This window comes from Dokdonia sp. R86516, from assembly GCF_044596715.1.
Classification (GTDB): domain Bacteria; phylum Bacteroidota; class Bacteroidia; order Flavobacteriales; family Flavobacteriaceae; genus Dokdonia.
This window is the reverse complement of sequence record NZ_CP138998.1, coordinates 2,683,149-2,798,491: the sequence shown is the minus strand read 5'-3', so window position 1 is coordinate 2,798,491 and position 115,343 is coordinate 2,683,149. Positions and strand designations below refer to the sequence as shown.

At 35.9% G+C, this 115,343-nt stretch carries 95 protein-coding genes and 1 riboswitch (2 of these 96 cut by a window edge); of the genes, 47 read left to right on the top strand and 48 right to left on the bottom strand.

Annotated elements, in window-relative coordinates:
* Positions 1-836: the 3' portion of a molybdopterin-synthase adenylyltransferase MoeB gene (gene moeB, locus SJY23_RS12515; RefSeq protein WP_396596602.1), read on the top strand. It extends 220 nt beyond the left edge of the window; only the last 836 of its 1,056 coding nucleotides appear in the window; its start codon lies beyond the left edge, outside the window; its stop codon occupies positions 834-836.
* An 86-nt stretch (positions 837-922) separates the two neighbouring features.
* Here moeB and SJY23_RS12510 read toward each other — a convergent pair whose 3' ends face one another.
* The 4 genes from SJY23_RS12510 to SJY23_RS12495 all read right to left on the bottom strand — a co-directional run bounded on the left by SJY23_RS12510 (position 923) and on the right by SJY23_RS12495 (position 6,985).
* A complete protein-coding gene (locus SJY23_RS12510) occupies positions 923-1,351 on the bottom strand; it encodes a peptidylprolyl isomerase (protein WP_396596601.1) in 429 nt (142 codons plus the stop codon).
* Positions 1,352-1,679: 328 nt separating this feature from the next.
* Positions 1,680-2,108, bottom strand: coding sequence for a hypothetical protein (locus SJY23_RS12505; RefSeq protein ID WP_396596600.1), 429 nt, complete (start codon positions 2,106-2,108; stop codon positions 1,680-1,682).
* Positions 2,109-2,339: 231 nt separating this feature from the next.
* Positions 2,340-6,239 (bottom strand): choice-of-anchor J domain-containing protein, encoded by a 3,900-nt coding sequence (locus SJY23_RS12500; protein WP_396596599.1) that lies wholly within the window; start codon positions 6,237-6,239, stop codon positions 2,340-2,342.
* Between the two features lie 164 nt (positions 6,240-6,403).
* A complete protein-coding gene (locus SJY23_RS12495; RefSeq protein WP_396596598.1) occupies positions 6,404-6,985 on the bottom strand; it encodes a choice-of-anchor J domain-containing protein in 582 nt (193 codons plus the stop codon).
* A gap of 427 nt (positions 6,986-7,412) precedes the next feature.
* Positions 7,413-7,509: riboswitch (SAM-I-IV-variant riboswitch) on the top strand.
* 35 nt (positions 7,510-7,544) lie between these two features.
* Here SJY23_RS12495 and SJY23_RS12490 point away from each other — a divergent pair.
* A complete protein-coding gene (locus SJY23_RS12490) occupies positions 7,545-8,879 on the top strand; it encodes a Na+/H+ antiporter NhaC family protein (RefSeq protein WP_396596597.1) in 1,335 nt (444 codons plus the stop codon).
* 112 nt (positions 8,880-8,991) lie between these two features.
* Here the strand turns inward: SJY23_RS12490 and SJY23_RS12485 are convergent, their stop codons facing one another.
* From SJY23_RS12485 to SJY23_RS12470, 4 genes are read right to left on the bottom strand one after another with little or no spacing between them, the layout of a single operon-like run.
* Positions 8,992-9,840 (bottom strand): YceI family protein, encoded by an 849-nt coding sequence (locus SJY23_RS12485; protein ID WP_396596596.1) that lies wholly within the window; start codon positions 9,838-9,840, stop codon positions 8,992-8,994.
* Positions 9,822-10,220, bottom strand: a complete 399-nt coding sequence (locus SJY23_RS12480; RefSeq protein WP_035336923.1) for a hypothetical protein — start codon at positions 10,218-10,220, stop codon at positions 9,822-9,824. The genes SJY23_RS12485 and SJY23_RS12480 overlap by 19 nt, the downstream gene beginning before the upstream one ends.
* A gap of 1 nt (position 10,221) precedes the next feature.
* On the bottom strand, positions 10,222-10,764 hold the full coding sequence (locus tag SJY23_RS12475) for a YceI family protein (RefSeq protein WP_035336924.1): 543 nt from the start codon (positions 10,762-10,764) through the stop codon (positions 10,222-10,224).
* Between the two features lie 23 nt (positions 10,765-10,787).
* Positions 10,788-11,684, bottom strand: a complete 897-nt coding sequence (locus SJY23_RS12470) for a DUF5777 family beta-barrel protein (RefSeq protein ID WP_396596595.1) — start codon at positions 11,682-11,684, stop codon at positions 10,788-10,790.
* Positions 11,685-12,061: 377 nt separating this feature from the next.
* On the opposite strand from SJY23_RS12470, the gene SJY23_RS12465 reads away from it, so the two are divergent.
* The 3 genes from SJY23_RS12465 to thiE all read left to right on the top strand — a co-directional run bounded on the left by SJY23_RS12465 (position 12,062) and on the right by thiE (position 14,299).
* Entirely contained in the window at positions 12,062-12,736 is a 675-nt protein-coding gene (locus SJY23_RS12465; protein ID WP_396596594.1) for a fasciclin domain-containing protein, read from the top strand.
* A 199-nt stretch (positions 12,737-12,935) separates the two neighbouring features.
* Positions 12,936-13,496, top strand: coding sequence for a DUF4494 domain-containing protein (locus SJY23_RS12460; protein ID WP_035336929.1), 561 nt, complete (start codon positions 12,936-12,938; stop codon positions 13,494-13,496).
* Between the two features lie 161 nt (positions 13,497-13,657).
* The gene (gene thiE / locus SJY23_RS12455) at positions 13,658-14,299 is read left to right on the top strand and encodes a thiamine phosphate synthase (protein WP_396596593.1); all 642 of its coding nucleotides are present in this window, start codon (positions 13,658-13,660) and stop codon (positions 14,297-14,299) included.
* A 111-nt stretch (positions 14,300-14,410) separates the two neighbouring features.
* Here the strand turns inward: thiE and SJY23_RS12450 are convergent, their stop codons facing one another.
* Both SJY23_RS12450 and SJY23_RS12445 read right to left on the bottom strand, forming a co-directional pair.
* Positions 14,411-14,602, bottom strand: coding sequence for a cold-shock protein (locus tag SJY23_RS12450; protein ID WP_013752123.1), 192 nt, complete (start codon positions 14,600-14,602; stop codon positions 14,411-14,413).
* A 60-nt stretch (positions 14,603-14,662) separates the two neighbouring features.
* Positions 14,663-16,225 (bottom strand): SDR family NAD(P)-dependent oxidoreductase, encoded by a 1,563-nt coding sequence (locus SJY23_RS12445; RefSeq protein ID WP_396596592.1) that lies wholly within the window; start codon positions 16,223-16,225, stop codon positions 14,663-14,665.
* 417 nt (positions 16,226-16,642) lie between these two features.
* Here SJY23_RS12445 and SJY23_RS12440 point away from each other — a divergent pair, with 417 nt between their 5' ends.
* From SJY23_RS12440 to SJY23_RS12395, 10 genes are all read left to right on the top strand, one after another.
* Entirely contained in the window at positions 16,643-17,260 is a 618-nt protein-coding gene (locus SJY23_RS12440; protein WP_035336933.1) for a hypothetical protein, read from the top strand.
* A gap of 2 nt (positions 17,261-17,262) precedes the next feature.
* Positions 17,263-17,889 (top strand): hypothetical protein, encoded by a 627-nt coding sequence (locus SJY23_RS12435; RefSeq protein WP_396596591.1) that lies wholly within the window; start codon positions 17,263-17,265, stop codon positions 17,887-17,889.
* Positions 17,886-18,566 (top strand): hypothetical protein, encoded by a 681-nt coding sequence (locus SJY23_RS12430; protein WP_339844468.1) that lies wholly within the window; start codon positions 17,886-17,888, stop codon positions 18,564-18,566. The genes SJY23_RS12435 and SJY23_RS12430 overlap by 4 nt, the downstream gene beginning before the upstream one ends.
* 86 nt (positions 18,567-18,652) lie before the next feature.
* Positions 18,653-19,552, top strand: coding sequence for an EamA family transporter (locus tag SJY23_RS12425; protein WP_396596590.1), 900 nt, complete (start codon positions 18,653-18,655; stop codon positions 19,550-19,552).
* Positions 19,553-19,800: 248 nt separating this feature from the next.
* Entirely contained in the window at positions 19,801-20,385 is a 585-nt protein-coding gene (locus SJY23_RS12420) for a TetR/AcrR family transcriptional regulator (protein WP_396596589.1), read from the top strand.
* 29 nt (positions 20,386-20,414) lie between these two features.
* Complete coding sequence (locus SJY23_RS12415) at positions 20,415-21,047, top strand: NAD(P)H-dependent oxidoreductase (protein ID WP_339844472.1); 633 nt, start codon at positions 20,415-20,417, stop codon at positions 21,045-21,047.
* Between the two features lie 12 nt (positions 21,048-21,059).
* Complete coding sequence (locus SJY23_RS12410) at positions 21,060-22,058, top strand: NADP-dependent oxidoreductase (protein ID WP_396596588.1); 999 nt, start codon at positions 21,060-21,062, stop codon at positions 22,056-22,058.
* A 28-nt stretch (positions 22,059-22,086) separates the two neighbouring features.
* The gene (locus SJY23_RS12405) at positions 22,087-23,247 is read left to right on the top strand and encodes an iron-containing alcohol dehydrogenase (RefSeq protein WP_396596587.1); all 1,161 of its coding nucleotides are present in this window, start codon (positions 22,087-22,089) and stop codon (positions 23,245-23,247) included.
* 8 nt (positions 23,248-23,255) lie between these two features.
* Complete coding sequence (locus SJY23_RS12400; protein ID WP_192816517.1) at positions 23,256-24,062, top strand: type 1 glutamine amidotransferase domain-containing protein; 807 nt, start codon at positions 23,256-23,258, stop codon at positions 24,060-24,062.
* Positions 24,063-24,340: 278 nt separating this feature from the next.
* A complete protein-coding gene (locus SJY23_RS12395; protein ID WP_396596586.1) occupies positions 24,341-25,081 on the top strand; it encodes an SDR family oxidoreductase in 741 nt (246 codons plus the stop codon).
* Between the two features lie 65 nt (positions 25,082-25,146).
* Here SJY23_RS12395 and SJY23_RS12390 read toward each other — a convergent pair whose 3' ends face one another.
* The 6 genes from SJY23_RS12390 to SJY23_RS12365 form a co-directional block, all read right to left on the bottom strand.
* Positions 25,147-27,174, bottom strand: a complete 2,028-nt coding sequence (locus tag SJY23_RS12390; RefSeq protein ID WP_396596585.1) for a M13 family metallopeptidase — start codon at positions 27,172-27,174, stop codon at positions 25,147-25,149.
* Between the two features lie 25 nt (positions 27,175-27,199).
* Positions 27,200-27,769, bottom strand: a complete 570-nt coding sequence (locus tag SJY23_RS12385) for a hypothetical protein (RefSeq protein WP_396596584.1) — start codon at positions 27,767-27,769, stop codon at positions 27,200-27,202.
* Between the two features lie 108 nt (positions 27,770-27,877).
* Positions 27,878-28,711 carry a phospholipase A gene (locus SJY23_RS12380; protein ID WP_396596583.1) on the bottom strand — a complete coding sequence of 278 codons (834 nt, stop codon included), beginning with the start codon at positions 28,709-28,711 and terminating at the stop codon, positions 27,878-27,880.
* A gap of 88 nt (positions 28,712-28,799) precedes the next feature.
* A complete protein-coding gene (locus SJY23_RS12375) occupies positions 28,800-30,146 on the bottom strand; it encodes a DEAD/DEAH box helicase (RefSeq protein ID WP_396596582.1) in 1,347 nt (448 codons plus the stop codon).
* Between the two features lie 74 nt (positions 30,147-30,220).
* The gene (locus SJY23_RS12370) at positions 30,221-30,670 is read right to left on the bottom strand and encodes a KTSC domain-containing protein (RefSeq protein WP_035336954.1); all 450 of its coding nucleotides are present in this window, start codon (positions 30,668-30,670) and stop codon (positions 30,221-30,223) included.
* Positions 30,671-30,825: 155 nt separating this feature from the next.
* Positions 30,826-31,017, bottom strand: coding sequence for a cold-shock protein (locus tag SJY23_RS12365; RefSeq protein ID WP_396596581.1), 192 nt, complete (start codon positions 31,015-31,017; stop codon positions 30,826-30,828).
* Positions 31,018-31,437: 420 nt separating this feature from the next.
* On the opposite strand from SJY23_RS12365, the gene SJY23_RS12360 reads away from it, so the two are divergent.
* Positions 31,438-31,764, top strand: coding sequence for a hypothetical protein (locus tag SJY23_RS12360; RefSeq protein ID WP_396596580.1), 327 nt, complete (start codon positions 31,438-31,440; stop codon positions 31,762-31,764).
* Between the two features lie 213 nt (positions 31,765-31,977).
* Positions 31,978-32,289 (top strand): YtxH domain-containing protein, encoded by a 312-nt coding sequence (locus SJY23_RS12355; RefSeq protein WP_396596579.1) that lies wholly within the window; start codon positions 31,978-31,980, stop codon positions 32,287-32,289.
* A gap of 64 nt (positions 32,290-32,353) precedes the next feature.
* Here SJY23_RS12355 and SJY23_RS12350 read toward each other — a convergent pair whose 3' ends face one another.
* Positions 32,354-33,286: an EamA family transporter gene (locus SJY23_RS12350; RefSeq protein ID WP_035336960.1), complete on the bottom strand. Its 933-nt coding sequence runs from the start codon at positions 33,284-33,286 to the stop codon at positions 32,354-32,356.
* Positions 33,287-33,447: 161 nt separating this feature from the next.
* On the opposite strand from SJY23_RS12350, the gene SJY23_RS12345 reads away from it, so the two are divergent.
* Together SJY23_RS12345 and SJY23_RS12340 are read left to right on the top strand one after the other, a co-directional pair.
* Positions 33,448-34,020 (top strand): Crp/Fnr family transcriptional regulator, encoded by a 573-nt coding sequence (locus SJY23_RS12345; RefSeq protein WP_396596578.1) that lies wholly within the window; start codon positions 33,448-33,450, stop codon positions 34,018-34,020.
* Positions 34,021-34,070: 50 nt separating this feature from the next.
* The gene (locus SJY23_RS12340; protein WP_035336964.1) at positions 34,071-34,826 is read left to right on the top strand and encodes an acyl-CoA desaturase; all 756 of its coding nucleotides are present in this window, start codon (positions 34,071-34,073) and stop codon (positions 34,824-34,826) included.
* Here the strand turns inward: SJY23_RS12340 and SJY23_RS12335 are convergent.
* The 10 genes from SJY23_RS12335 to SJY23_RS12290 form a co-directional block, all read right to left on the bottom strand.
* Positions 34,823-35,323: a peptide-methionine (S)-S-oxide reductase gene (locus SJY23_RS12335; protein WP_396596577.1), complete on the bottom strand. Its 501-nt coding sequence runs from the start codon at positions 35,321-35,323 to the stop codon at positions 34,823-34,825. The two genes, SJY23_RS12340 and SJY23_RS12335, sit on opposite strands and share 4 nt — an antisense overlap.
* Positions 35,324-36,811, bottom strand: a complete 1,488-nt coding sequence (mqo, locus tag SJY23_RS12330; RefSeq protein ID WP_396596576.1) for a malate dehydrogenase (quinone) — start codon at positions 36,809-36,811, stop codon at positions 35,324-35,326.
* Between the two features lie 607 nt (positions 36,812-37,418).
* Positions 37,419-38,672 (bottom strand): NAD(P)/FAD-dependent oxidoreductase, encoded by a 1,254-nt coding sequence (locus tag SJY23_RS12325; protein WP_396596575.1) that lies wholly within the window; start codon positions 38,670-38,672, stop codon positions 37,419-37,421.
* A gap of 135 nt (positions 38,673-38,807) precedes the next feature.
* Positions 38,808-41,078, bottom strand: a complete 2,271-nt coding sequence (locus tag SJY23_RS12320; protein ID WP_396596574.1) for a BamA/TamA family outer membrane protein — start codon at positions 41,076-41,078, stop codon at positions 38,808-38,810.
* Positions 41,079-41,081: 3 nt separating this feature from the next.
* Positions 41,082-46,121, bottom strand: a complete 5,040-nt coding sequence (locus SJY23_RS12315) for a translocation/assembly module TamB domain-containing protein (RefSeq protein WP_396596573.1) — start codon at positions 46,119-46,121, stop codon at positions 41,082-41,084.
* Positions 46,122-46,339: 218 nt separating this feature from the next.
* Complete coding sequence (locus tag SJY23_RS12310) at positions 46,340-46,963, bottom strand: fasciclin domain-containing protein (protein ID WP_396596572.1); 624 nt, start codon at positions 46,961-46,963, stop codon at positions 46,340-46,342.
* 147 nt (positions 46,964-47,110) lie between these two features.
* A complete protein-coding gene (locus SJY23_RS12305) occupies positions 47,111-48,154 on the bottom strand; it encodes an NAD(P)-dependent alcohol dehydrogenase (RefSeq protein ID WP_396596571.1) in 1,044 nt (347 codons plus the stop codon).
* Positions 48,155-48,202: 48 nt separating this feature from the next.
* Positions 48,203-49,159: a YihY/virulence factor BrkB family protein gene (locus SJY23_RS12300; RefSeq protein ID WP_396596570.1), complete on the bottom strand. Its 957-nt coding sequence runs from the start codon at positions 49,157-49,159 to the stop codon at positions 48,203-48,205.
* A 29-nt stretch (positions 49,160-49,188) separates the two neighbouring features.
* Entirely contained in the window at positions 49,189-49,341 is a 153-nt protein-coding gene (locus SJY23_RS12295) for a hypothetical protein (RefSeq protein WP_396596569.1), read from the bottom strand.
* Positions 49,295-50,299, bottom strand: coding sequence for an alkene reductase (locus SJY23_RS12290; protein WP_396596568.1), 1,005 nt, complete (start codon positions 50,297-50,299; stop codon positions 49,295-49,297). The genes SJY23_RS12295 and SJY23_RS12290 overlap by 47 nt, the downstream gene beginning before the upstream one ends.
* Before the next feature lie 206 nt (positions 50,300-50,505).
* Here SJY23_RS12290 and SJY23_RS12285 point away from each other — a divergent pair, with 206 nt between their 5' ends.
* From SJY23_RS12285 to SJY23_RS12265, 5 genes are all read left to right on the top strand, one after another.
* Positions 50,506-50,775 carry an EF-hand domain-containing protein gene (locus SJY23_RS12285; RefSeq protein WP_013752195.1) on the top strand — a complete coding sequence of 90 codons (270 nt, stop codon included), beginning with the start codon at positions 50,506-50,508 and terminating at the stop codon, positions 50,773-50,775.
* A 108-nt stretch (positions 50,776-50,883) separates the two neighbouring features.
* Positions 50,884-52,284 carry an exonuclease domain-containing protein gene (locus SJY23_RS12280; RefSeq protein ID WP_396596567.1) on the top strand — a complete coding sequence of 467 codons (1,401 nt, stop codon included), beginning with the start codon at positions 50,884-50,886 and terminating at the stop codon, positions 52,282-52,284.
* 2 nt (positions 52,285-52,286) lie between these two features.
* Positions 52,287-52,571, top strand: a complete 285-nt coding sequence (locus SJY23_RS12275; RefSeq protein WP_396596566.1) for an acetyltransferase — start codon at positions 52,287-52,289, stop codon at positions 52,569-52,571.
* 125 nt (positions 52,572-52,696) lie between these two features.
* The gene (gene rlmF, locus SJY23_RS12270; protein WP_343215426.1) at positions 52,697-53,581 is read left to right on the top strand and encodes a 23S rRNA (adenine(1618)-N(6))-methyltransferase RlmF; all 885 of its coding nucleotides are present in this window, start codon (positions 52,697-52,699) and stop codon (positions 53,579-53,581) included.
* A 60-nt stretch (positions 53,582-53,641) separates the two neighbouring features.
* Positions 53,642-54,217, top strand: a complete 576-nt coding sequence (locus SJY23_RS12265) for a pseudouridine synthase (protein WP_396596565.1) — start codon at positions 53,642-53,644, stop codon at positions 54,215-54,217.
* Here SJY23_RS12265 and SJY23_RS12260 read toward each other — a convergent pair.
* Positions 54,214-54,660: a cold-shock protein gene (locus tag SJY23_RS12260; protein WP_035336995.1), complete on the bottom strand. Its 447-nt coding sequence runs from the start codon at positions 54,658-54,660 to the stop codon at positions 54,214-54,216. The genes SJY23_RS12265 and SJY23_RS12260 overlap by 4 nt on opposite strands.
* Positions 54,661-54,969: 309 nt before the next feature.
* On the opposite strand from SJY23_RS12260, the gene SJY23_RS12255 reads away from it, so the two are divergent.
* Both SJY23_RS12255 and SJY23_RS12250 read left to right on the top strand, forming a co-directional pair.
* Entirely contained in the window at positions 54,970-55,293 is a 324-nt protein-coding gene (locus SJY23_RS12255; RefSeq protein ID WP_396596564.1) for a hypothetical protein, read from the top strand.
* An 87-nt stretch (positions 55,294-55,380) separates the two neighbouring features.
* Positions 55,381-55,731 (top strand): DoxX family protein, encoded by a 351-nt coding sequence (locus tag SJY23_RS12250; RefSeq protein ID WP_396596563.1) that lies wholly within the window; start codon positions 55,381-55,383, stop codon positions 55,729-55,731.
* On the opposite strand, the gene SJY23_RS12245 is transcribed toward SJY23_RS12250, so the two are convergent.
* The gene (locus SJY23_RS12245) at positions 55,724-56,086 is read right to left on the bottom strand and encodes a DoxX family protein (protein ID WP_035337002.1); all 363 of its coding nucleotides are present in this window, start codon (positions 56,084-56,086) and stop codon (positions 55,724-55,726) included. The genes SJY23_RS12250 and SJY23_RS12245 overlap by 8 nt on opposite strands.
* Positions 56,087-56,220: 134 nt before the next feature.
* On the opposite strand from SJY23_RS12245, the gene SJY23_RS12240 reads away from it, so the two are divergent.
* Positions 56,221-56,598 (top strand): DUF2237 family protein, encoded by a 378-nt coding sequence (locus SJY23_RS12240; protein ID WP_396596562.1) that lies wholly within the window; start codon positions 56,221-56,223, stop codon positions 56,596-56,598.
* A 70-nt stretch (positions 56,599-56,668) separates the two neighbouring features.
* Here SJY23_RS12240 and SJY23_RS12235 read toward each other — a convergent pair whose 3' ends face one another.
* Both SJY23_RS12235 and SJY23_RS12230 read right to left on the bottom strand, forming a co-directional pair.
* Positions 56,669-58,420: an ABC transporter ATP-binding protein gene (locus tag SJY23_RS12235; RefSeq protein ID WP_396596561.1), complete on the bottom strand. Its 1,752-nt coding sequence runs from the start codon at positions 58,418-58,420 to the stop codon at positions 56,669-56,671.
* 84 nt (positions 58,421-58,504) lie between these two features.
* Entirely contained in the window at positions 58,505-58,957 is a 453-nt protein-coding gene (locus SJY23_RS12230) for a Dabb family protein (protein WP_396596560.1), read from the bottom strand.
* 239 nt (positions 58,958-59,196) lie between these two features.
* On the opposite strand from SJY23_RS12230, the gene SJY23_RS12225 reads away from it, so the two are divergent.
* The 4 genes from SJY23_RS12225 to SJY23_RS12210 all read left to right on the top strand — a co-directional run bounded on the left by SJY23_RS12225 (position 59,197) and on the right by SJY23_RS12210 (position 61,978).
* Positions 59,197-60,063 carry an RNA polymerase sigma factor RpoD/SigA gene (locus tag SJY23_RS12225; protein WP_013752207.1) on the top strand — a complete coding sequence of 289 codons (867 nt, stop codon included), beginning with the start codon at positions 59,197-59,199 and terminating at the stop codon, positions 60,061-60,063.
* 403 nt (positions 60,064-60,466) lie between these two features.
* Positions 60,467-60,943: an RNA polymerase sigma factor gene (locus SJY23_RS12220; RefSeq protein WP_396596559.1), complete on the top strand. Its 477-nt coding sequence runs from the start codon at positions 60,467-60,469 to the stop codon at positions 60,941-60,943.
* Between the two features lie 36 nt (positions 60,944-60,979).
* A complete protein-coding gene (locus tag SJY23_RS12215) occupies positions 60,980-61,507 on the top strand; it encodes a hypothetical protein (protein WP_396596558.1) in 528 nt (175 codons plus the stop codon).
* A 3-nt stretch (positions 61,508-61,510) separates the two neighbouring features.
* Complete coding sequence (locus SJY23_RS12210; RefSeq protein WP_396596557.1) at positions 61,511-61,978, top strand: hypothetical protein; 468 nt, start codon at positions 61,511-61,513, stop codon at positions 61,976-61,978.
* A 10-nt stretch (positions 61,979-61,988) separates the two neighbouring features.
* On the opposite strand, the gene SJY23_RS12205 is transcribed toward SJY23_RS12210, so the two are convergent.
* On the bottom strand, positions 61,989-63,101 hold the full coding sequence (locus SJY23_RS12205; protein WP_396596556.1) for a WD40/YVTN/BNR-like repeat-containing protein: 1,113 nt from the start codon (positions 63,099-63,101) through the stop codon (positions 61,989-61,991).
* 69 nt (positions 63,102-63,170) lie between these two features.
* Here SJY23_RS12205 and SJY23_RS12200 point away from each other — a divergent pair, with 69 nt between their 5' ends.
* A complete protein-coding gene (locus SJY23_RS12200; RefSeq protein WP_396596555.1) occupies positions 63,171-64,382 on the top strand; it encodes an RsmB/NOP family class I SAM-dependent RNA methyltransferase in 1,212 nt (403 codons plus the stop codon).
* Positions 64,383-64,509: 127 nt separating this feature from the next.
* Here the strand turns inward: SJY23_RS12200 and SJY23_RS12195 are convergent, their stop codons facing one another.
* A complete protein-coding gene (locus SJY23_RS12195) occupies positions 64,510-67,506 on the bottom strand; it encodes a GEVED domain-containing protein (protein ID WP_396596554.1) in 2,997 nt (998 codons plus the stop codon).
* Between the two features lie 174 nt (positions 67,507-67,680).
* Here SJY23_RS12195 and purL point away from each other — a divergent pair, with 174 nt between their 5' ends.
* The 7 genes from purL to SJY23_RS12160 all read left to right on the top strand — a co-directional run bounded on the left by purL (position 67,681) and on the right by SJY23_RS12160 (position 83,332).
* Positions 67,681-71,418 (top strand): phosphoribosylformylglycinamidine synthase, encoded by a 3,738-nt coding sequence (purL, locus tag SJY23_RS12190; protein WP_396596553.1) that lies wholly within the window; start codon positions 67,681-67,683, stop codon positions 71,416-71,418.
* Between the two features lie 380 nt (positions 71,419-71,798).
* Entirely contained in the window at positions 71,799-73,568 is a 1,770-nt protein-coding gene (locus SJY23_RS12185; protein ID WP_396596552.1) for an AMP-dependent synthetase/ligase, read from the top strand.
* Between the two features lie 282 nt (positions 73,569-73,850).
* Positions 73,851-74,075, top strand: coding sequence for a methyltransferase family protein (locus SJY23_RS12180; protein WP_396598124.1), 225 nt, complete (start codon positions 73,851-73,853; stop codon positions 74,073-74,075).
* Positions 74,076-74,235: 160 nt separating this feature from the next.
* Complete coding sequence (uvrA, locus tag SJY23_RS12175; protein ID WP_396596551.1) at positions 74,236-77,067, top strand: excinuclease ABC subunit UvrA; 2,832 nt, start codon at positions 74,236-74,238, stop codon at positions 77,065-77,067.
* A gap of 47 nt (positions 77,068-77,114) precedes the next feature.
* Positions 77,115-77,804: a TIGR00730 family Rossman fold protein gene (locus tag SJY23_RS12170; protein ID WP_035337030.1), complete on the top strand. Its 690-nt coding sequence runs from the start codon at positions 77,115-77,117 to the stop codon at positions 77,802-77,804.
* A gap of 93 nt (positions 77,805-77,897) precedes the next feature.
* Positions 77,898-80,741 carry a metalloprotease gene (locus tag SJY23_RS12165; RefSeq protein ID WP_396596550.1) on the top strand — a complete coding sequence of 948 codons (2,844 nt, stop codon included), beginning with the start codon at positions 77,898-77,900 and terminating at the stop codon, positions 80,739-80,741.
* Between the two features lie 182 nt (positions 80,742-80,923).
* Complete coding sequence (locus SJY23_RS12160) at positions 80,924-83,332, top strand: thiamine pyrophosphate-dependent enzyme (protein ID WP_396596549.1); 2,409 nt, start codon at positions 80,924-80,926, stop codon at positions 83,330-83,332.
* Between the two features lie 103 nt (positions 83,333-83,435).
* Here SJY23_RS12160 and SJY23_RS12155 read toward each other — a convergent pair whose 3' ends face one another.
* Positions 83,436-85,484, bottom strand: a complete 2,049-nt coding sequence (locus SJY23_RS12155) for an HD family phosphohydrolase (RefSeq protein ID WP_396596548.1) — start codon at positions 85,482-85,484, stop codon at positions 83,436-83,438.
* Positions 85,485-85,623: 139 nt separating this feature from the next.
* Between SJY23_RS12155 and SJY23_RS12150 the strand changes: the two genes are divergently transcribed.
* Positions 85,624-86,805: an acetyl-CoA C-acyltransferase gene (locus SJY23_RS12150; RefSeq protein ID WP_396596547.1), complete on the top strand. Its 1,182-nt coding sequence runs from the start codon at positions 85,624-85,626 to the stop codon at positions 86,803-86,805.
* Between the two features lie 15 nt (positions 86,806-86,820).
* On the top strand, positions 86,821-87,570 hold the full coding sequence (locus tag SJY23_RS12145) for a C40 family peptidase (protein ID WP_035337042.1): 750 nt from the start codon (positions 86,821-86,823) through the stop codon (positions 87,568-87,570).
* A 79-nt stretch (positions 87,571-87,649) separates the two neighbouring features.
* On the opposite strand, the gene SJY23_RS12140 is transcribed toward SJY23_RS12145, so the two are convergent.
* Together SJY23_RS12140 and gyrA are read right to left on the bottom strand one after the other, a co-directional pair.
* Positions 87,650-88,906 carry a tetratricopeptide repeat protein gene (locus tag SJY23_RS12140; protein WP_035337044.1) on the bottom strand — a complete coding sequence of 419 codons (1,257 nt, stop codon included), beginning with the start codon at positions 88,904-88,906 and terminating at the stop codon, positions 87,650-87,652.
* Positions 88,907-88,968: 62 nt separating this feature from the next.
* A complete protein-coding gene (gene gyrA / locus SJY23_RS12135; RefSeq protein WP_035337046.1) occupies positions 88,969-91,515 on the bottom strand; it encodes a DNA gyrase subunit A in 2,547 nt (848 codons plus the stop codon).
* Between the two features lie 251 nt (positions 91,516-91,766).
* On the opposite strand from gyrA, the gene SJY23_RS12130 reads away from it, so the two are divergent.
* From SJY23_RS12130 to SJY23_RS12120, 3 genes are all read left to right on the top strand, one after another.
* A complete protein-coding gene (locus SJY23_RS12130; RefSeq protein ID WP_396598123.1) occupies positions 91,767-94,319 on the top strand; it encodes an ATP-dependent Clp protease ATP-binding subunit in 2,553 nt (850 codons plus the stop codon).
* Positions 94,320-94,479: 160 nt separating this feature from the next.
* A complete protein-coding gene (locus SJY23_RS12125; RefSeq protein WP_035337047.1) occupies positions 94,480-94,866 on the top strand; it encodes a hypothetical protein in 387 nt (128 codons plus the stop codon).
* Between the two features lie 142 nt (positions 94,867-95,008).
* Complete coding sequence (locus SJY23_RS12120; protein WP_396596546.1) at positions 95,009-95,311, top strand: hypothetical protein; 303 nt, start codon at positions 95,009-95,011, stop codon at positions 95,309-95,311.
* Positions 95,312-95,452: 141 nt separating this feature from the next.
* Here SJY23_RS12120 and SJY23_RS12115 read toward each other — a convergent pair whose 3' ends face one another.
* Positions 95,453-96,169 carry an SDR family oxidoreductase gene (locus SJY23_RS12115; protein ID WP_396596545.1) on the bottom strand — a complete coding sequence of 239 codons (717 nt, stop codon included), beginning with the start codon at positions 96,167-96,169 and terminating at the stop codon, positions 95,453-95,455.
* 112 nt (positions 96,170-96,281) lie between these two features.
* Here SJY23_RS12115 and SJY23_RS12110 point away from each other — a divergent pair, with 112 nt between their 5' ends.
* Both SJY23_RS12110 and SJY23_RS12105 read left to right on the top strand, forming a co-directional pair.
* Positions 96,282-97,385, top strand: coding sequence for an esterase-like activity of phytase family protein (locus SJY23_RS12110; protein WP_396596544.1), 1,104 nt, complete (start codon positions 96,282-96,284; stop codon positions 97,383-97,385).
* A 63-nt stretch (positions 97,386-97,448) separates the two neighbouring features.
* Entirely contained in the window at positions 97,449-97,727 is a 279-nt protein-coding gene (locus tag SJY23_RS12105) for a DUF3817 domain-containing protein (RefSeq protein WP_013752231.1), read from the top strand.
* On the opposite strand, the gene SJY23_RS12100 is transcribed toward SJY23_RS12105, so the two are convergent.
* Positions 97,720-98,085 (bottom strand): DUF4870 domain-containing protein, encoded by a 366-nt coding sequence (locus tag SJY23_RS12100; protein WP_396596543.1) that lies wholly within the window; start codon positions 98,083-98,085, stop codon positions 97,720-97,722. The genes SJY23_RS12105 and SJY23_RS12100 overlap by 8 nt on opposite strands.
* Before the next feature lie 76 nt (positions 98,086-98,161).
* On the opposite strand from SJY23_RS12100, the gene mnmE reads away from it, so the two are divergent.
* A complete protein-coding gene (gene mnmE / locus SJY23_RS12095) occupies positions 98,162-99,550 on the top strand; it encodes a tRNA uridine-5-carboxymethylaminomethyl(34) synthesis GTPase MnmE (protein WP_396596542.1) in 1,389 nt (462 codons plus the stop codon).
* A gap of 225 nt (positions 99,551-99,775) precedes the next feature.
* Here mnmE and SJY23_RS12090 read toward each other — a convergent pair whose 3' ends face one another.
* From SJY23_RS12090 to SJY23_RS12045, 10 genes are all read right to left on the bottom strand, one after another.
* Positions 99,776-104,422, bottom strand: coding sequence for a DUF5689 domain-containing protein (locus SJY23_RS12090; RefSeq protein ID WP_396596541.1), 4,647 nt, complete (start codon positions 104,420-104,422; stop codon positions 99,776-99,778).
* Between the two features lie 162 nt (positions 104,423-104,584).
* Positions 104,585-105,655, bottom strand: a complete 1,071-nt coding sequence (gene namA / locus SJY23_RS12085) for an NADPH dehydrogenase NamA (RefSeq protein ID WP_396596540.1) — start codon at positions 105,653-105,655, stop codon at positions 104,585-104,587.
* Positions 105,656-105,941: 286 nt separating this feature from the next.
* Positions 105,942-107,294: a capsule assembly Wzi family protein gene (locus SJY23_RS12080; protein WP_396596539.1), complete on the bottom strand. Its 1,353-nt coding sequence runs from the start codon at positions 107,292-107,294 to the stop codon at positions 105,942-105,944.
* Between the two features lie 39 nt (positions 107,295-107,333).
* Positions 107,334-109,352: an SDR family NAD(P)-dependent oxidoreductase gene (locus SJY23_RS12075; RefSeq protein WP_396596538.1), complete on the bottom strand. Its 2,019-nt coding sequence runs from the start codon at positions 109,350-109,352 to the stop codon at positions 107,334-107,336.
* The gene (locus SJY23_RS12070) at positions 109,352-110,497 is read right to left on the bottom strand and encodes a DegT/DnrJ/EryC1/StrS family aminotransferase (RefSeq protein ID WP_396596537.1); all 1,146 of its coding nucleotides are present in this window, start codon (positions 110,495-110,497) and stop codon (positions 109,352-109,354) included. Before SJY23_RS12070 ends, SJY23_RS12075 begins: the two co-directional genes overlap by 1 nt.
* Positions 110,498-110,539: 42 nt before the next feature.
* The gene (locus SJY23_RS12065) at positions 110,540-111,715 is read right to left on the bottom strand and encodes a sialidase family protein (RefSeq protein ID WP_396596536.1); all 1,176 of its coding nucleotides are present in this window, start codon (positions 111,713-111,715) and stop codon (positions 110,540-110,542) included.
* Positions 111,716-111,889: 174 nt separating this feature from the next.
* Positions 111,890-112,498 carry a sugar transferase gene (locus SJY23_RS12060; RefSeq protein WP_396596535.1) on the bottom strand — a complete coding sequence of 203 codons (609 nt, stop codon included), beginning with the start codon at positions 112,496-112,498 and terminating at the stop codon, positions 111,890-111,892.
* Positions 112,499-112,536: 38 nt separating this feature from the next.
* A complete protein-coding gene (locus SJY23_RS12055) occupies positions 112,537-112,971 on the bottom strand; it encodes an acyltransferase (protein ID WP_396596534.1) in 435 nt (144 codons plus the stop codon).
* Between the two features lie 10 nt (positions 112,972-112,981).
* Entirely contained in the window at positions 112,982-114,907 is a 1,926-nt protein-coding gene (locus SJY23_RS12050) for an NAD-dependent epimerase/dehydratase family protein (RefSeq protein ID WP_396596533.1), read from the bottom strand.
* Positions 114,904-115,343: the 3' end of a hypothetical protein gene (locus tag SJY23_RS12045; protein WP_396596532.1), read on the bottom strand. It continues 943 nt past the right edge of the window; the window shows 440 of its 1,383 coding nt (coding positions 944-1,383); the start codon falls outside the window, past its right edge; its stop codon occupies positions 114,904-114,906. Before SJY23_RS12045 ends, SJY23_RS12050 begins: the two co-directional genes overlap by 4 nt.

The window sequence follows — 115,343 nt, the reverse complement described above, 5'->3', positions numbered from 1 at the left end:
TTTTATATACTCATGATGATATTGGAAGTAACAAAGCGATAACAGCTGCAAGCCGCTTAGAAAAGCTCAATCCTTATATTACATTGGATACGTACCCAGTGCGTCTTACTAAAGATAATGCACTAGAGCTCTTTGGAAGCTATGATGTTATTGTGGATGGCTCTGATAATTTTGCTACGCGATATTTAGTAAATGATGCTGCAGTATTAAAAGATAAACCTGTTGTGCTAGGCTCTATTTATAAATTTGAAGGTCAGCTGGCTGTATATAATTATAAAAGTGGTCCTACCTACCGATGTTTATACCCAACACCTCCTAAACAAAATGAAATGCCTAATTGCTCTGAAGCGGGAGTTCTAGGCGCACTAGCAGGTATAATAGGATCTTTACAAGCCAATGAGGTTTTAAAAATTATATGTGGAATAGGTAATGTTCTTTCTGGAAAATTGCTCACCTACAAAATGTTAAGCATGGAACAAATGATTTTAGAATTTGAAAAAGATACTAGTATCATAGTTAGTCGTCTTGAAGATGAGTACGAGTTACAATGTGAGCTTCCTATTGATAATGTGGGTATCACAACAGAGGAGCTTAATAAACATCCAGAAAAATACAATTTGCTAGACGTTAGAGAATATCATGAACGAGCACTACATCACATAGGAGGACAACATATTCCTTTAGGCGAACTGCAGAATAGAGCACACGAAGTATTACAAACTAAAGACCTTGTGGTGTATTGTAAAGCTGGTGTACGTAGTAAAAAAGCTATCGAATTATTGCAAAAAGAAGACTTTGAGTGCAGGCTTTTGTATCTGACGGGGACTGTTTTGTAGACTTTTTGTTCAACAATTTTAATTCTATGTAAAAGAAAACGCCTTAGCATAGCTAAGGCGTTTTATAAACTTAATATTAGTTTGTCTTATGCAATCTCTAGGAGCTCAAGTTCGAACTCTAAGGTTTGTCCTGCTAGTGGGTGGTTTGCATCTACAATGATGTGATCTTCATTTACTTCAGAAACACGTAATTGTTGCTCAGAACCATCAGGTCTTGAAGCTACTAAAATAACACCTACTTCTGGCTTTATTTCCTCTGGTAACTGTGTTTTAGGTACTTTTTGAAATAGCTCCTGTTGTACATCACCGTATGCTTCTTCCTTAGTTATTGTAACCGTTTTCTTCTCGTTAACCGCCATATCTATAAGCGCATTCTCAAATCCTGGAATAAGTTGGCCTTTGCCAAGTTCTACCTGTAAAGGTTCTCTTTGTAAAGAGCTATCAAACACCTGTCCATCTGCTAATTTTCCTGTGTAGTGTACTTTTACTACATCACTTCCTTTTACTTTACTCATAATTACTTGTTTTTAATCCAATTATAATTTGCAAAGCTACAAGAAGTAAATAGGCTTACGAAAGATTCTATCAATGAATCTAGGCAGATCAAAAACTTCCACTGCGATATGTAATCATATGATGATTTAAAACACCAAGTATTACATCAAAAATAAAGGTCTGACACCCCTGCCAGACCTCTATAAGCTCAAAAATCGTGAGCCCCTCTCACGATTTTGATTCATTTGAATTATGTGCAAAACTACTTTTAATCTAAGAGAAGCATGAACGCTATTCAATAAGAAGCTAGTGCTATTGATAATCTTTTGACTAGTTGTAAATAGGTTATTATACTTTGTAAAAATTACTTATTTCATATTGAGCCAGCTTAGGAACAGCTGCTGTATATACTTTAATCTCCCAGTGACTCAAATGTGGCATCATTTCCATAGGATGATTAAAGAAGACCTCATTATCTGCTGTTGTAAAAGTAGCAGAAGGTATAATATAAAAAGCTCTTGGAGTGTTATCTATTATAGTCACGAGACCTAGAAAACGATGCGGTGCAACTTGACCGTAATCAAGCTTTTGTATTTTTATACTTTCTTCTTCGTGAAGATTAATAGAACGCAGCTGTAACTCGCTTGTTCTGCCTGTAGGCGCTGTGATAAGAAAGTCTAGCCCTTCTACCCTATCAATATCAGCAGTAATTGTAAATCCTGCTTTTGAGAGTTCATTTGTTACAAAATCTAGTAATGGGGATGTTTCGTTTATCATAATGGGGTGCAAAAGTAATTATTTCTTTAAAAAAGATGATTACTTTATCACTATAACAAGACTCCAATTTTGCAATAAATATACTTTAAGTTGGATGTTTTACGCTTTCGCGAAAGCGTACTTCAAGGACTAAAGGCTTGGAATATTATTATACAAAACCTTAATGTGGTAAATACACATTTCTATGGAGTATTTTGTCTAAGAACACCTCTAACAAAACCTTGGATTAAATTATTTAACGATAACTTTTACTGTAGAATGCTTTGTACCAGTGTAAACTTTCATAAAGTATATAGAAGAAGATAGGTCTGATATATCAAGTGTAACCCTCTGCTGCGCATCTACTTTGTGCTCCATGATAACTTGTCCTAACATATTAATTAACTCAATGCTATCAATTAGTTGTTGACTATCAATGAATAATTTATTCTTTGCTGGATTAGGATAATAGGTGAAATTTCTAGAATTTAACACTTCAGTATCAAGTGTGGAATCTGCCGTTTTAAGGAGGATATCATCTATAAGGACGCTATTTTGATTGTTATGGTTATCAGGTGATTTTGCTAGGTGTTGAATTGAAATTCTTATTTTTTGATTTATAAAAGCCGAAAGGTCTATCTCATAATCATCATAATTATTTGTGTCAGAATTATAAATATAATCTTGTACAACTCCATTGACTACTACTCTTAAAGACGAATCTGAAGATGTCTCGCTAATAGTTTGCTTTGCTTTAAACTTCATTAAGAGCTCAGAAGCTTGGCTTGGATTAATTTCAAAATTTACCTTAGAGATTCGATCTTGATTTAATATCCAACTTTCTTGCTGACTGTCACTATTTCTCCATGGATTTGCTCCTTCTTTAGAAAACAGTTTAATAGCACTATTACTGTCATTTTCAATAATTAAGCTACTATTAGAGAACTCCGTGCTTTCTAAGATAATTCCAAAAGGTAAACCATCTTCAAAATCAAACAGTGTTGTAGTACCATCTTGTACTGGGATAGCCGTTTCATAAGCAGTGTCTAAGCTAAAAGAATCAAGCGCTATACTGTTTACTATAGATGAATGGCCTACATATAAACCGAAAGAATATTCTCCACTTAATACGGGTGTGAACGTTGTTTCTACTGGAAAGTATTCATAAAACCCAAAATCAAATCCTGAAAAATAATTAATATTATTATCTAGTAACCAATGTTCTGAGCCCATCCCTATTTTGACACGTACACTATGGGAACTGTAGTCACCTATTTCCCTTTTCATTTTAACTATAAACTTGTAAGTAACTCCAGCCTCTAAGTAAAACATGGGAGTTATTAATGAGGTACGTAGACCATATTCATCAAAAGTTACGTAGATAAAATTCGTATCACCATCACCAACAAGATGTTCGGATAAATTTTGATTGCTCGATATCCAATTATCTTCACCTTTTAAACAATTAGGTAGAGTTCCCTCTCCGTAGGTATCCATTTCTGTGAAATTTTCTACCCAAGGTAAACTTTCAATACTACAGGCAGTTGTAAAATGAAGAGCTGTGCTAGATGTACTAGCTACATTTGAATTACACAGAGATCTTAGGTAGTAGTCATATTCAGTATCTGGCTGTAGATTGGTAATGTCAATACTTAAATTTGTAGTAGTTTCAATAATACCATCTCCTTGCGCAAAGCCTGATGGTCCATACTCTATCTCGTAGGTACTATTATCATTAAGCATTTCCCATTTAATGGTTGCACTACTTGTGCCAATACTTTTGGTATTTATATTTAAGGGAATATTACAAGATGATTGTGAGTCATATAAAAAATCATCTATCATCACCAAAGAGTACTCATAAGATTGATCATGAATGATTGCGATATGCTTATCTGTTCCAGTATACTCTGAAAAATCAATAAAAAATTCACGGCCAAAAGTCTGAATTTCATCTGCTTCGATAGTAGTATAACTGTGAAAAGTATTTCTATCTAGTGGATTAGACATCGTACCTACAATAATACCACTGCCTACAGTATTGAGACCTGTTGTTTCATTTCTTAACCATAATCTAAGTGTTTTAGTATTATCAAAATCTATTAGAAATGGAGATACAAGCATCCCTGGCATCAAATTTTGAGAGGTAGGGAAATCATTTACAAAAGCAGTATTTGGTGCAGACTTTATTGGAGCATATAAATTTTGTCGATCAATTATTCCTGCAAGATCATGGTTAGACCTCTCCCAGCAAAAGTCTGTTATTCCATCCGTTTGATGTTGTTCCTGTGCATCGTAACTATCAAAATTCTCAAAAAAAGGAGCTTGTAAAGTGCATGTTATAGTAAATGAATAACTATTACTCCAGTTGCTATAACCTAAGTTATCATTGCAAACGGCTCGTACATAATAATCATATTTGCCATTACTTAACTCATCAATTTGAAATGGGTTTGTTGTACTTGTAGTTATAGTGCCTTCTCCTAAAACGAAATCCTTTGGGCCATATTCTATCTCCCAACTTTCTGGACTCTCTTGATTATTATTGTCTTGCCACTCTAGAGTTACAGAACCTTCTTCTGATTGATAAGCCGTTAGGCTTGTAGGAGTAACACAAGTAACCTCAGAATAATGAAAGTCATCAAAAAGGATCACTTGTCTTCTATTGCTTGGCCCTTGTTTAAAACCAATATACTTATCTGTAAGGGCATAATCTGAAAATGTCACTTCATATTTTGTGTAAGTATCTTCATTATCGGCAGCATTTGTTATAGTATGATACGGTGTGAAAGTAGTGTAATCATCCGGATCTGAAAGTGTACCTATGATCACCTCGTTTGGGGAAGCATACCCACTAGATATTGGTTGAAGCCAAAATGATATTTTTTTATAGTTATCAAGATCAGCTAGCCTAGGAGATACTAACACTATTCTATCAGATGGAGTATCACCAGTAGGGTAGTCAATATCATTAAAAATCCGCACACAATTAGACCCAGTATTTGCAGGGTATTCATTAGGCCCTACATCATCTACTAAGCTAATATTATTAAGACTATTGTCCCAATAGGGACTTCCGCTGCCAGTAGGGCGTATTGCTGTCCAACAATTTTCAAAACGTCCTTCTTCTTGTGTCTCAAAACTCTCAGAATAGCCTGTGAGATATCCTTCACATTTTGTCGTAAAATTATTGACAAAAGACCAATCACTCCAATCATTATTACACTTTGCGCGAACGTAAAAATCATAACTAGTATTTGATTGTAAGTCTTGTAAAGTCACACTCTCTGTAGATGATTGTACACGCTGACCAGTATCTAAGGAAAAGCCACTAGGACCATAAACAATTTCCCATAAGTTAGATGTAGAATTACTGTAACTATCCCAACTTATATCAACCTCATTAAACCGTTCGTGTAGAACTTTTGAGTAAAGTGGCTCCGTACACGAGGGAATATTTTCATATTTAAAATCATCAAGATAAAATTCAGTACCATAAAATTCATCACCATGCTGTATAGCAATATACGTGGCTTCAAAGTTTTCACTTAACTCATTTAAATATACTGTATGTTCTCTCCAAGGTGCTAAGGGTAAACCATTGCGTTTTACCTCACTCATTTGTTCTGGTGTAATAGTTTCAATGAGATCAAAAGTATCTGGATTACTAGGATCTGTCATGGTACCGATATGAAGACTAGATTCGTTAAAACCTGATGAATATCTTCTTTTTACAATCAAATTAAATCTAATTCGCTTACTATTATCTAAATCTAAAATAGGCTTAGATATTAAGTAAAAATCTGATGACGGGGCCGAAGAAGAGTCAATGCCATTATAGAAGTATACGAACTGATTTCCAGAAGAAGGCAGTATGGTCTCATTAAAAGACCCTCCCCATGACTGTTGATAGTTAACTTCAATACTTTCAGTTGTACGTATATCAGCAAAGGCATTATGATTATTAACGATTGTAGTCCAGCATGGGTTTATACCCGTTGCATGTTCAAAAGATTCTGTGTAGTTTGCTTCTATAGGGATGCATGCTGTCATTAAATGAATGGGATCAGACCACTCAGAAAAAAGTGCTTCTGTATCACATTTTGAGCGGATCTTAATCGAGTATTCTGTGCCTTCTATAAGATTATCCAAGGCAATTGAGGGTGAATATGTTAATAGCCGTTGCGTACTATTAGAAACATTAAGAATTTCGTATTCAAATTCCCATAATAATTCAGTGCCTGAACCAGACCAATTAATCTGAGCGCTATCGTCTGTAATATTTGATGCAGTAATATCAAAGGGGTTTACACAATCTACAGATTGGACATATTAAAATCATCTATAAATACCTGTTCACCACGACTTCTATAAGTTTGTTGCAATTTAAAAGCAATGTATTTATCTGTTCCACTATAATTATTGAGATAAACACTTCTTCTTTCCCATTCCCCGTAAGGAACATCTTCATAAATCGTACTGAGTTCTGTAAAAGATTCAGGCGTTTCTGGGTCAGATACAGTCCCTACGATTAGGTCACCTTCGTAGGCACTAATGTAAAACTCTAGTTTTTTGTCAGTTGACAGATCAGGTAATTGAGGTGATATTAAAATAATAGCATTAGCTGTTGGAGATGTATCAACTAAGTGAATAGAATATCCTGTTGTACCTCTAAAAACTTCATCAGATAAAGAATAATATGTAGAAGAAGAATTACTAGGGAATTCTTTAACAGTCCAACAATCACTTATCTCAGAAGTATCAAAATTATGTTCATAACCAACTGTAAATGTATCTGTACAATCGTTTACCGAACAGTCATCATTATCTAGTGAGTTAGAAAAAAATGTAATTGCTGAAAATAAAATGTAAAATTTACTTAGTAAATAAGAATTCATAAATGCTTGATAATAGATACTCTGCTATAGATGTAAAAGACTTAATTTCAAATATAACTAAAAGTATATTTTAAGCTCTGTATTATCAATCAATTACATATTTTAATGAAAAATTACGCTTTCGCGAAAGCGTAAAAAGAAAACCTTAAATCATATTGTAAATAACATGATCCACCTCTTAATGATTAAATCTATAACTTAATTTACAAAGTGATAAACAGTTAACTGAGTCAATAAAAAAACTACTCTTTATGTAATGTAATGAGGATAATGCCGTCAGAGTACAAACCGTTTAAACTGATATCCATAGTATAAATGACGATTCGTAAGAAATATGCTGTCATCTATTTGATTATGTAAGCATTAAAAAAATTAACTTTTTTTAAGCTAAAAGGTATGGTTTGTACACTAGTTTTACATCCTTAAAATTAATTATCAAGAATCTCACAAAGGAGATAGCAACCTGCAATAACGAGCAAGGTGCTAAATAGATAAGCCAATTAATTGGAAACAATGTTAACGCATACTTCTATCTAATTGCTATTATCTCCTTGCAAGAATGAAGAAGAACATGACACAGACTACACAAATTACCCCAAAATTTACAGCCCTAATTCCGCTTTTTGTATTTGTAATCACATTTTTAGGCGTTGGTATTTATCAAGATGATTTTTATGCTCTACCTGCACCTATGGCTGTTATTGCTGGAATTATCGTTGCTTTTATAATGTTTAGACAGACTATAAATGCTAAGATTGACATCCTCCTCAAAGGATGTGGTGACGATAAAATTTTAACCATGTGCCTCATTTATCTACTAGCTGGTGCATTTGCCGCAATAACTAATGCTACAGGTAGTGTAGATGCGATTGTAAACCTAGGTTTAGATTATATTGCGATACAATATATTTACGTAGGTATTTTTGTGATTGCTGGGTTTTTATCGGTTTCTACGGGAACATCTGTGGGAGCAATTGTAGCTTTAGCACCCATTGTTGTTGGTTTTGCAGATAAAAGTAGTGCAGACCTTGCCATACTTTGTGGAGCCTTACTAGGAGGTAGTATGTTTGGAGATAACCTCTCAGTAATTTCAGATACCACGATTGCTGCCACTCAATCTTTGGGAACAAAAATGAGTGATAAATTCAAGCAAAATATAAAGATTGCGGTTCCTGCTGCACTTATAACAATCGCTATCTTAATTTTTAAAGGATTAGATCTAACAACAGATGTTACAGAAACCGTTGTTTATGAATATGATGTAATAAAAATTGCTCCTTATGTCCTCGTCATTATTCTTTCTATTGTAGGTCTCAACGTTTTTGTTACGCTACTTGTAGGTGTACTTGCTGCAGCTTTACTAGGGATCGTTTATGGTGATTTTACCATCATAGAATCTACTAAAATTGCTTACACAGGTTTTACAAATATGACTGAAATTTTCTTGTTATCTCTGCTCACTGGAGGTCTTGCTGCGCTTGTGGCTAGTAATGGCGGTATTGAATTTATTCTAGTAAACATTAAAAAACTCATTAAGAGTAAAAAAACTGCGCAACTTGGTATTGCAGCGCTGGTAAGTACCATCAATATGGCAATTGCAAATAACACCGTTTCCATAATCGTCGCTGGACCTATCGCAAAGACCATTAATGATGAATATGAGTTAGATAATAAGAAAACGGCTTCTATTCTGGATATTTTCGCTTGTATCTTTCAGGGCTTATTACCTTATGGAGCGCAGGTTTTAATGATTTTGAGCTTCTCAGAAGGTAATATCAATTACCTGGATCTTGTAGCAAATACGTGGTATTTACTGTTGCTGTTTGTAGTTACAATCTTATACATCATCTTTAAGAGTGATACTAATAATCACGCTTTTGCGAAAGCTAACTAAGTAATATTAAAGCAAGAGGTAATTTTTAAAAGAAGATGGTGTTTAAATAAAATTCCAGCGAAAGCGAATAATGGTAAGCTAGATAATAGCATCATCTAGCTTGCCATATTTTTTATTGATTTGTCAATATTACAATTGTTACGTCAATATCTTCCCAAACTTTATTCTCATGATAATCACCACATACATTATCTAGCGCATCATAACCTAACTGCCAGTCAAAAATATTCATATCTGGAATACTTCCAGAAAGCACAAGACTATCCTCATTTACAACAATATCAAAAGTCTCTGTTGCTGTGATTCCATTCATTTCAAAAAGTATGGTGACCTCATTGTTATCATAACTAATTACATCTCCTATGATATCTGGTGTAAAGGCACTGAAAAATGTTCCTACATTAGTGGTTCTCTCTGACTCATTGCCCACATTAACAGAGCTTGTGTTTACAGTTACCTTAGCATTATCGAGTAAATCAATAGGTGCAATTGCGTTCTCGTTCAGTTCGTAGCTTATTTCATCAAAGGTACCACTCACTCCTGCCCTATTGTCGTAGTCTGGGTATTTATATGCTGTCCATTCTATTTGTATTCTAGCTGCAGGAACTTCTTCTTCATTTGCACTTAATAACGCTAAGAAAGTCTCGAAACTCTCACTCTCTTCTTGAGTAAGTTGGACAGCATCGGCTGGCGGCATTACAGTATTTGAAGTAGAAGATATACGACTTACCATCTGTACGATATTTGATTTAGTTTTTTCATACGTATCATAGCGGTTGTTACCTTCTATATGATATATATGGCAGGAAATACACTTATTATCAATGACTTGTTTTAATGTAGTTGTGTAATACTCTTGAGCCGCAGCATCATTTACAGGGTACTCAACATCTGCTTGCTCTGAGGTACAGCCGGTCATTACGAGTAGACCTAATACAATTATTAATTTATAAGCTGACATTTTGATAATATAATTTCATTAAACATCTCATCTAATCCACTGTAAACCCCCTTCACAGTTATTTCATTTCCTATGGTTAAGGACCCTTCCAGTTGAGCGTTTTCTATTTCACACTTTATTTGCTCATTAAGAATAACAATGGTTGTTTGTTCTCCTTTTTCTAATAATGAGACCTTACCGGTAACCTCGATAACTTGATTTAATAAGGTACGAGCAGCCTCTGTATCAGATTCCATCTTGTCAATTAAGGTGGTTGCCGTAACTTTCAAATCTGCATTTGAGGTAGTAACACTTTCTGCGGGCTTATTAAATGAATAGATCCCGTAAACAATAGCCCCTACAATGACTAAAAGCGCAACAATACTTATCTTTTTACCCATATTACTTATAATTTGCTACAAGATTAACATCAATGTCTGCTGCAATTTTGTCTTTTACAAGAGATGGTATTTCAATGTCATATGTTTCTAAAACAAGTTTAAAGTCGCTAGTTACCTTTAAGGTTTTGTCTTTCATTACTTCAATAGTCGCTTTAACAGACGTAGGTTGTTTTTTACCATGAAAAAGCATAGTGCCATTAATATTTACATCTTCATAAACTTGAGGAGAATTTAAATCAATATCCGTTTCAAAAGTTCCTTGAAATTTTGCAGATGGATACTTATCTGAGTGCACATATTTTTCATTAAAGTGCTCCTCCATCAAGGCTTTTTCAAATTTGAAAGATTTGAGTAATACATTAAAAGCTATTAACTTCTTCTCTATATTAAGAATGCTAGCTGCTTGATTACTTGTAGCCTCAATATTTTCTATAGGGGTTTTTGAGGAGAAAGAGATAGTGCCCGTTCTAGTAACTAGCTTTTCTTGTGCTTGAGTAAGGCTTGAAGCAAAGACTAGAAATAAAATTGCGATTGATTTGTACATGGTATAAGAGTTAAATTGATTTGTTATAATGAGAATTCTCGCAGTATGCTGAAACCGAAGTTAATATCACGATTGAAGAAATTACCGCTTTGATTGATAGCAAATTTCCCTGGGTGTAAAGCAAATGCATTTGTAAAAAACAATTGAAAAACATGGCCGCCTGTCTCTATATCAAGTCCTAAAGCGAGCGTATTCTTGCGAGCACTGTGCGCGTCAAAGGTAGGTAGCGTGTAATAATACTCCCCATTAATCGAAATAGATCTCGATATGAGATAACGACCACCTACAGCTATGGAATATATAGCGTTAGGATCTTCCTGAGTTTCAGTTAAGTTTCTGTAAACTAATGTAGGAGAAAGTTGAAGGGATAGTTTTTCTGAAAACTTGCGACTTATCAGTAATTGATTTACATATTCTAGTCTTCCTGAAAAGTTATTATTACGTGCCTCTGGAAAATACTCTCTAGTCTTAATATCTAAGCTCCCAAAATAGCTTAATGCAAAAGGAAATGACTTTGATCCAGATCTTTGTCTAAGAGCACTTACCTTAATACTATTTGAATAGGTTTTGTCTGGCTTATTTGATCTCGCCACACCCAGTTGAATATAGTCTGTAAGGCCATATTCTAGACTAAAGTGCATATTATTAATTTGATCAAGACCAAAGAAATTGTCAATACCTTTTATTTTTCCAAAAACGTGTGAGATTCTAAAGTGTAATTGACTTTTCTTTACACGTTCAGTAGATTGCCCGATAAGTAATCTAGTAGATTTAAATGAAGCGATAACTTCGTTATCTCCTTCTATAGTAAGGTCATCAAGTTCTGAGAATAAATCATCGATTTCTGTTTCTTGTGGTTCTTGAGATTGAATGCTTAGCGAGAATACTGCACTGAATAGTATTGACAAGAAAAATTTCATTAATAAGGTATAAGTTGGTTAGCTTAAGTTTGTTAAGACCTTTTTTAAGAGGTTTTACAAATTCAGCTCAAATTTAGAGTATAATCACAAATAATCTTAACAAATTTTAACTTTTAATCAGAGTAACAGAAAGTTACCCAATAATTACTCGCATTACTATATATGTCACAAAGGCACTTATAACGTGCCATGCTATGATGAGTTCTTAAATTTGTAAATCAGATTAAGCTTAAAGTCTTATCACAAACGTTTTATTTAGAATTTCACTTTCTAACGTATACTGTTAAACCTATCCCAAAATCAAACCCTACCGAGAACCGAATGAGAAGCTGCTGCGTTATATATGTAAATCTATATAACACAAACACTAAACAATTATGAAAACAGTAAACGTATTATCAATGGCACTTTGTGCAGGACTTTTATCACTTGCATCATGTGAAGGTTCAAAAAACATGGGAAAAGAAGAAGCAGCAGATCAAAAAGAGATGATGGATGATAAGTTGTCTCAAGTAGAAGATATGATGGACAATAAAATGACTGAGGGAGAAGACATGATGGATGAAATGACAGTAATGGTAGGTGGAGCAGCAATGTATCCTTCTAAAAATATTGTTGAGAATGCTGTAAACTCAAAAGACCACACTACCCTAGTTGCTGCGGTAAAAGCTGCAGGACTTGTAGAAACTTTACAAGGAGAAGGACCATTTACAGTTTTTGCCCCTACAAACGCTGCTTTTGAAAAACTTCCAGAAGGAACGGTTGCAACATTACTTAAGCCAGAAAACAAAACAGCTTTACAAGGTGTACTTACCTACCATGTAGTTGCAGGAAATTTTGATGCAGCTGCTATTATGAGTGAGATTAAAAACAATAATGGTACAGCTATTTTTACAACTGTAAACGGAGCAAAACTAATGGCTTCTTTAAATGGATCATCAGTAGTTCTTATGGACCAAAATGGAAATAAGTCTAAAGTAACTATAGCAGATGTAAATCAATCTAACGGTGTAATACACGTAGTTGATACCGTGGTTTTACCAGCTAAATAATTATAAGAATACCCAACTTGAAAAGCGTCGACTGTAATAAACAGTTGGCGCTTTTTTTATTCCAGCTTTTTTATGCGGTAAATCCCTTGTATTAAAAGAACTAGCTCAATGATTTTGAGATTGTGAATATCTATTGTGGTTTTTTAATTTTTCGCCTTGAGCTAACCGCTATTTTTGGCAACCTTAAAATAAAAGAGATATGAGTGCAACTTGGTATGAGTGCAAAGTAAAGTATAGAAAGTTTGATGAAGCATCAGGAACACAAAAGGTAAAAACGGAGCCTTTTTTAGTAGATGCCATATCATATACAGAAGCCGAAAGTAGGATAACCCAAGAAATGGCAGCCTATTTAAGTGATAGCGAAGAAATCAAAATCACAAATATAAAAGTAGCAAACTACGCAGAGATTCATCCATTTGAAAATTCTGATAGGTGGTTTAAATCTCGAGTATCTCTTATCGCCTTTGACGAAGAAAGTGGTAAAGAGCGCAAGACTAACCAGTATTTACTAGTACAAGCAAATGATGTAAAGGAAGCTTATGAAAATACGGTAACGACCATGAAAGATACCATGGGTGAATATACTATCCCGGCAGTTTCTGAGTCACCTATTATGGACGTATTTCCATACTTTTCTGGAGAAGAAGAAGATCTTGAGCGTCTAGAAGAATTTACACGAATCAAAGATTCTGTACCCGTAGATCATAGTGAAAATGAAAAACTAGCGATGGAAGACGCTCTCACTACCGAAGAGGAATAAACCTTTTTTAATTACGATACTAAAAGAGGCTGTTTGTATAATTACAATCAGCCTCTTTATTTTATAAGAACCTGTACGTGTGACCATACTGTTTACGTTGTGTGATAAGTATCTTTGTCTAACTTAGTATATATATTACATAGGTTCTAAATATCAAGAATATGATCCCAAAACTTCATTACATCTCTCAAGGTAACTCGCTTAAAGAGCATATAGAGCACATACAGAAAGCATGTAATGCTGGAGCAGAGCTCGTACAGCTACGTGTAAAAAAATGTTCTCAAAAAAAGCTGCTAGCCATTGCTCAAGAAGCTAGAGAGATTACCGCTCATTTCCAGACGAGATTAATTATTAATGATGATTATAAAATTGCCAAAGAAGTCAAAGCAGATGGCGTACATCTAGGAAGCTCTGATACCTGCCCTACCATTGCTAGAAAACACTTATATACTTGGCAAATTATAGGAGGTACTGCACATACTTTACAAGATTGTGAGACGCTTATTACAAAGCAAGTAGATTATATAAGTCTAGGGCCTTACAGCACTACTACCACAAAAGAAACTAGAGCAAGCACGCTGGGTGTTTCTGGTTACAAAGCGATTATAGAAGAACTGGGAACCACTACTCCTATTCTTGCCGTGGGAGGCATTACTCTTAATGATGTTAAGGATATATTAGAAGTAGGTATCGATGGTATTGCCGTTTCAAAAGCGATAACGACAGATTTTAATAGCATTCGCTTGTTTAATGAACTGCTGGGTGCATCATCTACACATGAACAGCGACATACCTTTGAATAATGCTTCTCCGTAATTTATGATAGTTACGCTTTCGCGAAAGCGTAAAAAGTTTACAAAGAAAAAGCCCATCTAAATTAATAGATGGGCTTTTTTTAAAACTTGAAGTATATGTTAGATAACTCTTACGTTTACTGCGTTTAATCCTTTGTTACCTTCTTTAAGTTCAAATTCAACTTGATCACCTTCGCGAATCTCGTCGATTAACCCAGAAATGTGTACAAAGTGGTCTTTTTCAACACCTTCTTCTGTAATAAAACCAAATCCTTTAGTGTCGTTGAAAAATTTTACTGTTCCGTTATTCATAATATAATGTATTTAAAAATGTGATTATTTTTTATCACAATGCAAAACTACAATTAAAAATTACCAATCTATAGGGAAATAGTCTTTTAAAAATTTTCCAGACCAATGTTTTCCCGTATTGATACCATCAATAAGTGGATCCATTACCCTAGCAGCGCCATCTACAATGTCTAACGGTGGTTGAAAGTCATGTACTTCTACTTTCTTTTTTGATAATTCTGCAGGGTCCTCATCTGTTACCCATCCCGTATCTACGGCATTCATATAAATTCCAGACTTAGCAAAAGTGGCAGAAGATGTGTGTGTAAGCATGTTTAATGCCGCCTTGGCCATATTAGTATGTGGATGCCTATCCTCCTTTTTAAAACGGTGAAATTTACCTTCCATAGCAGATACATTTATGATATGCTTTTGTCCGGTATTTTCCTTCATCATAAGGTTAGACAAGCGATTACATAAAACAAATGGCGCCACAGCATTTACTAGCTGTACTTCTACCATCTCCGTAGTTTCTATCTCGCCTAGCTTTAATCGCCAGCTATTAGTCTTACGTAAGTCTACTTGTTGTAAATCTGCATCCAGTTTCCCTTCTGGAAAGACTTCGCTAGTTTGTAAGGAATTATCAAAACTGTAAGGAATCTGAGAAAGCTCTGCCGAACTGCGTAGGCCAATACCTGGTTCAGGTCCATGCCAAGTAACTGGAAGCACATTATTCTTACTAGTTTTTGCGGTGCTCACACTTAAGTCTGATAACTCCTGCAGGCAAGTAATGTGATCTTGTAATAGTGGCTGCGCGAGCTTAGGAAGATGGTCTACCGGCAGCTTTTCATTTTCCATTAAGTGGAAATAAAAACCAGATGGTCTGCGCACCGTTTGTGCCGCGTTATTAATTAAAATATCGAGTCTATCGTACTTCTGCTCTATATAATTACAGAAAATCTCTACACTAGGGATATGTCGTAAGTCAAGGCCATGAATGTGCAGGCGGTCACTCCAGTCATTATAATCATCTTCCTTTGCATATCGTATTGCGCTATCTGCAGGAAAACGTGTGGTTGCTACCACCGTCGCACCAGAACGTAGGAGCATGAGAGTTATATGATAACCTATTTTTAATCTTGAGCCTGTTATTACAGCAACTTGCCCTTTTAAATCGGCTGTTTGAAAACGTTTTGCATAATTAAGATCACCACATGAGGTACACATTGCATCGTAAAAGTGATGTAGCTTAGTATACACTGTTTTACACACATAGCAATTTCTTGGAGACTCGAGTTCAGGTGTATCTTCTGGAATTGCAGCTGCGCCTAGCAACTTGGGAGCAACAAAGAGCGCAGCTTCTCTAGCAGAACGTATACCTGTTGATTTACGAGCGTGTTTATCTCTCGCAATCATTTTACGTTTGGCTGCTTTCTTTGCGTCTTTCCTCCTACGCTGGAACTCATCTCTATTAGGTCGAGATAACATTCCTGAGGCTTTGAGAAGCGCTGTGCGCTGTTCTTCTGGAAGCTCAAAAAGCTGATTTGTATCGGCTACTAGTTGTTCTAAAGTGGTTATACATTCATTTATTTCTTCTGGTGACAGAATACGTTTATCGTCATGGGTGCTCTTATCTTCCGGCATATTGCTCTGCAAACTAAATTTTGGTAAAGGTAATTATACTGCGTTTTACCGTGGTGATAATAACTCTTATTATTATACTGATATGTATGAATAACGCTTTCGCGAAAGCGAAACGCACTAGAAATAGAAGTTTTAAGACTATAGACCATTAATTTATCATTAAGTAGGTAGTTTTAGTGTTCAATATGCGAAATATCTATACTTAAATTTTCTAAAAGCTGTGATTGAATAAATTTTATGTCTGTTGTTATTGATTTATTATCAGTTGAATAGCTCAATTTTTACGATGAAAATAAATATTGTTCTAAAAATTATAATTATTTGTTAAAAGTTCATTTTTCACATTGAGAATACCTTGCTTATCTGTGGTTATTTGTCTGATTTATGCATATTTGCGTCACAATTAAGCAAATCTGAATGATTAAAAACTACACTGTTTACTTTCTCTTTCTATTACTTAGCACTTCGGTTTTTGGTCAGAAGGTTGGAATTAATACTCAAACTCCTCGTAAAACATTAGAAGTTGCAGGAGATATGGTAGTTACTCAACAAACCGTAATATCAGAATTGCCACCAATTGCAGATGGTGATGAAGCGAGTTTTCTAATTCAAAATGACAGTGACTTTATTATTAAGCTTGATCCTAAAAATCCTTCTGGTGCGGCATTAGGTTATATACAGACATATATTATCGAAAATCCAAACTTAGACTGGGTAAGAGATTTTGACACAGGCATTTCGGCCACAGATTACGAACTTATTGTGGCTTCTGCACATTTTAACAATCAACTCGTACTTGTCGGAATAGAACAAGACAAATTCTCTTTACCCTATACTTCTACTTTTATCGAAAATGGGACTTGGCATATCATTGCAGATTATCCTGGTGTGGCAAACGACTTTGATACAGTAGATTCTAAGTGGGAAATACAGACATTGATTTTTTCTAAGGATTTAACTAAGCAATTTGGTGTCATTTCAGTCCCAATGGGCGGCGGAACTACAAACGCGGCTGCAACACCATTTATAGATTAATTATGCGAACGTTTCTATTATTGTTAATCTTATTCTCATCACTTGCGCATGCTCAAGTAGGCATAGGAACAACAAATCCTCAAGCAGATTTACATATTGCAGGTGATTTACTGGTGCAAGACGATTTTAAAACAGCAGAGCTCGGAACGGTTTCTGCCGCAGAAGAAGATTTTGAATTAGTGACTCATATTACTACTAGTAATCCTCCTGGACTTGTTACAAAGCTTGATGTTTCAGAAGTTTCTGCGGCTCCTATCAATGTTGTAAATTATACATTCTCAAACCTAGAAGGTGATAACCTTACAGATGTCGATTTACAATTTAAGACTGATAAGTATATCGTCGCTGTTGCAAATTTTCAATATATAGGGGATGGAGTTAGTAAAACTACTGTAAACCCTACGGTGCGATCTATGGGTACTTTTGTAATAAGAACCTTTGAAAGTGGAGATTCTTGGCATCTTGAAATTGGAAACAGAGAGCTAGATCCACTTGCAGGTGGTACTGTTACTTACAAAGTCACACTAGTTGTTTATGATAAATCTTACTACAGAGAACTACCACAAATCATTACTAACTTAGGCTCCTCAAATAGCGGTACAGCTTCATCAATACCTGATTTAAATTGAGAACTTCATTACTTTCATATTCTTTAGTGCTGGTTACAGCAGTATGTTGCATATCTACAATGCGCGCTCAGGTAGGAATAAATAAACCTAATCCCTCAGCAATACTTGACGTAGATGGTGATGTAATTGTAGATCAGACATTAACACTAGAAAACCCAGGAAACTCATTAGAAATAAGGGGTTTAAATCTACTTGTTGTTTCTACTGCTAATGATATGCTACAGTATGACATTGATATTGCAAAATATGGGCCTATTAACAATGTGCAATTTGAATTTACAGATTTATCTTATGATGGCTTACAAGATTATAATACTCAGGTCCCTGTAGATGAATATGAAATGGTTGTACACAGTTTTTTCTTTAAGCGAGTGGGAAGCGATAACTATAACGTATTGTTGGGAAGTAATTCATCTGTTTTAAATGTAGAGGGTTATCAGGTGTATGCTTATAAACACGCCACACACAATACATGGTTTTTGAGAGCTATTGTAAACGACTCATCATTTCAGATTGATACTGGCTTGGGTACTATTATAGAAAATAATATTGATATGATTCTCAATGTAGCTTTATACCGCAAAGGATTACTTACTAAAACCCTTAACGAGGTTAATGTAGATATGGAAACTTCAAGTACTGGTACAGCTCCTCTTCCTGCTGGATTTACAAATTAATGAAGGTCTATATGATATGAGGTTATTAAAGCCAACTAATTAAATAGTAAGTGCTTTAAAATCTCGCAAAAAAGTATATTCGCGCCATGTGGATGTATTTAGGCTTACTAGCCGCACTTTTTCTTGGATTACACAACTTAGCAAAGAAACATGCAGTACAAGGTAACGAAGTGTTACCTGTATTGTTAGGTACACTCTGCGCTGGTTTTGTATTAATACTTCCATTTTTTATAGGTTCAAGATTTTTTCCAGAATACACTAAGGAAATAGGGTTTTACATCACTCCTATTCCATGGAAAACGCATGGTTTTATCATTATCAAATCCATGATTATGACTGCCTCATGGATTCTAGCATATCAAGCTTTAAAGCACCTACCTATCACCATAGTAACTCCTATACGATCTGCTGGACCGTTTTTTACATTTATAGGTGCTATTTATATATATAGAGAGCAACCTAATGCTCTACAATGGGTAGGTTTCTTTGTGATTATTCTATCAGTAATTCTTTATGCAAATATTGGTAAGAAAGAAGGGATTCACTTTAGAAAGAATAAGTGGATTTTTGCCATTATAGGTGCTACTTTCCTAGGAGCCTCCAGCGGATTGTACGACAAGTTCTTAATTCAGAATCTATCTCTTAATCCTCAAACGTTGCAGTTTTGGTTTTGCTGGTATACTATTTTAATGCTACTAGCCATTCTAGCGATTACTTGGTTTCCAAAAGCCGAAAAAAGACAAGCCTTTACCTTTAGGTGGACCATAATAGCCGTAGGTGTACTGCTACAAACCGCCGATTATTTTTATTTTAAAGCGCTGCAGGACCCAGATGCGCTTATCGTGCTACTTTCTGCAATAAAACGTAGCCAACTTATCATTGCCGTAGTTATAGGTGGTCTTGTATTCAAGGAAAAGAATAAACGCAAGAAACTAGTGCCGCTCGCAGGTATTTTGCTTGGTGTCTTCCTTATTTTGTATTCTTAGTGAGGTGCTGTTCGGTTATAACAGACTGGTGTTAGCCTGTAGCTCATGCTTAAACTTAATTAAATAGTGTGCTTTTTTCACGCTTTCGCGAAAGCGTAACATCACACCTATACGCCTTCTTAGTTATTAAACCTGCTCTGTTTACAAACCATAATTAATACTCCTAATTCTCTTGTTAAATTAAATGTTTGTTAAAAAAGAATGAACGTTCATTTTTGATGCTATCTTTGCACCAGCAATAAGATAACATGGCAAAACTTCAAAAAAGTATAGATAAACGTAATGCGCTTGTAAAGGCGACCATAGAGCTTGTAAACAATAATGGTTTTCACGCTACTCCTATGAGTAAAATAGCCAAAATGGCAAACGTTTCTCCTGCCACTATCTATTTATATTTTGAGAATAAGCAAGACCTCGTTAATAAAACATATATAGAAGTTAAGGCTTCTTATACAGAATATGCATTTGCATCTTACGACACCACGCTGCCAGTAGAATCAGGTTTTGAGTACATCTGGAAGCGCATTGCAGATTTTAAATTAAAGGAATGTGAGAAAGCAATGTTTCTTGCTCAGTGTGATAACACTCCTATGATTGATGAGGAAAGCAGACAAGAAGGAATAAAGCACTTACAGCCCCTACTCGACTTATGGGAACGCGGTAAAAAGGAAGGAATTATCAAACCATTATCAGATTTTATACTATACGCATATGCAATTAATCCGCTTTCATTTTTAATGATGACCCAAAAGCGAGGAGCCTTTCAATTAGATAAAACTCACATGGAAGAAGCTTATCAATCTGCATGGAGTAGTATTAAAGTATGTCAATAAAAAACAACAAGAAACCAAATAATAAGAATATGGATTTATTAGATAAGTTAAACTGGAGATATGCCGCAAAGGCAATGAATGGTGAAAAAGTAGCCGAAGATAAAATTGAAAGAATTTTAGAAGCTACAAGACTTGCTCCTACTTCAAGCGGACTACAACCTTTTGAGGTTATGGTAATTAAAAATCAAGACATTAAAGAACAAATTAGACCTGTAGCATGGAACCAGTCTGTAGTTACGGATTGCTCACACTTGTTAGTTTTTGCTGCTTGGGATACATATACTCCTGAGAGAATCAACTACATGTTTGATCTTACTAATGATATAAGAGGCTTTAAAAACGAAGGATGGGAAAACTACCGCCAGATGTTATTAGATTCTTACCCACAAAAAGATGAGCAAGAAAACTTTGAGCACGCTGCGAGACAAGCATACATCGCTTTTTCGCATGCAATTATCGCTGCAGCTTATGAAAATGTAGATGCAACACCATTAGAAGGTTTTGACGCTACAGAAGTAGATAAAATATTAGGCTTACGCGAAAAAGGTTTACGTAGTGCAGTATTACTTCCTTTAGGATATAGAAAAGAAGATGAAGACTGGCTAGTAAATCTTGTAAAGGTGAGAAAGCCTATGGAAGATATGGTGACTGTAATAGAGTAAATATATATAGCGATGACTAAAAGTATATTATTAAAAAGTAGACCAGAAGGAACACCATCTTTATCAAATTTTGAATTTGTTACAGATGAAAAAAACTTATCTGCTGGTTCTGGTGAAATCTTAGTAGAAGCAGCATATGTTTCTGTAGACCCTTATTTAAGAGGTAGAATGAGTGATGCAAAGTCATACATTGCACCTTTTGAAATAGGTAAACCTATACACTCTGGCGTAGTTGCAAAAGTAATAGCATCTAATAATGATGCTTTTAAGGAAGGTGATTATGTTTCTGGAATGCTGGATTGGGCAACTGCTCAAGTGCATACTGGAGAAGGACTGCTTAAAGTAGATCCGTCAAAAGCATCATTGAGTGCATACTTAGGTATTTTAGGAATGACTGGACTTACAGCTTTTCTAGGGTTACATGAGATAGGAAAACCCGTAGCAGGAGAAACGCTCGTAGTTTCTGGTGCGGCTGGTGCTGTAGGTAGTGTTGTAGGGCAGATTGGAAAAATCTTAGGACTGCGTGTAGTAGGAATTGCTGGAACTGATGAGAAGGTAGCAATGCTTAAAGACAAATTTGGCTTTGATGCAGCTATCAACTACAACACTACAGATGATATGGCGGCGGCAATAAAAGCTGCAGCGCCTGATGGTGTAGATGTATACTTTGATAATGTAGGTGGACCCATCTCTGACGCAGTGCTTGTAAATATAAATCGCTTTGCAAGAATGATTATTTGTGGAGCAATCTCTGTGTATAACACTACAGAAATACCAATGAGTATGAGTGTACAGCCATTTTTAGTTAAAAATAGCGCACTAATGCAAGGCTTTATTGTCTCGAACTATGCAGAGAAATTTCCTGAGGCTATGAAGCAACTGGCTACTTGGTTATCTGAAGGTAAACTGACTTACACGGAAACTGTAGTAGAAGGTTTTGAGAATATCCCAACAGCTTTTATTGATTTATTTGAAGGTAAAAACAAAGGGAAGATGGTCGTAAAGATCTAAGAAATATTGAAAGAAAAAGAAAAGTACGATGAACAATTTTGAATTTAAGAATCCGACTAAAGTCATCTTTGGAAAGGATACGATTGCAAAGCTAAGTGAAGAGATTCCTGCAGATGCTAAGGTGCTACTATTATATGGTGGTGGAAGTATCAAGAAGAATGGAATTTACGACCAAGTAAAAACAGCGCTATCAGATGTAGATGTTACTGAGTTTGGGGGTATTCCTGCAAATCCTGAGTATGCAATACTTATGGAAGCGTTAGAGGTAATTAAAGACAAAGAAATTACATATTTACTTGCTGTGGGTGGTGGTTCTGTAATTGATGGAACAAAGTTTTTATCTGCAGCAGCTCTTTATGATGGAGATACGCCATGGGATATTCTTACACAGAATATTAAAACTGAGAAAGGAATGCCTTTTGGAACGGTATTAACACTACCAGCTACAGGATCTGAGATGAACTCAGGATCTGTAATTACGAGAAAGGAAACGCAAGAAAAGCTTGCTATGGGAGGTCCAGGATTATTTCCAGTATTTTCGATCTTAGATCCGCAGGTTATTACTTCTATTCCAGAACGCCAGCTAGCAAATGGTCTTACAGACGCATTTACTCATGTTCTTGAGCAATATATGACGTACCCTATAGGTGCGCGTTTACAAGATCGTTTTGCCGAGAGTATCTTACAAACACTTATCGAGGTAGCTCCTACTGTTATTAAAGACCCAACAGATTACAAAGCCGCAGCAGATTTTATGTGGAGTTGTACTATGGCTCTTAATGGGTTAATCCAAAAAGGAGTTCCTACGGACTGGGCGGTACATGCCATTGGTCATGAACTTACAGCAATGTTTGGTATAGATCACGCACGTACGTTAGCAGTTATTGCTCCTAGTCACTATAAATTCAATTTTGAAGCTAAAAAAGAGAAACTGGCTCAATATGCAGAACGTGTATGGAACGTAACAGATGGTAGTGTAGATGATAAAGCCTATGCTGCTATTGAAAAGACGGAGGCTTTCTTCAAAGAATTAGGAATAGATACGAAGCTCTCAGATTACACAGAAGATTACAAAGGAACTGCTGAGAAAATTTCTAAGCGATTTACAGATCGTGGCTGGGAAGGTCTAGGAGAACACCAATCATTAACTCCTGATAATGTAGAGAAAATAGTCAAAATGGCTTACTAATAACAATTATGAAAATTATCCAATCACTAGCACTTGTGCTTACTATTATTACAGCAACAAGCTGTAAAGAATCAAACACAAAAACAACTTCTGAAAAAGTTTCGGAAGTAACAACAGAAACCAAAAAAGAAAAAGAAATGAACGTTTTATTTGTATTAACATCACACGACCAACTAGGAGACACTGGAAAGAAAACAGGATTTTGGGTAGAAGAATTTGCTGCACCATATTACTCGTTACTTGACAAAGGTGTAAACATCACAATCGCAACTCCAAAGGGAGGAGCTGCACCTATTGATCCAAGTAGTGACTCTCCAGACGCTGCAACAGAAGCTACAGAGCGTTTTGACAAAGATGAAACTGCAAAAAACCTTATCGCAAACACAAAAGTGCTTGCAGATATGAACGCAGACGATTTTGACGCTGTATTCTACCCAGGAGGTCATGGACCATTATGGGATCTTGCAAATGATGATAAGTCTATCGCACTTATTGAAAAATTTAATAGTCAAGATAAGCCAGTAGCTTTTGTATGTCATGCTCCAGCTGCATTGAAAGGTGTAAAAGGAACTGATGGAAACCCATTAGTACAAGGAAGAAAAGTAACAGGATTTACTAATACTGAAGAAGAGGCTGTACAACTTACTGAGGTAGTACCTTTCTTAGTAGAAGACATGCTTACTAAAAATGGTGGTATCTATTCTAAAAAAGAAGATTGGGCTGCATATGCAATCCAAGATGGAAACCTTATTACAGGTCAAAACCCAGCTTCATCAGAACTAGTTGCAGATAAATTATTAGAAAGTATCAAGTAATTGATGTAATTATTACAAGTAAAAAGGTTGCCATTTGGCAACCTTTTTTTATGGAATCAAGTGTGGTATTCTTTAGTCTAATCTATTTTGATAAGTCACGCTTTCGCGAAAGCGTAAAAAGCTATAAATGACATTAAAATTATAAATGTTAGTGAAATTAACATCTACCCCGTAGGTTGCCTCCACTGCGTTAAAACACTCTTATTGCCTTCTTAAAATACCACTAAGACCTATGGTAAAGCTGCAAAGTCCACTTAACTTTATAAAAAAACAAAATTATGGAACTTACAAATAAGACAATAATCATTACAGGAGCATCAAGTGGTATAGGAGAAGCAACCGCACATAAACTAGCATCACACGGGGCTAATGTGGTATTAATGGCTCGTAGTGAAGATAAATTGAAAGACTTACAAAAAGCAATTACAGATAATGGTGGAAAAGCGATTGTAGCAACAGGTGATGTAACAAGCAAAGAAGATTTTGATAAAGGTGTTGAGGCAGCGATAAAGGAATATGGTCAGATAGATGCGCTTATAAATAACGCAGGATTAATGCCATTATCATTTATAGAAAAACTCAAAACAGATGAGTGGATGCAAATGGTAGATGTAAATATTAAAGGAGTACTAAATGGAGTTGCAGCCGTTCTACCAGAACTGAAAAAGAATAAAGGAGGTCATATTATAAATATATCTTCAATGGCAGCACATCGCTATTTTCCTGGTGGAGCTGTGTACTGCGCCACAAAAAGCGCTGTAAAAATGTTTTCTGAAGGACTACGTCAAGAGCTAGCTCCAGAATATGGAATTAACGTAACATCTATTGAGCCAGGTGCCGTAAGTACAAGCCTTACTGAAACAATTACAGACGAGGACGTTAAAGAAATGATGGAAGGAATGCAAGAAATGACAACTTTAGAATCTGAAGATATTGCTAATGCAATTTATTACTCATTAAGCCAGCCAGCACGTGTAAATATTAACGATGTTTATATTGTGCCAAGTGAGCAAAAGTAAGCTCAGGTAATTATAACAATAGAAATAATGTAGGGTATGCTTTCGCAAAAGCATACCCTTTTATTTTACCATATTTCTATGCGCTCCTCCACTTTCTTAAAGTTTTCTTGTCCTTCTACTACATCAAAGGCTTCATAAAAAGGTGTAAAGTTCATTAATGGACCGTTTACACGCCACATAGGTGGTGAGTGTGGGTCTGTAGCCACATAATTACGCAAGTATTCATCTCTTGTCTTTACTCGCCATATACGAGCTACAGACATAAAAAATCTTTGATTAGGCGTGTAACCGCCTATGGAGATCGTATCTTTTCCTTGCTCCGTCATTTTAAAGGCATCATAAGCAATTGCGATTCCGCCATTATCTGCGGTGTTCTCTCCTACTGTGAGTGCTCCTTTGAGGTGCACACTATCTAAAACGGTAAAAGAATCATACTGCTCGATAATTTGCTGTGTCTTTGCCTTAAATTTTTTGTAGTCATCATCTGTCCACCAGTTTGTTACATTTCCATCTTTGTCATACTGCGCTCCTTGATCATCAAAAGCATGTGTAAACTCATGACCTATTACCATACCTATGCCTCCGTAATTTACGGCATCGTCTGCATAAAGATCAAAATAAGGCGGTTGTAATATTCCAGCAGGAAACACGATTTCATTAAGAGATGGGTTATAATATGCTGTAACTGTAGATGGAGTTGTACCCCATTCATCACGATTAGGCGCTTTGTTTAATTGTTTAAGTTCGTAGTTGTAACTGTCTTTACGTAAAGCTACTACGTTTTCAAAAAACTGTCCTCTGTCGATTGACACATCATATTCGCGCCATACATCTGGATACCCTATTTTTTTATTGATAGCATACAGCTTTTCTTTAGCTTTTACTTTAGTACTATCACTCATCCATGCTAGGTTTTCAATGCGAACTTCTAGTGCGCTCTGAAAATTATTTACAAGTTCCAGCGCTCTCTTTTTTGCATCCTCATTGAAGTAACGCTTGACATACAGCTGCCCTAATGCAAATCCTATTTGCCTGTCTACATTACGTACCATGCGTTTAGATCGAGATTGTTGCTCAGACTGTCCAGATATCACCTTAGTGTAGGCAAATGCAGCATCTTGAAATGGAGTGCTTAAGATATTATCATGACTACTTATAGAATGTGCTTTTAGATATACTTTCCACTGGGCTAGTGGCACACTTGATAACATGCTATTCAATGCATCATAATATGCGGGCTGTCTAACGTCAAGCGAGTCTACATTTGCTCCTAAGTTCTCTAGCATTTTTGGCCAACCTATAGCAGGTTGTTTAGCCGCTAGATCTTCAACTGAAAACTTATTGTAGTTGTCCTTTATGACTCTGCGCTCGATACGTGTTTTATGAGCGCTAGCAAGTTGTTGTTCTATGCTGTATACTGTTTCCGCTTTCGCGAAAGCGTTATCCTCACCCACTAATTCAAATATGGTAGCTAAGTACTTTTTATAAGCCTCTTGAATTGCTTTTGATGAGCCATCTTCATTGAAGTAATAATCACGGTCAGGTAATCCTAAACCAGTCTGACCAACATGCAGAATGTTCACGGTGCTATTTTTTTGATCTGGAGATATGTAAGGAGCTATTACCGAATAATCTCCGCTCATGATTTGCTTGCTCACAAAGCCCATCATCTCTGAAACATTATTAATGGATTCAATTCGATTGAGAATAGGTTTCATAGGTTCAATCCCTCGTTTATCAATACTTAAAGTATCCATACCTGACGCATAAAAATCACCTACAAGTTGTTCTACAGAACCTTTAGGATGAGTTTGCGTTGAGACCTCTTCTAAGATATTCTTTAATAACTCTTGCTGCGGAATGTTTAAAAATCTATACGCTCCCACTCCTACTTGATCATCTGCAATAACGGCATTATCATACCATGTTTTATTGACATGATTGTAGAAATTATCCCCAGGCGCAATGGAGGTATCTATACCGTCAAAGGCAATAGCTTTCTGTTTTTGCTGAGCGATATCTTCATTTCCACTTTTAGTATCACATGAAATCACTAAAACAGCTATGGCTGCTGAGTAAATAAGATTTTTCATAAGGTTATTATTAAATAGATTTAAATTATTCTTCCCATCCCCAAGGTGCGTCTGGAGTTTCTATAGGATTTGTGAGATCCATTACGACTGTAAACAATCGATTTGTACCTAGTCTTCTTAAGTTATATGTAAATGATGTTTCATCTACGGTAATCCACCACACATTAGTCGCTGCTCCGGGAATCATTTGCTGTGTGTGGACATCTGCAGGAAAAAATTGAATATTTGCTTTTCCAGTGTTACTGGCTGTACCACCATAAAAGTTAATTTCATCTTCGCTACCATCTTCGTGGCGGTGGTCATGTTTTAATGAGATAATTCCGTCATTCATAGTAAGTATCCACGTACGTGACTTATCATCACCTACAAAAAATGGGATTCTAATCTCGTTTTCACTGCAAGAACGTACATGCATAGTGAGTTGTTTACCACCAAAAGCCTTATCTTCTTTAGGTTGTTCAAGTACTCCTTGATATGCTTTACCACAATGCGCCTTCAGCGTATCCCAAAATTGCTGAGAAGGTACATCTGATTGAGCAGAGGCAGAAAATGAAATTAAACCGATTACGAGGAGAAAAAGAAGATTTTTTATCATTCTCAAATGTAATTAAATTTGAGATGGCTTAGATTATATCATAATCATTAAGAAATTATATTATAAAAATTATTATAATTTCTTAATCAATGAACACGTTAAAACTTGCTATTTCTTACTCCTAAACCAGTTAAACTCTGTACTCTTAATAACGTATCCTAATCTTATGATACTACTTGATTGCTGGTAATCAAGTAATGATTCTGCTTGGCCTAAATACCACTCAAGCATGATGTATTGGTTAAGTTTGCTGGTTTTAAAAGGATTATAATATAATCTAGAGCGCACCACGCCTCTACCATCAAAACCTAGTCCCTTGCGTAGCATAAGATTTAACGTGAGCTTATCATGTTTAATCTCATGGTTAATGTGTACTTCCCCTACTCCTGCATAATCTAAAAGATCTTCATTACTTTCTTGGTAACCAAAAGGCAGCCAAAGCTCAAATCGTGCTGTAGTATTTTTAAAAAGAGGTGTTGTGTATCCAGCGGTAATACGATTCCAACTACGAGAAGATATACTGTCTCTCCCGTTAGATTCATGCTCAAATTCAAGTGAGGCTATACCTCTCAATTGATTGTCCTTATTAAAAATGGCTTTACCTATAGCGATAGACGGATTGAAATTAACATCTCTAAAAGGTAATGACTCTTTATAAATATTCCAGAATGCCTTTTGTGTATATGTCAAATACAAATAGGACTCAAACGGAAGTAAGTCTCTTGAGATAATCTGTTTGAAACTTACTTGAAATTTGGCATCTGCGCTATTGCGATCTATATCTCTGTTTGTAGGTAAGCCCGTTACAAAGTAATTGTCTTGGTAACTAGAGAATGAAGGCAAGTCTTGTAAAGAATCATTAAACTTCTCACGAGTTATTTGCTGGCCTAAAGCAACGCTGCAAGATAGAGTCAGAACAAATATAAATAGTTGTTTTATCATCAGTTTAAGATATGAAATTACTAATATAATGCTGAGCTATTGCAATGAAAACTTAAACTAACCAAAGGAAAACGACAGCTTCTTGTGTTTAAAGCTTATTTTTCCTCTTCTTTTTTGGAAGCGACTTAGGTTCGTTACTTTTAAGAGTAGATGCGATACGTTCTGCCATCAGTTTATCAATGAGTTCTTCCTTTGTCAAGTGATGAAACACTGCGTGAACGCTTTCTTTTAGCTCCGCAGCAATTTCTCTGTTAGGCTTAGTTTTGAAGATTTTCTTAGCCCATAATACCGTATTATTATCCTCAATTTGTTGTGGTGACGCTTTCGCGAAAGCGGAAAAAGAAATACCAAGCTCATGTTCAAACTCAGGAATCTCTTTTACTTCCTCTTCTTGTAATATAGTAAGCGCATATCCAGTTGCACCAGCACGAGCTGTACGACCACTTCTGTGTACATACATATCGTAAAATTCTGGAAGGTGATAATTTACAACGTATTCAATACCTTTTACATCAATACCTCTAGCAGCAAGGTCTGTTGCTACCAGAATGTCAATATGCCCTTCTCTAAACTGCCCCATCATACGGTCACGTATAGCCTGACTTAAACTTCCATGGATGGCTCCCGAAGAAAATTTATTAATCGCTAGATTTTTGGCTAGTTTATTAACTGCTGCTTTTGTTTTACAAAAGATGATACCTCTCTGCCCTATTCTTGAGTTCAAGAAATGCATTAAAACGTCTAGTTTTTCAATAGGCTCAACAACTACATATTCATGTGTAATTTTCTGACTACCTAGGGTCGCCATTTCGGCGCTAACTTCTATTGGGTTCTTAGAAAGGTAATTTTGAACTATTTGTTTGATTGCTCCTGGCATGGTAGCAGATAATAGAAAAGTTCTTCTATTATTAGGCATAGCAGTAACAATAGTATCTAGACTATCTTTAAGTGAGCTTACCATCTCATCTGCTTCATCAAGCACAAGATAATTTGCTTGTGTGATGTTTATAGCCTTGCGCTCCATAAGATCTATAAGACGTCCAGGTGTTGCTACAATAATTTGAGCAGGTTCCTTAAGTCTTTCTATCTGATCTTTTACAGGTACACCTCCATAAAGAACGGCAATACTCACCTTAGGAAGGTTTACCGCAAGTGCCGCCATGTTAGATTGTATCTGTTGCCCTAGTTCTCTAGTAGGTACTAGAATTATTGCTTGGGTAGTTGGATTTGTACGATCTATAAGCTGTAATAACGGTACCCCAAAGGCTACCGTTTTTCCAGTTCCGGTTTGTGCGAGTGCTATGACATCCTTTTTAGACGTAAGCATAGCCGGGATGGCCTGCTGCTGTATATCTGTAGGTGAAGTAATCTCTTGTGATTGTAAGGCTTTCTGGATGGCATCCATCACGCCTAATGCAGTAAAAGTACTTGTCATAGTCTCTGTCTTATTTTAAATCCTATTTATCCTCTTAAATCTATCTGATTATTCAGTTTAAAAAGAAGCTATTTTTAAGCTTCTTGTAAATGTCTTTTAGACTTGCGGTAGTTATGCTTAGGGTAAATATTACGTTTTGCAAAACGATTAAGGTTTCCTGCATTTACCATTTTGATATAAATAGGCTTTGTAACTCCAAAGTACTCATACGTTGTACCGTCTGTAAATGTAATTTCAAGTAGTAATCCTTTGTGTTGATAATCTGCAATGGCAGCCTTAGTTATCGTCTCTGTGTATGCTTCTAGATTTGCGGCTTTGGTCTCTGGAGCCATGCTTACTAGAAAGTGATAACCATCGATAATACGACGACTTTGTATCTCTGCTTCTTCTTGTTTTGCGTCTCCATCTTGAAACTTATCTGGATGCCACTCTTTTACAAGGTTACGGTAGCTCTTTTTAAGTGCTTTAAGGTCAATTTCTTTTTCAACTCCAAAGAGTTTCTTGTACTCATTTATTCTCTTCATAATCAGGGCTTTTATCAGAGCGCGAAAGTACTCCTTTAAAATGGAATATAAATAAATTATAAAGAGTTAATAGTGTATGGCTCACTAATTCACTTTAAACAATAAAAGCCCGTCAGTTATGACGGGCTTTTCTCTTAATTGGAAGTATATATAACTTAGATAACCTTTACGTTAACTGCATTTAATCCTTTGTTTCCTTCTTTAAGGTCAAATTTCACTTCATCTCCTTCTCTAATCTCATCGATTAATCCAGATACGTGTACAAAGTGATCTCTTTCAACTCCCTCTTCAGTTATAAATCCAAAACCTTTAGTGTCGTTGAAAAATTTTACTGTTCCTTTATTCATTGTATTATAATTTAATGTATTAATACTTAGTAATAGGCAAAGATGGTGCCACAAACTACAAAGCAGTATCTCTGTATAGAGTTTTAGGCATATCAATGGATTAGCCGAGATGAGTTATAGAAGTACAACGTTTTAAGAAAAGTTTTTGAAAGTAAAATGTTAATATCACAGTATTGATTTTTAAAAAACAAATAGCTCTCTAGAATTAATATGGAAGTAATACACTGTAATCTAGATTGTTGAAATTTAAAATACTGCTAACTATTAAGTTTTTGAACCATGGATTTTATATATATTACAATACTTCTCTATGACTTGCCATGATTGCTTGTATCGTTAAACTATTTATAAAACGTTCAGCCTTAGATTTTTGTTAACACTTTAGATTTTAAATTTACGAAACCAAAAACATCAAAAGCTATGCAACATTCTAACGACACTATCTTAAAAAGTCTCAATGATTTAATTGAATATTCAACAGATTTTAGATTTCAACGTAGTGCTAGCTTTCAACAGCTTCACATTGCATTGATCAAACATTTTTTTAATGCTTCATCTGTTGTCTTAAATATTGATACTAATGAAGTTTGTTTAGGTCTAGACACTCTCAACAAAGGTGCAGAGGTAACTATTGAATATGATAACCTAGAAAAATTCTTAAAATCTTGTATACGCAATACTGCAAGTAATGTAGCATTTTACAAAAATATACTGCATTACTATGCAAGTAATACAGCAGTAGCTTAATAGAAATTAGAGCGATTCTTTTTGAGTCGCTTTTTTTATGCTTTCGCGAAAGCATAACCCCAACAAGTAACATACAGTAACCGCTTGTTATTTCTTAAAAAACAGCTGTTTATTGCCAAAAATGTACTAATTAAAACATAATCCAAATGCGAGAATATTACTTGCTCAGATTTCTCGTTATCTTTATGGAACGACAATCAAACCCATATAATTATGAATAATAACACAAAAGGAATATTAGGTCTACTCGCTGTAGCAGCAGGAGCTTTAGGATTATATAAATACAATAAAATGTCTCCTGAGGAGAAAGCAGCCTTAAAAGACAAAGCAAGAAAAGCTGGAGATACTCTTAAAGAAAGCTACAACGAAGTTGAGGACCAAGTTTCTGAAAAACTTACAAGCTTAAAGAACGCCCTAGAGCGCGAAACCGCCAAAGCTAAGAACTCTGTAAACAGAAACGTAGATCACGCAGAAGATGTAATTGATATTACTGCAGAGAATATTGAAAATACAGTAAAGTCATAAAACGATTTCAAGTAAAAAAAGTCCCATCTGTACGGTGGGACTTTTTTTGTTTTAAGGAAGTGATTTATACCCTACCTCTTCTAAAACGCATCTTCTTTGTTTGCGTCTTATCATTTTTTCGTACGCTATTTATAAAATATACACCGCTTAGCAATACACAGGCTGCAATTATAGATTGAGTTGTCACATTTTCATCTAGAAAGTACCAACCCAAGAACAAAGCAACGACAGGGTTGATATATGCAGAGGTTGCAACTTTTTCTGTTGATACATTTTTAAGTAAGTAATTAAACGAAGTAAATGCCGCTATACCCCCAAAAACGATGAGACAAAGCATAGATATTTGTGCTCGCGAACTCCAATCAACCGGAGAACTCCATGTTTCTCCTATAATGAAACTCCATGTCCATAATAAAATACCTGCACTCACCATTTGATAACCTGTGGTGATAAAGAAATTTTTAGGTAAATCTGCTTGTGCGACAAATAAGCTCCCTATACTCCAACTCAAAATACAGGTGAAAATCATTATAATGCCTAGGGTTGCTCCTTCTTGCATAGCTATCTCCCTTTGAGAAACCAATAAATACATCCCTATTAAACCTAAAACTACACCAATTATTGACTTGAGCTTTAATCCCTTTTTCTGTACAATACGCATGAGCAAGAGAATTGACAGTGGCTGTAATGCCGCTAGAAGTGCTGCAAAACCACTATCTACATAGTTGAGAGCCCATACAAAAACACCATTTCCATAAACCAAAAAGAAAAAGCCCGCTAGTACAGAGTTACCTAATTGTTTTTTAGATATTTTGAGTGATTTTCCACTAAGTCCTGCTATTAAAAATATAATGAGACCTGCAGTGGTAAAACGTAAACCGGCCAGCATAAAAGCAGGAACTTCGGTTACTACAATTTTATTCCATAAATAGGTTGACCCCCAAAAAACATAAATTGAGAAAAAAGCTAGTATGGCTAAGTAGGTTTCCTTCTTCATTGTAAGGCCTTAAATGGATTAAAATTTATAAGTTACGAACTTAACTATTTTATGCATGCGGAGTATATCTTTATTTTTAAATAAAACAACAATAGAATTTGTAATTTATTCAAGTAAACTGCGCTCTTGAGTAGTATCTTTACCTTTATTTAAACACCATCTTGGACGAAATACGCACCTATATAAACCAGTTTGCTCCCGTATCTGACATAGATTGGGAACTTTTTACGTCAAAGCTTGTAGAACGCACGTTTAAAAAGAAAGAAACTATCCTTGAAGCTGGTGTAACAGAAAACTATATCTCTTTTATTAAAGAAGGATCTGTGCGTTTATTCATACCTAAAGAGTCATCTGATAAAGAAATCACCTTTGGATTTTGTTTTGAAAACCAATTTGTGAGTGCGTATGACTCATTTTTACTTCAAGAACCATCTGATCACTCTGTGCAAGCGCTTGTTGATACCGTAATTTTAAGTGTTTCTTATAATGATTTACAAGAAATTTACGAGAAAACAGCTATCGGTAATCTTATAGGCAGACTTACTGCCGAAAATCTTTTTATCACAAAGTCAAAAAGACTACAATCACTACTAGACCAAACTGCCGAAGAGCGTTATTTGAGCATCTTTAAAGAACGCCCTCAGCTACTTAAGGAAATTCCTCTTAAATATATAAGCTCTTACATAGGCGTGACACCACAGGCTCTAAGCCGCATACGCAAACGTATTAGTTAATACAGGTTCATTGTCTGGCATTATTTGTGAAAGTACCTTTGTAAAAAAAAATGCTTATAATATTCTTTATAGTAATCCTCTGGTATAGCGGGTTATTTTTTCAGTCATTCTTTCTACATAGATATGCAGCTCACCAGACATTTACAATGTCTAAAACCACAGAAAAAATCACATTTATATTAACTTGGCTTTTTCAAGGACCTAGTTACTTAAGTGCATACGGTTATGGCATAATGCACCGCATGCACCACGCTTATACAGATACAGAAAAGGATCCTCACTCCCCTTCTTACGATGCAAATCTATTTGCAATGATGTGGAAGACTAAGACTATTTATCAAGACATAAATAACGATCGTATTGAGGTAGACCCTAAGTTTAAGAAAAACGTACCACAATGGAAGAGCTTTGATACTTTTGCAAGTTCGCGTCTATCAAGATTACTTTGGGTAGGTCTATATATCGCTTTCTTTGCGGTGTTTGCAACAGCATGGTGGCAATGGTTATTACTACCTATTGCTTTTGCTATGGCACCTATACATGGAGTGATTATCAACTGGTTTGGTCACATACTAGGATATACAAACTTCAAGACTAAGGACACTTCTAAAAATTTATTTCGCTTTGACTTCCTGATGATGGGAGAAGCATATCATAACAACCACCACAAATTTGCAGCTAGACCTAACTTTGGAGGTGTACACTGGTATGAGATTGATGTTACTTATGTAATTATGAAAGTATTACACCGCACAGGAGTGATAAAAATGAAACCTATCACGATAGACGTTCACTCGCACCATTAAAAATCGACCATTCTGTGAGCAAACGTATTCTTAAGTTCCCCCAGCTTAGGTGATATGTAACGCTCACAGAAGGGTTTATTTGGGTTTTTCTTATAGTAATTTGTAATTTCTTCTCTTGAAGGATTAAAGTCTTTAAAAGGCATTACGGCAGTAATTATGTTCTCTTCGCTGCTTTTTTGTAAGGTGTTTAATACCGCTTTCGCGAAAGCGGTATCCTCCTCATTATAAACATACACCGCAGATCGATAGGTATCTCGCATGCTGTGCATTTTTGTACTCTTATGCGTGAGAAGGTGAATTTCAATTAATACCTCCAGAGGTATAACATTCCTATCATAATGCACAATAACAGCTTCAGAAAAGGAAGCGTGTATTCCCTCTGAAGCAATATATCCTTGCGCTACAGTCAGAACACCACGTAATGATTGGAAAACCGCCTCTGTACACCAGTGACAGCCACCTCCAAATCCTACTTTATGTATTTCCTTGTCTTGCAATTAGTCTAGGTTCAATAAAGCAGAGGTTCGTTTTAACTCTTGATTAAAATGCTCCTTGGTTATCTCCTGCTTGTAGCTAGGTACAATCTCGCTTAATCGTTGTTTACCTTCAGCTGTTTCCATAATCTCTGGGAAGGCTTTCTCAAGAACATCAAGCATAATTCTAGGCGCTGTAGATGCTCCTGGCGATGCACCAAGTAAACAAGTAATTTTTCCATCAGAACCGCTTACGATTTGAGTCCCAAATTCAAGCTTCCCTCCTGCAAATTCATCTCGTTTTATAGTCTGTACGCGCTGTCCAGCTACTTCTATGCGCCAGTCTTCATTTTTTGCATCTTTTATAAAAGTGCGTAAGTCTTTCATACGGTCGTCAAAGTTCATGGTAATCTGACCTATCAAGTATTTAGTCAAATCTAGATTGTGCCAGAAAGCACCAAGCATAGAAGGTATATTTTTAAACGTCACACTATCAAGTAAGTCAAAATTAGACCCTTGTTTTAAAAACTTAGGACTAAAACCAGCAAAAGGACCAAACATTAATTGTCGCTCCCCATCTACGTATCTAGTATCTAGATGCGGCATACTCATAGGTGGTGCACCCTCGCCTGCCTTGCTGTACACTTTTGCATAATGCTGATCTATGATTTCCTTGTTTTTACAAACAAGCCATTCTCCACTTACAGGGAAGCCTCCAAAACCATCTTTCTCTTCTATTTCAACAGTTTCTAGCAATAGCAAAGCACCACCACCAGCACCTATAAATATATGATCTGCCTCTATAGATTGCTTAGTTCCTGTTTTTAAATCTTTTGTAATTGCCGTCCAATTCCCATTTTCAAGCGGATCGAGATCCTTTACTTCTTTATGGAAATGAACAGGAGTATCAAATTCTGTTTCTAGAATCTCATATAATCGCTTTGTAAGAACGCCAAAGTTAACTTCTGTCCCTCGATCTATGCGCGATCCTGCCATTACCTCATCTTCTGTGCGCTCTCTCATGATAAGCGGAAACCACTCCTTCATTTTTGACACATTGCGAGTAAACTCAATAGTATCAAACATAAAATGATCTTTAAACGCCTCATAACGCTTCTCTAGATAATCTGCGTTCTTTTCTCCAGTCACCCAACTATGATGTGGTATAGGCTTTAAAAATGCCTGAGGATCCTCTATTAAACCTTCTTCTACGAGATGCGCCCAGAACTGTTTTGTGATTTCAAACTGTTCGCATATTTTAATTGCCTTATCAATAGAAACAGATCCATCACTTTCTTCAGGGCAGTAATTGAGTTCGCAAAGAGCAGAATGACCCGTTCCTGCATTATTCCAAGCAGCCGAACTTTCTTGAGCTACATCTCCTAGTCGTTCTAAAATTAAGATGCTCAACTCTGGTTTTAGCATCTTGGCCAGTAATGCCAAATTTGCACTCATAATTCCTCCGCCTACACAAATGAGGTCGTAATGTTGTTTTGGGATAGCTCCAGTCATAGTAAATTTTTACACTCTAAAGATATTAATAAGCTCGTTGAGTTTGAATAAAACATCAGAAAAGAATGAGTCGGTAAAGATTGTAAATGATAACAATTACGCTTTCGCGAAAGCTTAAAATGGCAACACAACAATCTCATAGATATGATGAATTGCGACTTTTAGTCTTGTCTAAAAATTAACCTAATACAGCAATCAAAACCCTCAAAATGACTACTCTTTCTACTATGCAGTTATCATCATAAATTAACTTAAAATCACGGTTAACAATCTTAAATAGCTATTTCTTATGGTTAAACAATTACTTTATAAAAACTTCACAACTAGCTGATTTAAAGTAGTATGTTAATATTTAAAACACTATATAGACAACGTCTATAGTGGATAATTACTGATAATTCATTCACCATTGATTTGCTAAACAAAAGTCTTAAACAAGCATTATTTATAGAGTCTGAGAATTTAAAAATTTAGTGCACTTCGCTCGCTATTCTGCTTTATAATTTTCTGAAACTTACCAGCTCTACAAACAGAATGTATGGCACAAAAAAGAGGCGATGATTATAAAATCATCGCCTCTTTCAGGTATTAATTTAGGTTCCTAAAATTACTTTAGAAGCCCTTCTATTTTTTCGATTACACCTTCTGCTGCTCTTTCTCCAGATACCATTGCTGCATTTAACGAACCATTTAATAAATGATCTCCAGCAAGAAAAATGTTATTAGTAAGCTGCGTTTCTGATGGTGCACAATTGTTACGGAGATTGCTAAGCTTAGGTAGTGCTTTTCTTATTTCATATGATTTGAGAAAAGTAGCTCCTTTTATACCACAATATGTACTAAGCTCTGAAGATACCATTGCGCTAAGCGCTTCTATACTCAGATCATTATCATCTACTACAGTAACAGATAATAGACTCTTTGAGCCACTTGTGGCTGTCTCTAGAGTATTCTGATAGAATATGTTATTAATTCTCGTATTCTCATCTGCCACCAGACCAATGAGTGGTTTTCCGTCTTTAGGAGCATCTGCTTCAAAGTATAGGTTCACACATGATTTCCAAGGAGTCTCTTGACCTCTCAGGTTAGGAACTATATGACTTGCTTCTGTTGCAATGATGATGTAGTCACTCTCTAGAATCTCTCCATTTTCTAATGTGATTGTTTGTCCAGACACCTCCTTAACAGCTGTATCTAGTCTAATCTGAGTAGTCGCTAGCTGCTCTTGTAATTGATTTGGTATAGCTCCTATTCCAGCTTTTGGCAATGTTGCCATACCAGTACCAAACATCTTGTAAACGAATTCAAACATCCTACTAGATGTTTCTAGTGAAGATTCTAAAAATATCCCACTAAAGAACGGCTTAAAGAAATCTGTTATCATCGCTATACCAAAGCCTTTATCTTGCAAATACTTTAAAGTGGTTGTTTCTTCCTCCTCAAAAATATCCTCTAGCGATTTATTCTTGAGACTTTTATTAAGCTTTAAGATTTTAACCTTATCCCCTAGTGTGCCTATAGATGAGCTCATAGTCGGTATAAGCATTTTGAGACTACGTGTAGGATCTCCTATAGATTGCGAGTTTCTATTTTTATAAATAGTAGCTCCAGGTAAAAAGGATTGTAATTCAAGTTTTTTGTAATCGAGATACTCTTTGGCTTTCGGGTAGCTTTCTAGTAGCACTTGAAAACCATGATCTAGCTGGTATCCCTTTACAATATCAGTTTTTACACGTCCTCCTATCCTATCTGTAGCCTCAATAATTATGGGTGCGTAGCCTTTTTTCTCTAAGTTAATAGCTGCAACAAGGCCGCTTATTCCAGCGCCTATGATGTAAATCTTCTGGTCAGTTTGATTCATAACTCAAAAATAAGGTAAGTATGTATTGTTTGGTCTGTTGGTTTAATAATTCTTGTACTATAAAAATCCCCTAGCTCTAGTGTGATTTCTTACTGATAAGGGTTTGTTTCACATTTTCGCGAAAGCGAGATTGTTTTAGAACGGATATCCAATAGCAAAGTTAAAAATTGGTTCGTCAAATTTGAAATCCCATCGCTCGCCCTCCGGTAATGATGGATCATGAAAAGGAGCTGCGAGATCAAAACGGATCACAAAGCCCTGTACATCTACTCTAAGCCCAAAACCACCGCCTATTCCTAGTTCATTGATAAAATCTGATGTAAACTTATCTTTACCCTCAAGATCTTCATTTTCTGTACTGTTCCAAATATTTCCAGCATCTACAAAAAAGGCTCCTTTGAGATAACTGAAAATAGGGAAACGGTACTCTGCATTTGCTTCTAGCCTGATGTTTCCTATTTGATCAAAGAAATTTCCGCTAGATTGGTTTCCAGAAGATGTTCCAGGACCTAAAGAGCGTATTCTAAAGGCGCGCACACTATATGGCCCACCAGAATAATATTGCTTTACAAATGGTAATATCTCTGAGTTGCCGTACGCATACCCATATCCTGCAAAGAGTCTCGTTGCGATTTTCTGCTCATTTGCCATATTAAAATGATACCTAAAATCTACATCTAGCTTTGCAAACTGCGCATATTCCAATCCTATAAATGTCTTATTTTGAGTGTCTGCATCATCTTTACCCAGCAAACTAACGGCGTTACCTGCAAGTTCAAAATTAGAATTAAAAAAGATTTGATGTGTTTTTTGCGTATCTACCATCCCGTTATAGGTAAAACTGTAATTGAGTCCCGCAATAAACTGCTGATCAAAACTCTGTCTCAATAAGGGATTTTCGGTGAGTATATCTTCAAATTCTGTCGTGGTATTAGAGAGTCTCGTATAACTCACAGAAATAGGATTAATACGGTGTGTGACATATTTATTTGCATCCCACACATAGCCAAACCCTACATTACCAGATAATAAGGTGTATAATTTAGAACGGCTCAAATAATCCACACCGAGTGCTGCAACGGTTTTTGGAATATTATACTCAAAAAAATCTGTTGAAATATCAATAGGAAAAATCACTCTTGGGAATACGAGTTCGCTGGCCAGACCTAACTCTATACTACTTAATGACTCACCTCCTCCTAGTTGTACTTCGTATCCTGCAGATCCTGTGATATTAAGAATCTCTCCGCCGTTAAAAAGATTTCTGTTGCTATAGGTTAAAGCCAATCCAGGTCCAGCAAAGTTGTTTGATTTGGTCACTGCTTGCACTTCAGCTCGTATGGCTCTTTTATTTAATGGCGACAAGTAAATATTTGCCTCAAGAATACCCAAGCTATCTGTGCGCAAGCTATCAATCTCGTCATACTGGATATTTACAAATTTATAGGCTCCTATAGTAGACAGGCGTCGCGCAGTGTTACGGGAGACATCTGGATGATACAATTGCCCTTCTTCAAGTTGTACAAATGGCGCAAGGTATTTAGGTTTAAAATAAAGCTCTTCTTGAATAAAATTAAGACTATCAAAGCGAACCACATCAGATTGTAACGAGTCTTTGAGCGCATAATTAGGATACACATTTACCTTGTTTATCTTGTAAGGTACAATGACCTTATTAGGCACATCCTTCTTAATCTTCAAGAACATATCAAAACGTTTATTGCTGTATTGATTGGTATCTATCTCAAATATTAAAAACGAAGGATTGAAGTTGTAATATCCTTTTCTTTTAAGGAGGTAATCAATGCGATCTCGCTCAAGTTTAAGGTTAGACAAGTCATATCTCATGCCTTTTTCAAGCGGTGAGGAAGCCACCGTGCTTATCATTTCCCTATAAATGGGCGGTGATAATGTATCGAGTTGATACGTCTCCATGCGGTATGGCGTAGGGACTTTTAAATCATATATGATGGAGGCTCTTTTTTTTGTCTCGCTTTCGCGAAAGCGTGAACTCACCGTACTATAGAAAAATCCGCGGTTTTCTAGTCTGTTACGTAGTAATGATTCTACTTCAAATTCCTCTACATCAGATTGATAAACAGGCTCCTCTCCTATCTTTTTATTAAGCCATTTATTGTTTACTCCTGGTTTTTCACGCTGTGCTTTGTAATAAACACTTAAATAAGGATAACCTCCTAAGATTTTAGAATTAGGTGTAGGTCGTAAGACGCCTTCAAGCTCTGTTTGTAGCGAGCTTTGATTTGTGATGGTGCTATCTGGCGTTATGATAATTTCAGCGCCTGTATATAAACGTTCTCCCTCTGGAATGTACTTTTCAACACTACAAGATGCGCAAAAAGTAATCAAAACTAGAGCTGAAAAATATGTAGATAATCGGTATTGCACGTGCTAGTTGTTTTTATTGTTTTCAATAGTTTCCTCAGGTGGAGTCGCTTCTTTCTTAGCTTTTTCCTCTTCTACAAGCTGCTGCTGTTTCTTTCTTAAAATGGCATCCCACAGCTGACTAAATTTATTGAACTCTTGCTGGAATATAAGTGAAATACCACTTACAATCGTTTGTCCATCTATTACATTCTCAAACTCACTACGACGAAAACCTTTAAGACGGTATTGACCATCCTCGGTAAGCTCGTATTCTAGACTCACATTCCCTATAAGCGGATTGCTCTCGCCAGAGGCACTCTGACCAGCTACATCAACACTACTGCCCACGCGTACTGTAAGCTTATCCCCAAAAAACTTACGTTGTGCTGCAATATCTAGTTGTGTGCGCTCTTGCGGTGTGGTTCCTTGATAATCTGTAAAACTATCTAATCCGAAATCAAGTTGAAATCCTGTTTTACCTAATAACTTATCTGAAAAAATATTAAGCTGGTCCGATAAAGCGTCATTCAAGTTATCTCTTGCAATACTTGCAAAACCACCGCGACTTCCATCAGAATTAGAATCTGGGTAAAATCTATTTAATACCAGCAATGAAAACACCTGACGGTTAAGCTCTCCTTCTTGCTGGTTTACTTGCTGCACACGGCTATAAACTTGGCCACCTATGGCGCCTTGCTCGTCTTCTGGCAAATCAAGCGCAAAATTAATTTTTGGACTCAGCAGTTCGCCATCTATATTTAAATATACTAAAAACGGTAGCTGCTGTCTGTATTTACTACTTTGAGCAGGATCTGCTCCTGCATTTGCGCTTGCCATTAAAGGTGATGCAGAAGCCTCAACTTCATATACAGCACGTACATCAAGTTTTGCATTAAATGGATCACCAGACCAGCTTACTCTACTACCAGGATCTAATTTAAATGTGCGGTTCACTAGATTGTAAAGATTCATTTCATACTGACCACTAGTTACGTCGTACACACCCGTGAGCGTCATTCTACCATTAGGTTGTAATGTAAAATTAAAATCTCCTTCTCCTTGTACTTTAAGATTATCGCCTGTTTCTTTATCTATAAGAACAGTTACTTGCGCTTCTTTATTAACCTTAAAAAGTCCTTTAAAATCAAAACCTGTAATTGTTCCTGTCTCCTCTTCTGTTCTTGTAAGTATGGCATCTGGATTTTCACGATTTACAAAAACTACGATTCCGTCACTGGATTCTATGTTTGCTGCCGCTGTAGGCATCACATAAGTAACATCTGTAGCACCTCCTACGGTTGCATCAAGTGTAACTATTGGAATTTGTAAATCCCCCTTGATACTCGCTTTTGCATCAAAAACAGCCGTACCATAAATGAAGTCATTATCTTCTGGCTTAGCATTTAAAGCTTGAAAATCTTTTGCGTTAATTGTTAAATCAAAAGTTGGATTAATAAAACTCTCCGTACCAATGAGCCCAGAGACTACAAGTGTGTTTTGTTTTTCATCTAATACTGTAAAATTAGACATTGAGATTCCATCGTTATCTAAGGAGATTGTTTCGTTCTTCAAAGAAAAAGGAGCATTGAGCTTTGACACTATAAATCCTGCATTCTTAAACCTCAAAAATCCTTGATATTCTAAGCTTGCTAGTGCCCCATTTAATTTAAAATTACCCTCAAGACTTCCTGAGCCATCTTTGAGTTCACCAAGAGAAAAGCCATCTATAGCTTCCATTTTAATCTCATTAATATCGAGATCCATATTAATCAATGCGCCATCTACGTCTGCTACATAATCACCAGTCAGATCAAGGTCTACACTTCCACCCTGAACACCTAAGTTAAAGTCATAACGATCTCCATTGAGTGACCTACCTGTAAGCTCTGCTGTGCCTAAGTTTTCTCCTAATAAACCTAGCTCTTGCACATATAAGTCTGCCAAGAAACCTAAATCTCCAAAAGGCTCTTCTAACACCAAATCGCCGTTAAGATTTCCAGTAGCTAGTTGCTCATTCGGATTGAGATAAGCTAGAAATTCGCTAATCTTAAAATTCCTAAAGTCTATTGCGATATGGTCTTTCTCAATGGTAGGAAGCTTATCTGTAATCTCTACTGATTGGGTATTTCGCTTAAAGCGAAAATCGTTAAAGGATAATTTTTTATCTGTGATGAGGACTTCATTAGTAACTGGGATTCCCCATTGTTTTTTATTAAAAATCAAACTATCTCTCAATACATGAAAACGGAGATTCTCTCTACTTCCAGTAATTTCAGATTGAACTTGTATAAGCTTCTCTCCTCCCGCATAGGCAAGAAAATCTAATGCTAGCTCATTATTGGTCTGATTACCGCTTATCTCTGTACGCTGAATTGCAAGTGGACCAGCTGTTATTCCTTTAAAGCCTAGATTAAAATTAAAATCATCCTTATCTGTGTTCATTACAAATGCAAGACTATCAATCTCGTTACCTCCATAATTAATATGTGGTGCTTTAATAGAAGCATTTAATACACGCTTTGCTTGTGCAAAGTCTAGATCAATGGATACCGTGTCAAGATCTTTCATGTTTACTAAAAACACTTCATTAAGCAAAGGCGACTGTCTAATTTTTCCTTTAAGAATAAGATTTACAGGATTCACCAGTGTATCTGCAACAGCCACATCTCTATAGAAATAGCTATAAATGTGATCTTGAAGTGCTGTTGTTATGCGTGCTGGATCTGCATTTGATTTTAAATCAAGATTCATGATTTTATTATCAAAAGTAACTGAGGTACTATCTGGGCGAACTCTCGCAGTACCATCTAGATTCCCGATAAGGTATGAGCGGTCATCGTAAACAATAATACCATCATCCATCGTTGCAGCTACATCATAACTCGTTGCATTACCTTTAAAATTTCCTTTTAGTTTAAAACCTGTGCGCACATCTCTTTGCATGAGACCAAGCGCTTGAAGATCTGCTCCTATAATGTCTAGATCTATAGAGGCTTCAGGAGCTATAGAATCTAACACCACTAAGCCATCTAACGTCATATTAAGATTTTCATCTTTATAAGTAGATTCAAATGCTCCTTTACCATTTGTGACTTGACCTTTGAGGTTAAGGTCCTTAATGGCATACTTATTATATTGGAAAGTATTTACAGTTGCATCTACACTAGCATCGAGTGTATTTATGGTGCTTCCTGATCCACTAGTTTTAACAGATAAGGTGAGTGCTCCTAATTGGTCGTTCCCCAATAATTCTCCCATCGCATACTCCTGCACAGCAAGATCTGCCTCAAATGCAATTCTGTTGCTATTTTTAAATATACCAGCTATGGTTGCTGCACCTTGGCTTGTAGTCATTGTTGCGTTCGCTATAATATCCTCAATACTACCTTTTGCACTCCCTACTAGTTTAAACTTCTCAGGTAAATTAATAGAAAGCGAGTCTGTACTTACAAACTTTGAAATATCTCGCTTGGTTGTTTGTGCTTGTATTTTTGGTAAGCTCATGTGGAGCTTATCTACATCGTTTAGATTACTAAGAGAACCACTTGCTGAAATCGCTGTTTCATTACCCCAATTCACGCGTAATGATGGAACATCAAGTGAAGCCAACGATCCTGTTGCACTTACAGATCCAGTTATTAATTGCTTGCTTAATGCGCTTGCATATTGATTGTTTGCTAAGTCTTTCTGAAATCGATAAGCATCCTTAACATTAAATTTAACGCTTGGTATTGAGACATTTAGAGTTACCTTTTCAGGTTGCGATGCAAATGATTCAAACGAAGGGTAATTCATTGATATATTACCATCTAAAGCACTATTATTTAACTGAAGCTTTAAATCATTGATAGCTAGATTTTGCTCAGAAACGATAAAATCTGTTGCTAAAGATTTAAGATGAATACCACTAAATTCATAACCCGAAAGATGATCGATAGTACTACCCGCTTTAAAATCTTTTAGAAATGTATTTGATGCGTCAAAGGCGATATCTTCAAGAATAACAGCATTGGGATTGAATATACCTTTAGAAGGAGTTGCTCCATCTACTGTATAGGCAATATCTGTATTTTTTATTAGCGCTTCGTTTATTTGAATACTGTAAGCCGGAAAAATGGAACTCGCAACCGTTTCATTATCTGTCCTAGATGTAACAGTAGTCATATCAATACCTAAGTTGCTATCTGCAATATTAATTGTATTTACATCAATGGTAAACGTATTAAAATCTGCTTTTGGAATTTCGGCATATAGTTCTTTGAAATCGAAGTCAAAATCAATTCCTGCTTCTGTGCCAGTATAGTTACCGCTTACATTGTTAAGTGTTAACTCATCAAAAGCTAGAAATGGTAACGGAATTTCTTCTGCATTCGGATCTGAAGGTACAGGAACTTGGTATATATTAAAGCGTCCATTTTGAATTAAACCGCTATTAGCAGTGAATCTCATTGCGTCGAGATCTACTACATCCATCTCTACTTCAAGAACATCAAAAACGTAGCTACTCGTAATTCCTGTCACACCATCATTGTAAGTGATGTCAAAATCCTTTAAGGAAAGATCTCCTATAATTATATCAAGAGGCTTTGTCGTAGTGGTATCTAACACTGCAGTTGATGGGCTAGCAAATGCTTCTGTTATAAAGTCAAAGTTAAACCCAGAGATACTATCTTTTCTTATGATGTTTGCACGAACGCCTTCCCACTGTGCATCTTCAATTCCTATTCCAGAACCTTGAATTATGGGAAGAAACGGGACATTTGCCTCTAATGATCTGCTGTAAACCAGTGTATCACCCTTTTTATCTTCTATATAAAGTCCTTCTACCGCAATATCACCATCAAAGGTGATAAACACCCTTTCTAATTCAACTTTGGTATTTGTCTTTTCAGATAAATAGGTAACTGCTTTAGAAACTATAATATTCTGTCCCCACTCACTGCGTATGAATAAAATAATTAAGAATAATATAAGAAATATGATCAGTAAGATTCGACCAATAATGCGCAGCCATCGATAGTTTCTCTTAGGCTTTTTTTGGATAGATTGTTGTTCTTCTGACAATGAAAATAGAGGGTTTGATAAGCTTTAACAAATTAACGCCCATATTCGCTTTTAACATAATTTGACGACGTAATCTTCTGTTAAATAGTATCGAACTACTATTAAAATTTTAACATTGTTGTGAGTTACGCTTTCGCGAAAGCGTAATTAGAGGTTAAGATTTAATAATCTAAGTATAAACAAATGACTTCTGGATTGGAGAAAGGCTTATAGTACTGCTAGTCAGCTCGCAAGACATTATCTATTATAAATAAAGAGCCATTAGATGGGCTTATATCTGATGTGATGATTCTTGCGCTATTACCATAATTATCGTTGAGAATAATAGCTGACTTATCTAACTCGGCCTGTATACTGCTTCCATTTTGAGTGGTCAACTCTAGTGACCCTCCACTATTTATAATTTCTGAAGTTAGTTTTTCGGTAGTCCACTTATTCTTTACAAGGTGATACTTGAGTGCGGTTTTTGCCTCTGCCTTATTATAATTAACAGACTCGTTATCGAGAATGTCGAGGTTCTTATCTTCAAACGCTTCATTTATGGGAGCAAATACAGTAAAGACTCCTTTATTTACTAAGCATTCATCAATGTCTAATTCCTTAATTTGTAATTCAAATTCTGAAAGTTCTTCTTTCTGATTAATTTTTGACACCAAGCCATGAACCTTATTATCTTCGATGGTAATCTGTTCTTTCAAAGCTTTTTCTGACAATTTCTTTTGAAAAATCTCACGTTGCGCTTCTTCTCTTATTTGTTGATTCCTTTGTTTATTATCACAAGAAGATAGCGCCATGAGTGCGGCAACGCATCCTCCTAACAGTATCGATTTGTTTAAAAACATGGTAATTTCTCTTTTTTACAAATATCATAAGGAGACTAAAGAATGACCGCTAAGTAATCGTTAAAACTGTAAGAAAAGACGTTAAAAACATTAAAAGCGAGCCATTATAGCTCGCTTTTTACAAATTTTCAATAAATAAGACACCGATTATAGGGTATCCATATCAATAACAAAACGATATTTTACATCGTTATTTTGTACTCGCTCATAGGCTTCGTTGATGTTTTTCATATCAATCATTTCTATATCACTTACAATGTTGTGCTTACCACAAAAATCAAGCATTTCTTGAGTTTCTTTAATTCCTCCTATAAGAGAACCAGCAACACTCTTACGTCCCATAATAAGATTACCGCCATGTACATCTGGTAATGGTTCTATAGCTCCTACCATACACATAGTACCATCTACGCCTAGAAGTGATAAATATGGATTAATATCATGGCTTACAGGTACCGTGTTTAATATAAAATCAAATGTTCCGTTTTGCTCTTCCATCGCATCTTCATCTTTAGAGATAAGAACACTATCGGCACCTAGACGTTTTGCATCATCTGCCTTTCCTTTTGAAGTAGTGATCATAACTGTCTCTGCTCCCATAGCATGAGAAAACTTAATTCCCATGTGGCCTAGACCACCTAGACCTACAATTCCTACTTTCATTCCCTCCTTGATACCCCAGTGGTGTAATGGTGAGAACGTAGTGATACCTGCGCATAATAAAGGTGCAACGGCTTTTATATCTAGATTACTTGGTATGTTAAGTACAAAGTTTTGATCTACAGTTACTTCTTGAGAGTACCCTCCAAAAGTGTGCCCATCTGTATGCTTGTCTTTACTGTTGTAAGTCCACGTAGCTCCTTCTTTACAGAATTGCTCAAGGTCACTTTTGCATGAAGAACACTCTTGACATGAATCAACGAGGCAGCCTACTCCTACAACGTCTCCTTTTTTAAATCCAGTTACTTCAGATCCTACTTCTATTACTTCTCCTACTATTTCATGACCTGGAACTACAGGGTACATTGCTGGTCCCCAATCACTTCTTACTGTATGTATATCGCTGTGACAAACTCCACAATATGTGATTTTTATCTTTACATCTGTAGCGAGTGTATCACGACGCTTTATCGTCATTTCTTTTAAATCGGCATCTTTATCTTGGGCACCGTATGCTTTTACTTCTGTCATATTTGGTTATTTAGTTTATTGTTATGTCTAGTTTTCGCGAAAGCGTAACTATTCTTCTTTCTTTTTAAAATGTTGAAATCTTCTAAAACCTATTCCTGTTTTTAACTGGCGAGCTTCATTATAGTAGGCGTCTGCATAGACTCTCGTAAAATTTGCTCCAAAGAATAAAATTAGGCTACTATAAGAAACCCAGAGCATGATGAGGATTATAGATCCTGCTGCTCCATATGTAGAACCAGGCTCCATAGTATTAAAGTAGTAGGCCATTGCAACTTCTCCTAATATAAATAGAATCGTTGTAAGACCAGCGCCTACTCGTACTGCTTTCCACCTAATATAAACACTGGGCAAGAACTTAAATAATGCAGCAAATAGCGTGTAAATCACTATGAGCGAAATGGATATGTCGATTATAAAAATAAATTCTATCAAAGAAGCTGGTAAGAATTCTGCAAGTCTATTTGAAAAAGCACTAAGTAGTGAAGTGGCTATAAAACTGATGAGAAGTAGGAAACCAATAATCAAAATAAATCCAAAACCCTTTGCCCTACTTTTTATAATATTAAAAATCCCATCTTGCTCATTGAGATTTACTCCCCATATCGTGTCTAGTGCCTGCTGTAATTGAAAAAAAACACCCGTTGCACCATATAATAATACTAATATACCCACCGTAGCTGTAAAAAAACCAGTTTCTTCATCTCCTCGGTCTACCATCATGAGTCGTATAGACTCGGCTGTTTCTTGTCCTAAAACTTTAGTGATTTCAGCAAGTAGCTCTCCTTGAACAATGTCTCTGCCCCAGACTGCACCTACAATGTTTAAAATAATAACAACAAGTGCAGGTAGTGATAAAATGGCATAATATGCAACAATAGCACTTAGCTTAAATGGCTCTGATGCCATCCAGTTTTTATAAGTGTCAACCGTAAGGCGAGGCACATCCTTAATTTTAAAGGATTGCTTGCCTTGGTCTGCCGTCATATAGTTGTCTATTTCTTCCATAAAAAAACCCTCTTGCAAGGGTTTAAAAGTTATGAGTTCTCTTTTTGCTCTTCGAGTGTTGGGTAATCAATGTAACCTTCTTTACCAGGTGTGTAAAATGTATCTGGATTAGGGTCATTGAGAGAAGCATTTTCTTCAAAACGCTTTACTAAATCTGGGTTTGCTATAAAAATTACGTCCAAAAGCGACTAAATCTCCTTTATTATCCATTAAGTCTTGATTTGCCTTTGCAGCATCATAACCACCACTTAGAATAAGCAAACCGCTAAAACGGTCACGTATATTTTTCTGGATATCTGCCGGTAAGCCAGGTGCACCCATAGACTCGTGGTTTACGAGATGTATATAAACTGGCGCAAGCTCTTCTAATTTTGCAGATAGGTAATCAAATGTTTCTTTCTGACTATCAAAAGGCCCAAGGTCATTCATTGCTCCATTAGGAGAAAGTCTGATTCCTACTTTTTCTTTCCCTATTGCCGCTATAACACGTTCTGTAACCTCAAGTGTAAAACGACATCTATTTTCTACAGATCCTCCGTAATGATCATCTCTCTTATTTGTTCCAGTATTTAAAAACTGATCTAGCAAGTACCCATTTGCACTATGTACTTCTACACCGTCAAAACCTGCTTTAATAGCATTTTTTGCCGCAGTAACATATTCTTCTATGGTATTTTCTATATCTTCAACAGTCATCGCTGTAGGCTCTGGGATAGATAATTCACCTTTACCGTCTACATACATCTTCGTTTCCTCTGGTCTAATAGCAGATGGTGCAAAAATCACTGCCTCCTCAGACATATTATCTGGATGTGATATACGTCCAGAATGCATAAGTTGCATAAATATCTTTCCATCATTTTTGTGTACAGCAGCTGCTACTGGCGTCCATGCTTTTACTTGCTCACGACTATAAATACCAGGTATACGAGGATATCCTACACCATTAAGTGATGGCGATGTTCCTTCTGTAATAATAAGTCCTGCTCCTGCACGCTCACCGTAGTATTGAATCATGATATCTGTCGGGATATGTCCCGCAGTAGACCTTGATCTCGTAAGAGGAGCCATTACTACTTTATTTTTTAATGAAAAATGTTCAGTTTTTAATGGGCTTAAGAGTTCTTTATAATCTTTCATATACCTTTTTATTTGCAAAGCTAGCGCATGCTTTCGCTCATAGCGGTTAAGGCGTTGTTAAAACAGTGTTTTCATTTTCATAAGGTTTTCACTTTCGTGAAAAATTAAAATCATAGCCTTCAATCTATTTGATGCCAGTAAGTGAAGTTGTATTTTTAGACCCTAAGTGAATACAGTAATAGTTCACTTTCACAAAAATCTAGCACATGGCAACTAAAGACATGATTCTCAAGAAACTTCAAATTTTAATCACACAAGAATTTGATAGTCCCGAGCAGGCTTTTGCTTTTTTTGATGAAGATGGTAATGGTACTTTATCCAAAGATGAAATCAAAGAACTTTTGAAAAAAGCAGAAATAAGTGGTTTTATAAGGTCTATGGTTGCATCTGCACTCATAGATGGATACAGTAAGGATGGTAATGATAATGTAAGCTGGGAAGAGTTTAAAAAAGCACTTGACGAAATCAAACACTGATTTTCCTCTAATAGCATTCACACTTTTTGAATAGCATTCATAATATTTTCCATTTTTTAGGAATTATTCCTAATATTTCAAAATAAAGAGTAACTTTGTAACTCATTTATGAATGAGACAGAGCCTACATATCATTGTGTTATAGACGTAGAAACTACGGGAAAAGGAATTAACGGCAATCGCATTACAGAAATTTGTGCGGTACGCCTTAAAGATGGTGAGGTAGTAGATAAATTTACTTCACTAGTAAACCCAGAACAATACATCCCACCATTTATTACCAATCTTACAGGGATAGATGATGCTATGGTAGCAGATGCACCACTGTTTAATGAAATCGCAGATCGCATTATTGAGATATCCTCTGGAGCCATATTTGTAGCACATAATGTCACTTTTGATTTTAATGTATTACGCAGTGAATTCAAGCGACTCGGTCATTCATTTACTCGAAAGAAACTGTGTACGGTAAGACTTTCGCGAAAGCTTATACCTAGCCTCTTCAGTTACTCGTTGGGTAATCTTTGCGCCTCTATAGGAATTCCTCTTAACAATCGCCACAGAGCCGAAGGAGATACAGATGCTACCGTTATTCTTTTTAAAAAATTGCTAGCACTGGATGAAGACGGAAAAGTAATGAGTTCCTTCCTCAATGTTCGGTCTAAAGAAGCAACGCTCCCTCCTCATTTACCATCTCGCATTATTCAAGAGTTACCAGAGACTGCTGGTATATACCTATTTAAAGATCGCGCAGGTAAAGTGATATACGTGGGCAAAGCCATTAATATTAAAAAAAGAGTCCTCTCGCATTTTTACGACAAGAAAAACAAGGAATATTTATTAGGTCAAGAAACCTATCAAATAGATTATGAAGTTACTGGAAATGAACTTTGTGCACTATTATTAGAATCTGAATATATCCAGCAATATTACCCAAAGTTTAATAGGGCGCAAAAAATACCTGCTAGTACCTACTCTATTATATCCTATGAGAATAGAAAAGGTATCATACAGCTCGCGGTAGTCAAGACAAAATATCGTCATACTGCTACTCAAAAAGTGTACACAAGGGCAAAAGCGACAGAGCGACTCATGGAGCTATGTGAGATGTTTGAGTTATGTCCTCGTTTTTGCGGACTTCAAGCAACTTTTGATGAATGCTCGCACTACAGTTTAAAAAATTGCAAAGGTATTTGTAGTGATAATGAATCTGTGTCTGATTATAATCTCCGAGTTCGAGCGGCATTACAATCCTTTGATGCAGAAAATGAGAGTTACATTATTAAAGAAGATGGTCGTACAGATGATGAAACAGCTTTTATATATATAGAGAAAGGTGTTTATAGAGGTTTTGGCTTTGTACCTGAGACGGAGCAGGTGCGTCATTTTGATGAAGTAGCCTCACATTTATTACCTAAAAAAAGTACGTATCATACAGACATGATATTGAGAAGTTATTTACGTAGACATAAAAACCCGCTTATTGTATCACTTGCTATTTCTGCTTAATTATGGACACAGCCTTAGATTTTAAAACCTATTACCTTGAAATACCTAAACTATTAGTAAGTCATTATCCTGATCTTAATTTTCAAAACCATTGCTATCTACGCATTGCGTTAGACAATGTCATAGGTACAAAGTGGGATACTCAGATTGCTAAGCCTGCATATAAGCATCTTACTACAGATCAAAAAAAACTCGTTATATCTTATCTCTCATCTTATGTGAAAGATAAAAACCTACTTTTATCACATAATATGATTTCTCTAGCATACCGCGGGAAATTAGCATAGCTATTTACTTCTTAAAGATTTAAATAAAAAGACTACCTTTTCTTATTAAGGAAAGTATAATTGGTAATTTTGCACCATTAATCACAGTATATGATAACGAGATATATAGTGGTTTATAAAAGGCCATGATAACATATAATCACGGTACTACTAATTATCTTTCTATGCACCCAAATAACAAAAATATAGGTCCTTATCTCTTTAAACAGCTTAGAAAAGCAAATAAAGAGCTTGCTCCTTATGTTCTAGAAACAGACCGTGGTATTCAAACAATAGATTTTACAAATCCTAAAGCAGTATTAGAACTTAATCGTGCTATTTTATTAAATGACTATTCATTAAACTGGTATGAGATTCCTGAAGGGTATTTATGTCCAGCAGTCCCAGGACGTGTAGATTATCTCCATTATCTCAATGATTTTTTAGGCAAGGAAGACGCACATGGACTTGATATAGGTACTGGTGCAAATTTTGTGTATCCACTTCTAGCAGGATCTGTTTTTAAATGGAAAATGAAAGGAGTTGATATTGATGCAAAAGCAATTAGAAATGCAAATGCTATTCTTGAAAAAAACACACACCTCAAAGGTTTTTTAACAGCTACCTATCAACAGGATCGTGCTAATATCTTTAAAGGAGCAATTTTACCTGACGAGCATTACGATTTTACAATGTGTAATCCTCCTTTTTACAGCTCTGAAAAAGACGCTTTTAAAGCAACTAAAGAAAAATCAAAAGGACTTAAACTCAAAGAAGTTGAACGTAACTTTGCGGGACAATCTAATGAGCTATGGTGTAATGGTGGAGAAGCACTATTTATTAAGCGCATGGTCAAGGAAAGTGTAAATTTTAAATCCCAAGTAGGTTGGTTTACAACTTTAGTTTCAAAGAGTGAGCACCTTCCTAAGATTAAAAAGCAACTTGAGAAGCTTAAAGCAGAGCATAGAACTGTTGATATGTCTCAGGGTAATAAGAAGTCAAGATTTCTAGCTTGGAGATTTAAAGAATAATATTACACAATACACTTCTTAACAATCAACTCAATTTCTTTTCTCTTCCTTTAATTAGATATGAGCCATACTCACTTCAAATTATTTAAACCCTATGGTTTTATTAGTCAGTTGCTTAGTAATGATGAGCGCCAGGCTAGGAAAAAGAGATTTTTGAGTGAGCTTTATGACTTTCCTAAGGGCACAATGGCTATAGGTCGTCTTGATGAAAAATCTGAGGGATTATTACTCATGACAACAGATGGTAAACTCTCAGATACCATTAATCGATCAGGTATTGAAAAGGAGTATTATGTTCAAGTAGATGGCGATATTACAGACCAAGCGATTGAAGAAATGGCTGCTGGAGTAGAAATAGGTTTTGATGGCAAGAAATACCTTACTAAACCATCTAAAGTAAGGAGACTTGCAGGAACTCCTAACCTTCCGGAACGTTCAAAAAAGATAAGGGATGCTCGTCATGGTCCGGCTCCATGGATATCTGTCACTATTACAGAGGGAAAATTTAGACAAGTACGCAAGATGACGAGTGCTGTAGGATTTCCTACACTCAGACTTGTTAGAATAAGAATAGGCTCACAAACCCTAATGGGTCTGGAGCCTAGACAAGTTATTGAGGTAAAAGAATTACTTTAAGAAACTTTACTCACGCGTACTGCGTTCATTCCTTTCTGTCCTCTTTCTATTTCATAAGACACTTTATTGCCTTCTTTAAGTTCACCATCACGTACTTCAGAAATGTGTACAAAGTACTTCTCTGGAGTATCGGCATCTTTGATAAATCCAAAACCTTTTGAAGAGTCAAAGAATTCTACAAAACCAGTTCTGATAGGATCTGGCTCATCGCCTTCTTCCTTTTTAGGAATACCTAAAACAATATCCTCTACATCTACTTCTTCTTTAAGCGATGGATCTGGTGGAGTATCCACTAGTTGCCCTAAGTGGTTTACGTATACAAATTCGTTTAATTTTTCTCCGCTCTCTTTACGCGCAGCTTTTTTCTTGCGTTTGTCTTCAGCTTTTTTTAGCCTTTTCTTTTCTCGTTCTTTTTTACCAAAGGTTTCTTGTGGTCTAGCCATTAACTCTTTTATCGTATTAAATGAAGTCGCTACAAGAATATCTCGTAACGCTCACGTTTACGCAGTTTAAAATACCATTAAGTCTGTAAAAGAATTTTGAACTGTGCAATCTACCTTTTGATAAGGTATGCGTGAATATTTGTAAAGATACAAAAAATAAAGTGATTTTTTTGCTTTCGCGAAAGCGTAATAACTTATCGACCCCACTACTTCATGCTTTTAACACCTTTTGTTATCCTTTTCTTATCAATGGGTTAAAGGTCATTTTATTACTTGATTCTGTTCTTAACTTTATAAAAAACAATAGATATGAAAACACAAGCAAATACAAATAACAAGTTAAAGGAAGATCAAAAAGACACATCATACAACTCTGATATTACGAGTGAAGACCTTAAAGTATTAGGACAAGACATCGAAAATAATATTCGTCTGGATGGTGGTGATGATGTGGCGTTAACTAATAGAGTAGAAAAAGTTGACTTTTCTGGGAAAGACCTTGACGTTCCTGGACGCACCGCGGCTAGCAAGAAAACTACAAACCGTATAAAAGATGAAGAAAATATGTTATATAGTCAAGGAGGAGAGTCTAATGAAAACCTTGAAGAACAAAGTAATCAATACATTAAGTAACGATTTGCACTTAACGATAAAAAGCGACCATTTGGTCGCTTTTTATTTGTTTGGAAGTTAACTTTACCAATAGCATATATTTATTAAATGACAATAGCACATACAATACTTATCGGTTTAATAGGCTTTTCATTCCTTTATTATGGTGTGAGTTGTTTGTCATCCAATTTTATGACTACCGAATTTGAGCGTTTTGGACTATCTACCCTTCAAAGAAAAATTACTGGCGTAGCACAAATTATAGGTGGCTTAGGTGTTTTATTAGGGTTTTTCTACATGCCGCTACAAGTTGCGGCTCTTATAGGAATCTCATTACTTATGTTATTAGGTTGGGGTGTACGGCTTAAAATAAAAGATACGTTTATGGCCGCTTTGCCATCTTTTATATTTTTTGTACTTAATGCTTACCTAGCATACTATCTAACGTTTATTAGATAAGAATAATAAATACCGAAAGTGCTAAAAATAGAAATGCAGGGAAAGATTTCTTCAACGCATCGCCCACTTTTAAATGCATTGCAATCGCGCCTACCATCATTACAGCAATACCCAATGCACTATAAAATTCCAAACTTGGCACCACAATAGATACAAGGAGTCCTACTGCAAGTAAACACTTAATTGTTCCTACGGCTTTCATTGTAGTTTCTGATAAACCATAATGAGCAAACTCTTCTTTTAATGAGTTTGCATCTCCCCCTCTCCAAGGTGAAGATTGTCCTTTACGTAATAGCCATACATTAAGAATGCTTAAGCCAACGATACATTTTAAAACAATCGATAAATACTCCATTTTCTTTTTTTTATTTAAAATTAAGATTTTAAGGCAGGTAATGCATGCGTTTCATTTAATATATTAATTTATCTCTTATAATTTATCATTAGATTAAGATTTAAGACCTTTACTTAACAAAATTTAAGTAAAACATGAGCCAAAGTAAATCTGTACCTATCAATATATTAGGAACGCCATTAATAGCTTGTTGTTATGACCCTATGACAGGATTTTTTAGAGATGGATATTGTAGGACTGCTGCTGTAGATCAAGGAACCCATGTAGTCTGTGCTATTATGACTAAGGATTTTCTTGCATACACAAAATCTAAAGGGAATGACCTCTCCACCCCTATTCCACAATGGAATTTTCCAGGACTCAAACCTGGTGACGGATGGTGTTTGTGTATTTTAAGATGGCTAGAAGCAGAAAAAGCTGGGGTCGCACCACTTATAAAATTGGAAGCCACAGATCAAAAAGCATTAGAATATACTACTATTGATATGCTTAAAAAATATGCCTACGATTAAGAGCAAATAGTTCTTGCATATTACTTATACTGTAAGTGAGTTGTTTATCTAATAGCTATTTGAAAAATCACTAAATCTTCGCTTGATAGGTGTATAGGTCAAAATACCTTCCTTCTCTCTCAATAAGTTCATCATGGGTACCTTGCTCCGCAATACGACCATCTTCTATGACTAGGATTTGATCTGCTTTCTTAATAGTACTAAGCCTGTGGGCAATAACGATAGTTGTTCTATCTTTTACAAGCTGTGATAATGACTTTTGAATAAGCGCTTCGCTTTCTGTGTCTAGATTTGAGGTTGCTTCATCTAGTATAATCACTTTAGGAGCAGCAAGTATTGCTCTCGCAATGGCAATACGCTGTCGTTGCCCTCCAGATAGCTTTACACCTCGCTCACCTATAAGTGTATCAAGCCCATCTTCAAAACGGTCTGTAAATTCATTTACATATCCAGCCTTTACCGCTTCCTGTAATCGCTCTTCTGAGGCATTAGGTCTAGGGAACATTATATTGTCCCGTATGGTTCCCTCAAAAAGAAATTCATCTTGCAATACAACCCCTAAGTGCTTTCTAAAGCTAGGTAGTTTTACTCGTGATAAGTCTTGCCCGTCTACAGATATCACTCCTTGTTGAGGATTTAAAAATGTTGCAGATAATCCTGCAATAGTAGACTTACCCGAACCAGAGCTACCTACAAGTGCTACGGTTGTTCCGGCTTTTGCTTCAAAGGAAATATTATGTATCACTTCTTTACCTTTTTCATAAGAGAAGGATACATTTTCAAATTTTATATCTCCTTTAAAATTTTCTAGTTCAATATCCCGATTCCCTATTTCATCCTCAGGCGTCATATTCATTAATTCTTCCGTACGGTCTAATCCTGCTAGCGCCTCTGTAAGTTGGCTCCCTATATTACTCATCTGCACAATCGGCGCAATCATAAAGCCTAGCAAGAGTGTAAAAAACAGAAACTCTCCCGTAGTCATCTCTCCTTGTATCATAAAATAGCCACCTATACCCATGATTCCCACAGAGGCTAAGCCAAGTAAAAATGTAGAACTACTAGACATCACTGCTGTGGCAGTAAGACTTTTTTTAACGTTTTGAAACAATCTATCTACACCTTCTTCAAAGGATTTATTTTCTTGATCTTCTGCTCCAAAACCTTTTATTACTCGCACACCAGATAGCGTCTCGGTAAGTCTTCCTTTTACTTCGGCATTAATTTTACCTCTATTTCTAAAAATTGGACGAATATATTTGAAAGCACGTAAGGCAACATAACCAAAAACGGCTACTGGCAAAAACACAAACAGAGTCATTAAGGCGTTAATTTGTATCAATAGCACTAGTGATATAACTGCTGTTATAGTTCCTCCTACGAGCTGCACTAATCCTGTACCTATAAGATTACGCACTCCTTCTACATCACTCATGATGCGTGATACAAGCGCTCCTGATTTTGTGTTATCAAAAAAGCTAATAGGTAATGACAATACTTTTTTCTGTACTTGAGCTCTAAGTTCTGAGATGAGATATTGTGCTTGTACACTTAATATGCGTGTCAATAAAAATGATGTGATGGCCTGTACAAGAAGCGCAAATCCTACCATCCACAGTAAATCATACAAGGCAGCCATGTCTTTATTCGGGATAATGTCATCTAGTAAAGCTTTTGATTTCCAGGGCAATATGAGACTAGCGAGACGACCTATTACGATAAGAATGAGACCTATAAAGACTAGCTTTCGTCGTGGCCAGATAATACTTTTAAATGCAGATGTTATTGTTACTTTACCTCTACTCTTTTGCTTTTTTGACATAGCACAAAACTAGTTATAATTGCGCTTTCGCGAAAGCGTAACTCCCCATCGTCACTATATTTGAAAGCTGTAACTACTGGGCAATTATCTTATGCTTGTAGCATCATAAACGATAACTTTTTCCCACAGATGAGCACACTCCTCGATAAACTTTTTATGAGCAGCCTCATCTTGATACGCTTGCTGATCCTTTGCCGAATCAAAACTTAATACCAAATTATAAGTAAAGCTATCATCTACAACCTCTCGGGTAGCCACAGGAGGCGTACCTATAAATTGTGTTTTGGCATATAACGAACTGTCCAAAAAAGTGCGCAGAGATTTTTCAAATAACTGTTTGTCCTCTTCGTTAGTGGGGTCTTTAAACCAAAAATAGACGATGTGGGCATAATTATCATTAAACGCTGTATGGCTATCTTTTGAACTAATGAGATTATTTTCGACTGCGGTAGTACTCTCAGTAGATTCTTTTTGACCACAAGAGTTTATGAAAATGCTGAAAATGAAAAGAATAATAAGGTGTAATTGTATTTTCATGCGCTATAATTATGAGTTAAATGTAACAAATCTTACCTTTGTACGTTATATATACTCAATAATAGAGTTTATACTTTATTTTAACCTTATCATATCTTAAAATTATCATAACATAATTTTTACTAATCTCAGTTTTACTGGGCTTAGCGCATGTTTTTTAACAGTTTTAGTTAAATACTTGCTTTTATGAATCATTTAGGTTATAATGAGGTAATACTCACTTAATACAAAGATAATACATGAGACAACTCAAAATCACCAAGCAGGTTACTAATAGAGAGACGAAATCCCTGAATAACTACCTTCAGGATGTGAGCAAGATTGATTTAATTACTGCCGAAGAAGAGGTTGAGTTAGCACAACGTATTCAAAAAGGAGATGAAAGAGCACTAGACGCTCTTACAAGAGCAAATCTTCGTTTTGTAATATCTGTAGCAAAACAATATCAAAATCAAGGTTTATCCCTTTCTGATTTAATTAATGAAGGAAACGTAGGTCTAGTAAAAGCAGCAAAACGCTTTGATGAAACTAGAGGTTTTAAATTTATATCTTATGCAGTTTGGTGGATTAGACAATCTATCTTACAAGCTATTGCAGAGCATGCACGTACGGTACGTCTACCTCTCAATAAAATAGGTGAGATAAGCAAGATTAACAAGGCAATGGTTTACTTACAACAAGTACACGAGCGTAAGCCTACCTCTGGAGAAATAGCAAAGTATCTTGATATCTCTGAAGAAAAAGTAAAGATCTCACTTAAAAACGTAAGTCGTAGCTTAAGTATGGATGCTCCTTTTGCCGAAGGTGAAAATGATAACAACTTATATGACGTTTTAAGTTCTAGCGAGTCACCTCGCCCAGATAGAGAGCTTATGCAAGAGTCTTTGAGCATCGAGATTAACAGAGCACTTGATACACTTACAGAGAAAGAAGCAGAGGTTGTACGTTTAAACTACGGTTTAGGTAATCAACCGGCTATGACACTTCAAGAAATAGGAGATATTTTCGATCTAAGCCGTGAGCGTGTACGCCAGATTAGAGAGAAAGCTATCAAAAGATTGCGTCATACTTCTAAAAGTAAAATCTTAATGAAGTATTTAGGATAATCTCCTATACTTTATTACAACATAAAAAAAGCCCGTTTTTACGGGCTTTTTTAGGTTAAGTAGGTTAGATATCAGTGCTAGCTTTGGGGTCTAGACACTAAAAAATCTTTGTTAATCAATATATGAATTGGGGATTCTAATTGACCATATTTTAATGATGATTCAAATATAAAACCCTTAATTCAATCCTACAAGTTATTTGTGTATTTAATCGTTATTAAATGTATTTTATCGATATTAATAGTGTTTACATGTTAATATCTGCCAATTAGGACTACAAATTGTTATCTGGATTAAACCTTTAAGTACATTAGAAGTCTTATAGTTAGTTAAAACGTATCACATAGAAGAGCAGGACCTCATACTCGCATTACGGCAAGATCCCAATAATGGATCATTTGCCATGTTACTTGATAAATATCAAAAGCCATTGTATTGGCACATACGAGGTATTGTAAAAAATCATGAAGATGCAGATGATGTGCTGCAAAACGTATTTATTAAAGTATATAAGGGTATTAAAAACTTCAAAGAAGATAGTAAGCTCTATACCTGGTTATATAGAATAGCAACCAATGAATCGCTAACGTTTATTAAGAAACGTGCTCGACATTTACAAATTTCAAATGAAGAGCTTCAAACGCGTATGGTAGAAAATCTAGAGAGTGATGTCTATTTTAATGGTGACGATATACAGCTAGCATTAGAAAAGGCAATAGCCCAATTACCAGAGAAACAGCAGCTCGTATTCCAGATGAAGTACCATCAAGATATGAAATATGAAGATATGAGTGAGATACTTGGTACTTCTGTAGGAGCTCTTAAAAGCTCTTACCATATTGCTACAAAAAAAGTAACCGCCATATTGCAAGCAGATTAAACCTTTTAACTTTTTAAGAGTCTTATTTATAGAACTGTGAAAGAAACAAACAACATACCGTCTAAAAGAGGTTTTAAAGTTCCTCAGGATTATTTTGACACGAGTCGTGATCAAATTCTTGATGATATAACTTTAAAAGCTACATTATCTAGCTCTAGTAATGAGCGCTATGATACTCCTGATGGATATTTTGAGAACTCTAAAAATGAGATTCTTGCTACGCTTTCGCGAAAGCTTGAAGAAGACAATATACCAGCTCAAGAAACTGATACTAAAGTAATATCTCTAAAAAGCTATTACTATTCCATGGCAGGGATTGCCGCTGCCCTCCTACTCCTAGTTAGCATTGTATGGTCACAACTAGACACAACTGCCGGAATCGAGAGTATTGCTATTGCAGAATATCTTGATAGCGAAGCAAGTGATCTTGAACAAATAGAATTTGCAGATTGGTTATCTGATGAAGACATAGATGCACTTCAAAATGATATTGCCTTAGACGAATCAATTATTATAGACTATCTAGATGATCGCACAGATAGCTACCACTTTTATTTAGATTAAATTATGAGACTACTTATAACATTTATAATTACGATAATGATCACTGCGACTGCAGTAGGTCAAAAAGAAGATCGAAATGCAAAAAAAGAGAGAATACAAGCGCTTAAGGTTGCATATATAACCGAAAAACTAGCATTAACTCCAGATCAAGCACAGGTGTTTTGGCCTATTTATAATACTTACGGAGAACGTATGTCTGAGATTTATAATAGAGAACGAAAAGTTCTTAAAGAAACCAGAGATCTGTTTGAAACAATGGACGAGAATACTGCAAAAAATACACTTGATAACATTCAGTCTTTTGAGCAGCAAAAACTTGACGCTAGGAAAGCACTGTTTTTGAATTTGCAAAACAAGCTTTCTTATAAAAAGACACTCATCCTTCTTAAAGCCGAAGGAGATTTTAGACGAGATTTATTGCATAAACTTCGTGGTGACAAAAATGGAAAGCGCGATCACAGAGAGCCGTAACAAAAGCTTATTATCTTTTAAAATTAAGCCTGGCTAACGCATTTTTTCCTCCAGCATAAGCTGTAGAATCATTTGCAAATCTTACCGTTAAAAATGGCGCATCAGATAGTTGCTTCCAAGAAGCACCTGAGTCGCTTGAGTAAGAAATACCTGTAAATCCGGCTGCAATAATTTCTTTCCCATTTGAATTTGGAACATACTGCACGCAACTTTTATAACCGTTATTTTCACCAGATGCTGTTATCATCCAGGTTTTACCACCGTCGCTAGTAGTTGCAATATTATCTACGTTGTCCTCAGGTGTAGTATAATCACCTCCATATATAATACCTGTTTTATTGTCATAAAAATCCATGGTATAAGCACCTTGAGTATCTTTTCCTTGCGCTACTGGAAGGTTATATATGCTCCATGAAAATCCTTTGTTTGCAGAGTAATACATTCTAGAAGTACCACCACCTGTAATTATCCACGTTTCATCTCCTATCGTTTTAATATTAGTATTACTTGCGGCAAAAGCTCCTTCTTTTTCTAATTGATTAGGCAGTGACCCACAATCCAGTTTACCCCAGCTAGTACCACCATCTCTAGTAATAATAACGGATAAACAACCGTTTACAGAATCTCCTATTGCGATTCCTTCCTCCTCATTCCAGAAGGTCATAGCATCATAAAAAACTCCCTCTTCTTGCTCTGTATAAACAAGAGATACTTGGTTAGTAGTTCTATCATAGCGGTATAAAAGTGCTGGATTTTCTATAGATAATATAAAAAATGCTTTGCTCGTACTAGCAATACTCCTAAAAGCAGGGTTTTTACCTAAGAAATCTATTCTCCCTTTATTTGTAACTTTAAATTGAGAGGCCATCGCAGCATCGGTAGATTTGGTTTGATCCAGATTCATCTCATAAATACCGTAGTGACCATTACTACCCGCATACATGACGGCATCATTAGCAACTTCTATTGCTCGTATGCTTGTACTATCCTGATGTAAAAATTCGATATCCACTTTCGTAAAAACGTTAGCATCCTCAATTACAGCAGTTTGATTATTATTATTTACATCCTTACAAGATGTTACAACTAGAAATAAAAGAAAAAAAGTATATAAAATTCGCATTGTCAAAATTTTAGTAAAAATAGCACTATTCCCTAAAGAACCAATACCTTTACACCCTCAAAATATAGTATGAAATTACACAGAAATTTAGTCTTTGCAGCTGTTGATGCATTAGGAATGATATTTAATGATGGAGAACAAGCTGATAAGGTATTAAGAAAAGTTCTTAAGTTTGATAAAAGATGGGGTTCTCGTGACCGAGGTTTTATTGCGGAGACTGTTTACGACATTGTGCGCTGGCAACGCTTATACTCAGAGATTGCAGAAGTAAAAGCACCGTACAGCAGACCTAATTTATTTAGATTATTTGCAGTTTGGGCTACATTAAGAGGTATTGAAGTTCCAGACTGGAAACAAATGGAACCTATACCTACTCGTAGAATTAAAGGACGTTTTGACGAACTTTCAAAAATTAGAAAATTCAAGGAATCTATTCCAGATTGGATGGATGAGATGGGTGAGAAAGCTCTTGGTAAAAAGTGGGCTGCAGAGCTTGCTGCTTTAAATACACAGGCCCAAGTAGTATTACGAGCAAATACCTTAAAAACCACTCCAAAAGACTTAAGAAACACCCTTGCAGATCAAGATATTGACACTCGATTATTAGATGGATATCCTGATGCTGTGGAGCTTGTAGAACGTAAAAATGTATTTACTACAGAAGCTTTTAAAAGTGGTTTCTTTGAAGTGCAAGATGCTTCATCTCAAAAAGTAGCACGCATGCTTGATGTAAAACCAGGAATGCGCGTTGTAGATACCTGTGCAGGTGCTGGAGGAAAAACATTACATCTTGCAGCCCTAATGGAAAATAAAGGGCAAATTATCGCCATGGATATCTACGAAGGTAAACTTAAGGAACTTAAAAGAAGATCTAAGCGAGCTGGAGCTCACAACATAGAGACAAGAGAAATTACATCAACTAAGGTGTTTAAAAAACTTTATAACACTGCTGATCGCGTATTAATTGATGCTCCATGTACTGGGCTAGGAACTATTAAGCGTAATCCAGATTTGAAATGGAAATTACAGCCAGAATTTATAGATAAGGTGGTGCAAAGGCAAGCAGAATTGCTAGATAGCTATAGTAAAATTGTTAAAGACGGCGGTAAAATGCTATATGCTACTTGTTCTATTTTGCCTAGAGAAAACCAAGAACAAGTACAAGCATTTCTAGCTACAGAACAAGGCCAGAAGTTTCAACTAGATAAGGAAGAAACTGTAAGCCCGGCAAAAACTGGTTACGACGGATTTTATATGGCTTTGCTTTCGCGAAAGCAATAAAACCACCTGATCACTTCTCATTAAACATATAAAATGTTTTGAGATTATACTTAAAGAAAGAGCCTTGTTATCGTGTGATAACAAGGCTCTTTCTTTATGAGTAGGTTCGAGCTGTACAATTTTAAATCTACTGTACTATAATCTTCTTAGTTTTAGTAAAGCGGCCTGTTTGATCATTTACTGTGACTATATAAACTCCTGCCGAAAGGTTAGCTAAGTTCAATAATACTCTAAAACCATCATTACCTCTAGCTATTGCTTTATACGTTAATTGCTGCCCCAACAGATTAGAAACACCCACATACACATTACCATCGTAATCTGTTGGCAATTGCACGTCAAATTGATTGTCTTCTAAGGATGTGATGACCAAGTCTGTAGTTCCTTGTAAAAAATCATCGATGCTTAATGTATCATCTATAATAACTGTATAATCCTGCACTTCACCAAAACGGAAATCAGAACATGGATTATTAATATCACCTGGCTCTGCTCCATCAATAGCTTTGGCACGTAAAATATGGCTGCCTATAGGTGCATCTAATGGAATTACCAGATCAAAACTATCCAAAGTATTTGCTCCTGGAAAAGGAACTCCTTGAATTAATTGCTCAGACTCTTCAAAGATGAAATTATCATTAAAATCAATCCATACCGAGAGTACTTCGATACCTGCTCCTGCATCATAGTTATGGCGAGCTTGAAGCACATATTCATTTTGACCAGCTACATTACTTAAAGTTGTTTCTAAGTCAGTACGATCTGCATAACCTTGAGGACCGTTTGAAGGTTCTGTATTACATCCATCACCGCCATCATCTACATTAATGGTGTTTAATATAAATTGCTTAATCCCGTCTGCTTGACAACCAGCACCATTAGGTTCGGTGGCACGAGGCATACAAGAGTTAGTTACTTCTGTTGTTGCTACGTCATTTGCTGGGTCCTGATCTCCCACGCTATTTGTTCTTGCTTCTAACTGATAGGTGGTAAATACTGTAATATCTGCTTGAACTGCAAATGAGAATTCTTCTATTGCTCCAGGAGCAATAGTACCCGTAAATGTTTCTACTATAGGAGTTCCTCCGTCTACAGTATATTGTACTTCAAATCCTGACTGCTCGTTTGCTCCAAAGTTTTTAATACGAATAACTACTGTTTCTTCAGACAGCCCTCCAGCTGACTCTGGAGCTGTAATACTTAATACTCCTAGGTCATTTTCAAATAAATGAGCTACTGTTTTCATAGCGTCATTATTTACAGGCGCTTGATCAGTTGCTAGACTTGTTTCTGCAACAATATTGTATGATTCTCCTTGAGTAGATAAATCTACGGTTGCTGTAAACTCGTATTCCATATTAGAATTGGCAGCTATTGGCCCAGCGATAACCTCATTTGCTACCACTACCCCATCTATTGATAATGAGATAGGGATATCTACTTGGGCATCTGTCCCAAAGTTTCTAACTGTTACTTGAACAGTTTCCGTAGTTGTGAAAATACCATCTACCGGAGAGTCAATAGCAATTACTCCTACATCATTAGTAAATCCATCTGATAATCTAAAGGAAGCTATCTGCGTATCCCAGAAATTAGTTGCAGAGAAATATTCGGCAGTATGCCAGAAGGAAAAATCATTGGGATCCATTGTTAAATGTGAGTAATCACCAAAGCGATTAGAAAAAGTCTGTATACCAGAACCCTGGACAATAACTTCTTCTCCTAGTGTCATCTCTCCAGCGGCATCACCATCAAAACGCCCTGTATAATTTATACCGATAAAATCATTAATGCTTCCTATATTAAATGCAAGTCCTATATTTCCTTGAGCATCCATTGCACCACTTCCCATAAAACGACTTTGACCATCATCTGGGGCATAAGTACCTTGCTGGAAGACACTCCAAGGCTCAGTATCGCTGTTACGTAATTCTGTCCAGCGTATTCCTGATCTATCATTTCCATCTACATCAACATTAAAGGTGATAAGCCACGAGTTATGATCTTCAAAACTCCTATAGTTTGCGGCATATGAAATAACACCTCCTATCATATCTATTTTTCTAGAAGTTCCTGGCTGCGCAAGATCGCCCTCTCCAAATTCTCCAAACACAGAATCAAAAGGAGCAACTGGTATTTCTAATGGCATTGATACGGTTGATTTTCCAGGCTCATCAAAATCCACATCTAACTCCCATACCTTCAAGTGATCTTCTGTAATAGCACCGCCCCAGCCATCGTCTTGTAAATACACAATATAACCTGGTGTATCTTCTGGAAATGAAAACCCAGTTAGGTTTGCTGGTTCTGGACTAAAAACAGTATTAGGGTTACGCACTATACCTGGAAGATTAAAACCTACTAGAGTAACATTTTCCTCTCCAGCGAGCATCGCTGCTCTATCTAATGCGTAGGTCGTGTTTCCTTGGTTTTTGTTTGCAGTTAAATAGTACGCATCTGGCCAGACCGCATAATGTGGATAATCTGGAAAAGCATCTAATTGAAATTGATATAAGAAATAAGCTCCTGTAGGATCTGGAGTCTCAGATACTCCTATTACTAGAATATTATTTAAACTAGCAATGTTAGATGTTTGAAACTGACTTACAAAAAAACGATCTGCTAGTTGATCATACATAACGATGGGATCACCTTCATTTTGTCCATTACCTAGAAAATCACCTAATGATACTGGGCCTAAGAGCTGAGTTCCTTGCTTATCAAAAATATTTATAACGCTATTTATACCTTGTACATAGTGATCAGGCCCTACTGCTCCAGAAGGATCTGGCGGAGTAAAATTAGATTGACTCGAATTTCCACCTCCAAAATTTGCTTCTGTTTCGAGCATTCTAAACTGTCCAGAGGTAAATTGTGCAATTGGATCGGCACCTAATGGTAGTGCCTGGTCATTTACTTTTCGATTTCCTCGTAAGTTATTAGGAACTATTGTAATCTCTGAGACTCCCTTAGATCTATTTGCAATAATTACAGGCTGATCTCTAAGCGGAGCAGTTTTACCTACAAATTTTCCCTTAGTAATCTCTGAAGGAGGTAATAGCTCCTGTGCAGTGAGATATATTGAAAAAGTGAACAGTAACAGGAAAAGTAGTTTTCTCTTCATAATTTGGGGATTTTATGTTCTTTTTACTAAAGATAGCATATTTTGAGACCTTTATCTTTATAAATGGTTAACAACTCGTTAAAAGAACAGGTTAAAGAGATATTATCCTACCTATAATATAAATAAATATTGTAGTAAATTTACGTCCTTAAACAACGCAACAAAACCAATCGGATGATCCACTTCTTTGGAAACCCTCAAGGCACTGTTTACGCAGTACAAAGTACACAAGCATTTACACAGGACGATACCGCTAAGCTCGTATGGCTTTTTGGCAACTCTCAAAAAATTGAAGCGTCTCATATTGACGCTTTTTTTATTGGCCCTAGAGCAGCCATGATTACCCCATGGAGTACAAATGCTGTAGAGATTACCCAAAACATGGGAATCTCAAATATTATAAGAATAGAAGAGTTTCACGCTTTCGCGAAAGCGGACTCCTCAACACAGCAAGTCCAAACTAACCCTTTCCCATCTATAGAAGATGCTACAGGCGTAATTACAGAAAGCACTCCTGATTATGATCCTATGATCTCTCAAGAGTACGCTGCATTAAATCAAGATATTTTTACGGTTAACGTTACTCCAGAACCTATTTTATCAATAGAGGATATTGCTGCATATAATGAGCAAGAAGGTTTATCGTTAAGCGATGAAGAGGTTGCTTACCTAAATGATGTAGCTACCAAAATAGGAAGACCACTTACAGATTCTGAAGTATTTGGTTTTAGCCAAGTAAACTCGGAGCACTGCCGTCACAAAATTTTTAATGGAACCTTTGTGATTGATGGAGAAGAGATGCCTTCTTCATTATTCAAATTGATTAAAGAAACATCAAAAGCACATCCTAATACGATTGTATCTGCATATAAAGATAATGTTGCCTTTATAGAAGGACCACGTGTAACTCAATTTGCACCTAATACAGCAGATAAACCTGATTTCTATTCCGAAAAAGACTTTGACTCTGTTATTTCAATAAAAGCAGAAACTCACAACTTCCCAACTACCGTAGAGCCTTTTAACGGAGCTGCTACAGGTTCTGGTGGAGAAATACGCGATAGACTTGCTGGTGGTAAAGGATCACTTCCACTTGCTGGAACAGCAGTTTATATGACTCCTTATTCTAGACTTGAAAAAGAACGTCCTTGGGAACATGGAATGGACGCACGTAAATGGCTTTATCAAAACCCGATAGACCTACTTATTAAAGCTTCAAATGGAGCTTCAGACTTTGGAAACAAGTTTGGACAACCTTTAATTGTTGGGTCTGTACTTACTTTTGAACATCAAGAAGACGGTCAGCGTCTAGGGTATGACAAAGTAATTATGCAAGCTGGTGGTATTGGTTACGGTAAACGTGAGCAAGCAATTAAAGACACTCCACAAGATGGTGACAAAATTGTAATCTTAGGTGGTGAGAATTATAGAATAGGTATGGGTGGCGCTGCCGTTTCAAGTGCAGATACCGGAGCTTTTGACTCTGGAATCGAGCTTAACGCAGTACAACGTTCTAATCCAGAAATGCAAAAACGTGCGGCAAATGCAGTACGTGGTATGGTTGAGAGTGATGTAAACCCAATCGTATCTATACACGACCACGGTGCTGGAGGACATCTTAACTGTCTTTCTGAACTTGTAGAAGATACTGGTGGTCTTATCGATCTTGACAAATTACCCGTAGGAGACCCTACCCTATCTGCAAAGGAAATTATAGGAAACGAGTCGCAAGAACGTATGGGACTTGTTATAGGAGAGAAAGACATCGATATGCTACAACGCATTGCAGATCGTGAGCGCTCACCTATGTATGAAGTAGGCGACGTTACAAATGATCATCGTTTTACATTTAAAAGTAAAACAACAGGCTTAAGCCCTATGGACTTGCACCTAGATGATATGTTTGGGAGCTCTCCAAAAACAATAATGACTGACAAGACGGTCGCTCGTGATTATAAAAACCCAGATTATCAACTTGAGCATTTCCACGATTATCTAGAGCAGGTATTGCAACTAGAAGCTGTGGCTTGTAAAGACTGGCTTACTAACAAAGTAGATCGCTGTGTAGGTGGTCGCGTTGCAAAACAACAATGTGTCGGCCCATTACAAATACCACTTAACAATGTGGGTGTGATGGCACTTGATTTTAAAAGCACAGAAGGTATTGCTACTTCTATAGGACACTCACCAGTTTCTGGTCTTATTAATCCCGTAGCAGGAAGTAAAAACAGCATTGCAGAGGCACTTACAAATATCGTGTGGGCTCCTCTTAAAGATGGTTTACAGTCTGTAAGCCTTTCGGCAAACTGGATGTGGCCTTGTAAAAATGAAGGAGAAGATGCTCGTTTGTATAAGGCTGTAGAAGCAATATCTGCAATGGCAATCAACCTTGGGATAAATGTTCCGACAGGTAAGGATAGTCTCTCAATGAAACAAAAATATCCAGATGGTGATGTAATTGCCCCTGGAACTGTGGTTATTTCGGCAGCTGGAAATTGTAATGACATTAATAAGGTAGTAGAACCTGTACTTAAAAAAGATGGAGGTGCTATTTATTATATTAACATGTCTGGAGATACACATAAACTAGGAGGATCTAGTTTTGCACAAGTATGTCATGCTATTGGTAATGAAGCGCCAAGTGTTGTGAGTGATACCGCTTTCGCGAAAGCGTTTAACACCATACAACAACTTATTAAAGATGATAAAATTCAAGCTGGTCATGATATCGCTAGTGGCGGACTTATCACTACCCTACTTGAACTTTGTTTTGCAGATGTAAACTTAGGTGCAAGCCTAGACCTGACTGCACTTGGAGAACAAGATCTTATCAAATTACTTTTTTCTGAAAATGCAGGATTAGTTTTCCAAGCAGACCCATCTGTTGAAAATGTACTTGCTGATAACGGTGTTCCTTTCTTTAAAATAGGAACGGTAACAAGCACTGCAGAGCTTACAATCAAAAATAGTGGTGTAGAATTGGGACTTAACATTGCATCGCTACGTGACACTTGGTTTAAGACTTCTTATTTGCTAGATAATAAGCAAACAGCAAATGGTCTTGCTAAAGACCGTTTTGACAATTATAAAGTACAACCATTACAATATACATTCCCTGCACACTTTACAGGAAAGAAACCAACATTAGAGAGTAGTAAAGCTAGACCTAAAGCAGCAATCTTACGTGAAAAAGGAAGTAACTCTGAGCGCGAGATGGCAAATGCGATGTACCTCGCAGGTTTTGATGTAAAAGATGTGCACATGACAGATTTAATATCTGGACGTGAAACACTAGAAGATATTCAGTTTCTTGGAGCTGTAGGAGGATTTTCTAACAGCGATGTATTAGGTTCTGCCAAAGGATGGGCTGGTGCCATAAAGTATAATGAGAAAGCAAATAAGGCGATTAAAAACTTTTTTGCACGTGAAGACACACTCTCTGTGGGGATCTGTAATGGTGCCCAATTATTCTTAGAACTTGATCTTATAAATCCAGATCACGAGAAGTTAGCTAAACTTAAACATAACAACAGCCGCAAGCACGAGAGTAATTTTACTTCTGTAAAGATAGAAGAAAACAACAGTGTGATGCTTTCTACGCTCGCTGGAACTACACTAGGCGTATGGATATCGCATGGTGAAGGTAGATTTGATTTACCTATGGGAGCAAGTGCTTATGATATCGTAGCGACTTATGGCTATGAAGGATATCCAGGAAACCCTAACGGATCTGACTTTAATACAGCGATGATTTGTGATACTACAGGTCGTCACCTTGCAACGATGCCGCATATTGAGCGTTCTACATTCCCATGGAACTGGGCGCACTACCCTGCTGGAAGCAATGACGAAGTGAGTCCATGGGTTGAAGCTTTTGTTAACGCAAGAATTTGGGTTGAGAAAAACTCATAATACCATATACTTTTGATTACAGAATGCCTCACTTTTCACTAAGTGAGGCATTTTTTTTTTGCGTTCATGATTGAAATAGCTAGAGTCTAATCTCCCTTTGCAGAAATGATTTTTTAAAGAAATTCATGATTTTTTAGAATCATGTTTGACAAAATTTAAAAATTAAAGCTTATCTTTTTTACTTTGATACGCGTCATTTTGACCTAAATAAAGCCAAAAACCATATTTTTTAAAAAATTGTTAAAAACTTACTTTAATCGCATCTTAAAGAAAATCAAAGGGATATATTACTTTTGTTAAATATCCTATCTCATTTTATGAATTTCTCAATAAAAACCGTGCAATTTTTCCTATTTTGTAACACTATTTAAAAGCTATCTATGGAAATTACCAGACTTTTTGATTTTCCTTATTATCAACTGGAAAAATTTAATCTCTCAGACGCACTCAACACTAAAAAGAATGGTGTTTGGGTTGCTACATCTACTCAAGAATATATCGATCAAGCAAATGCAATAAGTCGCGGACTATTACGACTAGGTGTGAAGTCTAATGATAAAATTGCTGTCATTTCTATGACAAATCGTACAGAGTGGAATATTTGTGATATCGGAATTTTACAACTAGGAGCTCAAAACGTACCAATTTATCCTACCATTTCAGAAGAGGATTATGCTTATGTACTCAATCACTCCGAGTCTAAGTATGTATTTGTATCGTGTAATGAGGTGCGTGATAAAGTAATGGCAATTAAAGACAAAGTACCTTCTCTTATTGAGGTATACTCTTTTGACGAAATTAATGACTGTAAAAATTGGTCTGAAGTTTTAGAATTAGGAAAAGACACTTCTAATCAGTCTGAGGTAGATGCGCTTAAAGCTGCCGTAACAACTAAGGATCTCGCAACACTTATATATACTTCAGGTACAACTGGACGTCCTAAGGGAGTAATGCTTTCTCACGAAAACATCGTGAGTAATGCACTTGCCAGTGCATATCGCCTGCCCCTTGCCGAGACTGGCACTAGGGCCTTAAGTTTTTTACCTGTTTGTCATATCTATGAACGTATGTTGATGTATTTATATCAATATAAAGGTGTATCCATTTTCTTTGCAGAATCTTTGGAGACTATTAGTGATAACTTAAAAGAGGTAAAACCTCAAGTTATGACAGCAGTACCTAGACTACTTGAAAAGGTTTATGATAAGATTATTGCAAAGGGTGCAGCTCTTTCAGGGATTAAGAAGAAGTTATTTTTCTGGGCTGTAGAGGTTGGACTTAAATATGAACCATATGGTCAGAATGGCTGGTGGTATGAAAAACAACTTGCCCTTGCTCGTAAACTTATATTTTCAAAGTGGAAAGAAGGTTTAGGTGGAAACCTTGACCTTATTGCTTCTGGAAGTGCTGCATTACAGCCAAGACTAGCGAGAATTTTTAATGCTGCCGAAATGGGAATCATGGAAGGTTATGGACTTACGGAGACCTCTCCTGTATGTTCTGTAAACGATATGCGTGATGGTGGTTTTAGAATAGGAACTGTAGGTAAATTACTACCAGGCGTTGAAGTTAAAATCGCAGAGGATGGTGAAGTTCTTGTAAAAGGGCCTAACGTTATGATAGGTTACTATAAAGATGAAGCAAAAACTGCCGAAGTATTAAATAACGGCTATTTCCATACTGGTGATATAGGACACATTGATGAGGATGGATTCTTAAAAATCACAGATCGTAAAAAAGAGATGTTTAAAACCTCTGGAGGTAAATACGTCGCTCCTCAACTTCTAGAAAATAGATTTAAACAATCACGATTTATAGAGCAAATCATGGTGATAGGAGAAGGCCAAAAAATGCCAGCTGCTTTAATCCAGCCTAACTTTGAATTTTTAGAAGAATGGGCAAAGATGAAAAACATAAGCTATTCTAACTTAGATGAGCTTCTTGCATCAGAGCGTGTTCAAGATCGCTACCAGCAGGAAGTAAACGAGGCAAATGAGACATTTGCTAAGTGGGAAAAAATTAAAGCCTTCCGTCTTACACATGATGCTTGGACAGTAGAAGGTGGTCACCTCACTCCTACCATGAAGCTTAAACGTAAAATCATTAGAGAGAATTACATTCACCTCTATAATGACATTTACGACTTATAATATTTAAAAAGGTTGCGCATTGCGCAACCTTTTTTGATTGGAGTAGTATCTCGTTCAAAAAATCTATCCGTTTATGCCTTTATATTCGATAGCACTAGTTATATCACAGTTGAGCTTAATTATCCTCATCATGTGGAATGGCAAACTTGTACATTGGGATATACCCTCTTTAAGTATTCAATTTTTAGGCATATTTGTCGCATTATGGGGTGTTTTTAGTATAAGGATTGGAAATTTCAATATTCAACCAGAGGTTAAAGCAGAGACTCTTTTACCAAAGGGATTTTCAGCGTTTTGAGAAATCCTATGTACACAGGAATCATCTTACTATTTTTACCTACGATACTTAAAGCACATAGTGCACTTATGTGGATTTACTATGTATTATTAGTAACCGTGCTCATCCTCAAAATATATAGGGAAGAAATCTTCTTACAAGAAAAATTTGGTGAGGTGTATTCATTATACAAGGCTCGCACGTGGAGAATACTGCCATACATATTTTAATATACAGTGTAGTTTAAAATAGATTTTGTGGGCTATTTACGCTTTCGCGAAAGCGTAACAACAACAACTATCAATATCGTTAATATTAACAATCTCTTATAGTGCTACTCGCTTTCTATTTAAGGCGCAAAGCGGTAAATTTGTTGCTTTGTAAAAATGTATGATAGATCACGAAGAACGTATTGAAGTTTACGGTGCTCGCGCCCACAATCTGAAGAATATAGATGTGATGATACCGAGAGAAAAACTCGTGGTTATTACAGGATTATCTGGAAGTGGAAAGAGTTCCCTAGCATTTGACACCATCTATGCAGAGGGACAACGTCGTTACATAGAAACGTTTTCTGCATATGCTAGACAATTTCTAGGTGGATTAGAACGTCCAGATGTTGATCAAATATTAGGACTTTCTCCAGTTATTGCTATCGAACAAAAAACCACTAGTAAAAGTCCGCGATCTACCGTGGGAACCATCACAGAAATTTACGATTTCTTACGTCTCCTTTATGCAAGAGCGGCAGATGCTTACTCTTACAATACTGGAGAAAAGATGGTGAGTTATAACGATGAGCAAATCCAACAGCTCATTACTGAAAGCTTTGAAGGAAAAAGGATTAATATCCTCGCTCCTACCATACGCTCACGTAAAGGGCATTATAGAGAATTATTTGAGCAAATTGCAAAACAAGGTTTTTTAAAAGTACGTGTAGATGGTGAAGTAAAGGATATCGTAAAAGGACTTAAAGTAGATCGTTACAAAGTGCACGATATTGAGATAGTTGTAGATCGCTTAGTTGTTAAAAAAAGTGATGAAGATGATAAACGCTTGCGCGAAAGCATAAATACCGCAATGTATCACGGTGATGATGTTTTAATGGTGCTTGACCAAGATACTCAGGAGGTACGATATTTTAGCCGAAACTTGATGTGTCCTTCTACGGGTATATCATACCCTAATCCAGAGCCTAACAACTTTTCATTTAACTCACCTAAGGGCGCTTGTCCTAACTGTAATGGTATAGGTGAATTATATAAAGTTAATCCTAAAAAGATTGTTCCGGACCCAACCCTATCTATTAATGCTGGTGGTCTAGATCCACATGGACCTAAAAAGAACAACTGGATATTTAAACAACTACAACTCATTGCAGAGAGGTTTAACTTTAAACTCACAGACCCAATTGAGAAAATCTCTAAAGAAGCCATGGAATTTATATTCTATGGAGGAAACGAGAAATTCTCTGTTTCTTCAAAGCAATTAGGGGTTACTAGAGATTATAAAATAGACTTTGAAGGTGTAGCAAATTTTATAGAAAACACCTATAAGGATAGTGAGTCTACATCTCTCGTAAGATGGGCAAAGGGCTACATGGATAAAGTAGCTTGTCCTGTTTGTGAAGGTTCAAGACTACGTAAAGAATCGCTCTACTTTAAGGTTGATAATCGTAGTATTGCAGATCTTGCTTCTATGGATATACTGGAGCTACAAGAGTGGTTTAAAACAGTAGAAAAACGACTATCTAGTAAACAACTACAGATTGCATCTGAGATAATTAAAGAAATTAATTCAAGGATTCAATTCCTTGTAGATGTAGGGCTTACCTATCTTAACTTAAATAGAAGCTCTAAGTCTTTATCTGGTGGAGAAGCACAACGTATCAGACTTGCTACACAGATAGGATCGCAACTTGTAGGTGTTTTATATATATTAGATGAGCCTAGCATTGGGTTACATCAACGTGATAATGAAAAACTTATTAATTCGCTTATTTCTCTACGTGATATAGGGAATTCTGTCATCGTTGTAGAGCATGATAAAGATATGATTGAGCGTGCAGATCATGTGATTGATATAGGACCAAGAGCGGGACGTTTTGGAGGAGAAATTATAAGTGAAGGAACTCCAGATGATTTACTTAATCACCATACACTCACTGCACAATATTTAAATGGAGAGAGAGAAATTACCATACCCAAAAAACGACGTAAAGGAAATGGTAAGTTTATCGAGCTTAAAGGAGCTACAGGAAACAATCTTAAAAATGTATCCATTAAAATTCCTTTAGGTAAAATGATTGCCGTTACGGGAGTTTCTGGAAGTGGTAAGTCTACATTGATTAATGAGACACTCTACCCTATCATGAATGCTCATTATTTTAATGGTGTAAAGATACCTATGCCCTATAAGAGCATTAAGGGACTAGACGAATGCGATAAAGTCATTGATATTAATCAAACACCCATAGGCCGTACACCAAGGTCTAACCCTGCAACATATACCAAGGCCTTTGACGAGATCAGAAGTCTTTTTGCTAAAACTCCTGAAGCCCTTATACGAGGTTATAAACCTGGACGTTTTAGCTTCAACGTTACTGGTGGTCGCTGCGAGACTTGTAAAGGTGGTGGTTTGAGAGTGATTGAGATGAATTTCTTACCAGACGTTTATGTAGAATGTGAGACCTGTCAAGGAAAACGCTTTAATAGAGAAACTTTAGAAATTCGCTATAAAGGAAAGTCAATTGCAGACGTACTTGAGATGACGATGACCGAGGCGACAGAATTTTTTGAACCTATTCCTAAAATATATCGCAAGCTCAAAACAATAAAAGACGTAGGATTAGGGTATATTACACTAGGACAACAGAGCACTACCCTCTCTGGAGGTGAAGCGCAGCGTATCAAACTAGCGTCTGAGCTGAGCAAGAGAGATACTGGAAATACCTTTTATATACTTGATGAACCTACCACAGGGCTTCATTTTGAAGATATTAAGGTATTAATGGACGTTCTTAATCGACTTGTAGACAAAGGGAATACTATTCTCATTATTGAGCATAATCTTGACGTGGTTAAAATGGCAGATCACATTATAGATATAGGATACGAAGGAGGAAAAGGCGGTGGCGAGGTAGTTGCCATAGGCACCCCAGAACAAATAATTAAAAAAAACAAAGGATATACAGCACAGTTCCTAAAGAAGGAAATGGCATAAAACCATATGTACAATATGGTTTTAAATTAACAACACTAAACATAATTATGAGCAACGAAAATAGACCTAAAGGCTGGAACGAGAAAAAAACAAATGATTCTTGGGCAATCTTTAAGATAATGGGAGAATTTGTAAATGGATTTGAAAAAATGAGCCGCATAGGCCCATGTGTATCCATTTTTGGTAGTGCGAGAACAAAACCAGACAATAAGTATTATAAACTAGCTACCGAAGTTGCCGAAAAAATTGCAGATAACGGTTATGGCGTTATTACTGGTGGTGGTCCAGGTATCATGGAAGCGGGTAACCGCGGAGCACACCTTGCTGGAGGGACATCTGTAGGACTTAACATTGAACTTCCTTTTGAGCAACACGACAATCCGTATATTGATAGTGATAAGAGCTTAGACTTTGATTACTTCTTCGTACGTAAAGTAATGTTTGTAAAGTACTCACAGGGATTTGTAGTAATGCCGGGAGGTTTTGGTACGCTTGATGAACTTTTTGAGGCAATCACACTTATTCAAACGCACAAAATTCAGAAGTTTCCTATTATTCTAGTAGGTACAGAATTTTGGGGAGGACTTATGGATTGGGTAAAGACAACATTGCTTGACAGTTTCCAGAACATAAGCGCTGGAGATATGGATCTTATACACCTTGTAGATACTTCAGATGAGGTAATTGAGGTGCTTAATAATTTCTATGATGAATACCAATTGAGTCCTAATTTCTAAAGGTGTTACGCTTTCGCGAAAGCGTGAAAACTACATATAACAGTAAAACAAAAACAGCTTTTTCTATTACAAATTAACACATCCCTTTTCTAGTTGAGACAAACCCTAAAATCTCTGTATGCTTTTATCTCATTGCTTCTCTTAAGTGTAGGAGCCACGAGCCAGCATACAATGGAAATTAATGCACAATTGATTCCAGATGAACGGTCTATACATCTCAATCATACTATCACAATTACAAATACGTCTAGTGATATATGGACAGATATATACTTAACAGATTGGGCTCATAGTTTTTCTAGTAAAACCACACCACTGGCAAAGAGGTTTTCTGATTCTTTTGATAAGAAATTTCATCTTGCACCTGATAGTGATCGTGGTTTTACTAAAATGACTTCTATTGCGGGTCAAGAAACAATACTTCAATTTACAAGACCCAAAAGACATCCTGATATTATCAAGGTCTTATTACGTGAACCACTATTACCAGGTGATTCTATAAGAATGACACTTGATTATACAGTGGTACTTCCAGATGTAAAATTTACAGACTACGGGATTGCTAGAAATGGTGATTACAACTTGAGATATTGGTTTGTTACACCGGCCGTATATAATAATGGCTGGGAGTACTATAGCAATAAGAATCTTAATGATCGCTATTTTCCTCAAACAGACATCCGTTTACAATTTTCTATTCCCAAAGGATATGAATTAGTCACAGATCTTGAGCAAAATGATATTTCAAGCTCTCAGTACCCGGGTGAAAAACTTACGGTGCTCACAGGGAAGAGTAGAACAGATGCTAAGATTTTCTTGCTTCAAAACTCTGACTATGAAGAGGTTCAAACAGACTATGTAAATATTGTATCAAATCTACATGATTACAGAATCCCCGCCCCCTTAAGAGCGCTAATATCTGACCGAATTGCAGGTTTTCTACATAAAGATTTAGGCCCATATCCTTTTGATAAAATTCTTGTAACAGATCTTGATTATAAAGAACAACCAGTATATGGACTTAATCAACTACCTAGCTTCATAAGCCCGTTTCCTGATGGGTTTCAATATGAAATTAAGCTTCTCAAGACTACGATTAACAATTATGTAAACAATACACTTCTAGTTAACCCCAGAACAGACAGGTGGCTCATAGATGGTATTAAAGTCTACATATTACAAAACTACATGGACACTTATTATCCTGACCTTAAGGTTGTAGGTTCCTTAGAAAAATACTGGCTTGTGCGACAGTTCTATGCATCAGAGCTTGAATTTAATGATCAGTTTAATATTTTATCTACTCATATTTCTAGATTAAATCTTGACCAGCCACTGGACACTCCGTATGATGAGCTTATCAAGTATAATAAGAATATAGGGACTTCATACAAAAGTGGCGTAGGGCTTAATTACCTCAATGATTACATAGGAGATAATAGACTTGATGAGATCATTAAGAATTTTTACCTAAAATATAAGTCTCAACCACTCACATCATCACAGTTTGAAAAAGAAGTCAATGCTCAAATTAACAAGGATGTAGATTGGTTTTTTAAAGACTACATAACTTCTAATAAAAGGATAGACTACGCTTTAAAAAATTCTAAAGTTAAAGGTGACTCTATTTATGTAGATGTAAAAAAGAAAGAGCGTCGCTCCTCTCCTATCTCTGTTTATAGCTTCAAAAATGATAGTCTAACAAGCAAGCGCTGGGTTTCAGGTACTCAAAAAACAGAAACACTTGTTTACTCAAATGAAGAAGCAGATAGATTTGTTTTAAACTATGAAAACATTATTCCAGAAAATAATCTGAGAAACAACTATGAGAAACCTCGAGCATTTTTAGGTATAGACAAGCCTCTACAGCTCAAATTTCTACAAGATTTTGAAAATCCGGCAAAAAATCAGTTGTTTGTAATGCCTGTAGCTGAGTTTAATATATATGATGGATTTATTCCTGGTATTACTCTTTATAATAAAACATTGCTAACCAAAGCACTTAATTATAAGATTGAACCACAAATAGGTTTAAAATCGAAAAAACTAATAGGTAGCGCATCGATATCTTATAGGCATGACTATCAAAATCAAGGGTTGTATGCATTGAGATATGGTATTTCGGGAAATCGATTTTCTTACGCCCCAGATTTATTATTTACCAGGGTTACTCCTTTTGTTAATTTATCTTTTAGAACTTCCAACCTTAGATCAGATAAGCGTCAGAGTGTATCTGCTCGTTTTGTGAGTGTACAAAGGCAAGAGGATCCACTTGTTGCATTGCCTACCCCTAACTATGATGTACTAAACTTAAGATATAGAAGATCAAACCCTGGAATTATTCATACATTAAATGTTGCGGGTGATGTACAATTTGCCAAAAACTTTGGAAAAGTATCTGGTAATATATTTTACAGAAGACTTTTTCTTAATAATAGACAGTTGAATGTAAGATTATTTGGTGGTGTATTTACTTATAATAACACACAAGCAGATGGTGATTTTTTCAGTTTTGCGCTAGATAGACCAACAGATTATTTATTTGATTACAATTATTATGGAAGATCTGAAGATAGCGGTCTATTCTCTCAACAAATCATTATAGCCGAAGGCGGTTTTAAGTCGCAGCTAGATGATGTGGCCCCTGTATTTGCAAATGACTGGATGTTTACCGCAAATGCCAGTACAACACTATGGAAGTACTTTTATGCGTATGGAGATGTGGGAGTTGTTAAAAATAAGAAGGCAAATGGAAAGCTGGTGTACGACTCAGGAATACAGGTAAGCTTACTCGATGACTACTTTGAACTTTACTTTCCATTATATTCTAATTTGGGTTGGGAAATTGGCCAGCCTAACTATGATCAAAAAATTAGATTTCAACTACAAATAAGCTTTGATACCGTGATAAGACTTTTTTCACGAAAGTGGTATTAAAGATTCTCAAAAACCACGGTTTATGTTGTCATATTCTTAATAGAATCACAAAATATTGCCTTTTATTGAAAATAGCTTCTATTAAATCAACTTATAATGCGAAAATTATAAGTATTTAACGCACTTACATATTGCATTATGGGTATGTTTTGGCTATTTTTACAGACAAATCTTTTTAACATATGGCAATTACTTCTAATACCAAAGCAGCATTATCTTACGATGACTTTAAAGAATCTGTTCTTGAAGACTATCGAATCGCTGTTACTAGTAGAGAATGTAGTCTTTTAGGACGTAGAGAAGTTCTTACAGGGAAGGCAAAATTTGGAATTTTTGGTGATGGAAAAGAACTACCACAGCTTGCCTGGGCACGCGCTTTTAAAAATGGTGACTTTAGATCTGGATATTATAGAGATCAAACATTTATGATGGCTATAGACCACTTGTCTATAGAAGAGTTTTTTGCCGGTTTATATGCACATACTGATATAGCATTTGATCCTATGAGTGCTGGAAAGCAGATGGGTGGTCACTTTGCAACGCATAGTCTTGATAATGACGGTAACTGGAAAAACTTACTTGCTCAAAAGAATTCAAGCTCAGACATCTCTCCTACTGCTGGCCAAATGCCTAGACTATTAGGTCTTGCACAAGCCTCTAAAGTATATAGAAACGTTGCAGAAACTCAAAAAGAAAACTTCTCACACAATGGTGATGAAGTTGCTTGGGGTACAATAGGTAATGCAAGTACAAGTGAAGGTTTATTCTTTGAAACTATTAATGCCGCAGGTGTACTTCAAGTACCTATGGTAATAAGTGTTTGGGACGATGAATACGGAATTTCTGTTCATGCTAGACATCAAACTACAAAGGAGAGTATATCTAAAATACTTGCTGGCTTCCAAAGAGACGAAGAAGATAACGGGTACGAAATCATTAAGGTCAATGGGTGGGATTATCCAGCTCTCGTAGATGCATATGAACGTGCTGGAAAAATTGCTCGTGAAGAGCACGTACCAGTATTAGTTCATGTTGTTGAGCTTACACAGCCTCAAGGACACTCTACTTCTGGATCTCATGAACGCTATAAAGACCAAGATAGATTACAATGGGAGCGTGAAAATGACTGTAATGTACAATTCAGAAAATGGCTTATTGACCAAGGTCTAGCTACAGATGAGGAACTTACTGTTATAGATAAAGATCTTAAAAAGAAAGTGCGAGATGGCAAGAAAGCTGCTTGGGAAGCATTTTTAAGACCTATTAAAACTGAAAAGGAAAAAATCACATCAATACTTGAAGGACTTGTAAAAACCTCAAGTAATGGAAGTTTTATAAAACCACTGCTTGAAAAACTAGTAGAGAACAAGGAATCTCTTAAATGTGACCTGCTTAGTACTGCCCGTAAGGCTTTGCGCCTCACAATAGGAGAGCAATCTGATTTTCATGCAGAACTTGCAGCATGGATTGATAATTATATAGCGACAATCCAACCTCAATACAGCGCACACTTATATAATGAAAATGGAAATGGTGCGACTTCAATAGAAGGTGTTGCCCCTACTTACGGTGAAGAAAATCTTGTAGATGGCCGTGTAATTTTGAGAGATAACTTTGATGCTATCTTTAGCAAATATCCTAATACACTTGTTTTTGGAGAAGATGCTGGAGCCATTGGTGACGTAAACCAAGGCTTAGAAGGAATGCAAGAGAAATATGGCGAGCACAGAGTTGCAGATGTAGGAATACGTGAAGCAACGATACTTGGTCAAGGAATAGGAATGGCTATGAGAGGCTTGCGCCCTATCGCCGAAATTCAATACCTTGATTATATTTTATATGCTATCCAGATTATGAGCGATGATCTCGCATCATTGCGTTACAGAACTCATGGTAAGCAAAAAGCACCACTTATTGTAAGAACACGAGGACACCGCTTAGAAGGAATCTGGCACAGTGGATCGCAAATGGGAGCAATCGTGCACCTTTTGAGAGGTATGTACATTCTTACTCCTCGTAACATGGTTAAGGCTGCTGGTTTTTATAACACACTATTAGAAAGTGATGAGCCTGCACTAGTTGTAGAATGCTTAAACGGTTACCGATTAAAAGAAAACTTGCCAACGAACATAGGAGAATTTAAGACTCCAATAGGGGTTGTCGAGACTGTAAAAGAAGGAACAGATATTACGGTTCTATCTTATGGAAGTACATTACGTATTGTAATGGAAGTTGCAAAAGAACTTTTAACCGTAGGTATCAATGTCGAAGTAATTGATGCCCAATCATTATTGCCATTTGACCTTAATCACGATGTTGTTGAGAGTATAAAAAAGACAAATCGTTTTATAGTCATAGATGAAGATATGCCAGGTGGAGCTAGTGCTTACTTACTTAATGAGGTATTAAATGAGCAAGATGCATACAAATATCTTGATAGTAAACCAGAGACGTTGACTGCTAAGGCTCATAGACCTGCTTACGGAACAGACGGAGATTACTTCTCTAAGCCATCGGCAGATGACATATTTGAGAAAATATACAGTATGATGAATGAAGTAAACCCTTCAAATTTTCCTACATTGAGATAGAACAACTCAGATTAAAATATAAAACGAGATACATTAATTTGTATCTCGTTTTTTTATGCTTTCGCGAAAGCGTAATAACCCAACAAACTGAATTAACAATTACCTACTCTGGATATTCAATCCTGAGGTGATAAATGTTATTAAGCTTCTTTTTAAGTACTTTCTTAATCTGCTGAATTTCTTTGAACGTAATATTTGCGTTAAGAAACTGTCCTTCATCCATTTGTTTTTTAATAATCTTTTCAACAAATGCGTCAATAAGCGTTGATGTTGGATTTTTAAGACTCTTGGAAGCAGCCTCCACACTATCTGCCATCATAAGTATCGCAGTTTCTTTACTAAAAGGTAATGGTCCTGGATATTGAAAATCTGTAATTAATGTGTCTTCATTAATTTCCTTCTCTTTAAAGTAAAAATATTGCACCGTACTAGTACCGTGATGCGTGCGTATAAAATCTATAACTCTGTCAGGTAAATTATATTTACGAGCGAGTTCAATACCATTAATCACGTGATCTATGATAATACGCGCGCTTTCTTTTGGTGATAAATCATCGTGACTATTAATTCCTGTAGCTTGGTTTTCTGTAAAATCTGTAGGGTTTTCTATTTTCCCAATATCGTGATAAAGTGCTCCTACCCTAACTAGCATGGCATTTGCACCTATTTCATTTGCTGCTGCTTCAGATAAGTTTGCTACATTAAGACTATGGTGAAAAGTACCTGGAGCTTCATCTGCAAGACGCTTGAGAAGTTTTGAGTTAGTATCTGATAATTCTAATAATGAAACATCACTTACCAAGCCAAAGATCTTTTCATAAATATAGATGAGGGGCTGTACAAACAATGTTGCCAGGCCAGCGAGTAAAAACATTCCGAAGTCTTCCCACTGCAGTCCCTCCATTCCACCTTCACTTATAATATTAAATGCAAAATATGCTAGAATATAAATGAGTGTAATTTGACCAATTGATATAAAAAGATTTGCTCTTTTATATAGCTCGGGTATAGTTAAGATAGTCACGATACCCGCAATGACTTGTAAGAAAAAATATTCAAAACTATCTGGCACAATAAACCCTAGTAATAGTATTGCAATTACATGTGTAAAAAGTCCCAATCGAGCGTCAAAAAAGGCTTTGATAATGAGTGGTAGTATACACATAGGGACAGCATATACATACTGAGGACTCCACTTTACAACTATCGTTGTAAGAAGTACCATCACTAGAACATTAAAAAATATAAAGGTTACTTTAGTATTATTTAAAAATACAGAAAGTCTATAAGTTCGTATAAAAAGAAGCAACATTACGAGTGCTAGGAGCACTAACAAGATGTATCCAAAGAGCACCCAATTATAACGCGAATCACTTATGTTTTGCGACTCATATTTGGCTTTTAGAGATAGTAATTTTTGTAAATTATCTCCTTCTACGAGCTGACCTCTTGCAATCACAATACTTCCCTTAGGCACTATATTGCGTGTTTCTGAAATCTGACTAAGCTCAATATCGAGAGTTTCTTTAGTGAGAACTTCATCTAGAGAAACATTTGCTTCTAGCCCATCAAAATATAGCTGAAGAAATTTATTAGAATACGCTGCGTAAGCGCCATTCTCAATAACAGACGTGAGATTATCTGTTACATTATTAAGCACAGAAATTTGGTTCAACCTCATTTCAAACACTTCATTTCCTTTTTTAATGAAGATGAGACGACTAGAATCATAGACAGGTTTATTTTTTATAACCCCAGTTTTGTAAACTCCTTTTAGCAAATTACTCCCATATCTTCTCAATTCTGCTTTTGGAAATTGGTAATCAATACTATCAGGAAATACCTTATCAAAATTTTCATCATAAGATGCTATGATGTTGTCTACAATGTCTTGATTATAATTAAAGTACACTGCAGATTGTGATTTTACTTGACTACGCTCTTCTTCAAGTTCTGTGGCACTTTTAAGAATGGCAAAATCTTCATCTGCATATAGATTTTCATATTGCCATGGAAAACCTTTTTGAATCTCATATTGGAATTTCCCGCTTTTTGGGAAGAAATAAACAATAAACCCTGCACAAATAAAGACAAGCAAGAGCTTGTAGATGAGATCTTGATGTTTATAAAACTTTTGTGCGGTGCTGCTCATAGGGTTGTCTAGTATGAAGCTAAAATACTAAATTAATATCGCTTGATATACCACTTAGACCGTCGCTATAGATTCTAAAATCTTCAAATTTTCCTTACATTCGCAAGAGAAAATTTTAGTACTTCAAACACACAAATATATGAGTAAGAACGTTGTTATAGTTGCGGCTGCGCGCACACCGATAGGGAGTTTCATGGGAGCTTTATCCTCTGTTACTGCCAGTAAACTTGGATCAATCGCTATAAAAGGTGCTTTAGATAAAATTAACCTTGACCCAGCACTTGTAAGTGAAGTTTACATGGGTAACGTGGTACAAGCTGGTGTAGGTCAAGCACCTGCAAGACAGGCTGCGATAGGAGCAGGAATTCCTATAACGGTACCTTGTACGACAGTAAATAAAGTATGCGCTTCAGGAATGAAAGCTGTAATGATGGCTGCTCAAGCCATTGCACTAGGAGATGCAGATATTGTAGTTGCTGGTGGGATGGAAAATATGAGTCTTATTCCTCATTATGTTCAATTACGTAATGGACATAAATTTGGACCGCAAACTATGGTAGACGGCATGCAAAAAGACGGTCTTGTAGATGCTTATGATGGTAACGCGATGGGTGTATGTGCAGATGCATGTGCAACTGAATATAAATTCTCACGTGAAGATCAAGATGCTTATGCTATCCAATCTTATAAGCGTAGCGCTGCTGCTTGGGAAGCTGGAAAGTTTGATAATGAAGTAGTACCAGTACCGGTACCACAAAGACGTGGAGATGATGTTATCGTATCTCGCGATGAAGAATTTACAAATGTAAAAATGGAAAAAATTCCTGCTTTACGTCCAGCGTTCTCAAAAGACGGAACCGTAACTGCTGCAAATGCATCTACTATAAATGATGGTGCTGGTGCTGTAATCGTAATGAGTGAAGAAAGAGCAAAAGAGCTCAACCTTACTCCTCTTTGTACTATAAAAAGTTATGCAGATGCTGCACATGAGCCAGAGTGGTTTACTACTGCACCATCAAAAGCATTACCTAAGGCCCTAGCAAAAGCAGGTGTAGCTCAGAGCGATATTGAGTTTTTTGAGTTTAATGAAGCATTCTCTGTAGTAGGTCTAGCAAATATGAAAATATTAGGCTTAACAGACGAAAATGTAAATGTAAATGGAGGAGCAGTATCTTTAGGACATCCATTAGGATGTAGCGGAGTGCGTATTCTTATTACACTTATGAATGTATTGAAGCAAAACGATGCAACACTAGGTGCTGCCGCAATTTGTAACGGTGGTGGAGGTGCCTCTGCTATGGTAATAGAAAATTATAAATAAGAATAGTTATACCCTATGCGATACGGTATTTGCCAGCTTAGTATAGTCCCTATGCGCGCCGAACCTTCAGATCCTAGCGAACTTGTAAACCAAGTTCTATATGGTGAACATTTTAAGGTTGTGGAGCAACGCAAGCAATGGAGCCGTATTAAACTTTCTCATGACAAATATGAGGGATGGATTGATAATAAGCAATACATAGAGATTAGTGAAGAGGAGTACGCTTTCGCGAAAGCGCAACAAGCAACACTAACCACTGATCCTGTACAATTTATTACAACAGAACATAATCAACTACTCACGGTAGTATTAGGTTCTTCTGTTGAAAATATTGCGCTTCTTAAAGATTCTTATGATGGTAATAGTCACACTGGAAAAACCTCCAGAACGCAGCTTGTGGAAACAGCACTACTCTATCTTAAAACTCCGTATTTATGGGGTGGTAGGACAACCTTTGGTATAGATTGTAGTGGTTTTACTCAAATGGTATATCGACTTAATGGCTTCGTTCTAAAAAGAGATGCTTCACAGCAAGCAACACAAGGTGAGGCATTAAGTTTTATAGAGGAAAGTGAACCTGGTGATCTAGCCTTTTTTGACAATGCCGAAGGGTTAATTACCCATGTAGGTATTATCATGGAAGATAATTATATCATACATGCTCATGGAGAAGTGAGAATTGATCGATTAGATCATTCTGGTATTTATAATGTTCATAAAGGTATACACACTCACAAATTGAGAGTTATTAAGAAAATTATCTAGATAAGATTAATATTATACTATCTAACAAAAAAAAGCCACTCAAATGAGTGGCTTTTTTGTTTTATAAAAGATAGAAGACTTAGTTTCCTCCTTCTAATTTCTCAATGTTTGCTTTCATTGCATCTGCCTTAGATGTTTCACCTAGTTGCTCATAGATTCCGTAAAGAGATCTTGCTACATCAAGGTAATCAGGCTTTGCTGCTAATGCTTTTTCTAAGTAAGGAACAGCATTCTTGTAAACATCCTGACGTTTAAGTTTTAAAGCATCATACTTGTCATAGTCTGCTTTTGAAGTTCCTAAACTGTTCATCTCATCCACAATTGCACGCTCATCAGATAAGATAAGAACAGCAATGTTATTATAAGCTGCAGCATATGTAGGATCAAGCTCAACAGCCTTCATGTAATATTCCTTTGCCTTTTCCTTATTTCCTTGCTGATCAGAACTTACACCTAAGTTATATAGTAACTCTGGATTGTTTGGGTCTTTCTCAAGAACCTTAGCAATTACTTCTTGATACTTATCCATTTTCTTCATCTTAAGGTAGATATCTGCCTCAGAACGTAATAATAAGATGTCATCTGGATTCTCTTTACGAGCATCTGCCATTGCAGCAAGTGCCTTTTCATTTTCATTCTTAGAAATATAGATAAGTGCAATATTTTTTGCTATTTCTGCACTTTTAGAATCTCCTAACTGCTCTTCTGGTTTTACGTGTGTTTTTGCAAGTACCTGAAGATCTCTTTCTTGTTTGCTTGGAAAATTTTCAACCTCGCTTGTCTCAACATTAGTTGCTACATAAGATACTTCTCTTCCTTGAAAACCTAAGTTTTTAAGTTGCTCATAATAACCTAATGCAGTATCATAATCTTTACCGTTGATTGCATTTGATGCAGCAAAGTATAAGTAAACTGTATCCTTTTTACTTAGGTTGTATGCTTTTTCAAGTTTTGTTGCTGCGCTGGCATAATCTTGACCGTTTTGATCTGCTACAGCACCATTGATATAAGCATTTGTAACATTTGCAAGACCTGCTTCTGCTTCTTTACTGTACTTAGTATCTCGTAAATCTCCAAAAGCCATTGCTGCTTTCTCAAGATCTGCTGGATCTTGATTATCTACTCCTAAATATGCTTGAGCCTTTAGAAGCATAAACTTCTCTTTTGTTTTCTCATCCATATTAGCTGTTAGAGCTTCGGCAGCTCCTAGTAGCGTTTTTGCCTGAGTATAGCTACCAGACTTAATTGCCTTCTCTATAGCTTTTACTTCCTTTTTCTGTGCAAATGCCATCGATGTTGCGGCAAGTGCTATTGCTAAAAATAGTTTACTTTTCATTGTAATGGTTTAATTAATATAAGGGTTTCAAAATTACTCTTTTTTTCTCAACCCTTATGTTTCTATTCTTCTTCTTCAGAAGAGTTTTCGTTTTGGGTTGTTTCTGAAGCAGTTGTCCCTCCTTCTACCGGAGTTCCATCTACTGTGTCATCTTCATCATCTATATCGTCCTCATCACTTTTTACTTTCGCGACAGCGGCAATAGAATCGTTTCCTTTAAGGTTGATAAGTCGTACTCCTTGTGTTGCACGCCCCATAACTCTTAGTGAAGCTACTTCCATTCTTATAGCGATACCTGACTTATTGATAATCATAAGATCATCTGCATCAGTAACGTTTTTAATAGATACTAGTTCTCCAGTCTTTTCGGTAACAGAGATTGTTTTTACTCCTTTACCTCCACGGTTTGTAATTCTGTAATCTTCAAGACTACTACGCTTACCATACCCTTTTTCTGAAACAACTAGGATATTACTTTCTGTATCATTTACAGACACCATTCCTACTACTTCATCTTCATCATTAGCAAGAGTTATGCCACGAACACCAGAGGCGTTTCTTCCCATAGGTCTCGTCTTACTTTCCTCAAAGCGTATTGCCTTACCAGATTTAAGCGCAAGCATCACTTGACTCTCTCCTGTTGTAAGCTTTGCAGATAGTAGCTCATCATTGTCCTTAATAGTAATCGCGTTGATACCATTAGTACGAGGACGTGAGTATTGCTCTAGCGCTGTTTTCTTCACTTGTCCTTTTTTGGTCGCCATAATGATGTAGTGATTATTTATATAATCTTCATCTTTAAGGTCTCCTGTACATACAAATGCTTTTACCTCGTCATCTTGCTCTATATTAATAAGGTTCTGGATAGCTCTACCTTTTGAAGTCTTACTTCCTTCTGGTATTTCAAATACACGCATCCAGAAACATTTACCCTTTTGTGTAAAGAATAACATATACTGGTGGTTAGTCCCTACAAATAGATGTTCTAAGAAATCTTCATTACGAGTAGTAGATGCTTTTGTACCTACTCCTCCTCTATTTTGAGTTTTGTATTCTGTAAGTGATGTACGTTTTATGTAACCAGCATTTGAGATAGTAATTACTACCTTTTTATCTGGAATAAGATCTGTGATGCTTACATCACCTCCTGCATACTCTATAATAGAGCGACGCTCATCTCCATACTTATCTTTTATTTCTTGAAGCTCTTCTCTAATGATAGACATACGACGCTCCTTCTTTGCAAGGATATCTTTTAAGTCTTCTATAGTCTTCATTATCTCTTCGTACTCACTACGTAGTTTGTCTTGCTCCAGACCTGTAAGCTGGCGTAAACGCATCTCTACAATAGCCTTTGCTTGAATCTCTGAGAGTTTAAAACGCTCTATTAAGTTTTGTCTCGCCTCATCACCATTTGCACTTGCACGTATGATGGCAATTACTTCATCTATATTATCTGAAGCAATGATAAGACCTTCTAATATGTGAGCACGAGCTTCTGCTTTTTTAAGCTCAAACTCTGTTCTTCTCACTACTACCTCGTGGCGGTGCTCAACAAAGTGGTGTATCATATCCTTAAGATTTAACATCTCAGGACGTCCGTTTACAAGAGCAATGTTATTTACACTAAATGATGATTGTAGTGCCGTGTACTTATATAACTTGTTAAGTACGATATTTGGGATAGCATCACGTTTTATAACATAAACGATACGCATACCATTACGGTCTGACTCGTCACGTATGGCAGATATACCCTCGATCTTCTTATCGTTGATCATATCGGCCGTTTTCTTAATCATATCAGCCTTATTGACTTGATATGGTATTTCGGTCACAATGATACACTCTCTACCCTTTACTTCTTCAAACTCTGCCTTTGCGCGCATTACAACACGACCACGCCCTGTTTTAAAAGCCTCACGTACTCCGTCATAACCATAAATCGTTCCTCCGGTAGGAAAATCTGGAGCCTTTACGTGCTCCATAAGTTCATCTATAGTAACGTCATTATTATCTATGTAAGCGTGTATACCGTCTACAACTTCAGAAAGGTTGTGTGGTGGCATATTAGTCGCCATACCCACAGCAATACCAGATGCACCATTTATAAGTAACCCTGGTACACGTGTAGGTAATACGGTAGGTTCTTTAAGTGTATCATCAAAGTTAAGTTGGTGATCTACTGTGTCTTTTTCAATATCTGCAAGCATATCTTCAGATATCTTGCGCATTCTAGCCTCGGTATAACGCATTGCTGCTGGGCTATCACCATCTACAGACCCAAAGTTACCTTGACCATCTACAAGCATATAACGTAAACTCCACTCTTGAGCCATACGCACCATTGCATCATATACAGAGGTGTCGCCGTGTGGGTGATACTTACCTAGTACCTCTCCTACTATTCTTGCAGATTTTTTGTGAGCACCACTCGCTCGTATTCCTAACTCATGCATTCCGTAAAGAACACGACGGTGTACTGGTTTGAGACCATCACGTACGTCAGGTAGTGCACGTGATACGATAACTGACATCGAGTAATCGATGTAAGCAGATTTCATTTCATCTTCAATATTAATCGAGATCAGCTTTTCTCCTTCAGCCATATATAAATTGATTAGATTTTATGTCAAATTTTTACTAGCTAGCAATGTAGTGATTTTGGAGGGTTTTTATGGGGGTACGCTTTCGCGAAAGCGCACTTTTTATCAACAAATTTTAACAAAGTCTCTTAATAACTACCCAAAGGCCTTAAAGGCAAATTGTCAGGTATTTTTGGTAATTTGGACTAATGACTTTAAGCGGAATGATTTTTGAACCAGTTTGCTTAAATTTACCTAAGAAAGAGAAGATAGATATGGACGATAATTTTTCACCAAGAGTAAAAGATGTGATTGCTTATAGTAAAGAGGAGGCCTTAAGATTAGGTCATGACTTTATAGGTACAGAGCACTTACTACTTGGTTTGTTAAGAGACGGAAGCGGTAAAGCAATCGATATTTTAGGAGCTTTAAATATAGACTTAGAGCACTTGAGACGCAAGGTTGAGATACTAAGCCCAGCAAACCCCAACTTGAACTTACAGAGTAATGATAAGAAGAATTTACATCTTACTCGCCAGGCAGAGCGAGCACTCAAGACCACATTCTTAGAAGCAAAGCTCTTTCAAAGTTCATCAATAAATACGGCTCATTTATTATTATGTGTTTTACGTAATGAAAATGATCCTACCACAAAACTGCTCAATCGACTTAAAGTAGATTATGACAGTGTAAAAGACCAATTTAAACTAATGATGGCAAACGAAAGCGATGAATATATAGAGCCTATTAAATCAGAATCATTTAGTGATGATGCCGATAATAGCGATGAAGGATCAAAAGAAAATCCTTTTAATAGCCCTACCACGCCTAAAGGAGGAAAGAAAAGTAAAACTCCGGTTTTAGATAACTTTGGACGTGATCTTACTGCAATGGCAGACGAGGGTAAATTAGATCCTGTAGTAGGTCGTAGTAAAGAGATTGAGCGTGTATCACAGATATTGAGTAGGCGTAAGAAAAATAACCCTCTCCTTATTGGTAAGCCTGGAGTAGGTAAATCTGCCATAGCAGAAGGACTTGCTCTACGTATTGTACAACGTAAGGTATCTCGTATCCTTTTTGACAAACGTGTGGTTACTCTTGATCTTGCTAGCCTTGTAGCTGGAACAAAGTATAGAGGACAGTTTGAAGAGCGTATGAAAGCCGTGATGAACGAGCTTGAAAAGAATGATGACATTATCTTATTTATAGATGAGATACATACCATTGTAGGGGCTGGAGGAGCAACAGGATCTCTTGATGCTTCAAATATGTTTAAACCTGCTCTCGCTCGAGGCGAAATACAATGTGTAGGTGCAACAACGCTTGATGAATTCCGCCAGCACATTGAGAAAGATGGTGCTTTAGAGCGACGTTTTCAAAAAGTAATTGTAGAACCTACGTCTGTAGAAGAAACGATTGAGATATTACAAAATATTAAAGGTAAGTATGAAGAGCACCATAATGTCTCATATACAGATGAGGCACTTGAAGCGTGTGTAAAACTTACTAATAGATATATGACCGATAGATTTCTTCCAGATAAGGCTATAGATGCTCTAGACGAAGCAGGATCTCGCGTGCATATTACTAATATTGATGTTCCTAAAAAGATTTTAGAATTAGAAAATAAGCTAGAAGAGGTAAGAGAACTCAAAACCTCTGTGGTAAAGAAGCAGAAATATGAAGAGGCTGCAAAGCTGCGCGATGATGAGAAAACCTTAGAAAAGGAACTTGCAATCGCTCAAGAGCGCTGGGAAGAAGACGCAAAACTTCACAAAGAAGAAGTGTCTGAAGAAAATGTTGCTGATGTAGTAAGTATGATGACAGGAATCCCTGTCAACCGTATTGCACAAACAGAAAGCAATAAACTTGCAGAACTACCAGCAACAATAAAAGAAAACGTAATAGGTCAAGATGAGGCTGTAAAAAAGGTTGCAAAAGCAATACAACGTAACAGAGCTGGATTAAAAGACCCTAACAAACCTATCGGTTCATTTATATTCTTAGGTCAGACTGGTGTAGGTAAAACGCAACTTGCAAAGGTTCTTGCAAAAGAGCTTTTTGATAATCAAGATGCACTCATCCGTATTGATATGAGTGAGTATATGGAGAAGTTTTCTATCTCAAGGCTTGTAGGAGCGCCTCCTGGATACGTAGGATACGAAGAAGGTGGTCAACTCACAGAAAAAGTAAGACGTAAGCCTTACTCTGTGGTTTTACTAGATGAGATAGAAAAAGCGCATCCAGATGTATTTAATATGTTACTGCAAGTGCTAGATGATGGTTTCTTAACAGATTCTCTAGGCCGTAAGATAGATTTTAGAAATACTATTATCATAATGACCTCAAACATCGGGGCAAGGAAGCTTAAAGACTTTGGTCAAGGTGTTGGATTTGGTACTGCTTCACGTAAAACGCAAGCAGATGATAATGCAAGAAGTATTATACAGAATGCCCTTAAAAAGGCATTTGCACCTGAGTTTTTAAATCGTGTTGATGACGTAGTAGTATTTAATGCATTAGAGCGTGAGGATATCCATAAGATTATCGATATCGAACTTGCAAAACTATATACTAGAATTAAAGGTCTAGGATATGATTTAACACTTAGTGAAAAAGCAAAAGATTATATAAGTGATAAAGGTTTTGATAAGGAATATGGGGCACGACCACTTAAAAGAGCTATTCAAAAATATATAGAAGATGCACTAGCCGAGGAGATAATTAATTCTCAATTAAAAGAAGGTGATAGCATATTTATGGATTTTGATGAGAAGAAAGACGAACTTATAATCGATATCAAAAAGGCAACCCCTACAGAGTCGTAGGTAACGCTAAGGGTTTATAATTATTTCCCCGAAGGGTCTAACTGACTTTTCGGGGATTTTTTATTTAAAATACTATGCATACATAGTTAATGTATTGGTAAATAGATGTTTGTATTTCTATTTATTAGTATATTCAATGTTCAAGTTCCCTAACAAACCTATGACAGAACCAATAGAACACCACCTTAGCTTATCATTCGGAGAGTTAACTATCTATAATGATTATGTTTACACCGTAATGAACGAAGGAATTACAGTACAACCTAATTTTAATGATATTCTACTAGCAATTGCAGAGATATATTATAGCAATAAAGAGTTTGTATATATAACCCACAGAATAAACTCCTACTCTATTGATCCCATTATCTATCTAGAAACATCAAAAATTGAAAACCTCAAAGGGTTTATAGCTGTTTGTCCAAACAAAAGCCTTATAGAATCATTTAGAGTTGAAAAATTGTTTTTTAAAAAACCTTTTGCTGTGTATCAAACACTTGATGAAGCCTTAGATTATAAGGAGGTATTGCTTTCTGGTAAGCAATGATTTTTTTTGCAACAAACACTTTTATCTTCTTAAAAAAAGAAGGAGTTTTGCAGCCAATTTAATCCCCTACACCCACTTGAAAAATATTAAAGAATTTGACTTTGGAAAAATCCAAATCGAACAGAATTTTGTCATTGGTACCATGAAAGAAGGCTCTCATGTTGATAGAGCATCTAACCAGTTACTATTATCATTTTGCAAAGACTATTTTAGTGATGAGCCTTTTGGTTATATCTCACACAGGCTCAATTCATACTCTGTAGATCCTACTGTGTATATGGATGCTGGAAGTCATCCTGGACTCAAAGCTATTGCTGTTGTATTTGATAATCCACTCATTAAATCTAATGTAGTACTAGAAAAACAATTTTTTAATCAACCCTTTGAGTCTTTCAATTCTGTTGATGAAGCAAAAAAATGGTTATCAGAGTTACTCATAAAATAAAATTTTACACGATGATATCATTGAGCGTTATAGTGAAGTAGCGTACGTTTACAAACCATTAATAAAAACAATTTTTGAATTAAAAAATAAAGCCTTCAATTTTATCTAAAATTGAAGGCTTTATATGATATTCTAATACTACTATTTAGTAGGTGGCTTAGATGGTCGCACCTCTATTTTACTAGGTAAAGTTCTTGGATGCATTTTAAGTAGATCGACGGTAATTTGGCCAAGATCTTCTGGCTGTATACGCCAGTCAGTCCCTTCCTCTGGTGATCTACCTCCAAAATGGCTACTTACAGAGCCTGGCATTATGGTACTCACTTTTACATTATCTTGTCTAAGATCTAACATAAGCGCTTGCGAAAAGCCTGTCAAACCAAATTTACTCGCATTATAAGCTGTTCCTTTTTCAAAGAAATTTGTTCCTGCAAGACTAGAAATTGTAAAAATATAACCTTCTGATTTTTTAAGCGCTTCAAGAGAGGCTTTTACTGAGTAGAAAACTCCCGTTAGGTTCGTATCAATGGTCTCATCCCATTGTTTTATAGACATATCTGCAATACTCTCAAAATGCCCTAGACCTGCATTTGCAATGAGCACATCAATTTTCCCAAATTTATCTAGTACAGCTTTTACGGCATTTTGCTGGCTTTCATAATTTCTTACATCTGCTGCAATACCGAGTATGTAATTATCATTTTCAGTTAGTTCATGAGCTGCTTCTTTGGCACCTTTCTCATCTCTTCCTGTGATTGCAACCTTCATTCCTTGATGCAACAAGGCTTCGGCTATACCTCGCCCTATACCCTTAGTTCCACCAGTTATTAATGCAACTTTATCTTTTAATGGTTCCATGATTACGTGTTTTTTATAAAGATAATCACGCTTTCGCGAAAGCAAACAAGAAATTTTCTTAAACTAAATCTAAAAAAGTGACACCTTTGTAAATAACATAACTCGTTCTCAAATGGCTTTTAAACAAATCTATTCGCTTCTTATCATAACCCTGTTACTCTCTTGTAAATCTTCTAGCCTTCTTCAAAGTAAAACGCAAGAAATAAGACAGCTCGACTTTGTAAATGAAGTGATTATTCCTGCCGATGCTATGTATGAAGGTATAGCTGTGGGTGGCCTATCTAGTATCGATTATATGGATGGTAAGTGGTATATCATAAGTGACGATAGAAAAAATCCGCGATTTTATATTGCAGATATTAAGATTGAAAATGGCAAGTTACAATTACCTGTTTTCACCTCGATGGTAAATTTTAAGGATACCTTAGGTATTGCTTTTAAAAGTGGTCTAGCTGATCCAGAATCACTGCGGGTAACTCCTTCTAATGACATTATATGGTCAAGTGAAGGAAATATAAGCAAGGGGATTAATCCTTTTATAAGAACATCAAATATGGATGGAGCGTTTAAAAGCGCTATTGCGATTCCTTCTAGATATCTTGTTCAAAACGATATTGCTAGTGGCCCACACAACAATGGAGTTTTTGAAGCGCTCTCTAGAAATTACGATAACAAAGGTTTCTGGGTAACTACAGAATTACCACTCAAACAAGATGGTATTGTACCTACTTCAAGTGACGCAAACTCTCCCGTACGTATTGCATATATAGATCATGAGCGTAAAACGTTTACAAAAGAGTATCCATACATGCTAGATAAAGTAGCTAGAGAAGGTAAGCTTGAAGTAAACGGCGTGACTGAAATTTTGTCATATAACGAACACTCTTTCCTAGTTCTTGAACGATCTTATGCATCGGGCCATGATGATGGTGGAAATGATGTTAAGATTTACCAAGTTTCAACGAAAAATGCAACAGATGTAAACGACCTAAATAGTCTTTCTAATTCCTCTTACACCCCTGTGACCAAGAAACTTTTATTAGATTTTAGTAGCGTGCGTAGTCAGCTCACAGATGGTATTGTAGATAATATTGAAGGAATGACTCTTGGTCCTAATTTTGAAAATGGAAATAGATCACTAGTCGTTATCTCTGATAATAATTTTAACTCCTTTGGAAAACAACTTAGTCAGATAATACTATTTGAAATTAAATAAAAGTTACTCTTTGATGAGTAGGCTTATTACTAGTTTGCCCTTATTTTTGTTGAAAAATATACGATGCTTAAGACCTTTAGAATTCTCAGTGTATTAGAAGGAATATCATTTTTATTAATCCTTTTTATCACCATGCCATTAAAGTATATATTTGATAATGGAGCACCTAATAAAGTTATTGGTATGGCTCATGGATTTCTATTTCTTGCCTATGTAGTAATGGCAATTATGATGAAATCTTATATGAAATGGAACAATAAAACAGTAGGAATCGTCCTTTTATGCTCTATTATTCCATTTGGTACTTTTTGGATGGATAAAAAATATCTCCAGTCTACTTAAAGAATTCTATACTGATATAATAATTAGGCTCTTCCCCATTACTAGCTCGTATTGCATTTATTATAGGCAAAATAAAGCCTAACACCGCAAGTATTAATAAAGTAACGAGACCTAACCCAAATACTAGTATTGCAGGGATGCTCAGTATGCAATAAATGAACAGACTTATCTGAAAATTTGCAATAGATTTCCCATGCTCATCCATGTTAATTACTCGGTCTTTATTAGAAAGCCACAGTATAAGTGGTACTATAAAACCTCCAAAACCAGTTATATAGTCTAGAAGTTGGGATAGATGAGTAAGTGCTAGCAGCGTTCTATCTTCACGCGCAAAATTAGTTTGTTGTACGATTTCCATATGATTGATTGTTGATTGATACTATATATGTGTATGCTTACGCGAAAATGTTACACGTTTACGTAATTTTGCAAAGATGAATGTACAAGATACTATAGTAGCTTTAGCAAGTCCAGCAGGCGCTGGCGCAATTGCTGTAATACGCGTTTCTGGAGCTCAAGCCCTAGAAATAACCTCCCCTATTTTCAAATCTGTAAGTGGTAAAGTGTTATCAGAGCAAAAAACACATACCATTCACTTAGGACATATTATGGATGGTGAGCGCACTATAGATGAAGTTCTAGTCTCATTATTTAAAGGCACAAACTCATACACTGGCGAGCCTACCGTCGAAATTTCTTGCCACGGATCTAATTATATTCAGCAAGAAATCATACAGTTACTATTAAGGTCGGGCTGTCGTGCTGCGCAGGCTGGAGAATTTACGCTACGTTCATTTATTAATGGTAAAATGGACTTGAGTCAAGCAGAAGCTGTTGCAGATCTTATTGCAAGTGATAATGAAGCTTCTCACCAGATCGCAATGCAACAAATGCGAGGAGGCTTCTCTAATGAAATAGCACAGCTGCGTCAAGAGCTTTTAAACTTTGCATCCCTCATTGAACTAGAATTAGACTTCTCTGAAGAAGATGTTGAGTTTGCAGACCGCAGCCAATTTAAAGAGCTCATCGCTCGCATCACAAAAGTACTCAAGCGTCTCATAGATTCTTTTGCAACAGGTAATGTGATAAAAAATGGAATCCCCGTAGCTATTGTGGGCGAACCTAATGTAGGGAAATCAACATTATTAAATGCGCTGCTCAACGAAGAACGCGCCATTGTATCAGACATTGCTGGTACCACTCGCGACACCATAGAAGATGAGCTATCTATAGGTGGTATTGGTTTTAGGTTTATAGACACAGCTGGCATACGAGAAACTGTAGATGTAATTGAAGGCCTAGGAATAAAGAAAACATTTGAAAAAATAAAACAAGCACAAGTTGTGATCCTGCTTTTTAGTGCAAATGAATTCCTTGCAAATGCTGAGATCTTTAAAACAGAGATTGAAAAAATTAAAAACAAGTTTCCTCTTAAGCCTCTTATTATTGTTGCCAATAAAATTGATCGAGTAACTGAAAATGATATCACAGCAATAAGTAATCAAATACCAAATCTTCATTTAATTTCTGCCAAAGAAAATAAAGGAGTGGACGGTCTTAAAACTAAACTTCTTGAATTTGTAAACACTGGAGCCCTGCGCAATGACGAGACTATTGTTACAAACAGTAGACACTACGATGCATTACTCAAAGCACTCGAAGAGATAGAAAAAGTGCAATATGGACTAGATACAGATCTCTCAGGAGACCTTATGGCAATAGATATTAGAGAGGCACTTTATCATTTTGGAGAAATTACGGGACAAGTAACTAATGATGAGCTTCTTGGAAATATTTTTGCAAACTTTTGTATCGGAAAGTAATTACGATAGCCAGCAAAAAAATATAAGAATCTTCCTAGATATTTTGCAAAGTAGATTGATTTAGCATTTTTCTTTAACATTTTATAAATCAATCCTACATTCATCAAAAAAGAGTTTTGGAGTATTAGTATTTAGAAAACCTTCATTTGAGTATATTAAATAATAAAGGCTGAGCAATAACAGTATTGCTCAGCCTTAAAATTATTGGGATATAGTACTACCTTATTATCTCTTGATAAGAACTTTCGTCCCTTGCACTACTCCATTTACAGTTGGCTTTAAGAAGTAAAAGCCTCTATGTAAATTTCCTAATTGAAGTGATGTTGTAGATTGCCCTTGAGAAATTGTTGCATTTTGAGAAAATACACGAACACCAAAGATATTATATAGTTCAAAAGTCACATCAGTATCCATAGCGCTAGTGATTTTAACATTAGCATCTTTAATTACTGGATTAGGAAATACTTTAATTTTAGAAATAACAATTGAAGAGTTACCGCAAGCGCCTAGTGTTGCACCTTTTCGTAAAAATACTCTTGCAGCATAACGGCTTACACAAAGTGAGCGCCCCTTGTAACAAAGCTGAACTCGCTTGTAATATGGATTATTACCACATGTTACATCCTCTACTGTAACAGTAATTTCCTTTGTAGTCTCACATCCATTATCATCCATTATTGTAACTGTTACGGTTGTTGTTTCTTCAGAACAAAAAGTAATACTTTCTGTAGTCTCCCCCGTACTCCATAATATGGATGTATCACCTTCTGCCACAATATCAGATACAGATAATACTGTACAATTAGAATCATAACCCTTGTATATAGTCACATCCTCAGAAACTGAAAATGTTATCTGTGTAGGACTAGATATAGTAATGTTCTCAACTAAGAGTTCTTCATCATTACTATCACTAATAATTACTGAATAGGTGCCTTCGGATAAATTCTCGGCAAAATTTTCTGTTTGCCCATCACTCCAAACAAAGCTATACGGAGCAACACCTCCTGTTATAGAAACGGTTGCAACTCCATCATTTGCATCAAAACAAGTGATGTCAAATGCTTCTATAGATACCACTTCTAGAGGCTCTATAGTATCAAATAAGAATCTAGCTGAAACTGGAAAGTGATCAGATGCAGTGAATGCATAATCTTCATCATAAAATTGATATCCTATTGATGCACTACTCTCGATATAATTCTCAAAAAGTTCATTTGTGATGGCAATATGATCAATCATATTTTCTCTAGATACAAAAGATCTAAATCCAGCATCACTTAATACACTTGTAACAACGTTGTAGTTTTCTGGATCTTGTACGTAAGTTATAAATGATGATTCTGTTGTGGGCACACCATCTGCAACCGTCTCATCTACATCATCATTGTAATCTCCCAAAAGAATAACCTTTCTATCTGAAAATTGTGCATCTAGAGAATCTTTAAGTACTTCTACATCATAACGACGCATATCATATCTATTTTGAGATTGCGTACTACCATTTGCACGTGCATGCAATGCTATTAAATCTATTTGCTCTGTGCTCCCGTTTATAGTAACATCTGCAGTCATTAAGAAAGGTAGACGACCACTTGCATAAAAACGATCTGTAGTACTAGGATAATCTACTAAAGCACTATCATCACCTCCATTGTATAATGGGTGTATTGTAGCTAATAGAGCTTGTGTTTTCACAGGATTCACCGTAGCAGTTTTATAAATAAAACCAAGCTTTTGAAAAGGTGGTGTTCCTGTTGGATTAGAAACAGCATCAGACAGGATATAATCGTAGCCTTCTAATCCATCTACTAGTTCTGCGAAAAGTACATCATCTGCAATTTCTTCTACAGCAATTACATCTGCATCTAATCTTCTTAGTACTGTGCGTACGCTATCTCTCTGTATTTCATCAGACATAGGTCTGCCAGCTGGCGGAGCATTATTTTCATCCCCGAACCACTCAATATTCCACGCGACTACATCAAAGCTATCATCCCTTGAAACATCAGAGGTTTCATCTGGACTTTCGAAAGGAGTAGCGCATGGTATATCACCTGCTAGTCTAGGTAATAGTTGGAAATTATCGCCAAAACGACCTACAACTCCTACAATATCACAACTACTAGGTTGTGTTAATGTAATAAGTGAAGATGCATTTCCGTCGATACGCAACTGACCTGTTCCACTGCTATCTGTAAGTTCAAAGTTAGAATTTCCAAATAGTAAGTCACCTGGATTTGGGAAACTTGCATTTAAAACACGCACTAATTGTCCTTCATAATTAGATAGTTGTGATAATTCAATGGTAATAGGTTCTATAATACTTGTAGGTGGTGAATTAATTTCAACAACATTGACAGGACTTATCTGTGCTAGATTATTGAATGCACTTCTAGTACCTGTAACTGTGATAGAATCACCAATAGTAAATACATTCTCACCATGAACAAGATTATCAAATATTGCAATTCCTCCCGTTGCATCTTGAATAAATGCAGGTCCATTAAACTGATCACTTACCGTCAATATTCCAGTAGTTGTAACGGTATCTCCTTCAGCCGCTGCTCTTACCTGCGATATAGTAAGTATTTCCCCTGGAACAACAATAGCATCATTTGCCTTACCTGGTGTAGGGGTTTGAGCTACATAGTTTGCTGTATTTCTTGTCCCTCCTTGTCCGTTTGGAATTCTCTGTAAAGACTCTGAGTCTTTACTTCCATTTTGATTTTCGTTAAGTTGTTCTTGTTCTGGATTTAACAATATAATTAACTCTGAATCAGTATCGTCATCAGTTCCATAAACTATTGCATCAACGAGTCCATCAAGGGTTACTACTGATCCATTTGGAAAATCAGCGGCAGTTCCTTGATAGAGACCTATAGCATCTGCTCCATTTTGAAAGGAGTTACCAGAAATTACTAAATCTACATTTAAAACATCTGCATTTCCTAAAACAAAGTATCCTTCTTCATTTGTAATATAACCCTCTAAGTCAAAGGTATTATAGACAGTATCGCCATTTCCATTATAAGCAACAACAACAAATCCTGAAAGGGAAGTGTTTCCTTGTCCACCATCGTAAATTTCAAGAAATTCTTGTGAATCTGATCCTGGGGTGTCTGCATCAAGTTCATTAATGACTAAAGTAATTGGTTCAGTAGCATTGCTATTTGGGGCTCCAGGAGTAGGCAATGCACTCACATAAGTTGTAGTTTCTCTCAAACCACCTGATCCATTTGTAAATCTCTGTAAAGAGAATATATCCTTATTACTTAAAATATCTTCATTAAGCTGTTCTTGACCTTCTTTTAGAAGTATAAGCAAACCATCATCATCTGCATCATTAGTATCGTAAACAACGGCATCTTGAAGATTGTCAAGATTTACTGGACTTCCATTAACAAAATCATATGTAGCATCTTTATAAAGGGCAATGGCATCTGCTCCATTCTGAATCCCATTACTAGGAAAAACAATACTTGCTGAAGATATCGCTTCATTTCCTAAAACAAAAAAGCCACGTGCATTTGTAGTAAAACCATCTAAAGAATAAGATGCATAACTTGAATCACTAGAACCATTATAAAATACTACGGTGTAACCATCAAGAGGTGTATTACCTGTTCCACCGTCATATAATTCTACGAATTCCATGGTATCTGTACCAGTATTGTCTGCATCAATTTCATTAATGATTAATACTGTGTCGTCTTTTGGTTCTGAAGAAACTACCATGTTTTCAGAGTTTGGAGAATTAATAGCTTCCCCTGCTGATGGTATTGCACTTGGAAAACTTGGAAGACCAGCACCATTAAAATTATTTCTAATCCAGTCTGTTGTACTTCCCGAATTAGTTCGGCTAGGAATTCTAGATGCTCCACCTACTGTAAAAATTCCTCCGTCAAAATCATTGGTTAGTACAACATCGCTGTATGACAAATCTCCTTCATCACCATCACTTACCGCTACACTATCAATAATCTCATCCCAAGGATTAAAATCAATTAAACCATCTACATCTGTATCAATAGTTTCTCCGAGGTTACCACTAAAGTTTGTGACAAGAAGAATCGTTTGAGATCCATTTTGAAACACATTGTTTTGAAAAGGTATTGTGTAAAGCCCATCTGAAGTGGTAGTACCTAATTGAAATACTGAAGTAATAGTTCCTACAGAATTTACATCACCCTCAATAATTAAAAGTGAATAGGCTGAGAGGTCTTCATTGTCCCCTGCAAGAACTTCTATAAATTCGTCGGTATCAGAACCAGCATGATTAAATACAAATTCATTAATCATAGGCGTGATAATCAAGGTGCCAAAAACTTGATTCGTATTTACCGCTTCAAAAGTATTTGAAGTTGTAATTTCCCAAGTAAAATCACCTGCTTCTGTACCATTTCCAGATAAAGATAGTGAACTTTCGGTTGAAGTATTTGCTCCTTCTGACACACCTATGTTTCTACTAGTCAAGCCATCTGCTGGACCTCCTATAGCAGTAAGTTCTCCTTCATATGATATAAATTGAACCAAGTTACCTGTTCCATCTACAAGAGCAATACCATCTGGAGCTCCATTCTGAATTCCTGTAATAGGATAATTTACGGTTCCATAACCATTTTGTTGATTGGCTATTACTCCCGTAAGGTCTACTGTTCGATAAGGTTCGTTATTAGAACCATTATATAAAACTAATGACCATCCTGCTAAATCTGTCCCCTCAGGTCCAGCAAGTTCAATTCCTTCATTAACATCGCCCCCTGCGTTGTCATAATGCAATTCATTAATAAAAACACCTTGAGCATTCGTATTAGCACTAAGAAATGCCAATACAATGCACAAAAGTGCACTGAGTAGTTTTTTTTTCATTGAGAGAGTTTTTAGTTATGATTTTTGCAAATCTACAATCAAACTCAGTGTTCAATGTTTCTATATTGTTAAGCAATCGGCAAGTGGTGATGAACAATAATTTTGACTTTATTATTCTAAAACAGCTATAATTATATATCACTTATTTTCAAAAAGTTACAGCTATTTTTTAGGTTTTGCTCTTTGATATTGATTCGGCCAAGCAATCTTCTTCCCTCCTAGTTCTGGACTTAATAATCCAAAATATGGATTTCGTAACATTTCTCTACCTACAAATATTAAATCTGCTCGATCATTAGTTAAAATATCATCAGCTTGAATGGCGTCATCAATTAAGCCTACTGCACCCGTGGCTATTTTAATTTCCTTTTTGATTTTTTCTGCAAAAGGAACTTGATAGTTTTTTTTAACTGGAATTTCTTGATTCTTAACAACACCTCCCGTTGAACAGTCTATCAAGTCTACTCCATTATCCTTAAGAAGCTGAGAAATTTTTAGAGAATTTTCAATGGTATGACCACCTTCTGCCCATTCTGTAGCAGATATACGTACAAACAAAGGCATTTGAACAGGGACCACCGTTCGAATTCTTTCTGTCACCTCCAATAACATACGCGCTCGATTTTCAAATGTACCGCCATATTCATCCTCTCTTTTATTAGTAAGAGGCGATAAAAATTGATTTAAGAGATAACCATGTGCTGCGTGTATTTCAATAACATCAAAACCTGCTTCAACAGCTCTTCTAGCTCCATCCACAAATAACTTTATGATATCTTTGATTTCGTCCTTAGAGAGTTCTTTTGGCATAAGGCCGTTCTCATCAAACGCTATAGGTGATGGCGCTACAGGATCCCATCCACCATCATCACTAGTTAGTATTTTACTCCCCTCCCAAGGTGGTAATGTACTTGCCTTTCTACCAGCGTGTGCTAGTTGAATTCCCACTGCTGTACCTTGCTCTTTAATAAAATTTGTAATTCTCTTTAGAGGCTCAATATGCTCATCTAACCAAATTCCCATATCTGATGGTGTAATCCTTCCTTCTGGAGAAATTGCAGCAGCCTCAGTAATTATTAATCCGGCCCCTCCTACAGCTCTAGAACCCAAATGAACAAGATGCCAATCATTTGCCATTCCGTTAACTGAGCTATACTGGCACATGGGAGAAACTACAATTCTATTAGATAATTCTAAACCTCTTATTTTGAATGGAGTGTATAATTTTGACATATTTATTTTGTTAGGGATTTTTATACTCTAAGAATAATTTCTAAATACTACTTCAGTGACTATTTATATATGAATTCTACGCAATAAGTAAATTCATTACAAATGAAAAAATCAAACCTTTTCACAAAGATAAACTCCATTATAAGAGATACGAAGACGAGATAGAAAAGACTTAAGTGAAAATTATTAAAATTATATAACTAGGAATGCAATAATCAATTTCAAAAGAACAAAAAGCTTTTCAATTGTAAGCTACCTCGAATATTTAAGCTATTTTGAAAAATAATCACTCTAAGTTGTACTTGTACCCTATTCCTATACTTGTTGCATTAGAGAAGTCATTGATATAATCTGCTCCTAAAAAAAGATTGATAATTCCGAGAATATTGGTGTCATAAGAAAAATTTGCATAACTATAAAACGCTTGTTGTCTAGGTTTAATGGGCGAGTTGTACGTTCCAAGATTCTGTATATAAGACCCTTTAATTGTATAGTCAATCTTCCCTAGTGATCCAGCTATACCTAGATGATGACCTATCATTCTGTTATTACTAGGCGTCATTGTGTTGCCGAAGGGATTAATTAACGGTAATCCTATAATAGCACCTTCATAAGTCCACCCAGATGGATAAATATTATTACTAAAATAATTATCATCACCACTCTGCTGGTTAAGTCCTTCTGTTGGTCTAGGAGCGCCACTCTGCGATACCGTTTGTATATATTCATAAAGTATTGACCTAATCAACTTACTTCCTTTAGGTAAATAAGTTATACCCCATACACCATCAGGAAAATTATTTAATTCTCGTCCAGATCGATCTTCAAACAATGATTGATGATAGAGCGCTAATGTTCCATTTTTGAAGTATTTTTTATAATTAACATTATAACTACCTAAGTGATTGCCTAAGGCATTTATAGCTTCATTTGGGTTGTCTATATCCCCTCCATTTGCTCCAATAAATATCCTACCAAAAGCTTTTAAGTCACTAGGAAGCTTAGTTCCATCTGAAAGCGTACCTCCCCATTGTGCATAATGTCTAAGTGCTACTGACAGTAAACTTGTTTCATTTATAGTCCAATTAACTCTTATCATCTTATAATGAATCTGAGCATTTTTCGTAATGCGATCATCATTCAAATTATATTGGGCTAACGCTGCATCTAAAGAAAATTTCTCTGATAATTTAATTGGTCTCGTGTTGGAAATTATAATTCCTGGAAGTGGTCGTGCATTTCCAGTTTGTAAAATATTATTATTTATAGTGGAAAGATTATACTTCTCTGGAGTAAGCTGTTTTGCACCTGCAGTTACTAAAATCCATTTGTTTTTATATTCAAGGTAGAGGTTACTTCTTCTTAGGTTATCATTAAACCCGTCAGAAATATAAGCCCCAGCGCCTAGGGTAAACATATGATTATCTGAGATGCTATAGTTCGCTTTCGCGAAAGCGGAAACCCCATAACTACTTGACCCACTTAAGAAACCTTGACTATTAGTAAAGCTCCAAAAAGGAATTGTACCTGAGCCTGCAAGAACTCTAGATTGAACTATACTACTTACTTTAAAAGTATCTTGGCCAACACAAATTGATGTATATAACCAAAGAATAATTAAAATTGCATTAGTTCTCATCAATATAGGAGAAATATTAGAAGTATGTATCTCCTTTAGTTAGATCATCTTCTTATCAGAAGCTTTTACTGACAAACTATTACTATTGGAATTATCAATTCCAGCAACAGTTATATCTAACAATTCATATTCTGAATTATTACTCTTAAATTCGGGAATAAATGATTTAAGTTTTGCTACGCTTATAATATTATCATTTTTAATAGCTGCTTTGATAATATCAGATACTTTATTATTTACATCATCATAGTCTCCTGATATATCTTCGCTTATCATAATTTTTTTATGATGGGTAGGTAAAGTTTTACTTTGATCGCTCAATAATTCTTCATAGAGCTTTTCACCAGGTCTAAGCCCTGTTATTTTTATTTCGATGTCTTCACCAACTTCATAACCTGCCAATTTTATCATTTTTTCAGCTAAATCCATTATACGAACAGGATCACCCATATCAAAAATAAAAATCTCGCCACCCCCACCTAACGTTCCAGCTTCTAACACTAACTGACAGGCCTCTGGTATTGTCATAAAATACCTAATAATATCAGGATGAGTAATTGTAACAGGCCCCCCTGCCTCAATTTGTTTTTTAAATAATGGAACTACAGATCCATTTGACCCTAGCACATTACCAAAACGCGTTGTAATAAATTTGGTCGTATTATTTTTCCCTTTTCCTATTTCTTTAAAATATTTTGACTGTACATAAATTTCTGCAGCTCTCTTAGTCGCTCCCATTACGTTTGTAGGGTTAACAGCCTTATCTGTACTAACCATTACAAAATGACTTACTTTATGCTTAACTGCAATATCGGCTAAGTTTTTAGTACCATAAATATTTGTAACAATTGCTTCTGAAGGATTACTCTCCATCAATGGAACATGTTTGTAAGCTGCAGCATGATAAATTATATTGATTTTAAATTTATCAAATAAAACTCTCAAACGGTTTCGATTTGCAACATCACAGATCATGAATTCCATATCTACATCTGGATATGATGCAATCATTTCTAATGACAAAGAATGTAATGGCGTTTCAGCCTGATCTAAAATGATGAGTTTACGAGGATTGTAAGAGGCCACTTGTCTCGCAATTTCGCTACCTATCGAACCTGCTCCACCTGTCACTAACACTATTTTGCCAGAGATTTTTTTAGCCTTCACTTCATCATTAAGCTTAATAGGCTCCCTATTTAATAAATCTTCAATTTGTAACGATTTTAATTGATCTGTAACGGTAGTCTTCTCACTCCAATTAATTACAAGAGGAGAATTGAAAACTTTTATATCGTGTTCTAAACAATTATTAACTAAGTTAAATTTTTCTTCTGCATTGAGAGAATTACCTGCAAAAATTATGGCTGAAGCCTTTAATTTATCAACTAAAATTTCAATTCCTTCATTCAACTCTAAAACAGGTTTACTTAAAATTCTTAAACTTTTATTCTGTCTTTTTGAAACAAATCCCTGAATTACAAATCGCTGAGGATGTTCAATTTCTAGAGCGGCCGCTATAGAAATAGCCCCTTCATCTATACCTACAACAACGGCAGGAATAATCTCTTCATCAAGCTTGATACTTTTAAAAGACTCATAAAGTTGCTTGATAGCTAATCTAAAAGAAAAAAGGAGTACAAAACTTATCACTGAAAAAACGATAAGCCCGCTTATAATAAAAACTTTTAACTCAAATAGAGAAATCACTAAAAAGTTAATTAAAATTAAGACTATAAGACTTGTAGCTGAAGCTAAAAGCAACTTAAGCGCATCCATATAAGATGAGTGTCTTATGAGACCGGCATATGTTTTAAAAACTAACAAGAAAATAAAGTTAACCCCTACAATAAGCGCTAATTGCTGACTTAATCCGAGTACTTTCAAAGGTTGAATACCTAAATCGTCAAGTAGAAAATAAGCAATAAACAATGATAAGGTTATGGTACAAGTATCCATAAAAAGCACAGACCATCGTGGTAAATACCGCACATTCCTTATATCAAGTCTATTTTCATCAGAAAATAGATTATTAATAGCATTTATTACTCTTTGAAACATTAATCATTTTTAAAGATTGTAAATATAACGTTTTCTATGCGGTCTCTATCCTCGTTGGTTAGATTTGAACCGGATGGCAAACATAGACCTTTATCAAATAATTCTTCTGAAACTTTTTCTCCGTAATATGGAACTTCTTTAAAAACAGGCTGTAAATGCATAGGTTTCCATAGTGGTCTTGATTCTATATCAGCTTTTGCGAAAGCGTTACGTAAATGCTCCCTAGTGATACCATTAGTTTCAGATGGTTCTATAATAATTGCTGAAAGCCAATGATTACTGAAATAGTCTTTAGAAGGCTCTGAGAAAACCGTAACACCCTTAATGTTTTTGAACTGCTCAATATAAAAGTCATGCATCTTTCTTCGTAAAGCAATATGCTTGTCTAAAACTTCCATTTGTCCTCGTCCTATACCTGCAGAAATATTACTGAGCCTATAGTTGTAACCTATCGTAGTGTGCTCATAATGTGGAGTATCATCACGTGCTTGTGTCGCTAAAAATACAGCATTACTCTTATCTGCTTTATTTTGACAAACTATAGCTCCTCCACCACTCGTAGTAATAATTTTGTTACCGTTAAAAGATAAAATCCCAAACTTCCCGAATGTTCCACACTTTTGGTTTTTATATGTAGACCCCAAGGCTTCGGCGCTATCCTCTACTATAGGAATATTATATTTTGCAGCTACTTTGTTTATCTCCTCTACCTTGTAAGGCATTCCGTATAGATGAACAGCCACAATTGCTTTTGGTTTCTTGCCATTAGCAATCCTATCTTCAATAGCCTCTTCTAGGTGAATCGGGCAAATATTCCAGGTTTCAGGTTCGCTGTCTACAAGTATAGGTGTAGCACCTTGATACATTATAGGATTAATACTACCACAAAAAGTAAATGATTGACAGATTACTTCATCTCCTGCTACTACACCACATTGTATTAAGGCTAGATGTATAGCTGCGGTACCAGAACTCAACACGGCTACCTCTACGTCCTCATTTTGATAAATCTTGAGATCATTTTCAAAACCATTTACATTAGGACCTAATGGAGCAACCCAATTTGTGTCAAAAGCTTCAGTAACAAACTTACGTTCATTTCCTCCCATATGTGGAGATGATAGCCATATTTTAGAATTCTGCATTTAATTGAAATTTTGATGATGTTTTATATTTAGGAAATAAAACTAAGATTTGCTTATTTCTATTTCTCTAACAAAAATAGCTTTTCTTATATTGTTGTTTTCATCTCTATTTCTAAAATATGAATAAATCAATAAAAAAGAATTATCTGATATAGGTAGAATTCCCGTATATCCACAAGATACTTGACCTGAGAGACCATGATAACGCATCATTTCAAAAGGCTCTGACCATTCTACTCCTAAGGAATCTAAGGAGAAACGTACTTGCACACCAGGACGACCTGATGACAAGACTACTATACCGTTATTTAGTTTTTCTAATTGCGGTAAAACACCATTACTAGTAATCTTTACAGGGTCTGACCAACTTTTGCCTTTATCATTAGAAATACTCTGGAACATATCGCCCACAAGATAATTAGGGCTCGAACGCATTATACAAATTAAATCCCCATTGGCTAGAACTTCAAATGTGGGTTCTTGAAAACCTATAAGACGATTTTTATCAACTTTATGATTTTCTTTACTAGAAGGTATAGAACCTTGAAAATCCCAACACTCTCCATCATCATAAGATATATAAAAATCTACACTTGAGGAAGATACACCTCCTTTACCATTTTTGTAAAAACCTGGATTTATACATTTTAAAAGATAGCCGTCTTTTGTTGCTTTAATTTTACCCCAAGCTTGCTGTGCAAAAATTCCATTTTGAGAATAAGATAAAACTTTAAAATTATTTTTTGGGACTTTCTCTCGTATGACAGAATCTGACCCCCTCTTTATTCTGTTCTGAACGAAACCTAAATACTTATCAGGAACATCATCTCTCTCATAAAATCTCCAAATTTTCCCATCATTCTCTTTTTTTGTTAAGTAAGGTGAAGGTAATGTCATTTGATTTTCTTTGGAGAATAAACTCAACATTTTCAAATAATCTCCATTAGGTAAGAGGTGACCAATCATATAGGGCCTATCATTCCACTTAAATGTCCATTTTTTACCAGAATCATTAGAGTATTTCCATCCATATTTGTTGTTAGCACTTATGTCATCAGGATTCATACTCCAAGTTACAGCTATTCGACCATCAAGTACATTGAAAATTTTTGGAAACTGAACAAAACCCCAAGGTTGCTCTTTTTTTGCCTCATAAACCTTAATAGGTTCTTTTAAATGAACTTTGAATTGCGATTTGCCGTTGTTATGATAATCCACATAATTTTCCCAGTAAACTGCTAGACCTGGTTGAATACTATCATTACTAATTCGAGTTTTGCTATGATTCCAAATAAATTGTTTTGGTTGATAATCTTTAGGTCTTACTGTTACTTGCGAAGAAAGATTAAATGAAGCTAGAAAAATTAAAAAAAAAATCTCATTTATTTAAATTTACTTTTTGCTACCTGTAAATGTCTCCATTGAAACTGACGTCTCAGAACTTATACCGTCCCTCTTTATTACCTTTAAAAAGGTTTTAAAAAGAACATTGACATCTAGAATAAAACTCAAATTATCTACATACCACACATCAAGTTCAAATTTCTTTTCCCAAGATATACTATTTCTCCCATTAACTTGAGCCCATCCCGTTATTCCGGGTTTTACGTTATGACGTCTTGCTTGACTTTCATTATAAAGAGGTAAATACTTAGTAAGTAAAGGCCTTGGACCCACTAGTGACATATCACCTTTAATAACATTAAGTAATTGAGGAATTTCATCTAAAGATGTAGATCTTATAAATTGTCCAACTTTTGTTATTCTTTCTTCATCTGGTAAAGGTTGTCCATTTTTATCACATTCATCTGTCATTGTTTTGAATTTTAGGACAGAAAATATCTCACCATATAATCCTGGACGTTTTTGTTTAAAAAAAATAGAACCCTTAGTTTTGGTTGAAATTAAAATTGCCACCACAATGAAAATTGGTAATAAAAAAATAAAAGCTGAAAAAGCTATTACAACATCAAGTAAACGCTTTAAATATAGTTTATACATTAACAAAATTTAAGTTCTGAAACTATTTAATATAGACTTTAGACTGTAAGAGATTTACCGCCATCTTTAATTTGACCTTTTTCATTCACGATCACGCCTCGTTTTATAATTCTTGCTGGATTACCTACTACAACACTATTACTAGGCATTGACTTTGTAACAATGGCACCTGCACCTACTACTACGTGATTACCTAATACAACACCAGGTAAGATAATAGATCTTATTCCAATTATACAATTAGAACCAATTTTAGTATCTGCTTTTAGTGATCTACTATGATCATGCGATAATATCATTGCTCCGGCAAGCACCCAAGTAAAGTCACCTATATATATACCTCTAGGATTGATACTTTTATCTAAAACTGCTTTGTAAGATATAATTGCTTTTTTAGATATATTCATAGAATATATCTTATTTAAGTACATTGGGTAAAGAGAAGATAAGATATTCCAAAGTTTTTTTCTCATAACACAACTTTTAAAATTTACTCGCAATTTCTTTAATAATATCGCTTAATTTCAGATTTTTTGAATATCCTAATTGTGTGATTTTGGAATCATCTATAGTAGCACTTACTACATTTTTATCCTGTTTTAGTAAATCAAAAGAGCCACTACCCTTCACCTCGCTTTCTATGAGTTTGCTGTAGGATGCCATTGTTATATTTTCTCCCCCAAAATTTAAGATTTCAGGTAAAACTTGAGTATAACTCAATTCTTGTAAAAAATCAATAGCTGTAACAACTTCATCTATATGAACAAGATTTGTTCTATTGTCTGGAGTGTCCAATATTATTTTCTCTCCTGCAATGTATCTTTTTATCATTCCACCGAAAAAACCACAAGAACTAATATTATTTGGATTCATAATTCTGGCTATCCGTAATGACACAACATTAGAAATAGGAGAAAATTTATTGAAATCAGCAAATATCTTCTCTATAAGTACCTTTTGAAAAGCATATAGACTGTTTGTCACTACTTCGATTTCTTCTGTTTTATCTATAACACTAAATTGATCGTAGACAGATTGTGAAGAAATATTCAAAATAAACGGGATTTTCGCCTTTGCTATTTTATGAGAGAGCTCTTGTAAAAATAAAATTGCATCATATTTATGAGCGTCTGGCTCTGGAGCAAGCGCGCTTATAAAATTTATCAAAGTATCTGACTGGCATAAAACCTGATCAACATTGACATCTGAAGTATCATAGATAGTTACATCTTCTCTTTTGAAAAGATTCGTATATTTTTCTAACGATGTCTTACGACAGATAAGGTTATAAGAAATATCACTATCTACATCTTTACCATTCAAATAATTTTGACCTAAATTACTACCTGCCCCTAGAATTGTTATAATCTTTTTTGATGAATCATCTTTCTCCCTAGCTATAGTTGTGCAGGCAACCTGACGTACACCCTTCTTGCCAGGAGCATAAGAACTAATAGCAGTTTTGGGTAAATTAAGAAAATCATTTACTAGATATTGTACTTCATTAAAACCTAAAAGCGCTCTATTACCTGTAATACCGGTAAAACGCATATTCATTTCAAAAAAGAATAAACCATTTTCAGAAATACGCCCTTGTATGTTAACAGGACCCCGAACTCCTTTTTCTTCACAAATAGGTACAAATTTTAAAATTTCATCCAAATGTTCAAAAGTCTCAGGGTTTATAGGATCTACAAATACCGGGACCCCATTTTTAAGAGTATTTTTAGAGATAAAAATTCCTTCAAATTTAGAAGAGCTTGAAAAAACAAGTTGAATTGAAATTTCAGAACGTTGTATGAAATCACCTTGAGCAACTGCCTTTTTTATAGCTTCATAATTAGGATCGGTTTTCTCAGGAAACAAATATGGTTGAATGATATCGTTATCAGTAAGGCCTTCAAGATCTTTGAGCGTATTTACAATAGAAATACCCTGAGAAGCAGATCCTCCGGATGGTTTTACAATAGCAGGAAAGATTGTAGTATCTGGTTCTTCTTTAAAATCTTTTACAAAGTATGTTGGAACGATATTACACCCTAAAGGTTTCCAATAATCAAACCAAATCTTTTTGTCCCTACTTATTTCTATAAGGTCAGGCTTTGAGACAATAACAGACACGCCAGCTTTATTAAATCGATCAATTTCAGTAGCAAATACAAAAAGCTCATGATCATGACCTGGAATGATAAGGTCTACATCGTGCTTATCGCATAAATTTATTATAGTGTCTAGATACTCTTTTGCATAAATACTTGGCACCACCTCAAAGACATCACAATAACTGTGGGCGTAAACATTGGGGTTTCCATCACATCCTAGAATGCGATAATCTCTACTAAGATTTAATGAATCTATCGCAGATTGTCCCACTCCAGAGCCTACACAAGTAACTAATACTGTTATCATATATTTAAAATATCGTTCATTAATGAGCTATCAAAATTACTGTAAATATCGGTGCTATGTGTAATCTTCTCATCTTTATCTTCTAAAGAGATGAAAAAATCATCCAAAGTATCTAGAGGTTTGAACAAAGATTCTTCAAGTGAAGAATGATCTCGCTTTAATTCTCCGAAATTAATTTGACGTACAGTTTTACCTAAACTCAAAGCTTCATACAGTACTGTCGATTTGTCTCCAAAAACTATTTTAGATTCTAATATAGACTCTTGTACATTTTTTGTATAAAGTTCTACTTTAACGTTAGGTAATGCTTTTAAATCTTTCTGTTGACTATCACTTAATACTTCTTGAGGATGCAACCTTAGTACATATGTGTAGTATGTATTATTTAAAGAAAGAGTCTTAAGTACACTAATAATTTTTGAAGTAATTGCGGGGT

Excerpts from the sequence above, each read along its gene's own strand:
- SJY23_RS12510 (WP_396596601.1), bottom strand. The coding sequence starts at position 1,351 with ATGAGTAAAGTAAAAGGAAGTGATGTAGTAAAAGTACACTACACAGGA.
- SJY23_RS12505 (WP_396596600.1), bottom strand. The coding sequence starts at position 2,108 with ATGATAAACGAAACATCCCCATTACTAGATTTTGTAACAAATGAACTC.
- SJY23_RS12495 (WP_396596598.1), bottom strand. The coding sequence starts at position 6,985 with ATGAATTCTTATTTACTAAGTAAATTTTACATTTTATTTTCAGCAATT.
- SJY23_RS12490 (WP_396596597.1), top strand. The coding sequence starts at position 7,545 with ATGAAGAAGAACATGACACAGACTACACAAATTACCCCAAAATTTACA.
- SJY23_RS12485 (WP_396596596.1), bottom strand. The coding sequence starts at position 9,840 with ATGTCAGCTTATAAATTAATAATTGTATTAGGTCTACTCGTAATGACC.
- SJY23_RS12480 (WP_035336923.1), bottom strand. The coding sequence starts at position 10,220 with ATGGGTAAAAAGATAAGTATTGTTGCGCTTTTAGTCATTGTAGGGGCT.
- SJY23_RS12475 (WP_035336924.1), bottom strand. The coding sequence starts at position 10,764 with ATGTACAAATCAATCGCAATTTTATTTCTAGTCTTTGCTTCAAGCCTT.
- SJY23_RS12470 (WP_396596595.1), bottom strand. The coding sequence starts at position 11,684 with ATGAAATTTTTCTTGTCAATACTATTCAGTGCAGTATTCTCGCTAAGC.
- SJY23_RS12465 (WP_396596594.1), top strand. The coding sequence starts at position 12,062 with ATGAAAACAGTAAACGTATTATCAATGGCACTTTGTGCAGGACTTTTA.
- SJY23_RS12460 (WP_035336929.1), top strand. The coding sequence starts at position 12,936 with ATGAGTGCAACTTGGTATGAGTGCAAAGTAAAGTATAGAAAGTTTGAT.
- thiE (WP_396596593.1), top strand. The coding sequence starts at position 13,658 with ATGATCCCAAAACTTCATTACATCTCTCAAGGTAACTCGCTTAAAGAG.
- SJY23_RS12450 (WP_013752123.1), bottom strand. The coding sequence starts at position 14,602 with ATGAATAACGGAACAGTAAAATTTTTCAACGACACTAAAGGATTTGGT.
- SJY23_RS12445 (WP_396596592.1), bottom strand. The coding sequence starts at position 16,225 with ATGCCGGAAGATAAGAGCACCCATGACGATAAACGTATTCTGTCACCA.
- SJY23_RS12440 (WP_035336933.1), top strand. The coding sequence starts at position 16,643 with ATGATTAAAAACTACACTGTTTACTTTCTCTTTCTATTACTTAGCACT.
- SJY23_RS12435 (WP_396596591.1), top strand. The coding sequence starts at position 17,263 with ATGCGAACGTTTCTATTATTGTTAATCTTATTCTCATCACTTGCGCAT.
- SJY23_RS12425 (WP_396596590.1), top strand. The coding sequence starts at position 18,653 with ATGTGGATGTATTTAGGCTTACTAGCCGCACTTTTTCTTGGATTACAC.
- SJY23_RS12420 (WP_396596589.1), top strand. The coding sequence starts at position 19,801 with ATGGCAAAACTTCAAAAAAGTATAGATAAACGTAATGCGCTTGTAAAG.
- SJY23_RS12415 (WP_339844472.1), top strand. The coding sequence starts at position 20,415 with ATGGATTTATTAGATAAGTTAAACTGGAGATATGCCGCAAAGGCAATG.
- SJY23_RS12410 (WP_396596588.1), top strand. The coding sequence starts at position 21,060 with ATGACTAAAAGTATATTATTAAAAAGTAGACCAGAAGGAACACCATCT.
- SJY23_RS12405 (WP_396596587.1), top strand. The coding sequence starts at position 22,087 with ATGAACAATTTTGAATTTAAGAATCCGACTAAAGTCATCTTTGGAAAG.
- SJY23_RS12400 (WP_192816517.1), top strand. The coding sequence starts at position 23,256 with ATGAAAATTATCCAATCACTAGCACTTGTGCTTACTATTATTACAGCA.
- SJY23_RS12395 (WP_396596586.1), top strand. The coding sequence starts at position 24,341 with ATGGAACTTACAAATAAGACAATAATCATTACAGGAGCATCAAGTGGT.
- SJY23_RS12390 (WP_396596585.1), bottom strand. The coding sequence starts at position 27,174 with ATGAAAAATCTTATTTACTCAGCAGCCATAGCTGTTTTAGTGATTTCA.
- SJY23_RS12385 (WP_396596584.1), bottom strand. The coding sequence starts at position 27,769 with ATGATAAAAAATCTTCTTTTTCTCCTCGTAATCGGTTTAATTTCATTT.
- SJY23_RS12380 (WP_396596583.1), bottom strand. The coding sequence starts at position 28,711 with ATGATAAAACAACTATTTATATTTGTTCTGACTCTATCTTGCAGCGTT.
- SJY23_RS12375 (WP_396596582.1), bottom strand. The coding sequence starts at position 30,146 with ATGACAAGTACTTTTACTGCATTAGGCGTGATGGATGCCATCCAGAAA.
- SJY23_RS12370 (WP_035336954.1), bottom strand. The coding sequence starts at position 30,670 with ATGAAGAGAATAAATGAGTACAAGAAACTCTTTGGAGTTGAAAAAGAA.
- SJY23_RS12365 (WP_396596581.1), bottom strand. The coding sequence starts at position 31,017 with ATGAATAAAGGAACAGTAAAATTTTTCAACGACACTAAAGGTTTTGGA.
- SJY23_RS12360 (WP_396596580.1), top strand. The coding sequence starts at position 31,438 with ATGCAACATTCTAACGACACTATCTTAAAAAGTCTCAATGATTTAATT.
- SJY23_RS12355 (WP_396596579.1), top strand. The coding sequence starts at position 31,978 with ATGAATAATAACACAAAAGGAATATTAGGTCTACTCGCTGTAGCAGCA.
- SJY23_RS12350 (WP_035336960.1), bottom strand. The coding sequence starts at position 33,286 with ATGAAGAAGGAAACCTACTTAGCCATACTAGCTTTTTTCTCAATTTAT.
- SJY23_RS12340 (WP_035336964.1), top strand. The coding sequence starts at position 34,071 with ATGCTTATAATATTCTTTATAGTAATCCTCTGGTATAGCGGGTTATTT.
- mqo (WP_396596576.1), bottom strand. The coding sequence starts at position 36,811 with ATGACTGGAGCTATCCCAAAACAACATTACGACCTCATTTGTGTAGGC.
- SJY23_RS12325 (WP_396596575.1), bottom strand. The coding sequence starts at position 38,672 with ATGAATCAAACTGACCAGAAGATTTACATCATAGGCGCTGGAATAAGC.
- SJY23_RS12310 (WP_396596572.1), bottom strand. The coding sequence starts at position 46,963 with ATGTTTTTAAACAAATCGATACTGTTAGGAGGATGCGTTGCCGCACTC.
- SJY23_RS12305 (WP_396596571.1), bottom strand. The coding sequence starts at position 48,154 with ATGACAGAAGTAAAAGCATACGGTGCCCAAGATAAAGATGCCGATTTA.
- SJY23_RS12300 (WP_396596570.1), bottom strand. The coding sequence starts at position 49,159 with ATGGAAGAAATAGACAACTATATGACGGCAGACCAAGGCAAGCAATCC.
- SJY23_RS12290 (WP_396596568.1), bottom strand. The coding sequence starts at position 50,299 with ATGAAAGATTATAAAGAACTCTTAAGCCCATTAAAAACTGAACATTTT.
- SJY23_RS12285 (WP_013752195.1), top strand. The coding sequence starts at position 50,506 with ATGGCAACTAAAGACATGATTCTCAAGAAACTTCAAATTTTAATCACA.
- SJY23_RS12280 (WP_396596567.1), top strand. The coding sequence starts at position 50,884 with ATGAATGAGACAGAGCCTACATATCATTGTGTTATAGACGTAGAAACT.
- SJY23_RS12275 (WP_396596566.1), top strand. The coding sequence starts at position 52,287 with ATGGACACAGCCTTAGATTTTAAAACCTATTACCTTGAAATACCTAAA.
- rlmF (WP_343215426.1), top strand. The coding sequence starts at position 52,697 with ATGATAACATATAATCACGGTACTACTAATTATCTTTCTATGCACCCA.
- SJY23_RS12265 (WP_396596565.1), top strand. The coding sequence starts at position 53,642 with ATGAGCCATACTCACTTCAAATTATTTAAACCCTATGGTTTTATTAGT.
- SJY23_RS12260 (WP_035336995.1), bottom strand. The coding sequence starts at position 54,660 with ATGGCTAGACCACAAGAAACCTTTGGTAAAAAAGAACGAGAAAAGAAA.
- SJY23_RS12255 (WP_396596564.1), top strand. The coding sequence starts at position 54,970 with ATGAAAACACAAGCAAATACAAATAACAAGTTAAAGGAAGATCAAAAA.
- SJY23_RS12250 (WP_396596563.1), top strand. The coding sequence starts at position 55,381 with ATGACAATAGCACATACAATACTTATCGGTTTAATAGGCTTTTCATTC.
- SJY23_RS12245 (WP_035337002.1), bottom strand. The coding sequence starts at position 56,086 with ATGGAGTATTTATCGATTGTTTTAAAATGTATCGTTGGCTTAAGCATT.
- SJY23_RS12240 (WP_396596562.1), top strand. The coding sequence starts at position 56,221 with ATGAGCCAAAGTAAATCTGTACCTATCAATATATTAGGAACGCCATTA.
- SJY23_RS12235 (WP_396596561.1), bottom strand. The coding sequence starts at position 58,420 with ATGTCAAAAAAGCAAAAGAGTAGAGGTAAAGTAACAATAACATCTGCA.
- SJY23_RS12230 (WP_396596560.1), bottom strand. The coding sequence starts at position 58,957 with ATGAAAATACAATTACACCTTATTATTCTTTTCATTTTCAGCATTTTC.
- SJY23_RS12225 (WP_013752207.1), top strand. The coding sequence starts at position 59,197 with ATGAGACAACTCAAAATCACCAAGCAGGTTACTAATAGAGAGACGAAA.
- SJY23_RS12220 (WP_396596559.1), top strand. The coding sequence starts at position 60,467 with ATGTTACTTGATAAATATCAAAAGCCATTGTATTGGCACATACGAGGT.
- SJY23_RS12210 (WP_396596557.1), top strand. The coding sequence starts at position 61,511 with ATGAGACTACTTATAACATTTATAATTACGATAATGATCACTGCGACT.
- SJY23_RS12205 (WP_396596556.1), bottom strand. The coding sequence starts at position 63,101 with ATGCGAATTTTATATACTTTTTTTCTTTTATTTCTAGTTGTAACATCT.
- SJY23_RS12200 (WP_396596555.1), top strand. The coding sequence starts at position 63,171 with ATGAAATTACACAGAAATTTAGTCTTTGCAGCTGTTGATGCATTAGGA.
- SJY23_RS12195 (WP_396596554.1), bottom strand. The coding sequence starts at position 67,506 with ATGAAGAGAAAACTACTTTTCCTGTTACTGTTCACTTTTTCAATATAT.
- purL (WP_396596553.1), top strand. The coding sequence starts at position 67,681 with ATGATCCACTTCTTTGGAAACCCTCAAGGCACTGTTTACGCAGTACAA.
- SJY23_RS12185 (WP_396596552.1), top strand. The coding sequence starts at position 71,799 with ATGGAAATTACCAGACTTTTTGATTTTCCTTATTATCAACTGGAAAAA.
- uvrA (WP_396596551.1), top strand. The coding sequence starts at position 74,236 with ATGATAGATCACGAAGAACGTATTGAAGTTTACGGTGCTCGCGCCCAC.
- SJY23_RS12170 (WP_035337030.1), top strand. The coding sequence starts at position 77,115 with ATGAGCAACGAAAATAGACCTAAAGGCTGGAACGAGAAAAAAACAAAT.
- SJY23_RS12160 (WP_396596549.1), top strand. The coding sequence starts at position 80,924 with ATGGCAATTACTTCTAATACCAAAGCAGCATTATCTTACGATGACTTT.
- SJY23_RS12155 (WP_396596548.1), bottom strand. The coding sequence starts at position 85,484 with ATGAGCAGCACCGCACAAAAGTTTTATAAACATCAAGATCTCATCTAC.
- SJY23_RS12150 (WP_396596547.1), top strand. The coding sequence starts at position 85,624 with ATGAGTAAGAACGTTGTTATAGTTGCGGCTGCGCGCACACCGATAGGG.
- SJY23_RS12145 (WP_035337042.1), top strand. The coding sequence starts at position 86,821 with ATGCGATACGGTATTTGCCAGCTTAGTATAGTCCCTATGCGCGCCGAA.
- SJY23_RS12140 (WP_035337044.1), bottom strand. The coding sequence starts at position 88,906 with ATGAAAAGTAAACTATTTTTAGCAATAGCACTTGCCGCAACATCGATG.
- gyrA (WP_035337046.1), bottom strand. The coding sequence starts at position 91,515 with ATGGCTGAAGGAGAAAAGCTGATCTCGATTAATATTGAAGATGAAATG.
- SJY23_RS12130 (WP_396598123.1), top strand. The coding sequence starts at position 91,767 with ATGGACGATAATTTTTCACCAAGAGTAAAAGATGTGATTGCTTATAGT.
- SJY23_RS12125 (WP_035337047.1), top strand. The coding sequence starts at position 94,480 with ATGACAGAACCAATAGAACACCACCTTAGCTTATCATTCGGAGAGTTA.
- SJY23_RS12120 (WP_396596546.1), top strand. The coding sequence starts at position 95,009 with ATGAAAGAAGGCTCTCATGTTGATAGAGCATCTAACCAGTTACTATTA.
- SJY23_RS12115 (WP_396596545.1), bottom strand. The coding sequence starts at position 96,169 with ATGGAACCATTAAAAGATAAAGTTGCATTAATAACTGGTGGAACTAAG.
- SJY23_RS12110 (WP_396596544.1), top strand. The coding sequence starts at position 96,282 with ATGGCTTTTAAACAAATCTATTCGCTTCTTATCATAACCCTGTTACTC.
- SJY23_RS12105 (WP_013752231.1), top strand. The coding sequence starts at position 97,449 with ATGCTTAAGACCTTTAGAATTCTCAGTGTATTAGAAGGAATATCATTT.
- SJY23_RS12100 (WP_396596543.1), bottom strand. The coding sequence starts at position 98,085 with ATGGAAATCGTACAACAAACTAATTTTGCGCGTGAAGATAGAACGCTG.
- mnmE (WP_396596542.1), top strand. The coding sequence starts at position 98,162 with ATGAATGTACAAGATACTATAGTAGCTTTAGCAAGTCCAGCAGGCGCT.
- SJY23_RS12090 (WP_396596541.1), bottom strand. The coding sequence starts at position 104,422 with ATGAAAAAAAAACTACTCAGTGCACTTTTGTGCATTGTATTGGCATTT.
- namA (WP_396596540.1), bottom strand. The coding sequence starts at position 105,655 with ATGTCAAAATTATACACTCCATTCAAAATAAGAGGTTTAGAATTATCT.
- SJY23_RS12080 (WP_396596539.1), bottom strand. The coding sequence starts at position 107,294 with ATGAGAACTAATGCAATTTTAATTATTCTTTGGTTATATACATCAATT.
- SJY23_RS12075 (WP_396596538.1), bottom strand. The coding sequence starts at position 109,352 with ATGTTTCAAAGAGTAATAAATGCTATTAATAATCTATTTTCTGATGAA.
- SJY23_RS12070 (WP_396596537.1), bottom strand. The coding sequence starts at position 110,497 with ATGCAGAATTCTAAAATATGGCTATCATCTCCACATATGGGAGGAAAT.
- SJY23_RS12060 (WP_396596535.1), bottom strand. The coding sequence starts at position 112,498 with ATGTATAAACTATATTTAAAGCGTTTACTTGATGTTGTAATAGCTTTT.
- SJY23_RS12055 (WP_396596534.1), bottom strand. The coding sequence starts at position 112,971 with ATGAGAAAAAAACTTTGGAATATCTTATCTTCTCTTTACCCAATGTAC.
- SJY23_RS12050 (WP_396596533.1), bottom strand. The coding sequence starts at position 114,907 with ATGATAACAGTATTAGTTACTTGTGTAGGCTCTGGAGTGGGACAATCT.